Source organism: Flavobacterium acetivorans (assembly GCF_020911885.1).
Classification (GTDB): Bacteria; Bacteroidota; Bacteroidia; order Flavobacteriales; family Flavobacteriaceae; genus Flavobacterium; species Flavobacterium acetivorans.
The window spans coordinates 1-115,343 of sequence record NZ_CP087132.1 but is presented as its reverse complement, the minus strand read 5'-3'; the positions used below and the strand labels follow the sequence as shown (position 1 = coordinate 115,343).

The 115,343-nt window shown below is 35.3% G+C and carries 95 protein-coding genes, 3 tRNA genes and 1 riboswitch (1 of these 99 running past the window's edge); of the genes, 57 read left to right on the top strand and 41 right to left on the bottom strand.

Annotation, left to right across the window (positions count from 1 at the left end; genetic code table 11):
• From folE to LNP19_RS00460, 7 genes are all read right to left on the bottom strand, one after another.
• Positions 1-169, bottom strand: partial view of a GTP cyclohydrolase I FolE gene (gene folE / locus LNP19_RS00490; protein WP_230062865.1) — the 5' end (the start) only. 446 nt of this gene lie to the left of the window's left edge; only the first 169 of its 615 coding nucleotides appear in the window; it begins with the start codon at positions 167-169; its stop codon lies beyond the left edge, outside the window.
• Positions 170-189: 20 nt separating this feature from the next.
• Positions 190-873 carry an SDR family NAD(P)-dependent oxidoreductase gene (locus tag LNP19_RS00485; protein ID WP_230062864.1) on the bottom strand — a complete coding sequence of 228 codons (684 nt, stop codon included), beginning with the start codon at positions 871-873 and terminating at the stop codon, positions 190-192.
• Between the two features lie 19 nt (positions 874-892).
• Positions 893-1,126 (bottom strand): TIGR03643 family protein, encoded by a 234-nt coding sequence (locus LNP19_RS00480; RefSeq protein WP_230064194.1) that lies wholly within the window; start codon positions 1,124-1,126, stop codon positions 893-895.
• Positions 1,127-1,231: 105 nt separating this feature from the next.
• The gene (locus LNP19_RS00475) at positions 1,232-2,710 is read right to left on the bottom strand and encodes a cryptochrome/deoxyribodipyrimidine photo-lyase family protein (protein ID WP_230062863.1); all 1,479 of its coding nucleotides are present in this window, start codon (positions 2,708-2,710) and stop codon (positions 1,232-1,234) included.
• On the bottom strand, positions 2,692-2,820 hold the full coding sequence (locus LNP19_RS00470) for a DUF2256 domain-containing protein (RefSeq protein WP_230062862.1): 129 nt from the start codon (positions 2,818-2,820) through the stop codon (positions 2,692-2,694). Before LNP19_RS00470 ends, LNP19_RS00475 begins: the two co-directional genes overlap by 19 nt.
• Positions 2,820-4,121, bottom strand: a complete 1,302-nt coding sequence (locus LNP19_RS00465; protein WP_230062861.1) for an ABC1 kinase family protein — start codon at positions 4,119-4,121, stop codon at positions 2,820-2,822. The genes LNP19_RS00470 and LNP19_RS00465 overlap by 1 nt, the downstream gene beginning before the upstream one ends.
• Positions 4,121-4,780, bottom strand: a complete 660-nt coding sequence (locus LNP19_RS00460; protein WP_230062860.1) for a TetR family transcriptional regulator C-terminal domain-containing protein — start codon at positions 4,778-4,780, stop codon at positions 4,121-4,123. Before LNP19_RS00460 ends, LNP19_RS00465 begins: the two co-directional genes overlap by 1 nt.
• A gap of 117 nt (positions 4,781-4,897) precedes the next feature.
• Here LNP19_RS00460 and LNP19_RS00455 point away from each other — a divergent pair, with 117 nt between their 5' ends.
• On the top strand, positions 4,898-5,812 hold the full coding sequence (locus LNP19_RS00455) for a TIGR01777 family oxidoreductase (RefSeq protein WP_230062859.1): 915 nt from the start codon (positions 4,898-4,900) through the stop codon (positions 5,810-5,812).
• Positions 5,813-5,815: 3 nt separating this feature from the next.
• On the opposite strand, the gene LNP19_RS00450 is transcribed toward LNP19_RS00455, so the two are convergent.
• The 3 genes from LNP19_RS00450 to LNP19_RS00440 form a co-directional block, all read right to left on the bottom strand.
• The gene (locus LNP19_RS00450; protein WP_230062858.1) at positions 5,816-6,355 is read right to left on the bottom strand and encodes a YceI family protein; all 540 of its coding nucleotides are present in this window, start codon (positions 6,353-6,355) and stop codon (positions 5,816-5,818) included.
• 131 nt (positions 6,356-6,486) lie between these two features.
• Positions 6,487-7,035 carry an acyl-CoA thioesterase gene (locus LNP19_RS00445; RefSeq protein WP_230062857.1) on the bottom strand — a complete coding sequence of 183 codons (549 nt, stop codon included), beginning with the start codon at positions 7,033-7,035 and terminating at the stop codon, positions 6,487-6,489.
• A 5-nt stretch (positions 7,036-7,040) separates the two neighbouring features.
• Positions 7,041-8,411 carry a DNA recombination protein RmuC gene (locus LNP19_RS00440; RefSeq protein WP_230062856.1) on the bottom strand — a complete coding sequence of 457 codons (1,371 nt, stop codon included), beginning with the start codon at positions 8,409-8,411 and terminating at the stop codon, positions 7,041-7,043.
• Between the two features lie 408 nt (positions 8,412-8,819).
• On the opposite strand from LNP19_RS00440, the gene LNP19_RS00435 reads away from it, so the two are divergent.
• Positions 8,820-9,557: a hypothetical protein gene (locus LNP19_RS00435; RefSeq protein WP_230062855.1), complete on the top strand. Its 738-nt coding sequence runs from the start codon at positions 8,820-8,822 to the stop codon at positions 9,555-9,557.
• Between the two features lie 149 nt (positions 9,558-9,706).
• On the opposite strand, the gene LNP19_RS00430 is transcribed toward LNP19_RS00435, so the two are convergent.
• The gene (locus tag LNP19_RS00430; protein WP_230062854.1) at positions 9,707-10,093 is read right to left on the bottom strand and encodes a helix-turn-helix domain-containing protein; all 387 of its coding nucleotides are present in this window, start codon (positions 10,091-10,093) and stop codon (positions 9,707-9,709) included.
• Positions 10,094-10,939: 846 nt separating this feature from the next.
• Between LNP19_RS00430 and LNP19_RS00425 the strand changes: the two genes are divergently transcribed.
• The 4 genes from LNP19_RS00425 (at position 10,940) to LNP19_RS00410 (ending at position 14,559) form a co-directional block, all read left to right on the top strand.
• A complete protein-coding gene (locus LNP19_RS00425; protein WP_230062853.1) occupies positions 10,940-11,452 on the top strand; it encodes a transposase in 513 nt (170 codons plus the stop codon).
• Positions 11,453-11,744: 292 nt separating this feature from the next.
• Positions 11,745-12,329 (top strand): pseudouridine synthase, encoded by a 585-nt coding sequence (locus LNP19_RS00420; protein ID WP_230062852.1) that lies wholly within the window; start codon positions 11,745-11,747, stop codon positions 12,327-12,329.
• A 58-nt stretch (positions 12,330-12,387) separates the two neighbouring features.
• Positions 12,388-12,840, top strand: coding sequence for a tRNA (cytidine(34)-2'-O)-methyltransferase (locus LNP19_RS00415; protein ID WP_230062851.1), 453 nt, complete (start codon positions 12,388-12,390; stop codon positions 12,838-12,840).
• Positions 12,841-12,951: 111 nt separating this feature from the next.
• Positions 12,952-14,559, top strand: a complete 1,608-nt coding sequence (locus tag LNP19_RS00410) for a class I SAM-dependent methyltransferase (protein WP_230062850.1) — start codon at positions 12,952-12,954, stop codon at positions 14,557-14,559.
• Here LNP19_RS00410 and LNP19_RS00405 read toward each other — a convergent pair whose 3' ends face one another.
• From LNP19_RS00405 to LNP19_RS00390, 4 genes are all read right to left on the bottom strand, one after another.
• Positions 14,560-15,339, bottom strand: a complete 780-nt coding sequence (locus tag LNP19_RS00405) for an ABC transporter ATP-binding protein (RefSeq protein WP_230062849.1) — start codon at positions 15,337-15,339, stop codon at positions 14,560-14,562.
• Positions 15,340-15,493: 154 nt separating this feature from the next.
• On the bottom strand, positions 15,494-15,907 hold the full coding sequence (locus LNP19_RS00400; RefSeq protein WP_230062848.1) for a GxxExxY protein: 414 nt from the start codon (positions 15,905-15,907) through the stop codon (positions 15,494-15,496).
• 19 nt (positions 15,908-15,926) lie between these two features.
• Positions 15,927-16,958, bottom strand: coding sequence for an iron ABC transporter permease (locus LNP19_RS00395; RefSeq protein WP_230062847.1), 1,032 nt, complete (start codon positions 16,956-16,958; stop codon positions 15,927-15,929).
• A 1-nt stretch (position 16,959) separates the two neighbouring features.
• Complete coding sequence (locus LNP19_RS00390; protein WP_230062846.1) at positions 16,960-18,102, bottom strand: ABC transporter substrate-binding protein; 1,143 nt, start codon at positions 18,100-18,102, stop codon at positions 16,960-16,962.
• Positions 18,103-18,199: 97 nt separating this feature from the next.
• Here LNP19_RS00390 and LNP19_RS00385 point away from each other — a divergent pair, with 97 nt between their 5' ends.
• The 7 genes from LNP19_RS00385 to LNP19_RS00355 all read left to right on the top strand — a co-directional run bounded on the left by LNP19_RS00385 (position 18,200) and on the right by LNP19_RS00355 (position 25,462).
• A complete protein-coding gene (locus LNP19_RS00385; RefSeq protein WP_230062845.1) occupies positions 18,200-18,574 on the top strand; it encodes a C1orf53 family protein in 375 nt (124 codons plus the stop codon).
• Between the two features lie 5 nt (positions 18,575-18,579).
• Entirely contained in the window at positions 18,580-19,092 is a 513-nt protein-coding gene (gene cobU, locus LNP19_RS00380; protein WP_230062844.1) for a bifunctional adenosylcobinamide kinase/adenosylcobinamide-phosphate guanylyltransferase, read from the top strand.
• Between the two features lie 48 nt (positions 19,093-19,140).
• Positions 19,141-20,814: a nicotinate-nucleotide--dimethylbenzimidazole phosphoribosyltransferase gene (cobT, locus tag LNP19_RS00375; protein WP_230062843.1), complete on the top strand. Its 1,674-nt coding sequence runs from the start codon at positions 19,141-19,143 to the stop codon at positions 20,812-20,814.
• Positions 20,815-20,883: 69 nt separating this feature from the next.
• Entirely contained in the window at positions 20,884-21,678 is a 795-nt protein-coding gene (locus LNP19_RS00370) for an adenosylcobinamide-GDP ribazoletransferase (RefSeq protein WP_230062842.1), read from the top strand.
• Positions 21,663-22,187, top strand: a complete 525-nt coding sequence (gene cobC / locus LNP19_RS00365) for an alpha-ribazole phosphatase (protein WP_230062841.1) — start codon at positions 21,663-21,665, stop codon at positions 22,185-22,187. Before LNP19_RS00370 ends, cobC begins: the two co-directional genes overlap by 16 nt.
• A 104-nt stretch (positions 22,188-22,291) precedes the next feature.
• Positions 22,292-22,560, top strand: a riboswitch (cobalamin riboswitch).
• Positions 22,561-22,591: 31 nt separating this feature from the next.
• Complete coding sequence (locus LNP19_RS00360; protein WP_230062840.1) at positions 22,592-24,427, top strand: TonB-dependent receptor plug domain-containing protein; 1,836 nt, start codon at positions 22,592-22,594, stop codon at positions 24,425-24,427.
• 3 nt (positions 24,428-24,430) lie between these two features.
• On the top strand, positions 24,431-25,462 hold the full coding sequence (locus LNP19_RS00355; RefSeq protein ID WP_230062839.1) for a YncE family protein: 1,032 nt from the start codon (positions 24,431-24,433) through the stop codon (positions 25,460-25,462).
• Positions 25,463-25,584: 122 nt separating this feature from the next.
• Here LNP19_RS00355 and LNP19_RS00350 read toward each other — a convergent pair whose 3' ends face one another.
• Both LNP19_RS00350 and LNP19_RS00345 read right to left on the bottom strand, forming a co-directional pair.
• Entirely contained in the window at positions 25,585-26,202 is a 618-nt protein-coding gene (locus LNP19_RS00350) for an N-acetylmuramoyl-L-alanine amidase family protein (protein ID WP_230062838.1), read from the bottom strand.
• 67 nt (positions 26,203-26,269) lie between these two features.
• Positions 26,270-27,709 (bottom strand): S41 family peptidase, encoded by a 1,440-nt coding sequence (locus LNP19_RS00345; protein WP_230062837.1) that lies wholly within the window; start codon positions 27,707-27,709, stop codon positions 26,270-26,272.
• Between the two features lie 125 nt (positions 27,710-27,834).
• Between LNP19_RS00345 and LNP19_RS00340 the strand changes: the two genes are divergently transcribed.
• The 26 genes from LNP19_RS00340 (at position 27,835) to LNP19_RS00215 (ending at position 71,759) form a co-directional block, all read left to right on the top strand.
• Positions 27,835-28,344: an RNA polymerase sigma factor gene (locus LNP19_RS00340; RefSeq protein WP_230062836.1), complete on the top strand. Its 510-nt coding sequence runs from the start codon at positions 27,835-27,837 to the stop codon at positions 28,342-28,344.
• Positions 28,331-28,774 (top strand): hypothetical protein, encoded by a 444-nt coding sequence (locus LNP19_RS00335; protein ID WP_230062835.1) that lies wholly within the window; start codon positions 28,331-28,333, stop codon positions 28,772-28,774. Before LNP19_RS00340 ends, LNP19_RS00335 begins: the two co-directional genes overlap by 14 nt.
• A gap of 88 nt (positions 28,775-28,862) precedes the next feature.
• Positions 28,863-29,354: a DUF4252 domain-containing protein gene (locus LNP19_RS00330; protein ID WP_394336296.1), complete on the top strand. Its 492-nt coding sequence runs from the start codon at positions 28,863-28,865 to the stop codon at positions 29,352-29,354.
• A 2-nt stretch (positions 29,355-29,356) separates the two neighbouring features.
• Positions 29,357-29,890 carry a DUF4252 domain-containing protein gene (locus LNP19_RS00325; RefSeq protein ID WP_230062834.1) on the top strand — a complete coding sequence of 178 codons (534 nt, stop codon included), beginning with the start codon at positions 29,357-29,359 and terminating at the stop codon, positions 29,888-29,890.
• 147 nt (positions 29,891-30,037) lie between these two features.
• Entirely contained in the window at positions 30,038-30,607 is a 570-nt protein-coding gene (locus LNP19_RS00320) for a Crp/Fnr family transcriptional regulator (protein WP_230062833.1), read from the top strand.
• A 158-nt stretch (positions 30,608-30,765) separates the two neighbouring features.
• Positions 30,766-31,932 (top strand): MFS transporter, encoded by a 1,167-nt coding sequence (locus tag LNP19_RS00315; RefSeq protein WP_230062832.1) that lies wholly within the window; start codon positions 30,766-30,768, stop codon positions 31,930-31,932.
• Positions 31,933-32,270: 338 nt separating this feature from the next.
• Entirely contained in the window at positions 32,271-32,825 is a 555-nt protein-coding gene (locus LNP19_RS00310) for a sigma-70 family RNA polymerase sigma factor (RefSeq protein WP_230062831.1), read from the top strand.
• A 67-nt stretch (positions 32,826-32,892) separates the two neighbouring features.
• Positions 32,893-34,092, top strand: coding sequence for a FecR family protein (locus LNP19_RS00305; RefSeq protein ID WP_230062830.1), 1,200 nt, complete (start codon positions 32,893-32,895; stop codon positions 34,090-34,092).
• 103 nt (positions 34,093-34,195) lie between these two features.
• Positions 34,196-37,699, top strand: coding sequence for a TonB-dependent receptor (locus LNP19_RS00300; protein ID WP_230062829.1), 3,504 nt, complete (start codon positions 34,196-34,198; stop codon positions 37,697-37,699).
• An 11-nt stretch (positions 37,700-37,710) separates the two neighbouring features.
• Positions 37,711-39,129 carry a RagB/SusD family nutrient uptake outer membrane protein gene (locus LNP19_RS00295; protein ID WP_230062828.1) on the top strand — a complete coding sequence of 473 codons (1,419 nt, stop codon included), beginning with the start codon at positions 37,711-37,713 and terminating at the stop codon, positions 39,127-39,129.
• A 103-nt stretch (positions 39,130-39,232) separates the two neighbouring features.
• Positions 39,233-40,264 (top strand): TlpA family protein disulfide reductase, encoded by a 1,032-nt coding sequence (locus LNP19_RS00290; protein ID WP_230062827.1) that lies wholly within the window; start codon positions 39,233-39,235, stop codon positions 40,262-40,264.
• Positions 40,265-40,715: 451 nt separating this feature from the next.
• Entirely contained in the window at positions 40,716-43,523 is a 2,808-nt protein-coding gene (locus tag LNP19_RS00285; RefSeq protein WP_230062826.1) for a M16 family metallopeptidase, read from the top strand.
• 135 nt (positions 43,524-43,658) lie between these two features.
• The gene (locus LNP19_RS00280) at positions 43,659-45,731 is read left to right on the top strand and encodes a protein-disulfide reductase DsbD family protein (RefSeq protein WP_230062825.1); all 2,073 of its coding nucleotides are present in this window, start codon (positions 43,659-43,661) and stop codon (positions 45,729-45,731) included.
• Between the two features lie 348 nt (positions 45,732-46,079).
• Positions 46,080-49,409 carry a glycoside hydrolase family 2 TIM barrel-domain containing protein gene (locus tag LNP19_RS00275; protein ID WP_230062824.1) on the top strand — a complete coding sequence of 1,110 codons (3,330 nt, stop codon included), beginning with the start codon at positions 46,080-46,082 and terminating at the stop codon, positions 49,407-49,409.
• Between the two features lie 279 nt (positions 49,410-49,688).
• Entirely contained in the window at positions 49,689-50,297 is a 609-nt protein-coding gene (locus LNP19_RS00270; protein ID WP_230062823.1) for an RNA polymerase sigma factor, read from the top strand.
• Between the two features lie 222 nt (positions 50,298-50,519).
• Positions 50,520-51,602, top strand: coding sequence for a FecR family protein (locus LNP19_RS00265; protein WP_230062822.1), 1,083 nt, complete (start codon positions 50,520-50,522; stop codon positions 51,600-51,602).
• A gap of 179 nt (positions 51,603-51,781) precedes the next feature.
• The gene (locus LNP19_RS00260) at positions 51,782-55,210 is read left to right on the top strand and encodes a TonB-dependent receptor (protein ID WP_230062821.1); all 3,429 of its coding nucleotides are present in this window, start codon (positions 51,782-51,784) and stop codon (positions 55,208-55,210) included.
• A gap of 21 nt (positions 55,211-55,231) precedes the next feature.
• On the top strand, positions 55,232-57,028 hold the full coding sequence (locus tag LNP19_RS00255) for a RagB/SusD family nutrient uptake outer membrane protein (RefSeq protein WP_230062820.1): 1,797 nt from the start codon (positions 55,232-55,234) through the stop codon (positions 57,026-57,028).
• Positions 57,029-57,510: 482 nt separating this feature from the next.
• Positions 57,511-59,052, top strand: a complete 1,542-nt coding sequence (locus LNP19_RS00250) for a sulfatase (RefSeq protein WP_230062819.1) — start codon at positions 57,511-57,513, stop codon at positions 59,050-59,052.
• A 723-nt stretch (positions 59,053-59,775) separates the two neighbouring features.
• A complete protein-coding gene (galA, locus tag LNP19_RS00245; protein WP_230062818.1) occupies positions 59,776-62,226 on the top strand; it encodes a beta-galactosidase GalA in 2,451 nt (816 codons plus the stop codon).
• 2 nt (positions 62,227-62,228) lie between these two features.
• Positions 62,229-63,773 carry a sulfatase family protein gene (locus tag LNP19_RS00240; protein ID WP_230062817.1) on the top strand — a complete coding sequence of 515 codons (1,545 nt, stop codon included), beginning with the start codon at positions 62,229-62,231 and terminating at the stop codon, positions 63,771-63,773.
• Positions 63,774-64,031: 258 nt separating this feature from the next.
• Positions 64,032-65,369 carry an alpha-L-fucosidase gene (locus tag LNP19_RS00235; RefSeq protein WP_230062816.1) on the top strand — a complete coding sequence of 446 codons (1,338 nt, stop codon included), beginning with the start codon at positions 64,032-64,034 and terminating at the stop codon, positions 65,367-65,369.
• A gap of 289 nt (positions 65,370-65,658) precedes the next feature.
• Positions 65,659-67,743, top strand: a complete 2,085-nt coding sequence (locus LNP19_RS00230) for an arylsulfatase (RefSeq protein ID WP_230062815.1) — start codon at positions 65,659-65,661, stop codon at positions 67,741-67,743.
• A 43-nt stretch (positions 67,744-67,786) separates the two neighbouring features.
• Positions 67,787-69,361 (top strand): sulfatase, encoded by a 1,575-nt coding sequence (locus LNP19_RS00225; RefSeq protein ID WP_230062814.1) that lies wholly within the window; start codon positions 67,787-67,789, stop codon positions 69,359-69,361.
• 61 nt (positions 69,362-69,422) lie between these two features.
• The gene (locus LNP19_RS00220; protein WP_230062813.1) at positions 69,423-71,396 is read left to right on the top strand and encodes a glycoside hydrolase family 20 protein; all 1,974 of its coding nucleotides are present in this window, start codon (positions 69,423-69,425) and stop codon (positions 71,394-71,396) included.
• A 120-nt stretch (positions 71,397-71,516) separates the two neighbouring features.
• Positions 71,517-71,759 carry a hypothetical protein gene (locus LNP19_RS00215; protein WP_230062812.1) on the top strand — a complete coding sequence of 81 codons (243 nt, stop codon included), beginning with the start codon at positions 71,517-71,519 and terminating at the stop codon, positions 71,757-71,759.
• Between the two features lie 556 nt (positions 71,760-72,315).
• Here the strand turns inward: LNP19_RS00215 and LNP19_RS00210 are convergent.
• From LNP19_RS00210 to LNP19_RS00200, 3 genes are all read right to left on the bottom strand, one after another.
• Positions 72,316-72,398: transfer RNA gene (locus LNP19_RS00210), tRNA-Leu, on the bottom strand.
• Between the two features lie 41 nt (positions 72,399-72,439).
• A tRNA-Lys gene (locus LNP19_RS00205) sits at positions 72,440-72,512 on the bottom strand.
• A 37-nt stretch (positions 72,513-72,549) separates the two neighbouring features.
• Positions 72,550-72,622 (bottom strand) — tRNA-Lys (locus tag LNP19_RS00200).
• Positions 72,623-72,750: 128 nt separating this feature from the next.
• Here LNP19_RS00200 and LNP19_RS00195 point away from each other — a divergent pair.
• Complete coding sequence (locus LNP19_RS00195) at positions 72,751-73,269, top strand: shikimate kinase (protein ID WP_230062811.1); 519 nt, start codon at positions 72,751-72,753, stop codon at positions 73,267-73,269.
• Here LNP19_RS00195 and LNP19_RS00190 read toward each other — a convergent pair.
• Positions 73,261-73,761: a phosphoribosyltransferase family protein gene (locus tag LNP19_RS00190; protein ID WP_230062810.1), complete on the bottom strand. Its 501-nt coding sequence runs from the start codon at positions 73,759-73,761 to the stop codon at positions 73,261-73,263. The genes LNP19_RS00195 and LNP19_RS00190 overlap by 9 nt on opposite strands.
• Before the next feature lie 36 nt (positions 73,762-73,797).
• Complete coding sequence (locus LNP19_RS00185; RefSeq protein WP_230062809.1) at positions 73,798-74,184, bottom strand: RNA-binding S4 domain-containing protein; 387 nt, start codon at positions 74,182-74,184, stop codon at positions 73,798-73,800.
• Between the two features lie 78 nt (positions 74,185-74,262).
• Between LNP19_RS00185 and bamM the strand changes: the two genes are divergently transcribed.
• Positions 74,263-75,267, top strand: a complete 1,005-nt coding sequence (bamM, locus tag LNP19_RS00180; protein WP_230062808.1) for a BamM family beta-barrel-assembly machinery protein — start codon at positions 74,263-74,265, stop codon at positions 75,265-75,267.
• A gap of 101 nt (positions 75,268-75,368) precedes the next feature.
• On the opposite strand, the gene LNP19_RS00175 is transcribed toward bamM, so the two are convergent.
• Positions 75,369-76,958: a peptide chain release factor 3 gene (locus LNP19_RS00175; RefSeq protein ID WP_230062807.1), complete on the bottom strand. Its 1,590-nt coding sequence runs from the start codon at positions 76,956-76,958 to the stop codon at positions 75,369-75,371.
• Positions 76,959-77,427: 469 nt separating this feature from the next.
• Between LNP19_RS00175 and LNP19_RS00170 the strand changes: the two genes are divergently transcribed.
• The 6 genes from LNP19_RS00170 to LNP19_RS00145 all read left to right on the top strand — a co-directional run bounded on the left by LNP19_RS00170 (position 77,428) and on the right by LNP19_RS00145 (position 88,149).
• Entirely contained in the window at positions 77,428-78,858 is a 1,431-nt protein-coding gene (locus LNP19_RS00170; RefSeq protein ID WP_230062806.1) for a peptidylprolyl isomerase, read from the top strand.
• A gap of 80 nt (positions 78,859-78,938) precedes the next feature.
• Positions 78,939-79,892 carry an AAA family ATPase gene (locus LNP19_RS00165; RefSeq protein WP_230062805.1) on the top strand — a complete coding sequence of 318 codons (954 nt, stop codon included), beginning with the start codon at positions 78,939-78,941 and terminating at the stop codon, positions 79,890-79,892.
• Positions 79,893-80,225: 333 nt separating this feature from the next.
• On the top strand, positions 80,226-80,855 hold the full coding sequence (locus LNP19_RS00160; RefSeq protein ID WP_230062804.1) for a PAS domain-containing protein: 630 nt from the start codon (positions 80,226-80,228) through the stop codon (positions 80,853-80,855).
• A gap of 370 nt (positions 80,856-81,225) precedes the next feature.
• Positions 81,226-83,997 carry a bifunctional aconitate hydratase 2/2-methylisocitrate dehydratase gene (locus LNP19_RS00155; RefSeq protein ID WP_230062803.1) on the top strand — a complete coding sequence of 924 codons (2,772 nt, stop codon included), beginning with the start codon at positions 81,226-81,228 and terminating at the stop codon, positions 83,995-83,997.
• Positions 83,998-84,122: 125 nt separating this feature from the next.
• A complete protein-coding gene (locus LNP19_RS00150) occupies positions 84,123-86,387 on the top strand; it encodes an aconitate hydratase (RefSeq protein WP_230062802.1) in 2,265 nt (754 codons plus the stop codon).
• Between the two features lie 259 nt (positions 86,388-86,646).
• Complete coding sequence (locus tag LNP19_RS00145; protein WP_230062801.1) at positions 86,647-88,149, top strand: peptidoglycan endopeptidase; 1,503 nt, start codon at positions 86,647-86,649, stop codon at positions 88,147-88,149.
• Positions 88,150-88,231: 82 nt separating this feature from the next.
• Here LNP19_RS00145 and LNP19_RS00140 read toward each other — a convergent pair whose 3' ends face one another.
• The 3 genes from LNP19_RS00140 to LNP19_RS00130 all read right to left on the bottom strand — a co-directional run bounded on the left by LNP19_RS00140 (position 88,232) and on the right by LNP19_RS00130 (position 90,208).
• The gene (locus tag LNP19_RS00140) at positions 88,232-88,678 is read right to left on the bottom strand and encodes a hypothetical protein (RefSeq protein WP_230062800.1); all 447 of its coding nucleotides are present in this window, start codon (positions 88,676-88,678) and stop codon (positions 88,232-88,234) included.
• A gap of 321 nt (positions 88,679-88,999) precedes the next feature.
• Positions 89,000-89,377 carry a GreA/GreB family elongation factor gene (locus LNP19_RS00135; protein ID WP_230062799.1) on the bottom strand — a complete coding sequence of 126 codons (378 nt, stop codon included), beginning with the start codon at positions 89,375-89,377 and terminating at the stop codon, positions 89,000-89,002.
• A 483-nt stretch (positions 89,378-89,860) separates the two neighbouring features.
• The gene (locus tag LNP19_RS00130; RefSeq protein ID WP_230062798.1) at positions 89,861-90,208 is read right to left on the bottom strand and encodes a DUF6249 domain-containing protein; all 348 of its coding nucleotides are present in this window, start codon (positions 90,206-90,208) and stop codon (positions 89,861-89,863) included.
• 143 nt (positions 90,209-90,351) lie between these two features.
• Here LNP19_RS00130 and LNP19_RS00125 point away from each other — a divergent pair, with 143 nt between their 5' ends.
• The 4 genes from LNP19_RS00125 to LNP19_RS00110 all read left to right on the top strand — a co-directional run bounded on the left by LNP19_RS00125 (position 90,352) and on the right by LNP19_RS00110 (position 93,372).
• Positions 90,352-90,942, top strand: a complete 591-nt coding sequence (locus tag LNP19_RS00125; protein ID WP_230064250.1) for an RNA polymerase sigma factor — start codon at positions 90,352-90,354, stop codon at positions 90,940-90,942.
• Positions 90,923-91,336 carry a hypothetical protein gene (locus LNP19_RS00120; protein ID WP_230062797.1) on the top strand — a complete coding sequence of 138 codons (414 nt, stop codon included), beginning with the start codon at positions 90,923-90,925 and terminating at the stop codon, positions 91,334-91,336. Before LNP19_RS00125 ends, LNP19_RS00120 begins: the two co-directional genes overlap by 20 nt.
• A 140-nt stretch (positions 91,337-91,476) precedes the next feature.
• Entirely contained in the window at positions 91,477-91,704 is a 228-nt protein-coding gene (locus LNP19_RS00115) for a CDGSH iron-sulfur domain-containing protein (protein ID WP_230062796.1), read from the top strand.
• 261 nt (positions 91,705-91,965) lie between these two features.
• A complete protein-coding gene (locus tag LNP19_RS00110; protein WP_230062795.1) occupies positions 91,966-93,372 on the top strand; it encodes an APC family permease in 1,407 nt (468 codons plus the stop codon).
• 261 nt (positions 93,373-93,633) lie between these two features.
• On the opposite strand, the gene LNP19_RS00105 is transcribed toward LNP19_RS00110, so the two are convergent.
• Positions 93,634-95,082: a glyceraldehyde-3-phosphate dehydrogenase gene (locus LNP19_RS00105; protein WP_230062794.1), complete on the bottom strand. Its 1,449-nt coding sequence runs from the start codon at positions 95,080-95,082 to the stop codon at positions 93,634-93,636.
• Between the two features lie 157 nt (positions 95,083-95,239).
• A complete protein-coding gene (locus LNP19_RS00100; RefSeq protein WP_230062793.1) occupies positions 95,240-96,640 on the bottom strand; it encodes a trypsin-like peptidase domain-containing protein in 1,401 nt (466 codons plus the stop codon).
• A 137-nt stretch (positions 96,641-96,777) separates the two neighbouring features.
• Here LNP19_RS00100 and dapF point away from each other — a divergent pair, with 137 nt between their 5' ends.
• From dapF to LNP19_RS00070, 6 genes are all read left to right on the top strand, one after another.
• Entirely contained in the window at positions 96,778-97,560 is a 783-nt protein-coding gene (gene dapF / locus LNP19_RS00095; protein ID WP_230062792.1) for a diaminopimelate epimerase, read from the top strand.
• A gap of 20 nt (positions 97,561-97,580) precedes the next feature.
• Entirely contained in the window at positions 97,581-98,114 is a 534-nt protein-coding gene (locus LNP19_RS00090; RefSeq protein ID WP_230062791.1) for a GNAT family N-acetyltransferase, read from the top strand.
• Positions 98,115-98,124: 10 nt separating this feature from the next.
• Entirely contained in the window at positions 98,125-99,165 is a 1,041-nt protein-coding gene (gene mltG, locus LNP19_RS00085) for an endolytic transglycosylase MltG (protein ID WP_230062790.1), read from the top strand.
• Between the two features lie 89 nt (positions 99,166-99,254).
• Entirely contained in the window at positions 99,255-100,088 is an 834-nt protein-coding gene (locus tag LNP19_RS00080; RefSeq protein WP_230062789.1) for a DUF2279 domain-containing protein, read from the top strand.
• Positions 100,089-100,827: 739 nt separating this feature from the next.
• Positions 100,828-101,736 (top strand): DUF2279 domain-containing protein, encoded by a 909-nt coding sequence (locus tag LNP19_RS00075; protein ID WP_230062788.1) that lies wholly within the window; start codon positions 100,828-100,830, stop codon positions 101,734-101,736.
• A 98-nt stretch (positions 101,737-101,834) separates the two neighbouring features.
• Entirely contained in the window at positions 101,835-102,476 is a 642-nt protein-coding gene (locus LNP19_RS00070) for a peptidoglycan-binding protein LysM (RefSeq protein WP_230064249.1), read from the top strand.
• Positions 102,477-102,545: 69 nt separating this feature from the next.
• Here the strand turns inward: LNP19_RS00070 and LNP19_RS00065 are convergent, their stop codons facing one another.
• The 13 genes from LNP19_RS00065 to dnaA form a co-directional block, all read right to left on the bottom strand.
• Positions 102,546-103,082 carry a hypothetical protein gene (locus LNP19_RS00065; RefSeq protein ID WP_230062787.1) on the bottom strand — a complete coding sequence of 179 codons (537 nt, stop codon included), beginning with the start codon at positions 103,080-103,082 and terminating at the stop codon, positions 102,546-102,548.
• 137 nt (positions 103,083-103,219) lie between these two features.
• A complete protein-coding gene (locus tag LNP19_RS00060) occupies positions 103,220-103,750 on the bottom strand; it encodes a hypothetical protein (protein WP_230062786.1) in 531 nt (176 codons plus the stop codon).
• 293 nt (positions 103,751-104,043) lie between these two features.
• Positions 104,044-104,580 carry a hypothetical protein gene (locus tag LNP19_RS00055; RefSeq protein ID WP_230062785.1) on the bottom strand — a complete coding sequence of 179 codons (537 nt, stop codon included), beginning with the start codon at positions 104,578-104,580 and terminating at the stop codon, positions 104,044-104,046.
• 356 nt (positions 104,581-104,936) lie between these two features.
• Entirely contained in the window at positions 104,937-107,069 is a 2,133-nt protein-coding gene (scpA, locus tag LNP19_RS00050; protein WP_230062784.1) for a methylmalonyl-CoA mutase, read from the bottom strand.
• 50 nt (positions 107,070-107,119) lie between these two features.
• On the bottom strand, positions 107,120-108,484 hold the full coding sequence (locus LNP19_RS00045; protein ID WP_230062783.1) for a methylmalonyl-CoA mutase subunit beta: 1,365 nt from the start codon (positions 108,482-108,484) through the stop codon (positions 107,120-107,122).
• 29 nt (positions 108,485-108,513) lie between these two features.
• Positions 108,514-108,837 carry an FtsB family cell division protein gene (locus tag LNP19_RS00040; protein ID WP_230062782.1) on the bottom strand — a complete coding sequence of 108 codons (324 nt, stop codon included), beginning with the start codon at positions 108,835-108,837 and terminating at the stop codon, positions 108,514-108,516.
• Positions 108,838-108,942: 105 nt separating this feature from the next.
• On the bottom strand, positions 108,943-109,551 hold the full coding sequence (udk, locus tag LNP19_RS00035) for a uridine kinase (protein WP_230062781.1): 609 nt from the start codon (positions 109,549-109,551) through the stop codon (positions 108,943-108,945).
• A gap of 180 nt (positions 109,552-109,731) precedes the next feature.
• Positions 109,732-110,613, bottom strand: a complete 882-nt coding sequence (locus LNP19_RS00030; protein WP_230062780.1) for an SDR family oxidoreductase — start codon at positions 110,611-110,613, stop codon at positions 109,732-109,734.
• Positions 110,614-110,692: 79 nt separating this feature from the next.
• On the bottom strand, positions 110,693-111,820 hold the full coding sequence (locus LNP19_RS00025; protein WP_230062779.1) for a methionine aminotransferase: 1,128 nt from the start codon (positions 111,818-111,820) through the stop codon (positions 110,693-110,695).
• A 116-nt stretch (positions 111,821-111,936) separates the two neighbouring features.
• Entirely contained in the window at positions 111,937-112,428 is a 492-nt protein-coding gene (locus LNP19_RS00020; RefSeq protein ID WP_230062778.1) for a YybH family protein, read from the bottom strand.
• Between the two features lie 193 nt (positions 112,429-112,621).
• Positions 112,622-113,344 carry an SAM-dependent methyltransferase gene (locus tag LNP19_RS00015; protein WP_230062777.1) on the bottom strand — a complete coding sequence of 241 codons (723 nt, stop codon included), beginning with the start codon at positions 113,342-113,344 and terminating at the stop codon, positions 112,622-112,624.
• A 96-nt stretch (positions 113,345-113,440) separates the two neighbouring features.
• On the bottom strand, positions 113,441-113,908 hold the full coding sequence (locus LNP19_RS00010) for a low molecular weight protein-tyrosine-phosphatase (protein ID WP_230062776.1): 468 nt from the start codon (positions 113,906-113,908) through the stop codon (positions 113,441-113,443).
• 7 nt (positions 113,909-113,915) lie between these two features.
• A complete protein-coding gene (gene dnaA, locus LNP19_RS00005) occupies positions 113,916-115,343 on the bottom strand; it encodes a chromosomal replication initiator protein DnaA (protein ID WP_072939759.1) in 1,428 nt (475 codons plus the stop codon).

Here is a 115,343-nt window from a genome sequence, read left to right as displayed (position 1 = left end):
AGAATTGCATGGCTTTGGCAACTCTTTCAGGTGTTTTTTCAAGACCTTCCCTGTTGGGATCTTCGCCTAAGTTTTCAATTATATTTCTGTAATTAGTGGCAAGTATGTCCGTTGTTTCGGTGTCGTATTGCTCTGTTTTTTCGTAATTTTTGGCTTTATTTAATATCATTTTTTTGTTTTTTATAAAGATTAGATTTTAAAAGTCACTATACCATAATCCATTTCGAATATTTGGCCTGAGATTGATTTTGCTTTTTCAGAAATTAAAAAATCGGCCATATTAGCCACTTCGTTTGGAGTGAGATAGCCTTTCATGGGATGGCGTTCTATCATGTTTTCTTTCATTCGATCATTGCGTAATATACCTGCCGAAAGTGATGTTTCAGTAATTGTAGGAGCAATAGCATTAATTCGTATTGTTGATGCTAATTCAGCTCCAAGTGATTTTACCAGTCCTTCTATACCCGCTTTTGCCGTGGCAATACTGGCATGAAAAGGCATTCCTAATTTGGCCGCCACCGTACTAAAAAGCAATATCGATGGATTTGTTCCTTTTTTTAAAACAGGTAAATACTGCTGAATGACCTTCACGGCGCCAATAACATTAATCTCAAAATCATTTCTGAAATCATCAATGCTTAAACTCCCAATTGGTTTCAAATTAATGGAACCCGGACAGTAAATTAGAGTATCAATATTTTCTATTTCCGGAAGCATGTCTTTCATTACATCTAAGGAATAATGCTTCAGATTGGGATGTGAAATTTCTGTAGCATTTCTGCTGATATTATAGATGTAATTGTTTTCTAATTGCTGTAACAAAATCGCATTTCCAATTCCCTTGCTGCCGCCTATGATGAGTATGTTTTTCATTTAAAATAAGTTTTTGAATCTATCTTTTAGAAATTTTATTATTACTGATGTTTCTTTGACTGTTGCATTTAAAACGTCCTTTCTCAAAATCGCGTAATTTTTCATGTTTTGTTTTTCGACCTTGCACGCGTTCGCGCCACATTTTAAAGCTCGAAGCTTTCATCTCGGTACGCATCAGGTCAATCACTTCTTGTTCTTTTAGTCCAAATTGTAGCTGAATTGCCTCAAAAGTAGTTCGGTCTTCCCAAGCCATTTCGATGATGCGGTCTTTGTCTAAATCGGTGAGTTCTTTTTTTATCGTCACGTTATTTTATTTAAAAATTGAAATTCATATTTTTTTGAAATTGATATTGAATCTTTATTCGCTGTCGCCAATATCGGCCATGGTGTGTAATTTCAGGATGCGGGAACTTTCTTCTTTTACCAGTGGATTTTTTTTCATTTTCCACAAAAAATCATTGGCAAATTTTCTTGTTCGTTCCAAATTGACAATAGGTTTTGGATAATGAATGCCTATTTCAAAATCGTTGAATTTTTGGTCTAAATAGGTCATTTTGTAGGGTTCGTGTACAAATGCAATAGGCAGTTGACATAATTCAGGAACCCATTTTTTAATAAATTCTCCATTAGGATCGTGCTCATGGCTGTTTTTTATCGGGTTGTAAATGCGTAGCATATTTATTCCGGTTTCGCCAGCCTGCATTTGCAATTGCGGAAAATGAATTCCGGGTTCAAAATCCAGAAACATTTGGGATAAATGTTGCGTGGCTTCCTGCCAGGGCTGCCATAAATTGTGCGTAAAAAATGAGACCAACATAGCGCGCATTCTAAAGTTCAAATAACCAGTTTCATTAAGGCAACGCATGCAGGCATCGATTAATGGGAATCCTGTTTGTCCCTTTTTCCAGGCTTCAATATAAGTCGGGTTAATTTTCTTTCTTAACGAATGAAAACCTTTATTGATACTTTCAAATTCCATGATTTCTTCCATTTCAAATTTTTGAATGAAATGGGCCTGCCAGGTGAGTCGGGATACAAAAGAATCGATTTGTTTTTTATGGCTGCAAGTGGGTCTAAACGTAGCCGCTTTTTGTAAAACCTGTCTTGAAGACAGATTTCCCCAGGCGATATAAGGCGATAATCTGCTGCAACTTCTTCGGGCTAATACAGGACTTGAAATATGCGAACTGTAATTGTGATAGCGTTCGTCAAGAAAGTTTTCCAAATATTTATGTCCCATCGTGCTGCCTCCTTTTTGAAAAACAGCATCCGGAATAGTCTCTAAAGAGGTTTTTTCTATTATTTTTTCGAGTTCTACAATTGCTGCTGAAGGAAGAAAATTTTCAGCTTTAGCATCAAAAATAAATTGGGGTTCGTTCATGTATTTTTCCCATTTAGAAACCCAATCTGTTCTGTTTTTTAAACCTCTAAAAATACCGTTATTAATGTTTTCAACCCAATTGATTTGGTTGTTTTTACAAAATCGTTTGAAGGTTTTATCTCTTTCATAAGTAATTTTTAAACCGGTTTCCTGATGTGAAAAAACACTATCTATTTTATAAATTTCCTGAAGTGTGTTGAATATATGAGCAACTTCTGAAGATATTGTTAAAACATGAGTATTTGATTTTTTAAGTTGTTTGTTGAGGTCAAAAAGAGATTGTTTGATAAAATTCCAGTGTCTCTGGCTATAATGCGGATCATTTTCCAGAGATTTTTCAAACACATATAACAACAGTGTAGGTTTTCTTGACTGTGTTGCATTAAAAATCGCTTCGTTATCTTGTAAACGAAGGTCTCTTTTAAACCAAACCACATTTATTTGTTTCTTTTGCATTTTTCACTACAATATTTGACTTCATTCCAAACTTTTTCCCATTTTTTCCGCCAATTGAAAGGTCGCTTGCAAACCAAGCATATTTTTGACGGAAGATGTTCTTTCTTCACTAGTTGTATTTTTTAAAAGCGTTTACCACAATTTTTGCTTTCAAATCAAACATTAGATTGTACAAACCAAAAAAGGTACGATTCATATAAATAAAATGCTTTGAACCACGATTGCCATTCATTTTTTTAAGATTGGTATCATTTGCAAAGCGTTCTCCAAGCTGTGCAATACTTTCAAAAAAGACTTCATCCGAAAAATCAAAAGTTTCTGTTTGAAACGGTTTGGTAAACAGCGATAATAGATCATAGAACATTTGCGTGAAATAGGCAATTTCTTCTTTGCTGTCGTCAGTTCTGAGGATTTCCAATTCGAATAATTTTTTTCTAAAAAGAGCTTCATCATCAATCACTTCCTTATTGATTAATTCAAAATAAGGAATGTAGAAATCATTAGGAATTGTTTTCATGCAGCCAAAATCAAGGGCAACCAATTCGTTTTTGTCATTAATTAAAAAATTTCCGGGATGCGGGTCAGCATGTACTTTTTTCAAAATATGAATTTGGTACATATAAAAATCCCATAAAGCCTGACCTATTTTATTGGCGATTTTTGGGTCTGAATTTTTGAATTCTGATAGATGAACGCCAGACATCCAATCCATCGTAATGATTTTCTCTGAAGAATATGCAGGATAATATTCCGGAAAAACCAGATTGTCAATTTTTTTGCAAGCAGCAACAACTTCTTGGCTTTGCTGAAGTTCCAATAAATAATTGGTTTCCTCAATCAATTTGTCTTCTACTTCCTTAAAATATTTATCGGAATCTTTTCCCTGAAGGTTAAACATTCTAATGGCTATGGGTTTTACCAAAGCCAGATCAGACGAAATACTGTTGGCAACACCTGGATATTGGATTTTTACAGCCAGTTTTTTACCGTTTTTGGTGGCCAAATGAACCTGACCAATACTCGCGGCATTAACCGAATCGGCATTAAATTCATCAAAAATTTCATAGGGTGTTTTGCCAAAATTAGATTTGAAAGTTTTTAATACCAAGGGTGCCGAAAGTGGCGGGACAGAAAATTGAGATAGAGAGAACTTTTCTACATAGGCCTGAGGCAAGAAATTCTTGTCCATACTCAACATCTGAGCTACTTTTAAGGCGCTTCCCTTCAAACTTTTCAAGCCATCATAAATGTCTTCGGCATTATTTTCGTTCAATTTATCTCGGGTCAAGTCTGAATTGACTATTTTTTCCCCGTAATATTTAAGATAGTTTACGCCTACTTTAGCGCCCGTCTGAACCAGTTTTGTTGCTCTTTCAATTTTTGAAGTTGGAATATAGTCTATTGTTTTCATTATTTATTTTGTATTTTTTCTTTAAAAATAAACTTCCCAAAATCGATTAAGCTATTAATTGGTGCCACGTTCATCAATTCGAAACTTAGCTTCACAGATTTTTCAATATAAATATCTGTTTTTTCAAAATTGGCAGAGCCGTCTTCCAACCAAAATTTTAATGTAAATAGAAATTGAATCCAAGCACTTTCTTGTATCGCTTTTTCTTGAAAATCTTGAATTTTTTCTTGTTGAATACGTACTTCATCAGTCGTGATTTCGCCAATGAATTTTTTGAAATGATTTCTTAAACCTGAAAGTTGGAGTAAATTTTTTAACTGATTTTTATCTTCTTTGAGACTCATGCTAACATAGCTGCGATTAGCCGCGAGTAATTCGAAAAAAGTAAAGTAAAAACTCAGCAACTTACTTTTCATGTCATAAGAGTCATAATTAGTGTCTTTGTTTAGTAATTCAACGGTTTTTTCAAAAAAAAGATTGTAGATTTCCTTTTCTATACTTTCCAGGTTTCCAAAGAAAGTGTAGAACTCAGCTTCTGTGAATTCATTAATTTTTGAAAATTGATATACTGATTTAGGCTTCTCGCCTTGCTCTAAAGTATAATTCATATACATGGATACAATAGAGTCTTTAGTTATTTTAGATTTTTTAGTTGCCATTTTTTCTTTTTTTAATACCGCATAAAGATAATAAATGTTTAACAAAATGATGTTAAAGTTAAACAAAAATATATTCGTATCTTTGATAGACTTTAAGAATGATAAATTAGAATAGCGATGAAGAAAAATGTATTGTTGACAGGAGGAACTGGATTTGTAGGGAAATATTTGACTCAATTGTTGATTGACCAAGGTTTTTCGGTTTCTATTCTCAGCAGAAGTAAAAGGACAAATACCGAAGATGTGTTTTATTATACTTGGGATGTTCAAAAACAAACCATTGAAAAAGAAGCCGTACTCCAAGCAGATTATGTCATTCATTTGGCTGGAGCTAATATTGCTGAAAAAAAATGGACCAAGGCCCGCAAAGAGGAAATACTATCCAGTAGGGAGCTTTCGGCCCAATTAATTCATAGTGTTTTAAAAAAATACGATAAGAAATTAGACGCTTTTGTTTCCGCATCGGCAATCGGGATTTATGGAGCGTTCAATGGTGAGGAGGTTTGTACGGAGGAGACGGAAGCTGCCAATGATTTTTTAGGACTTACTTGTCAAAAATGGGAAGCTTCTGCCGATCGTATCGGTGAGTTGGGCATACGCACGGTAAAAGTTCGTACTGGTTTGGTTTTGGGGAAAAATGATGGATTCCTGAATAAATTAACGCCAATTTTTAAGTTAAAATTGGGCTCAGCATTGGGTTCCGGAAAGCAATACATGCCTTGGATTTCCGTAAATGATTTGTGTAGGATCTATCTTGAAGCCGTTAAAAATCCTCAAATGCAAGGTGCTTATAATGCAGCCATTGATGATAATACAACCAACGCCAGTTTTTCTAAAACTTTGGCAAAAGTGTATGGATACAAGATTTGGCTGCCTCATGTACCTGCTTTTTTGATCAAAATGGTTTTGGGAGAGATGGCTTTGTTGGTTTTAACCGGCAGGAGGGTTTCTTCGGATAAAATTAAACAATTGGGATTTCACTTTCGAAATGAAAATTTAGAGGAGACAGTCCGAGTTTGTTTGGATAAATAATTCTTAATGAAAAACAGTTTTGACACTAACATTGACGTTTTTAGCTATTTTACTTCTCACGATAGTGGGAACTTGAATATTGAAATCGTCAGTGTTTAAAGTAAAATTAGAAATGAGTTCCATGCCTTCGGCAATCTTTTGGATTTGGGCAATAACATTTATTTTTTTGGATTTTCCACGGATAATTATTTCTCCTTTGATCAGGTATTCCCCTTTTTTTTCGTCTAAGTTTTTAATGTCAAATTTTTCAATAATTCCTTTAAATATGGCCTTTGGGTATTTTTTGCTATCCATATAATTTTTATTGAAATGTTCCTCCATCAAGCTTCTTTCAAAACGGAACTGGTTTATCATTGCCACAAAAACAATAGTGTTTTTTTTTGTATTCAAAACAGAATTTACCATTTCGTTTTTAGCTTCTACAGCTTCAAAAAAAGGCACAGACGCTTCAAAAACAATACTGCTGTTTTTGGCATTCAATTTTTCTTGTGCACCAATTGAATTGGCAACAAGTAACAGTAATAGAAGTAAAGTTGTTTTCATTTTGATGGCTTGTGTGCTGTTTCTTAAAGTTACGAAAAATAATCCAAAATGGTTTCGAAAGCAGCATATAAAACATAAAAAAAAGAACCTGAAAAACGGATTTTTAGGCTCTTTTTATAAAGGTTATAGGTTTAATCTAATTGGATTAGAACATTGTGTTTTTCTAAACGGATGATGGTTTCCTCAGGACAGAAATTAAAGGCCTCTTTATTGCGTTTTTTTTCCTTTTTTAAGGCAATTTGGTTCAGGCAATTTTCGAAGCGTCGTACTTCTTCTAAATTGGAAAGAATAAGACCTGGAACCATTGCATTTGCTCCATCTTTGTCTTTTGAAACCATCGTAAAATAAGAAGAATTACAATGTTTGACTAGTCCTGTTTGGATGTTTTCTGATTCTACACGAATGCCCACAATCATCGAACTTTTACCTACATAATTCACGCTGGCTTTCATGGTTACTAATTCGCCCACTTCTACAGGATTCAAGAAATCTACGGTATCCACTGAGGCAGTCACGCAATAATTTCCCGAAAATTTAGAGGCGCAGGCAAAAGCAATCTGATCCAGTAAGGAAAGAATGTATCCACCATGAATTTTACCGCTAAAATTAGCGTGAGAGGGCAACATTAATTCCGAAATACTGATATTAGAGGAAGCTACTTTTTTGTAGGTCGGTTTCATAGCGTTTAATTTAATAATTGGTTTTCGTCTTTTTCAGCTCGGTTTATAATGCTTTCGGGAAGCGATTTCTTAGCCTTAGCGCCCATTTTTTTCAATTTTTCAACGCTGGTAATCAGGTTTCCTTTTCCTTCAACCAGCTTGTTCATGGCGCCGCTATATTCGGCTTTGCTTTCGTCGATTTTCTTACCAATTTTGATTAAATCAGCAACGAAACCTTCAAATTTATCATACAAAGCACCTGCTTGTCTGGCAATTTCAAAGGCATTTTCCTGTTGCTTTTGGTTAGTCCACATGCTATCTATGGTTCGCAAAGTGGCCAAAAGGGTCGAAGGCGTAACGATTACGATGTTTTTCTCGAATGCTTTGTTGTATAAAGTCGTGTCCTCGTTGAGCGCCATGGCAAATGCCGGTTCCATTGGGATGAAAAGCAACACAAAATCCGGGCTTTCTATTTGGTACAAATCCTGATAGTTTTTGTCTCCCAGTTGTTCCACATGACGCTTGATAGAGCTCACATGTTCTTTTAAGAAGTTGTTCTTTAGATTATCATCTTCTTCATTGATGTATTTTTCGTAAGCGGTCAAAGACACTTTTGAATCGACAACCATCTTTTTGCCATCAGGCAGGTTAATTACAACATCCGGGAACACGCGCTGTCCCTCGCTATTGGTGTGGGATTGCTGTACATAATATTCACGGTCTTTTTCCAGTCCCGATTTTTCCAGCACGCGTTCTAGTACCAGTTCGCCCCAGTTTCCCTGCATTTTGCTGTCGCCTTTCAAGGCTTTGGTCAGGTTGATGGTTTCCTTGCTCATTTGGATGTTCATTTCGCGTAAGCCTAAAATCTGTTGGCGTAAAGCCGCATGATAATCGATACTTTCTTTGTGGGTATCTTCGACTTTTTTTTCGAATAATTGAATTTTATCTTGCAAAGGAGACAGGATGTTTTTCATGTTTTCCTTGTTCTGCTCGGTGAATTTATTGGACTTTTCGTCTAATATTTTATTAGCCAAGTTTTCGAATTCTTTGGTGAATTTCTCCTGTAGTTTCTCAACCTCGTCTTTTTGCTCTTTGTTGCGTTCCCAAAGATTTTCGAAATCGACTTCTTTTTTGGAAAGTTGAATCGCCAGACTGTCTTTTTCGTTTCGGATGATTTCTTTCTCAGAATTTATGGTTTCCAATTGTTTTTCGAAAGTCATTTTATCATTCGAAAATTGTTCTTTTAATTGATTGAATTGGGAATTTAAAGCAATCAGTTTCTCTTCGAGACTAATCTTTTCCGATTGAAAACGAGCTGAGAATAAGAGTTTTCCAATAAAGGCACCAAGGGCAAGTGCAATGATAAATACCAATAAAAACGGGAGAATAGTTGACATAAAAGGGTTGTTTTTTATAAAAAGTAAAAGTATAAAAAAGATAGGAGAGTTCGTTAAAATTGATAATAGACAATTTAAAAATGTGCTTTTGCACAAAATTTACTTTTAGACATGGTTCACCATTATTTCATGCTTCATAAACCCTTTGGTTATTTAAGATGGTTGTTTATAATTGGATAAGGCAGAAGAAGCTTATGCGATAGCTGCATCTGCTCAATAATGCACAGGGAGATTGTTTAGGAGTTTTATCTAAGTTGTTTATTTTTAGTGTTTTAGTCGTGTTAATTGTAGTATATTAGTACTATTATAGTGCTATAAGAGTACTATATCTATGCTTTAAATCATTTTAAAAGATTTTGCATAAGTTGGAATTATATTAGTGATTGTATAGCTAAATATTATTTACCTATGGGGAAATTAGAGGGGATTGTTCGTTTTACGGGGAGTTTTGAAGGCTTGTCGTTTTATAAGCTGAGGGGGAAAATTGTTGTTCGGAAGACTGGCGGGTTTAAAGGGGATGCCATAAAAACGCAAGCTAATTATGTACGGACACGAGAGAATGCCTCTCAATTTGGGTATTGCAGCAGGGCGGGAAAGGCATTGCGTATAGCATTGTTTCCTTTTGTTCGAAGAATACGCGAGCCATATATGCACAATTATGTGGTTTCGTTGTTGACACAAATTGTAAATTTTGACACTTTATCCCTTAGAGGGGGTAAAACTTTGACATTAGGTTTGTCCAGCGATGAGGGACGGTCTTTGTTGAATGGGTTTGATTTTAACAAGGAGTTGTCTTTTAAAAAAGTATTTCCCGTTGCTTACACTGTTTCGTTGGCAGAAGGGAAGTTTGTGGTTCCAGTTTTTAAAATGGGATCGCTTTCTTTTCCTGTGGGAGCTACTCATATCGGATTGCAATTTTTGTTGCTTCGTTTTGATTTTGATCTTCTAGACTATCAATTGCAAACGAGCGAGGTTTGTTATTTTGCGAAAGAGGATCGTGAAGCTTCGTGTGAGTTGGTTGCTCCTGCTGTTGGAGGAAATGGTTCTTTATTGGGTTTGGTGTTTGCGTCTTTTTATCAAGATATCAATGGGAAGCACTATGCTTTGGAGGGGTGTGCCTTGAGTGTGGTTGATTTGCAGGTGTAAGTGGTTTTTGGAGATTAATGGAACGAATAATATTATAAATAAAGAATCCGATATTCAAGACTACTTTCGTTTACGATATGGTTATAGGAAGAGGGGTGCAATAAAAAGTCTTTCCGAGGAAAGGCTGTATTCAAATTAAAAATATGGGGTTATTTATCTTTAAGTAATTTTTCTAAGTATTCTATTTTTTCTTTTTCAGCTTTTAAAAGGCGTTCATATAGCTCCAAAATTTTATCTAGAGGATTTATTGAACACAGATAATTATTGTTATTTGAACTACTATCCGTGAACGTATTATTTATAATATTAAACACTGTTTCCTCATTAAATTGTTTGATTCCTTCAGGTGATACATTTAAAACCTCTGATACTTTTTCTAATAAAACATCCTCAATAGTCTCACTCCCTTCAATATTAGAAACAGTTTGTTGACTTACACCAATGGCCATAGCCAAGGCTTCTTGTTTCATTCCGCGAAGTTCCCTGATGCGGCTGATGTTACGTCCTATGTGTTTTGGTTTGCTTGCTGTGTTCATAGTATAAAGATACTTGTTCTGGTTGTACATTTTTGTTGGTAAAAAGCCAATGTATCTTGGTGCAATACCAGTACTATTGGTTTTGTATGACAGGAACTGTGAGGAACTTGTGTCTACTTTAACAAAAGTAACCAATTTTCAAATATGTTTCACGAACCAAAAGCTAAAAATGATGGGAAATACTCTATTGAATCCAGAATTGGCAACTTTGCTAGATAAGATAAAAAGTTTTTTTTTGAAACCGATCTGGTATGGAATAAAAAAGTCCCACCGAAGCAGGACTAAAGATTTTCATCTACGGCATATAGCCTTATTATGATAAGATTAAAGATTAGAAATTTTAATCAGAAACAAATATAGGGAAAACTAAATTATAAACAAAGGTTATTATTGTAGAGTTTTTCTTACTATATTTATATAATTGAAACAAAAGGATTTATTATGGCAAAAATATTAGGATTAGATTTAGGAACAAACTCGATTGGATGGGCTATTGAAGGGATAAACGGTTGTGGTTTGATTAAAGATTAGAAAACACGATATTAGTAGGCTTGTTGTTTGCTGTATATCAGTTGATTAATTGAGAATGTCGTAAAGTAAAATGCTCCTTTTTTGGCTTGATAACCCAATATTGGCGCATTTTTTTGTTTCTAATGTTTGAAAGTATTGATTTTTAGGGATGTTTAAATTATTTAATTTTGATTAAAGAGACAGGTCGCGACCTGTCCGTACGGTTTGTAATCGATAAAAAATCAATTGTTTATGAAAAATAGAAAGCGAAATCGAATGGTTGGATATGATTATTCGCGGAATAATTTGTATTTCGTGACATCATGTGTTAAAAATATGGAATGTTGTTTTGGTGATGTGGTTCCGGTAGGGACAGGTCGCGACCTGTCCGTACATAACCCCGATGAAAATAATCCCGATGAAAATAATCCCGATGAAAATGAATCAGAAATGATTTTGAATGAATATGGAATTATTGCAAATAATCAATTGCAATGGTTGGAAATTCAATATCCTTATATTGAACTCCACTCTTATATAGTCATGCCGAATCATATCCATGCTATAATTGAAATCGATTCGCTAAAGCTAAACTTAATTAGTAAGAACGATACAGATCAATTGAATTCAGAGGACATAAAAATAAAATCCCTTTCCGAAATTATGGGTGCTTATAAAACAACAAGTTCCAAATTAATTCATCAGGCAGATTATGGTACGTTTGCATGGCATCGTTCTTTTCACGATCATATTATCAGAGATGAAAAGGCATATCAAAATATCGTGAATTATATAGCGAATAATCCAAATCGTTGGAACAAAGATAAATTCTATAAAAAAACAGTTTAAAACAGTTCCAGTTGCGTGGGCGCATCCACATTTTCCAGTTTTGCTTTCCCGTATTTCTGATTTTATGACTAACTGGAGATTTTTGGTGGTTATCGAAGATTTATTTTCGACCAAAAGAGTTCTTTTTATCATGATTTATTTCGTTTTGGGGTTTTTAATAAAATGATTTATAGTAATTTACTGATTAAAATTATATATTTTAATCTTTTTGTAAATATTTTCTTTAGATGACTGTGAAGTTTTTTGTAGTTGAAGGATTCTATATTTGTATTTTTGCTTCAAATTTTAAAGAATGCCCCAACGTCATTTCATCCTTCACAAACCCTACGGTTATTTGAGTCAGTTTATTTATGAATTGAAAAGAAAAAAGAAGCTGTTGGGGGAATTGTACGATTTTCCCAAAGGTACGATGGCTATAGGCCGTTTGGACGAAGATTCCGAAGGATTGCTGCTATTGACCACCGATGGAAAAATGAGCGAAATCATTCGTTCTAAAAAAGTGGACAAAGAATATTATGTGCAAGTGGACGGTATTATTACTCAGGAAGCAATAGACCAGATGAAAGCGGGAGTCGAAATAGGTTTCAATGGGACTAAATACCTCACTAAAAGCTGTGAAGCTGCTTTGATTGCTGAAATTCCTAATTTTGGCGCCAGAGGCAAAAAAATACGCGATGAACGTCACGGTCCCACTTCCTGGGCATCGATAACAGTCAATGAAGGTAAGTTTCGTCAAGTGCGAAAAATGACTGCTGCCGTAGGCTTTCCTACCTTACGATTAGTTCGGGTGCGAATTGGTAATGTACATCTGAATGATTTACAAGCTGGAGAAGTAATCGAAGTTGAAGATTTCAATGTCAAAAATAAAGAAATTTAGTCAAGGGTGTCCATCAAAAATCAGCAATCGTTAATCAACAATCATAAATCTTTTTTACATGTTAAACATTGTTTTAGTAGAACCCGAAATACCAAATAATACCGGAAATATTGGCCGATTGTGTGTGGGAACCGAAAGTAGATTACACCTGATTCATCCTTTTGGTTTTGTGATTAATGACAAAAATCTCAAACGTTCCGGGCTCGATTATTGGGTACATCTGGATGTGACTGAATATCAAAATGTAGCGGAATGGACCGCTCAAATTCCTGATAAGTCCAGGGTTTTTCTGATGAGTTCCCATGCGGAGAAATCCTATTTAGACACCGAATTTCAAGATGGAGACTGGTTGGTTTTTGGAAAAGAAAGCAAAGGATTGGGTGAAGAAGTTTTGGCTCAATTTGAGAATCATCTAAAAATTCCAATGTCTAATTTGATTCGAAGTTTTAATATTGCCAATTCCGTAGCTTTTGTTATTGGTGAAGCCAAAAGGCAAATCATGTTGCAGTAAAAAGATGAAATTTAGAATTATAAAAGATTTCTGTTAGATTGAAATTTTATATATTTGAGTAGGCTGTTTGCCATTGCGGTTGACTGCAACTCATTTTAAAATTTCTTTTTTATGATTGATAAGGCTCTTCTCCGAAGTACTATTTTCAGACATTTGGATGGTTTGGTCACTGCGCCTATGGGTTATGCCTTGCATAAAAAAGGAGTTCTGGCTTTTATATTGGATAGGAAAGAGACGACGCTTAACGAACTTAGCAAGCAGTTTAAAGCCAATGAGGGTTATTTAAATGTGGCTTTGCGTGCGTTGTGTTCTCAGGGTTTTCTGAGTTATCAAATCAATAATGTCACCGAGGAAATTAAATTTGGCTTGACCGAAAAAAGCGAAATGGCTTTTTCACTATTTCCTTTGTATCAAGATGTTGTAGACTTATTGCAATTTTCGATGCAATTTCATCCTCGATTATTTGAAGAGGCACCTTTTGAAAAACTGAGTGTCATTTTCGAAAAGTATAAAAAGAATTACGGTATTGTATTTTCGGAGGATCCTTTGGTCAATGAAATACAGCATCAAGTTTTAAAACATATTGAAGGCTCTTTGGTTGGTCCTACGCTGGTACGTCTTGGTATGAGCGGGATGTTTCACAAATATTTCATGGAAATTTCCTTTCGTCCGGAGGAATTTCACAAATCCCCAGACAATTTCAAGAAAATCCTTGACTTCTTGGTTCATCTGAACTGGTTTAGGGAGAAAAAAGGAAATTATCAATTTACCGAAACGGGTTTGTTTTTTGCCAAAAGAGCCTCTGCTTACGGGGTAACGGTTTCTTATTTGCCTACTTTTAGTAAAATGGACGAATTGCTATTTGGCGATCCCAATGTATTGAAAAATGTGGGGGAAGGAGAAGATGAAATTCATGTGGACCGCGAGATGAATGTGTGGGGAAGTGGCGGCGCACACGATACTTATTTTAAAGTGATAGATGAGATTATCATCAAATTATTCAATTTACCGATAGAAGAGCAGCCCAAAGGAATTTTGGATATGGGTTGTGGCAATGGTGCTTTCTTACAACATATTTTTGACGTTATTGACCGACAAACTTTGCGCGGAAAAATGCTCGATGATTATCCGTTGTTTCTTGTGGGTGTTGATTATAATCAGGCAGCCTTGAAAGTAACGCGAGCCAATTTAATAAAAGCGGATATTTGGGCCAAAGTAATTTGGGGAGATATTGGTCGTCCCGATTTATTATCGGATGATTTAAAAGAGAATTATAATATCGATTTGAAGGAATTATTAAACGTTCGGACGTTTCTGGATCATAACCGCATTTGGGAACAACCAAAGCAGATTAACAAGGATAGAATTAGCCAATCTACGGGGGCTTTTGCACACAGGGGTAAGCGAATAAGTAATAAACTAGTGGAAGATAATTTGCTGGAGCATTTCAACAAATGGTCGCCTTATGTTCATAAATTTGGATTGCTGATGATTGAATTGCATACTATCGCCCCTTCTTTAACTGCCGTAAATTTGGGTAAAACTGCCGCAACGGCTTATGATGCAACCCATGGATTTTCGGATCAATACATCGTGGAAATTGAGGTCATGCATAAAATAGCTGCAGAAGCAGGTTTGTTTTCTGATGCTGCTGTTTTTAGAAAATTCCCCGATTCTCCTATTGCTACCGTTAGTGTTAATTTACTGAAAGGACTTTGATTAAATAATCATAAATTTCCCTTTTTCAGAATCAAACGAGATGTGCTCGTCTTTGAAAATAGTGTTGAAACTCCCCTTGGAAATCAAATTACAGGGCTCGTCTTGAATCACGGTTTCCGCTGTCATTAGGATCATATCATCACTCAATTGAATTGCCATATCAATATCATGTGTCGAAAATAAAATGCATTTATTGGTTTCCTTTGTCAATTTTTTCAGCAGTTTGAACAGTGCCACTTTGTGCAATAAATCCAAATGGGTGGTGGGTTCGTCAAGAATGATTAAAGGGGTATCTTGTGCCAAAGCGCGTGCTACCAATACTTTTTGCAGTTGTCCATCACTGATTTCATAATGTTTTTTGGTAGCCAAATGACTGATTTGGGTCAGTTCCAATGCTTCCTTGATTTTGGACGAATCATGATCCGATAATGTCCCAATCCAATTGGTATACGGCTGGCGGCCCAAAGCGACCAATTCGAAAACGGTCAAATTACTGGGCGGTAGTTTTTCGGTTAAAACTATACTCAGGTTTTGAGCCAATTCTAATGGAGTATAGGAGGCTATTTTTTTATCATTCAAAAAAACAGTGCCTTCCAAGGGTTTTTGAATTCCGGTAAGCGTTCGTAATAAAGTCGATTTTCCTATTCCGTTAGCTCCAATTAAAGCAATGAGTTTTCCTTGCTGTAAATTCAAGTTGAGGTTTTGGGCAATAGGTGTCACAGCATTTTTGGTTTTGTAACCTATGCTTAAACTTGAAGTGGTCAGGATGTTTTTATTCATCTTTTTTTTTTTTAACCACATAGATTCATAGTTTTTTTATACTAAAAGAATTAGATAGATGTTTTACTTTTCATATAGGTTTATCTATTTTGAAAAATAATTTTATTTCTATAAATATCTTTATTTGTAATCAAATTCTATAAATCTATGTGGTTTAAAATTTTGGAAGTTTGCTGAAATATTCATTTATTAAAGTAAGCTGTCCTTCTTTAAAAATATTAAAACAATTAAAATTAATTAAAATTCCTTTAGGTGATTTCAATAGTTTCATATAAGTTAATAATTGTGCTTTATGGACAGGATTGATTTCTGAAACTGCTTTTAACTCTACTATCAAACAGTTTTCAATAAATAAATCACATTTGAAATCAATCTTTAGTTCTTTCTCTTTGTAAAGAACTGGAATTTTCATTTCTGTTGTGAAATTAATTTTTTTGGCATTTAATTCTTCAATCAAACAATGATGATAAATATTTTCTAGCAAGCCCCTTCCCATTATTTTATGAACTTCAATTGCAGAACCAATAACTTCATAGGTTAATTCGTCTAAATACTTTTGTGTTATCATTTCTTTTTTAATTAAAAGATTATCCCATCATTTTTCGTTTTCGAACCAATAACCAAATCACTATTGGCGCACCAAGCAACGAAGTTATGGCATTAATGGGTAAGGTGATATCCAATCCTGGCATTTGAGAAACTACATCGCAAACAAGCATGATTGCGGCACCCAGCAACAGAGTGCTCCAGAACAATATAGAATGATTGCTGGTTTGAAACAATAGTTTGGCAATATGCGGAACGGCCAAGCCAATAAAAGCAATTGGGCCTGCATAAGCCGTAATGCTTCCCGCCAAAATGCTGGTAGCCAAAATAATGATGAGTCGCGTTTTTTTGAAATTGATTCCCAAACTTCGGGCATAGTTTTCTCCAAGAAGCAAGGCATTTAAAGGTTTGATACTAAAAAGACTCAAAAGTAAACCTATTAGAACACAGCTTGTTAAAATCGAAATTGACGTCCAAGATAAATTCCCTAAGGTTCCCATGGACCAAAAGGTGAATTTTTGCAATTGTTCGGCTGTGCTAAAGTAAGTTAGCGTTCCCACAATCGCACTGGTAAAACTACCAAACATCAATCCCACAATTAGGATTGCCATAGTATCTCTCAAACGATGCGAAACCAGTAATACAGCCAGTAAAACAATAGAACTTCCCATGGTGGAGGCAAGGACGATTCCGTAGGAAGACAATAAAATAGTACTGATAAATGTGGGCATAAAAGCAGCTCCTAAAATGACAAAAGCCACACCCAAACTTGCTCCAGAACTCAGTCCTAGAACATAAGGTCCCGCAAGCGGATTCCTGAATAAGGTTTGCATCAGCAATCCACTGATAGAAAGTCCCATGCCAACCAAAACCGCTGTAATGGCTTTGGGTAGGCGGTAATTGATGATGATGTATTCCCAAGTGGATTTACTCGCCTGTCCGCCGGTTAAGCTGTTGTAAACTTCCTTGAAAGGGATGGTTATCGAGCCAAAACTTATGTTTACAAAAAACAAGACGACAAGACCTAAGCCGAGTAGGGAAAATAAAAGAATATTGCGTTGTTTGTTGGCCAATTTAGTTTAGTTTTTGTGCAAAGGTAAAAGTATAATTGGGAAGCAGTTCAGGATGGAAGATTTTGATGTAATCTTTTAAAACTAAATCCGGTCGGCTGGGAGCCAATTCATAATAAATGGTTCCGCCGGTTGCTCCTATTTTTCCTTCAAAGGTATATACTTGTTTGGTTTTAAAAGCATCAAATTGATTGTAATGCGGATTTGTCTTTGCCAATTCGGCTACCGTTTTATAAGGGCCAGTGGCAATCCAATAGTTGGCAGTTTTGGCTTTTTCCAATACTTTTTCGAATGACAATCCTAAGCTGCCTGTCCCTTCCGTATCGGACCAAAGGTAATGGGCTTTGGCATCTTTCAAGAATTGGGCAACCCAACTATTGGCTTTAGCGACATACCATTGATCTTGGTACATCGATCCGTATAATACTGTTGCAGCTGGTTTTTTGGTGGCCACTAAATCCAAGGCTTCTTTGTAATTTTTTACAATGCCGTCAAAAAGGGTTTTGGCTTCTTTTTCTTTTGCAAAAAGAGCTCCGTACAGTTTTATCCACTCTGCTTTTCCAAGGGGTGATTGCTCCATCCAATCGGCTTGAATCAATACTTTTAAACCACTTTTTTCAAGGTTGTCAATCATTGGATTATTATTGTCGATGCCAAAAGTGACTATAAGTTCAGGAGTCATTTCGATCAATTGCTCCATGTTTAATTTTTCATTTTGACCTACATTTTTGACGGTACCATTGTCGATTCGTTTTCTGGTTTTTTCGGAAGAAATATAATCAGTATGCGGAAAACCAGTCAATCGGTTTTCAACGCCAAGCATTTCCAAATAAGGAATGATTGTAGTTGAGGTGACCACAATAGATTGTAAGGGAACTTGAATTGAACTGTATTTTTGCAGGCTATCAGGGACAATACTATTTTTTTCTTTTAGAATGTAAGTAAAATCTTTTTCAGCATTGGGCCAAGGAGAAATTACCTTTACCATCGTATAACCGTCGTATTTGTATAGAGCCAGACTGCTTGCATATTCGATCTCATTTTTTGTATTTGAAATTGATTTGCTTTCTGATTTTTCGGTTTTTTTACAGCCGATAAAAGTGACCAGTACAAGGAATAACAGAATTTTATAGGAAGGAATTTTCATGGGCTTAGGTTATGTTTGAGGCAAAGGTAAAAGAAATTACAAAAAAATCTTGTTTATTTTTGAACCTATAAAATTCAACAAATACTATCTTTACGACATGAATCGTATAAAAGTAAAACAGTGTTCAAGCTGCGGTATAGATTTTGGTTGTGGCGATACCACTGAAGGAAGTAAATGTTGGTGCAATGATTTTCCGCCGTTATTTGTTCCCACGACAGCTATTGACTGTCTTTGTCCTGTTTGTTTTAAAAAATCCTGTTCGCAGAAAATTGACGAATATGTAAATACATTGACTCCGGAAACTGCGCTTCATAATAAAGCGACTTTGTTGCCCAAATCGACTCATTTAATCGAAGGAATCGATTACTATTTAGAGAATGGGAATTATGTATTTAAAGCATTTTTTCATTTGAAAAGAGGGAATTGTTGTAAAAATGACTGTAGACATTGCCCTTTTGATTTTAAAAAATAATTATAATGATATATCTAATTACGGGCGGGGAACGCTCGGGTAAAAGCAGTTATGCCGAAAATTTAGCAAAAGAATTATCGGCTAAGCCCATGTATGTTGCAACAGCCAGAAAATGGGATGGTGATTTTCAGGAAAGAATCGATCGTCATCAAAAAGACCGTGACGAACGCTGGACAAACATCGAAAAAGAAAAACACTTAAGTGAAATCGATTTTTCCGGCAAGGTAGCCATCGTTGATTGCGTTACGCTTTGGTTGACTAACTTTTTTATAGATACTAAAAATGATGTTGCTTTGTGTTTAGAACAAGCCAAAGCAGAATTTGACAAAGTAGCAAATCAAGAAAACGCCACTATTATTATTGTGACCAATGAAATAGGCATGGGCGTTCATGCTCAAACTCACATTGGGCGAAAATTCACCGAGTTGCAAGGATGGATGAACCAATATATAGCACAAAGAGCAGAGAAAGTGGTATTAATGGTTTCAGGAATTCCTGTTACCATAAAAGGACAGTAATGAGTTTTAATGTCTAGATTCTGAATATTTCCGAAAAAAAATAAACCAATGCAAACATTAGACGAAATTTTAAAATCCCGTCGCGATACCCGTCATTTTACCAATGATGAAGTTCCTGATGCTGTTATTCAAAAAGCCTTGCAAGCAGGGCATTGGGCACCTTCCGTTGGGTTGACGGATGCCACTAAATATTATCTGATTAAGTCGGACGAAATAAAGAAAGCCGTTAAAAAATTGTTTTTGGACTATGATACTAAAGCAGCAAATCAAACGGATAATGAGCAACAAAAAGCGGATTATACAGCTTTAAAGTTGGAAGCTATTGAAGAAGCTCCGCTTGGTTTGGTAATTTGTTATGATCGTTCGGTTTTGAATAATTTTACTATTGGGACTGTTGGGAGTAATGAAGCGATTAAATTTAGTTCGGTTTGTGCCGCTCAAAACATCTGGTTGTCTTTGACAGAGCAGGGGTATTCTATGGGATGGATTTCTATTTTGAATTATTATCAGTTTAAACAATTATTAGGTTTGCCAGAATATATTGAACCTTTGGGATACTTTTGCGTAGGCAAACCCGCAACAAATTATGATAATCAACCGATGTTGCAACAACTGAATTGGAAACAAAAATCAGAATCTCCTTTTGTTGAGGAAATTGCAATTTTGCATCAAGAAGTTGAAATAAAAAAGGATAAGGAGCTAATTAGTGATTCGTCGATTTCTTTATCCGCAGATTTGCAATACAAAATAGATCATAAAACGAAGCCTATCGGTGCGCTTGGTGTTTTGGAAAAATTAGCCAAACAAATTGGTGAAGTATTTCAAACATTGGAACCAAAAATTAGCCAAGCTCATATTGTTGTTTTTGCAGCAGATCATGGAATCGCTCAACATGGCGTGAGTGCTTATCCGCAGGATGTAACCCGAGAAATGGTTAGTAATTTCCTCGAAGGTGGTGCTGCGATAAATGTGTTTTGTAAGCAAAACAGCATCAATCTTTCTATTGTAGATGCTGGAGTAAATTATGATTTTCCGCCAAATGCTAAGCTAATTTCGGCTAAAATTGATAAAGGTACACAGTCGTTTATTGAAGGTCCGGCGATGAGTAAAATGCAAATGGAGCTTTGTTTTATAAAAGGTGGTGAAATCGTTAAAGCGATTGCCAAAAGCGGGAGCAATTGCATTGGTTTTGGCGAAATGGGAATTGGAAATACGTCTACAGCTTCAGTTTTGATGAGTGTTTTGTGCGGTTTTCCAATCGAAGATTGCATCGGAAGAGGAACCGGAGTAGATGACCAAAAGTTAATTCAAAAACAAATAATACTCAAAAAAGCTATAGATAATTATAGCGGTTCAGCAGATTTAGAAAGTCAGTTGGCTTATTTTGGGGGTTTTGAAATCCTACAAATGGCTGGTGGAATGTTGGAGGCTTATGAAAACAAGATGCTTATTTTAGTTGATGGATTTATTTGTAGTGTGGCTTTTTTGGTTGCCAGTAAAAAGAATCCGTTAATTATTAAAAATACCGTTTTTAGTCATCAGTCAGCCGAGCAGGCCCATAAAAAACTGTTGGATTATCTGGAAGCTTCGGCCATTCTTCAATTGGATTTGCGCTTGGGTGAAGGAACGGGTTGTGCAATTGCTTTTCCTATCATTGAGTCGGCTGTCACCTTCTTGAATGAAATGGCAAGTTTTGAATCTGCTGGGGTGAGCAAGAAGTGATCAGTTGGTAGGTGTCAGTTCAAACGCTTAACAAATAACCCCTAATTTATTAGGTATTTTAAAAAAAAAATGAAAAAAGAAATCCATATATTTTTTACGGCTTTAATGTTTTATACCCGTATTCCATGTCCCAAAAATATTGATCACAATCCCGATTATTTGAATAAAGCGAGTCGGTATTTCCCTGTTATCGGTTGGATTGTGGGTAGCGTAGCTTTTGCTACTTTTTATTTGTTTACTTATTTAGTAGGTCCAGAGATAGCGGTTCTTTTTTCCATGATTGCCTCTGTTTTGGTTACCGGTGCTTTTCATGAAGATGGTTTTGCCGATGTTTGTGATGGTTTTGGAGGCGGTTGGACCAAGGAAAAAATTCTTTTAATCATGAAAGATAGTGCTATTGGTGCTTATGGAGCCATTGGTGTTGTACTGCTTTTGTTACTGAAATATCAATCACTTTCTCAAATTGTTTCTTCAGAAATCCTGAATTTTAATTCGGCAATCTTAATTTTTATATTGTTTGTTTCCGCCCATGCTGTGAGCCGATTGGCTGCGATTTCAATCGTTTTTACCCATGAGTATTCACGTGAAGATGCAACAAGTAAAAGCAAACCTATTGCGCAAAATTATAGTTGGCGAGAAGTGGTTGGTGCCTTGTTTTTTGGATTGTTACCTCTGATGGTATTGGCTTATTTTCAATGGCAATTCCTATTGGTTTTAGTTCCTATTTTCTTGACTCGATTTTTCCTAGCCCGTTATTTCCAGAAATGGATTGACGGTTATACCGGGGATTGTTTGGGTGCCACCCAACAGCTTTGTGAAGTTGTATTTTATCTATCAGTAATTGCCTTATGGAAGTTTATTTAGTACGTCATACCGAAACGGTTTGTGAAAAAGGAATTTGTTATGGACAATCGGATGTTTCGATTTTAGAACCCTATTTAGACTTATTCGAGTCCATTAAAAAGCAAATTCCTCCAGCTGCGATTGTGTATTCCAGTCCGTTATTTCGCTGTACGGAGCTGGCTCATTATCTTTCTTCGTCATCCATAATTACCGATTCTCGTTTGATGGAAATGAATTTTGGCGATTGGGAAATGAAGAAATGGGACGCTATTCCTCCGGATGATTTTGCTCCTTGGATGAATGATTTTGTCAATGTAGCTGTTCCTAATGGCGAATCGTTTGTTGATTTGTACCATCGGGTTGATGATTTTTTAGAAAATGAACTTCAAAACCCACACAATATGCCAATAGTTATCGTTGCTCATGCTGGCGTCATTAGAAGTATTCTATGCAAAATTACGGATCTTCCATTAAAAGATGCTTTTCAGAATCAAGTCAATTTTGGTGCTGTGATAAAAATCGAATTGTAATTTTATTTGTTATTAGTAGTTTTAAATGGTTGATAATAGGTGTTTTATTTAATTTTTTACTTCAAAATCAGTTTAGTTTTGTTTTTCTGCTAATTTTAACTCTATCTTTGCAGCCGAATTGAGGTTGTGTTTTGTTTTTTGCAAATCACATTAAAAGGGAATCAAGTGATTGAAGAATGAAGATTAACGATTTTAGATTTCAGAATTATTCTGTAATCAAAAATTTGCGATCAAAAATCAAAAATCTTGAGCTGTTCCCGCAACTGTAAGCTATCAAGCTTGTTGTTATCTACAAAACCACTGGCACATTTTGTGTTGGGAAGGTAAACAACAAGACGCAAGCCAGGAGACCTGCCTTTTTTCTTAACTAATATCGAACTTTCGGGAGAAAAAGTTCAGAAATTATGACAGCTAAAAAACTACTTTTACTTTCGATCGTGTTATCGTGCCAATTTGTTTTGGCTCAAAATAAAGTTGCAATTCCTTTGAACGAGGTAGTTGTATCAGATAATCAACTTAAAAATTTTTCGAGCTCACAATCGGTTCAAAAATTAAATGATTCCATAATCAGTAAAAATCAATCTTCATTAACCTCTCTTTTAAATTATACTACTGCTATTTATTTTAAAGAAAATGGCTTGGGAATGGTTTCTTCCCCATCGTTTAGAGGGACAACTTCGCAGCAAACAGTGGTGGTTTGGAATGGAATTAATATCAACTCGCAGTTATTGGGTCAAACTGATTTTAATACGGTTTCTACCAGAGGATACAATTCGATTGATGTGAAAGCAGGGGGAGGAAGTGTCGTTTACGGCAGCGGAGCTATAGGCGGAACGATTCATTTGAACAATGATTTAAAATTCACAAACACTTTCAAAAATAACTTTGAAATCTATTACGGAGATTTTAATACGCTGAGCGCCATTTATGGACTCACTGCTGCAACAAATAAGTGGAGTGCAAACGCTAGTTTTTCTAGAAATAGTTCGGATAATGATTTTAAATTCATAGGAAAAGAAGCTAGGAATACTAATGGGCAATATTATAATAACAGTTTTAGTACGGCGCTTGGATACAAAATAAATGCCCAAAATAGTATTAAATTTTATAGTCAAATTTATGATGGCGAACGTCATTTTTCTTTGACCTCTCTTTATGCTACCAAGACAAAATATGAAGATTATAATACCAGAAATTTACTGACATGGACTAGTTATATCGGAAGATCGGTTTCTAACTTTAAACTGGCCTACATTACAGAACATTATAAGTATTTTGAAGACGTAGAAAGTCAAGGATTCACTTCTGGAGGTGTTAAAAGTCTTATTGCAAAATATGATTTTGCTTATCAATTGTCCCCTAAGATGAACTGGAATGCTATTTTGGATTATACTAAAAACAAGGGAGTTGGTTCGGGGATTGGAGCTAATAGCAGAGAAATTGGCGGTTTAAGTATGTTATTCCAACAAAGTCTTAGTCAAGATTGGAATTATGAAATTAGTGCCCGAAAAGAAGTTTCGGATGTCTATAAAAGCCCGGTTGTTTTTTCGGTAGGTTCTACTTATGATTTTTCAGAAATTTATAGGTTGAAATTTAATTTTTCTCGAAATTATAGAATCCCCACTTTTAATGATTTGTATTGGGAAGCTAGCGGAAATCCTGATTTGAAACCAGAAAACTCCTATCAGGTGGAAGTAGGGAATCAGTTTCAGTACAATGATTTTCGATTAACGGCTACTGTTTATGCTTCTAAAATTGATGATATGATTCGTTGGTTGCCAAATAATTCGGGCAACTGGTCTCCTGTCAATACAGACAAGGTCTCTATTTATGGTGCAGAGGCTTTGCTGGGATGGAACAAGAGATGGAACGCTCATTTTTTGGATTTTAATGGGACTTATGCCTACACCGTTTCTTTGGACGAAAAAAATAACAAACAGCTTTTCTATGTTCCTTATCATAAAATAACAGCCTCCAGTTCTTATTCTTACAAGAAATGGAATGCCTATTATCAGTTTATGTTTACTGGTGAAGTTTTTACGACTTCAGATAACAATCCAAAATATATTTTAAGTGATTATAATGTTTCAAATTTTGGAATCGATTATAATTTTAGCAAAAAAGACGTTTGTAAGATCGGTTTTAAAATAGCCAATCTTTGGAATGAAAAATATGAAGCTTTACCCAGTCGTCTAATGCCTGGGCGGAATTTAACTCTTTATTTAAACCTTAATTATTAAACAATGAAATTGAAACATGTTTTTTTAGGAATTTTTGCAAGTGCCTTATTACTTGCTTCTTGTAGCAATGACGATACAGTTGAAAAAGACGTTCCCTTAGGAGCTTATGATAATGGTGTCCTTATTTTGAATGAAGGGAATTTTGGTACGCCAAATGCTTCGGTATCTTATATCTCTAATGATTTAACTGTTTTCATGGAAGACGTTTTTGGAACTGAAAATACAGCGGAAGAATTAGGAGATATAGCCCAATCATTGAGCTTTTCTGAGGACAAAGCATTTATTGTTTTGAATGCCTCTAATATAATAAAGGTAGTAGATAGATATACTTTTAAAAGTTTAGCTACGATAACCGAAAACCTTAAAAACCCTCGTTATAGCGTTGTTTTGGAAGGTAAATTATATGTTACTAATTCAATTTCTAAAGCAGTTACAATCTATGATGCTAAAACATACGCTTACTTAGGAAGTATTGCAATTAATAAGACTTCTGAGAAAATAGTTAGTGCCAATGGTAAATTGTATATTATGAACGGAGCCTATGGAAGTGGAAATACAGTAACGGTAGTTAATCCGCAAAGTAATAATGCCATGAGCGTAATTACTGTGGAGAATGGAATCAATTCAATTGAAGAGAAAAACGGATCTGTATATGTTTTGTGTGGTAATACTGTAAAAAGTAAACTGTTTAAGATTGATACTAAAACAGATACGGCAACTTCAATAGAATCTACTACGTTGACTAAAGCTTTGAACATGGATATTGATGGGGATAAAATATATTATACCAAAGGAACTGGTGTATATGCTATGGCTTTGAATGCAACAACTTTCAGTGAAACGCCCTTGTTTTCAGTTACTGACAATAGCTGGTCTACTTTTTATGGTTTTGGTGTGATTGATGGTAAAGTGTATTCAGGTGATGCAAATGGATTTACAGGAGCGGGTATTGTTAAGGTTTTAAGCACAACGGGAACCGAATTGAAAACAGTAGCAGTTGGTATGGGGCCAAATGGTTTTTATTCTAATAACTAGTTTTTAACTGAGTTGTTTTAAAGTAAAGAACTTATCTTAGCTGGTATTGCAAAAAGCCCCAATTTCTTTTGAAACTGGGGCTTACTCTTTTTATTGAAAAAACATTTTCTTGTTTGTAGTAATTATTTCAATTCCGAAATGCATTCTATTATTTTTTTTGCTATTTGATTTTGCTCCATAGAATTAACAAGAACTTTTTTGTCGTTTTCATTGCTCAAATAGCCCAATTCCATTATTATGGCAGGAACTTCTGATTTTTTTAAAATATAAAAATTCGCATTTTTAATCTCTGCTACTTTAAAATTCGCACTTAGAAATTTGGATTGAAATTTTTCGGCAATTAAGTTTGATTTTTCATAAGAATTGGATTCTTTAGAAACATAAAATTCAATCCCTGACTTGTTTGTGTTGGAGCTGGAATTAACGTGCAATGATAAAACTAAATCGGGTTTAATCGTATTTATAAATGTAGTCCGGTCATCAAGTGGGATAAATTTATCTGTCGATCTGGTGAAATGAATGACAATGTTTTTGTTTTTATTGAAAGCCTGAATTTTTGTAATGAGCTGTTCTACAATTTTTTTTTCGGTAGTTCCGTCAATAGATACTCCGTTGTCACTTCCACCGTGACCAGCGTCAATGACCACGTTGATTTGTTTTAGAACGGTCGCTTTTGGAGCCACAAAGGAAAAAGAAACTAGCGTTGCGAACACTAAAAGTAAAAGACTTGTATTTTTCATTTTTAAGGTATTAGTTTATTGATAGCTAGTTTATAACGTTGTATTTCGTCTTTTTGTTGTATTTCAATTATTTTAAAGATTTCAAAAGCCCTTCGGGAGCTTCTTCAATATACATTTGGTTTTGTCCGTTTAAAGATTTTGAATCTTTAAAGTAGTTGAAATCTTTTCCAATTTGCTTTGCCATTTTCGCTGTTCCGGTTATTTTTCCTATTGCGGTGCTCAATAATGGCTCTGTAGACTCGCCCAAAACTCCATAAGTTGTTATCGTTTCTTTTTGTTCAACATCAGGTGTAAGCCCATTAAAGTAATCGCCAAAACCAATGGAGTTTACTATTTTTAATACAATTGGTTGCATGGCGTATCTATGATTCGGATTTCTGTTTTGTTTGCCAAAAGTTGGGGAATCGTATAATGTCACTGAGCCTACATTTTTACCGGTGGTTACATCTCCAATTTGAATTACATCAATATGAGGTTTTAAGCCATTGATTACTAATTCACTTGCAGATGCCGTACTTTTAGTGGTCAGGATGTAAACTTTGGTCATGTTCAGACTGTTTATTGGCGTAGATTCTATTTTGTCTGTAAAGTAATTATTTAAATAATCGGGATTTTCAGCTTCAAAATAGGCTTGAATTTTAGGATTCCATTGTTCTTTTGCAAAAACTTTCCCTTTAAATTGCCCTGTTATCATACTGGCTAATCGAGTAGCAGTTTCAACTGAACCACCGCCATTATATCTTAAATCGAGCACTAAATCCGTAATTCCTTCTGATTGGAAAAACGCAAAAGCTTCATTTAATTGGGTGTCATAGTTGGCATAAAAACCATTATACATCAAATAGCCAATTTTATGGGAGCCGGAATTAATTACTTTTTTTATTAAAATTGGATTTTCGGATAAAACAGTTTTTGTTAATGCAACTGAATTTCCATTGGAAACTATTGTGGTTCCATTATAGGTCGCTAAGTTTAAGGTGTAGCTTTCTGCTGACAATAAAGATTGATAGTTATTAACGGTAAGTTGGGTGCCATTTACAGCAGTAAACATGTCACCGCGTTTTATGGCCTTGTTTGCAGCATCTGAATTGGGTATGATATAGCGTACATAACCAAAAATTTCGGTGTTACTACCTGGTTTATAGCTTAAACCAAAATCTACTCCGTCATTTTTTGTAGTTCCCTGAAGTGATCCTTCAAGTTCTAAATAATCGTCTACGATCCAACTAAATCTATCAATTGATTTGTCGACTCTTAGAGCGTCAAATAATTTTTCAGGCTCTGGGTATCCTTCCAAAAAGGCATTTAATTTGGCTTGGTTTTCAAATCGATCATCTGCTAAATTTGGAACGTCATTCTGCCATAGATAATATTGGTTTAAGCCTTTCCAAATGAAATTTTGAACCTCTAGGTTTTTTGGTGCAGCAATATCATCGTTATCTTGGCAACTCTGAAAGCTAAAAGCAGCCAAGAAAAGTAATAAGATCAATTTGTAGGTGGTCTTCATAGGTATAGTTTTCATATAGATAATTAACGTAAAAATAGTAACTTTAGTTTTATTTCCTATTTCTTTGTAACAAATAATAATGTGATTCGTCTTGATTGTATAACCGACTGATTAAAACCAATGCAATGAACCAAAATGAGTTTGTCCAGTTAATTCATCCTTTTAAGGACAAAGTTTTTCGGTTAGCCAAGCGTTTGTTGGTGAGTACCGAGGAGGCAGAGGATGCCACTCAGGAAGTTCTAGTGAAATTGTGGAATAAAAACGGAGGTTTAAGTGATTATAATAATGTGGAGGCTTTTGCAATGACAATGACTAAAAATTATTGTTTGGATCAGCTGAAATCAAAAAGAGCTGGAAATTTAAAAATTGTCCATACTAATTTTACAGATAGAGAAGCCGGATTACAACAAAAAATTGAAGATCGTGACAGCTTGGATTGGGTCGAAAAAATTATTGATCAATTGCCGGAACAACAGCGCATCATCATCCAAATGCGCGACATTGAGCAATATGAATTTGAAGAAATGGCAAAGATTTTGAATATGAATGAAACTGCCATTCGAGTGGCGCTTTCGAGAGGGAGAAAAACGATAAGAGAATCGATGTTAAAAACACACAGTTATGGAATCCAGTAGAATAGAAATACTATTAGAAAAATATTTTCAGGGAGAAAGTAGTATTGCCGAAGAAAATGAATTGAGAAAATATTTTTCTTCCTCAGATGTTGCGCAGCATTTACTACAATATCAGCCTTTATTTGCTTATTTTTCCCAAGAAAAAGAACAAAAGTTTACTCCCGAATTTCCATCTCAATCTAGAAAAAAATATTGGGGCTGGTTGTCGGTTGCGGCTTCAGCGGTTGTTTTGCTGGGTATAGGAACCTATGTATACCATGATGTGACAGCGGCTAAGCAGGAGTTAGGGACTTATGACGATCCTCAAGTTGCTTTTAGACAAACACAGAAAGCCTTGGCTTTATTGTCAAATCATGTAAATACCGGCATAGAAAGTGTGCAATATGTACAAGAATATCAGAATTCAAAAGAGTTAGTTTTTAAACAATAATAAATAAAGTAAAATGAAATCAACAATTCAAAAAAAACGTAATCTAAGTTTAGGCAAAAAGGTTCTAATCTCCTTTATTATAATATTAATGGCTGCGCCTATTTTTGCACAAAGTAGTTTTGATAAATTCGACGGACAGGATGATGTCACCTCGATTATTGTCAACAGAAAAATGTTTGACCTGATGAGCAAGGTGAAAGTTGATGTTTCGGATAAGGAAGCGCAACAATATTTTAATTTGATCAAAAAACTGGACAATTTGAAAGTGTTTACCACCAGCAGTACAAGGGTAACAAATGAAATGAAATCTACCGCCGATAAATACATAAAAACAGCTGGACTAGAGGAATTAATGCGCATCAATGACAGCGGTAAAAATATTAAAATAATGGTCAAGTCCGGCGCCGGTGATAGCCAGATAAAAGAACTTTTGATGTTCATTGAAGGCAGTGGTAAAGCCAATGAAACTGTTTTGATGTCTTTGACGGGTAATTTTGATTTGAACGAAATTTCAGTACTTACAGATAAGATGAGGATTCCTGGTGGGAATGAGCTAAAAAAAGCGGCTAAAAACAAGTAAATATGAAAACAATTAATACTATAGGCCTATTTTTATGCTTGCTCATGGTAAGTTGTAATTCTGAGCAAACATTGCAGAAGTATTTTGTAGAAAATTCAGACGGCAAGGATTTTATAGCCTTAGATATTTCACCAACTATCCTTAATGTGGATAAAGCAAAGTTGTCTGCAGATCAGAATGCTGCTTTGGAGTCTTTTGACAAAATGAATGTTTTGGCCTTTAAATTAAATGATTCTAATAAAGCGCAGTTTGAAATAGAGCGTGCGAAAGTAGATGCGATTTTAAAAGATGCCAAGTACCAACAATTGATGAAGTTTAGCTCCGGAAAAGAAGGCGCTTCAGTAAGTTATGTTGGTTCTGATGAGCATATTGATGAGTTTGTTTTATATGCCAATAGAAAAGAAAATGGTTTTGCCGTAATTCGAGTTTTAGGAAAAGATATGAATCCTACGACTATTATGACCATGCTTCAGGTAATTCAAAAGTCGAATATAGACTTGGAGCAATTGAAGCCGCTACAGCAATTAGTGCGATAGATTTTAAACTCGATTATTTTAAAAATAGAATTAGTACTGAAAAGCATTTCTGCAATTGTAGAAATGCTTTTTTGTTTTTTAATTCTGAGGAAATAAAAGACTTTGAGACGATTTAATTGTAATTTTGAAAACATTTAAAATCAGGATATGTACTCACTCTTAAAAAGCTATATTAAAAGTCAAACAGAAATTAACGAAGAGGATTTACAGTTAATCTGTTCCTGTTTTAAGCCCAAACTGACGAGTAGAAATGAAATTGTGGTAGATTTTAATGATATATGTGACAGTTATTATTTTATAAACAAAGGCTGTATCCGACTCTACACCATCAACAGTGAAGGGATTGAAACTTCTCGATACTTTGCTTTTGAAGGCATGCTTTGTACGGCTTTGCCCAGTTTTATCGATCAAAAACCGGCATGTGAGTATTTGCAGACGATAGAGAAATCGGAATTATTGGTTATTTCCAGAGCAGATTTTTACAAGCTTGTTGGTGAAATGCCTCAATTTGGTGAAATTTATAAGAGAATTTTAGAATTGGGTTTTATAACTGCACAAAAAAGGATTTATGGTTTTCAAGGCTTTGATGCACTTGAAAAAGTAAGATGGATCATAAAGCACCAACCTCATTTTCTGCTAAGAGTATCTAATAAAATGGCAGCTTCCTATTTGGGGATTTCGCCTTCTACTTTAAGCAGAATAAAATCCAAATTATAATAAAAACGTTGCCTTAGAGCAATGCTCACCAATAGGTTAATTTTTAATTTTGATAAAAAATTGAAAGTTGCTTTCGGTGAGTCGTGTATTGCGTTTAATTGAAACGGTAATCACTATTAAGAATCTTCTTTTACATTCCATTTCCAAACAATAAAAAAATGAAGCAAGTTAAGCTTACCAATCAAGTATTGTATTTATTGAGTATATCAGCAGGTCTTGTTGTCGCTAATTTATATTACAACCAACCCTTGTTGCATCAAATTGCGGTGAGTTTTAGGGTCTCTGAGTCTGAGGTGAGCCATGTTGCGCTGTTCACACAGCTGGGTTATGCTTTGGGCTTGTTGTTCATTATTCCTTTAGGTGACAAGGTCTCCAATAAAAAAATATTGCGAATTGACTTTTTAATTATGGTTATCGCCTTAGTGGCGGCGGGTTTTGCAAATTCACTTTTGATTCTTATTATTAGTAGTTTTTTTGTTGGCTTTACCTCGGCAATACCGCAGTTGTTTGTTCCTATGGCAGCTCAACTTTCAGATGATGCCAATCGGGGGCGAGCGATAGGGATTGTTATGAGTGGCTTATTGATTGGTATTTTAGGAGGTCGGGTAATCAGCGGTTTTGTGGGTGAACAATTTGGATGGCGCTTCATGTTTTATGCTGCTGCAGTAATGATGGTTGTTTTATACGTAATCCTTAAATATAAATTGCCCAAGATTAATCCGCAATTCAGCGGGAGTTATGCCAGTTTAATGAAATCTCTTTTGTATTATTTTAAATCGGATTCTTCTTTGCGTTTGGCTACTTTAAGAGGAGCTTTAGCTTTCGCAGGATTAAGTGCTTTCTGGACTACTTTGGTTTTTTTGATGCAAGATTCCTTTGGTTATGGAAGTGCCGTTAGTGGAGGTTTTGGAATTCTGGGAATTGTGGGAGCCTTGGCAGCTGCTTTTGTGGGAAAGATAAGTAGTTCTGTTAGTAATAGTTCTGTTATTTTAGCTGCAACAATGCTGTTAATCATTTCTTGGGGTATTTTTTTTATTTCCGGACATTCTATTGTAGGATTGGTTTTTGGGGTTTTATTGGTTGATTTGGGATTGCAGTCCTTACATATTACGAACCAAAAGATTATTTTTTCTAAAAATCCCGAAGCAAGAAACCGGGTCAATACCATTTATATGGTTGGCTTTTTTATTGGTGGCGCTTTTGGAACTGCGGTGGGAGCTGCTGCTTGGGAACTTTATGGATGGATGGGAGTATCGGTACTTGGGATCGCGTTGTCTTCTCTGATTTTGATTGTGCATTTGGTATTTAGAAAAGCTGAAATGTGAGGAGAACGCTAAGAATAGAATTAAAAAAGATGAATTGAAGTAGTAATTTTATGTTTTTAGTGATATAATTTAATTAGTTGTTTTTCAGTGGATTGTTTTTTGTGTCTGTAAGTTTTTATACTTCTTTTTTTATTGAAAAAGAAGAATGATTAGTCGTAGAAGTCGTAGTTTTTAAGATTTTGCAATTTGATAGTATAGCAAAATATACTATATTCGGCCCATATTTAATAGCATTTCATTTTTGTTTCTATTTGTTTGTTTTAGCGAATGAAATTTTATAGTACACTATTGCCATCCAATTTTTAAACTACTTTCTGATCTATTAGCACTCTTCCTTTATGAAGTCAAAAGATATAATAATTCTTGAAAAGCTCAGGTTGGGAGATTCATCTGCTTATAAGGAGTTATTTGACTTATATTATATGCCATTGTGTATTTATTCTTTAAAGTATTGTGATTCTTTCGAATTAGCCGAAGATATTGTTCAAGATTTATTTATAAAATTCTGGGATGAAAAATTATACATGAAATTAGATGGTGCGATCAGCCCGTATCTTTTTAAATCAGTTAAAAATAATACTTTGCTGGCGGACAGAAAGCAAAACAAATACATTTTTGAAGAAATAGAAGATCAAATAAATGTATTAATGGATGAGGATAACCTTGATATGGATTTTCTTGAGTTAGAAAAAAAGAAGCTCTATGAAGAGATTGAAGCTTTACCTTTAAAAAGTAAAGAAGTTTTTAAAGCCATAGTATTGGAAAACTTAAAATATAAAGAAGTCGCATTAGAGCTGGGAGTATCAGTAAATACGGTTAAAACACATTACTCAAGAGCATTAAAGCAATTGCGTAATTCATTTGATACCATCATAATGTTACTTTTAGTTTAAAAAAAGTTTAATTTCTTGTCACCCATTATTGATCTTTCATTATCTATATATTATAAGAGATCAATAAATGAATACGATTCCACCAAATATTTTAGCTATCATTGCAGCCTATACATCCAAAGAAATAGGTGAAGCTGACTTTGTTGTATTAAAACAATGGATAAATGAAAGTTCGGAAAATGAAACACTTTTTTCGGAATATTTACTTTTTTATAAAAAATCCAGAAGAATAGCTTTTGCCGAAACAGCAGATAAAGATAAGGCTTGGCAAAATATTCTGTCTCAGCTTGAGAGACCTTTAGAATCGGTTCGTATTTTAGAAAAACCAAAATCTAAGCTTCGATTTATAAAACAAGCATCTGCTATAATGAAGTATGCGGCAGTGATTCTTTTTTTATTGACAATAGGGTATTTCTATTATCAAAAGGATTTTGTTGCGCAATCTACTTTAGCAATACCGGAAGAAGCGATCACCTTGCAGCTTGAAAATGGAGCTATTCAAATCATAAAAGACGATGGATCGACTCAGGTTGTTGATGCTAACGGCAATGTTGTTGGGTCTCAAAAAGGGAATCAATTGGTCTATTCGAATACTGTGGTAAAAGACAGTTTGGTATATAACACCATAAATGTTCCTTATGGGAAACGGTTTGAGCTCCAATTATCTGATGGAACCAATGTTCATTTAAATTCAGGGACTTCTTTAAAATATCCCGTTCGATTCATTAAAGGCGAGAGCCGTCAGGTTTTTTTAGATGGAGAAGCTTATTTTGATGTGACTAAGGATTCTAAACATCCTTTTCTTGTGAGTGCTAATGATATGGATGTTAAAGTTTTGGGGACCAGGTTTAATGTGACCTCCTACCATAAAGACGAAAAAACATACGCTGTTTTAGTAGAAGGAAGTGTGCTGGCTTATAATAAACTTCTAGTAGATCAACAAGTACTTTTAAAGCCTGGAAATCGGGCTTATTTTCAAAATAAACAATTAAAGACGGAGGCTGTAGATATTGATAAATATGTGGCTTGGGTTTCTGGAGAACTTATGTTTATTGATGATTCGTTCGGAGTAATAGCAAATAAGTTAGAGCGAAAATACAATGTTGATATCGTTAATAATTACGACGAGTTGAATGATATTGTTATCACGGCAACTTTTAAAGAGGAGAATATTGATCAGGTTTTGAAAACATTTCAAACTTATAAAGCCTTTAATTATACTGTTAACAATAGAGTAATAACCATAACTAAACCAAAAAAAATGTAACAAAATCAATTAACCAAAAAAAAGGAAGGTGCGCCAACACCTTCCCTCTCATTTTTAAAAATGATTTAATCTTAAACTAACAAAATTAAACCAGTGTAAACTTATGAAAAAACAACCAATTACAGGTGCGTTAAGGCGCATTTTGAATAACTCTAACCTAAAGATGAAATTCACGCTTTTATTTTTATTTACCAGTCTTTTACAGGTCTATGCCTCGAGTAGTTACGGACAGAATAGCAAAGTTACCATGGATGTAAATGGGGTGGCTTTGACCAATGTTTTTAAAATTATTGAAGATCAAACCGATTTCCGTTTTTTTTACAATCGCAATGAATTGAATGTCAATCAAAAAATTGATTTGAACGTTCAGAAAAAACAATTAGTAGAGGTATTAGGAAAGCTATTTAATAACACTACTATTTCTTATCAAATTTTGGGAAATCAAATCGTGCTTAAAAAAGTAGAGAAGCAAAAAGGAGAGCGTGTTTCTTCGGTTATGGACCAAAAACAAATTGAAGGAGTAGTTACAGATGCAGTAGGAATTCCATTGGTGGGGGTTACTGTTTTAATCGAAGGGACTAGGACAGCTACATCAACAGATTTTGATGGTCGATTTAAATTAAGTGCCAATGCTTCAGGGAGTTTTTTGGTGTTTTCGCATTTAGGGTATAAGTCAAAACGCATTCCTTTGGGAGGTTCTTCTTTGTTGAAAGTAGTACTTGAAGAAGAATTTAATGAGCTTCAGGAAGTGGTACTTGTAGGTTATGGTAAACAAAAACGTTCCGAGTTTTCGGGAGCAGTTTCTTCTATAGATGCCAAAGATATTGTACAAGCAGCAACGGGAACTATAGGTTTTGACAGAGCGCTTGGAGGTTTAGTAAAAGGAGTTCAAGTATCGCAAAACACAGGTCGTCCTGGTGCGCCGGTTCGTATCAACATTAGAGGAATTACTTCGCCATTGTCATCAGTAGGAGGCGGATTGAATCAACCTTTATTTGTAATTGATGGTGTTCCATTTAATATTGACGCTTTGCAAGGTGCTAATCCATTATCTACTTTGAATCCTAATGATATAGAGAGTTTTGACGTATTGAAAGACGCTGGAGCTACTGCTATTTATGGTTCTCGTGGAGCTAATGGGGTAATTATCATTAAGACAAAAAGGGGTAAGAAAGGGCAAGCAGCAAGAGTTAATTTTTCTTACGCAACGACTTTAGCACAACCTATAAGCAAAGTAGGTGTCTTAAATTCAACTCAATATAAAAATTACTATAATCTGTTGATGACTAATAGTGTTAATGCGATGAATAGTGGGCAACTAGATCCTTTTGTTTCTTTTGAATTAGAGGGTATTGCTAATGTAGAATTAGATTGGGATACTTTCATGGTGAATTATAACGGTTTAAGAAACGACTATTTTGGTACTGCTAATACAGATTGGAACAAAGAAGTTTTCAGAAGTATGGCGATAACAAAACAAGCTAATTTAAGTTTGAGTGGTGGTAGTGATAAAACCAATTACAACTTCAGTTCTTCCTTTATAGATCAAGAAGGTTTGACAATTAAGGACAAAATGAAACAGTATAATTTAGGCATTTCTGTGGATACGGATGTGAATGATTATCTAAAAGTAGGAAGTTCTGTAAATGTTGGGCATACTGAAGCTAACTCTGGAGAGAATGATGTTTTAAATCAATATACGATTAATACATCTATTGCTCGTGCTCGTCCAGATTTGCCTGTAAGGGATGAAAATGGAAAATTACTGGGACAACCAGATTGGCAGTATGCTTATTTTCCTACATTGGAGCCAAATCCATTGATGCGTTTGAGCAATAAGACAAACAAAAAATCCTATAATTTTATTGGTAGCGCTTATGTTGAAGTAGAGCCATTAAAAAATTTAAAGCTGAAATCGGATGTGAATGCTTCGGTATTTTACAATAACAACAGTTCATTTATTCCAAAAATTGTAGAAACTGATTTTATGTATTTCCCTAACGATTCCTTCTTGAATGAGTCAGATGGTTTAGTTTCTAATATCACAACAAATTTGACTGCAAATTATAATTTTGATATCTCAAACCATAAAATTGGCTTACTGGCCGGTGCGGCTTGGGATAAAACAAATTTTAATAATTCAGATTATTTTTACTCTGGTTTCCCTGATGACGAGGTGCTTATCAATGCGTCTTCGGCAAGAACGGTAATCGGTTATTCCAGAAATCGTATAGAAACAGGATTGTATTCCTTGTTCTCTCGTTTGAACTATGGTTACAAAGACTTGTATAATGCCACTTTGAATTTTAGAACAGATACTTCTTCAAAATTTGGGCCAGGTAATAAAAGAGGTTATTTCCCATCTCTATCTGCAAGTTGGAATATTTCTAATGAAGATTTCTTATTTGATAGCGAGAGTGTTAACATCTTAAAACTAAGAGTAAGTGCAGGTAGAGTAGGTTCTACTAATGTATCTGATTTTGCTTTCTTGCAGTTTTTCCAAAATCAATCTTCTAATATCTACAATGGAAATTCTGCTGTTGTTCCTGATAATAATTTTCCAAATCCAAATATTGGTTGGGAAACTACTGATGAGGTGAACTTAGGCTTGGATTTCGGATTTTTCAATAACCGACTAAAAGGTAGTTTTGATATTTATGATAGAAAAACAACAGATGCTTTAGTAAAAACGCCTATTCCTTTTGAATTAGGACCTAATTCTTACTATTCAAACTTTATGGATGTAACCAATAAAGGGCTTGAAATCAGTTTGGGTGGAGATATCATCAGAGGAGAAGATTTTGTTTGGTCAACTAACGTGAATTGGTCTGTGAACCGAAATAAATTAGTGAAATTAAACGGTGCCAGCATTAATGCTTACCAGTTGGATTATTTTATCGAAGGCCAACCAGTAGGTACTATTAAAGGTTATAAAGTAGCTAAAATTTTTCAATCTCAAGATGAGGTAGACGCTCTAAATGCAGCTTCACCTTCAGGATTCTATGATCAAATTTCAACAGCTGTGGGAGATTTTATGATGGAAGATGTTAATGGCGATGGTCAAATAACAGTTGATGACAGGACTATTATCGGGAATATTCAGCCGGACTTCTTTGGTGGAATTTCAAACACATTCGCATACAAGAATTTTAGCCTTAATGCCTTGTTACAGTATTCAGTAGGAGCAAGATCAATTTGGAATGCTATTCCTATGGGAACCTATAATTTATTGGGTGAAAATAAGTATAGTGAATATGCATTAAATACATGGACACCTGAGAATCCTAATGCACGCTATGCAAAAGCACTTTATTCTGATCCTTCTGCTAATGGAAGAATTTCAGATAGATATGTTTATGATACTTCTTATTTGCGTCTAAAAAGTATGCAGTTTAGCTATAATTTTGATCAAAAATTATTGAACAAAATCGGATTTGATAAAGCGACGCTTACTTTAACGGGGACAAATTTGTTTACTTGGACAAAATGGCCTGGAATGGATCCTGAAACTTTCTCGGAAAGAGGTACTATAACAGATCAAATCAGTAATGAAGATCCGTATCCATTAGCTAAGTCGTTCTCTTTAGGAATTCAAGTTCAATTTTAAATTTAAAACAGATGAAACAACATATAAGAAAAATTAATGCGGTCTTGATTTTTGCAATAGCGGCCACTTTTACAAGCTGTGATATTGAAGATATAAAACCATTTAATAAATTAACGCCAGAAGACGCAGTAAGAGATGAAGGCTCAGCACAATTGGTGCTTAACGGTGTTTATGATTTAGGGAAAGAGTTTGATGTGAGCTTTTTTCCATTGCACTTAGCTGCTTATGGTAATGAAGGATCGATTTCAGGCTTTTTGAGCGGAAGTAGAGGTTTTAATACCAATCAAGTTCCAGTTGATAATATCTTTTTGACTAATTTATACGGTGGTCAATATAAGATAATTAATTCCTGTAATTTTTTGATTCAAGAATTAGAAGCAGGTAAAGCAATTGGTATTTCGGATTCTAAAAAAGTAGAGATGATTTCCGAGGCTAAGTTTCAAAGAGCCTTTGCCTATTTTAATTTGTTGCGTTATTTCGGGGAATTCTATGACTTAAGTTCTACCTATGGGGTGGTGCTAAGAACTGATTTCGCCGCTAAACTTGAAGCCAGACCAAGAAATACGGTATTAGAAGTATACAACCAAATCGAAGAGGATTTGCTTTTTGCTTCAGCTAATGGTCCTCTTTATGTAGAGCATTTTTACTCAGGAAGTCTTGCCGCCAAAGCTTTGTTAGCTAAAGTATATTTATATGAGAGAAAATTTACCGAAGCAGCTGCTCTAGCTGATGAAGTAATCAATAATAGTGAAGGTTATGCTTTAGAGAATAATTATGCGGATATTTTTACGGAGAGTTTCAACTCATCAGAGGTTATTTTTGCACCATTTACCGGACCTAATAACGAAGGAAAAACCTCCATGTATCTAGTAAATAATACCACTTACAGTGAATCAATTAGAAGTTTGGCTGATGCCCAAGTAGGAACTTCTAACGATGGTACTTTAGATGAAAGCGGTTTTGGTTATGACCCTCGTTTCTCTTACGCCTATGCTGAAGATACCAAAAAGTCAAATGGAAATGGTAAATATCCATTTTTAAATGTGATAGCATCCCAAGGAAATACTTTGTATCATTTGCGTCTTGGAGAAATATATTTAATTAAGGCAGAAGCAGAAGCGCGTAAAACAGGCGGAGATCTTACTATTGCATTAGAAAGTCTAAACGCAATTAGAAATCGTGCGGGTGTTACAGCAAAAAATCTTTTGGACAAGGCGACCTTATTAAATGATATACGCAATGAAAAATTATTGGAGCTTTTCTTTGAAAACGGTGAAGGATGGTTTGATATCGTGCGTTATCATTCGCTTGGAGACCTTACTGCTTCGATAGTTAAGCCTAGTTTAATATCTACCAATAAGTTTGTATTGCCTATACCTTTACAAGTTATTATAGGAAACAACCTGCTTTTTCAAAATAAAGGATATTAAAAGCTAACTTTTAAATGAGAATGCAGTAAAGAGTTAAGGATTATATTTTTTTCCTTCCCATAGCGCATTCTCATTTTTTTTAAAACATTATAAAAGAAATAAAATGAAAAAATTATCACTACTGGCATTACTGTTTGTTTTGCTTTCTAGCCAAAAAGGATTGGCACAAAAGGATTATGTGGTTTTACACGGGAAAATTGAAAACCCAATAGAAGGACTTGGAATAAGGCTTTTTGATCCGGTTAGCTCAAAAGCCATAAACATCAAAGTGGCCGCTGACGGAACCTATCGAGATACCATCAAATTAGACAAACCAGTTTTCTTTAATACTTTTTATGATAAATTCTTTAGTCTGTATCTTACGAATGATATGAATTTAGAAATTAATTTTGACGCTAAAAATGTTTCTAAAAGTATCGCTATTAATGGAAAAGGAGAAAAAGAGAATGCTTTTTTAAGATTAAAATCTAAGTTAGAAGGAGAAATGTATGGAACGGATTACACTGTTTTTTTAAATTTAGAAAAGGAAGCTTTTGAAGCTAAGATTAATAAATTTACTGATGATTTTAAATCAGAGTTGGAGCTGAAGAAATCAGGCTTAGATCCTTTTTTTGTAACTTCTCAGTTAAAAAAGGTAGAAGAATTAAAGCAAGGTCTGGTACAGCAATATACTGAAGCACAAAGAAACAAAAATGAATTAGGCGCCGGAATGCCTTCTCCTGAGTTCAACAACTATATCAATTATAAAGGAGGTAAAACATCGCTCAAAGATTTAAGAGGGAGTTATGTTTTTATTGATGTATGGGCAACCTGGTGCGGGCCTTGTAAATATGAAATGCCATTTATCGGGAAAGTCGAGAAAGAATTTCACGGTAAAAATATAAAATTTGTAAGTATATCTATTGATCGATTAAAAGACGAACAAAAATGGCGCGACATGATCAAAGCCCAAGGATTATCCGGAATTCAACTTTTGGCCGATAAAGAAATCGATTCTAAATTTATTGCTTCTTACTATATTCAAGGGATTCCTCGTTTTATTTTATTAGACAAGGAAGGTAAGATAATTAATGCGGATACGCCAAGACCTTCTGAACCTGAATTGACTGATCTCTTAAATTCGCTTGATATTTAATTATTTCAATGAGATGAATCCTCTTTTATAAGATTTAGATTTTACAACCAGAGAATTTAGTTTCTCTGGTTGTAAATAGAATTAGAAATTTGTTTTTGTGAATTATAATCTACTAAATCCTTAAAAGTCTTAATATCATCTAAAAAGTCAACATTTTTTTGTTCCATTTATGAAACTACAGTGCTGATGAATGATAGTTTTTTGTAAAAAAAACTACTGTATTTCTAGCCATTAATAGTTTCATATCCTATTCCCTTTTTAAAAATTCATTTTAAAACAGGGCAGGGATTTTATTTGATGTTTTGGATTGAAAAAAATAACATAAAAACAACCGTTTAGAAGTAAGCAGTAAAGCAATACGATCTCATAAAATTTTGCTTCTTTAATCGAATCAGGTTTGAGTTTTGCGAAGAAGAATTCACTAAAATACCTAAAATTACCATAAATAAACATGAAAAATCTATTAACTGTATTTTCTCTTTTTTTGGCTGCGTACACGGTTAACGCACAAGAATTGAAATTAAATGATCCGCTTCCGGTCAATCAAAAAATAAAAAAAGGCGTTCTCAAAAACGGAATGACCTATTATATCTACAAAACAGATGTAATAAAAAATGTGGCGAGTTATTATATCATTCAAAATGTAGGCTCAATTTTAGAAAATGACGACCAACAAGGATTGGCACATTTTCTGGAGCATATGGCTTTCAACGGGACTAAAAATTTCCCGGGCAAAGGCGTTTTAAATACACTTCAAAAACACGGAGCCGTTTTTGCAAAAGACATTAATGCTTATACCGCTTTTGATGAAACGGTTTATAATATGGATAACATTCCTACAAATGTTCCAGGCTTGATCGATACTTCGCTATTAATTTTGCACGATTGGGCTGATGGATTATTGCTTACAGAAGCTGAAATTGATGCCGAGCGTGGCGTGATTAAAGAGGAATGGAGAACCAGACAAAACGGCTATATGCGTCTTTTTAAAAAATCATTGCCAACCATGTTTAACAACACCAAGTATGCCGATCGTATGCCGATAGGTTTAATGAGTGTTATTGATAATTTTAAATACAAGGCATTAAGAGATTTTTACCACGATTGGTATAGAACCGATTTACAGGCAATAGCTGTTGTAGGTGATATTGATGTCGCGGAGATAGAACAAAAAATAGAAAAATTATTTTCTCCAATTCCGGCAATAAAGAATCCAATTGAAAGGTTTGTTGTAGCAATTCCTGACAATGCAGCAATGCTTTATAATTTAGGGACGGATAAAGAAATTGCCACTTCAACGCTCTCTTTTACGATCAATCAACCAAAATCGTTAAAAGACGAAACGGTCGCCGATTTAAAAGAATCCTTGTTCAGCGGGATGGTTTCCAGAATGTTGAGTTCTAGGCTTAGAGAAATTTCACAAAAACCGGATGCGCCATTTGTTTCGGCCAGCTGCAGTTATTCAAGTTTGGCAAGAGCAAAAAACACTTTCGGATTATTGATTTCGCCAAAACCAAATAGGCAACAGCAGGCTTTTAAAACGGCTTTGGAAGAGTTAAACAGAGCCGTTAAATTTGGTTTCACCCAATCGGAAATTGATAGGACAATTGCCGTTTATAACAATTTGTACCAAACTAAAATCAGCAAAATTCATCAAACCCCTCATGCGGAAATAGTGAATACAATTCAGAAAAACTATTTAGAAAATGAGGCAATGACTGATATGGCAAAAGAATATGATCTTGTGAAGCAGATTTTCAATCAGATGACCGCTCAAGATTTGCATGATTTTATCAAAAAATTATATACGGCTGAGAATCGTGTTTTAGATGTAACAGGTGTTGAAGGAGAAAATAACCTTTCTCAAGACGAGGCTTTAAAAACAATCAAAGAAGTAGAAAATGATACTGCTTTAGTTGCTTATGCTGACGAGTTTGTTGGAAAAACATTGACCTCCGGTGTTGAAATTAAAGCAGGAAAGATTGTTTCGGAAAAAAGCAATAAGGAATTAGGAGCGACAACATTTGTTTTAAGTAATGGAGTCGTTGTGAACTATAAGTTTAGTGACATCGAAAAAAATAATGTATTATTTGAAGCGGCTAGTTTTGGAGGAAATTCTTTGATAAAAGATGCTGATCTTCCTTCGGCAGCGATGGTGAGCACTTTAGTGAGAATGTCTGGTTTAGGAGATTACAATGCTACAGATTTATCAAAAGTTTTGGCCGGCAAAAATGCAAATACAAGAATAGGTATTACTGATTTAGAGGAAAGCATTTCGGGAATGACTACGACAAAGGATATCGAAACGATGTTGCAAGTGGTGCATTTACAATTTGTAAAACCTCGATTTGACGAAAATAGCTTTAAGGTTCTTCAAAATAACCTGAACAATAATTTGATTCAAAGAAGGAATGATATCGCTTATAAAATGGAAGATAGCATTAGCACGACTTTGTATGGATTTAACAATGCTAAAAAACGATTGTTTGATGAGAATTATATAAAAGACATTTCATTCGAAAAAATAAAATCGATTTATCAGGATCGTTTTAACAATGCTGCTGATTTTGTGTTTTTTATTACAGGAGATGTCTCAAAAGAGGCTCTTAAACCTTTATTAGAGAAATATATTGCTAGTTTGCCAACCAATAAGAAGAAAGAAAAATGGCATGACAATTCGGTTTCTTGGTTAAATAAGACCAATAAAAAAGATGTTTTCTTAGCAATGGAAGATCCTAAAGCTACTGTGCGTATTGCTTTTAAAAACAATTTTAAATATAGTTTAAAAAACACTTACATCTTAAAGGCTTTCCAGGATATCCTTGAACTTAGATTAATGGAAACATTAAGAGAGCAAGAAGGGGGTACTTATGGAGCCAGCGTTTTTAGTTCTTTGACTAAAAGACCTAAGCAATTAGCCAGTTTCTATGTTTATTTTGATTGTAATCCTGATAAGGCAGATAAATTAGTTTCTATTGTTCACCAAGAAATAGACAAAATTAAAAACGGTACCATCCAAAAAGAGGATTTAAACAAAGCACTTAGCAGTTATTTAAAAGAGGTAAAAGAAGAGAAAGCCTATACATCTTACCAGTTGAATTTGCTTTATGATTACTTTATTGAAGGTTATAATAAAAATGACACTAAAAACAATGTAGACCTTATTAATGCAATTACACCACAAGACATTCAAAAATTCGTTAGCGCAATGATGAATGATGTCCAAAGTTTCGAAATTATATTTAAACCTCAAAAATAATTCTAAAAGCATCTTTCGTTGCAACTTAGTTTCATAATTAAGTATTTTGAATTAGTACACAAACAACGAAAGGATTTATAGGGTCATTGCTACAATGGCCCTATTTAATTTAATGTTTTCTAAAATCACAATCCAATGAAGAAAATAATACTACTCTTAGCCTTTATTTTAAGTGCTAATGTATTTGCCCAAATACACAATCCGGTAAAATGGTCTACATCGGTAGTTGCCGTTTCTGACACTAAATATGATTTAGTTATCCAAGCCACCATTGATGATGGTTGGCATTTGTATTCCCAAAGTGTTCCCGAGAACGGTCCTGTTCCCACGGCTTTTACTTTTAGCAAAAATGCCAATTATGAGCTAGTTGGAAAACCATCAGAAGAAAAAGGCCATACCGTTAATGATCCTATTTTTGAAATGAAAATTAAGTTTTTTGAAGGCAAAGCCGTTTTTAAACAGCGCATCAATGTGCTTTCAAAAAAAGCTTTCAAAATTTCGGGAGAAGTGGAGTTTATGGTTTGCGATGATGCGAATTGTTTGCCGCCATCCTATGTTGATTTGAGTTTTCAAATCCCAGAAACCGCAATGGCTGGCGCTACTAAAGCAAATGAAGCCGAAAAAGTAGAAAATGCAACAGCCTTGATTGGGGCAGAAAAAATCGCGATTGATTCGGTAGCAAAAGAAGAAATTGCAATTGATCCGGTAACAAAAACAGAAGTTAAAGCCAATACAGTTGAAAAGACCACTGCTGACAAAAGCGATAAATCTACTGACAGAAGTTTGCTAGCCATATTTGTTATCGCTTTCTTTTCCGGTTTTGCCGCTTTATTGACACCTTGTGTGTTTCCAATGATCCCGATGACGGTGAGTTTCTTTACCAAACAAAGTAAAAACAGAGCTGTAGGAATCAAAAATGCCATCATTTACGGATTGTCAATCGTAATTATTTATGTACTCTTGGGTTCCTTGGTCAGTGCCGTTTTTGGAGCCGATGCTTTGAATGCACTTTCTACTAATGTGTGGTTTAATATTATTTTCTTTGTGCTTTTGGTGGTTTTTGCGGTTTCCTTTTTGGGAGCTTTCGAAATTATGCTTCCTAATTCATGGGCCAATAAAGTAGACACAAAAGCGGATAAAGGCGGACTTATCGGGATTTTCTTCATGGCTTTGGCCTTGGCTATTGTTTCCTTTTCTTGTACCGGGCCAATTGTTGGAACCTTATTAGTACAAGCAGCGGCAGGCGGAAATCAGGTAGGACCTATAGTTGGGATGCTCGGTTTTTCTTTGGCCCTAGCCATTCCATTTACCTTATTTGCAGCCTTTCCGGGTTGGTTAAATTCATTGCCAAAATCAGGCGGCTGGTTAAATACCGTAAAAGTCGTATTGGGATTCTTAGAATTGGCTTTGGCCTTTAAATTTTTATCCAATGCCGATTTGGTCTTGCAATTGCATTTGTTAGAGCGCGAAGTATTCTTGGCGATTTGGATTGCTATTTTTGGCGTTTTGGCTTTTTATCTTTTTGGAAAAATACAATTGCCCCACGATTCTCCTTTAACCCATATTTCTGTGGGAAGGCTAAGTTTAGGTTTACTGTCTTTAACTTTTACGATTTATATGATTCCGGGTTTATGGGGCGCACCTTTAAACTTGATTAGTGCTTTTCCACCGGCGCAACATTACAGCGAATCTCCTTATGGAGTGGGATCTAGCCAAGGTAGCGGCGCAACAACTGCAACTACAGCAATTCCCGAAGGAGCACACTTAATGGCGCCACATAATATTTTGGCTTTTACGGATTATGATTTGGGAATGGCTTACGCCAAAAAAGTAAACAAGCCCGTTATGCTTGATTTTACCGGTTATGCTTGTGTCAACTGCCGTAAAATGGAACAGCAAGTTTGGCCAAAAGAACAAATTTTATCCATCCTCAATAATGAAGTAGTGCTTATTTCCTTGTATGTTGATGATAAAAGACCACTTCCCGCTGGCGAAGAAATAGAATCCAAGCTAAGGCCGGGAAAAAAATTAAAGTACGTTGGGCAAAAATGGAGTGAGTTCCAAACCATAAAATACAAGGCAAATGCGCAGCCTTTTTATGTGTTGACCAATCACGAAGGAGAAAACCTAATTGATCCTGTGGGTTATACTCCGGATGTTGAAGAATACCACACTTGGTTAAAAAAAGGGATTGCTAATTTTAAGTAAAAAATAGTAAGAACAAAAGTTAATTAGGATTTTTGGAAACACTCTGGTTATTGCAACCAGAGTGTTTTTTTTTATAGGGTAAGTGGTTGAAAAAATAGGGGTTTGCTTTAATTTTTTGTTTTTTGTAGTCTGTAAAGAACGAAAAACTGGTAGGCACTGGTATTTTTTTTAAAGTTTTAGTATAAATTTGGAATTCTTTATTTTTTTAAAAAATGTAAAAAAAATCGGGGATAAATTTTTCTAAAAAACTGAGATAATCAAAGTAAGTTATTTAGAGATGAAGATTCAATTTTTTTAAAATAGATAAAAGTAAACATTAATTAAACCCTTAAACTATAACCTTTGAATATGAAAATTAATAGCCTTTTAGTTATTAGCTCTTTGTTTCTTTTTGGTGTTAATTCCTATAGTCAGAAAGCTGACATATGGCATTATATTGAAAATGAAAATGTGATCAGTGAAAACAAAGAACCTGCTCATGCAACATTCACATCCTTTACTTCTGTTGAAGACGCAACAAATGGAAAAGCAAAGTACAAGCAAGTTCTGGATGGTATGTGGAAATTCAAATATGTTGATTCCCCAAAAGATCGTCCAACAAGCTTTATGAATCCTTCTGAGAATGTCTCTGATTGGGATTCAATAAAAGTACCTTCAAACTGGGAAGTAGAGGGTTATGGTATTCCTATTTATGTAAACCATCAATATGAATTTGCCGATTATAAAGCCCCTATCGCAGCTGATATGGAGTTAGATGGTATTTATCCTAAATATCCGGGGAAAGTTCCTCACGAAAATAACCCGGTAGGATCTTACCGTAGGGATTTTGATATTGCAAATGACTGGGATGGGAAAGAAATTTTTCTGCATGTGGGTGCAATGAAATCAGGTGGATTTGTATGGTTAAATGGCGAGTATGTTGGCTATTCCCAAGGGAGTAAGCTTCCGGCAGAATTTAATATTACAAAGTATGCTAAACCAGGAAAGAATACCATCGCTATTCAAATTTTTAGATGGACAGATGGAAGTTATTTAGAATGTCAGGATTTTTGGAGAATCAGCGGAATAGAGCGTAGTGTTTACATATATGCCCAGCCTAAGGTGAGAATCAAAGATTTTGAAGTGGTTTCAAACTTAGACAAAGCTTACGAAAACGGACTTTTTAGTTTAGATATTGAACTTAAGAATCATTTGCAAAATAAGCAAAACCTAAAGGTGGCTTATAGTATCCTTGACGGTACGAATGTATTGAAAAAAGAGGTTCAAAAGCTGACTATTGTTAAGGATTCATCGGCTACAGTTTCTTTTAGTGCTTCTATCGAGAATGTAAAACAATGGAGTGCTGAACATCCTAATTTATATACTTTAACTATTGATGTTTTGGATTCAAGAGGTAAAGTTATAGAATCAACAATTCGTAAAATAGGTTTTAGAAGTGTTGAAATCAAAAACGGATTGTTATTAGTAAATGGAAAAAGCATTAAACTTAAAGGAGTCAATGCTCAAGAAACTGATCCTGAAACAGGTCACGTAATGTCGGAAGAGTTAATCTTGAAAGACATTCGTTTGTGGAAAGAAAATAACATTAACGCAGTACGTTTAAGTCATTACCCACGCGGAAGCAGATTCTATGAATTATGTGATGAGCATGGTATATATGTAGTTGATGAAGCTAACATCGAGTCTCATGGTATGTATTATGGAGACCGCTCTTTAGCTAAGAAACCAAGTTGGGAAAAAGCGCACGTAGATAGAATGACTCGTATGGTTGCCCGCGACAAAAACCATCCTTCGGTAATTATTTGGTCTATGGGTAATGAGGCTGGAAACGGTGTAAATTTTTATGCTGGTTACAAAGCAATCAAAGCAATGGATAAATCTAAAAGACCGGTTCAGTACGAGCGTCCTTATAAAGATTACGATGGTAGCGACTATGATATGGATTGGAATACAGATATTATTGTTCCTCAATATCCTTCGCCTGCTCATTTTGAATCGATAGGTAAATCAAAAACTGACCGACCATTTATTCCGAGTGAATATGCACACGCAATGGGTAATAGTACAGGTAACTTCCAGGATTATTGGGATATCATTGAACAATATGAAAATTTACAAGGCGGGTTTATTTGGGACTGGGTTGATCAGTCTCTTTGGAAAACAAACGAAAAAGGAGAACGCTTCTATGCTTATGGTGGTGATTATGGTAAAAATATGCCAACGGATAATTCGTTCTTAAATAACGGAATTGTGTTCCCGGACAGAACGCCACAACCGGCACTTTTTGAGGTTAAAAAAGCCCATGAGTTTATTAATTTTAAACAAAAAGGAATCAACGGTCATAATGAATTGAGAATTTTAGTTGAGAATTTATACGACTTTACTAATCTGAATGAATTTGATTTAATCGCTAAAATAAAAGCAGATGGTAAAATATTAAAAACCATTCCAGCTCAAACTTTAGATGTTGAAACTCAAACTGGTAAATTAATGCGTGTTGATCTAAAAGGAATTGACTTTAAGAAAAATACAGAGTATTATGTTGAAGTAGAAGCTGTGACAAAAAAGGACTGGGGACTTTTGCCAAAAGGATTTCAAGTGGCTCATGAGCAAATAAAAATTGACAAATTGCATGTTGAAGAGCAAGCAGCAGTGGCACAAGGAGCTTCTTTGAAAGTTAAAAGTACAGATAAAGGAGTGACAATATCCAATGAGGTTGTTAGCGTAGAATTTAATAAAAAGCAAGGCCGCATCACTTCTTATGTGTACAAAGGGAATGAACTTTTAAAAGACGGAAATGGGCCAAAACCTAATTTCTGGAGAGCGGTAACTGATAATGATTCAGGAAACAGGATGTATACTAATAATATTGAATGGAAGAAAGCTACTTTGTTTTCTGAAGTTACAAGTATGACAACAAAAAAACTAGCTGAAAATCTAATCGAATTAAAAGTTACTTACGATTTGCCAGGTGTGAACACTAAGTTTTATAGTACGTATCAAATAGACGGTAATGGAATTGTAAAAGTGGAAAATCTTTTGGATAAAACGGCTTATAAGGCTGATTTACCAAGACTAGGAATGCGTATGCAGTTGCCTAAGCAGTATAGTAAAATGACTTATTTTGGTCGTGGTCCATGGGAGAATTATTCGGATAGATACCATTCTGCTTTTGTAGATCTTTATGAGTCTAGCGTAAGTGATCAATACGTTCCTTATGTAAGACCGCAAGAAAATGGATATAAAACAAATGTTAGATGGGTTGCATTAGCTGATGAAAAAGATAACGGTCTGTTAGTTGTTGCTGATAATGTAAAGAAAGGTCTAGGAATAAGTGCTTTGCATATGACTATGGAAGACTTTGATACCGCTGATGGTTTAGATTATGGAAAAGCTTCCAAAATTGAAACAAAATATAGAACTGATGGGATTCCACAGATTAATGCCAGTAAACACATTAATGACATAAAAGAGCGCGATTTAGTAGAGCTTAATATTGATTTAGGTCAAAGAGGTGTAGCTGGTGACGATAGCTGGGGAGCTACGCCACAGGATAAATATAAAATCAAAGGAGAAGTAGCTCAAGGCTATTCTTACTACTTAATCCCTTTCGAAAAAGGAACTAAAGAGTCTATGCTGAAATTATCAAAAGAGTATGCTAACTCAAAAGTAAAATAGTAAATAATTAAAGAGTACATTAAAAATTGATTAAGAGTCGGGACAATATGTTCCCGACTCTTTTTTTTATATCAAATTTCAAATTGGATTTAATAAGAAGGATTTAGTTCTTAATTTTTGGAATATGGAGGGTATGGGTAATTCGTTAAAATAAGTTGTTTTTTTTTATGTATATCATAAAAAAAACTGGTAGGTACTGATTTGTTTGTTGTGTAAACTATTATATTTTTGAAATTATCTCTTTTTACTCTGTGCAAAGGTGTTGAAGATTAAAAAAGGATGATAAACCATAACAACCAAAAACCAAACCCATTGAGCAAGATTACTAAACAAACTGAAGTAACGCAGGATTCTCTTCTATGGAAATCGTTTAAGAATGGAGACTATGCGGCTTTTGAACTATTGTATAAAAAGTATTTTAAAGTTTTAGTAACTTATGGGTTTCAACTGAATTCTGACCGCTCCTTGGTCGAGGATGCAATACACGATTTGTTTGTTGATCTTTGGAGGAGGAAAGAGTTTTTAAGTGAAGTAGATAATGTTAAATTCTACTTGTTCAGAGCTATCCGAAATCAGTTTAGCCGTAATATCCAAAAAGATATTTTTGAGGGATCAGAAAATGTGGATCATTTTTTAGATTTTCTTTCGACCCTGTCTATTGAACAAGAATCAATAGAACAAGAGTCGGTGCAAATAAAGACTCAATTAATAAAAAAATCCTTAGAAAAACTTAGCAAACGCCAGACTGAGGCTGTTCATTTGCGTTTTTATCAGGGATTGAGCTTAGATCAAACTTCTCAAATAATGGAAATCCCTAAACAGGTGGTGAAAAACTTGTTGTCTAAGTCTTATGCAATTCTAAGAGTCTCACTTCGTAAAGCGGTTTAAGCCATTTTTAATTTCCGATTGTAACCAGCAGACTTGTTTTTCTGTGTTTATAAGCTATCGGTTTCTAAGAATTACATTCTTTTTTTACCTCTATTTAGATTGAACCAAACCTCTATTTTTAAGAGGTGTTTTTTTTGTTTGAAAAAAAATAAAAAATAATGGTTACTTTTTTGTCAAAGTGGTACTTGTATTAGTATAGGGCTTTATCAGTCATTTACCATTATGGAATACAATTACAATCAGATACAGGATTTTTTGGACGATGACTCATTTGTTCGTTGGACACTCTTTGGTCAAGACAAGGATAAGTGGGTGCAATTTTTAATTGATCATCCAATGAAAGCCAGTTTGATGAATGAAGCGAGCGAGTTTATTTTAGAAATAAATGAAATTCAGCTAGAGCCATTGGATGAGTTTGATCAGCAAAAAATATGGAGTAGAATCAATCAGACTCTTAAAGTGGAAGAAGTTTCTCAAGAGACTGTTGAATTGCGATTATGGCAGCGACCATTTATTAAATGGGTAGCTTGTATAATTATTTTATTTGGCATTGGTTCATTGGTATGGACGTCAAATCCTGACGGACAAGTTTCTTATCACGATTTACTGACTTCTTTTGATGCGCAAAGTACTCTTATAGAAAAGATAAATACAAGTGATATTCCACTAAAAGTTCAGCTTGAGGACGGCAGTGTGATTGTATTGGAGAAAAACAGTAAGTTGAGTTATCCTGTTCATTTTAATAAAAACAGTAGGACTGTCATACTGAGTGGTGACGCATTTTTTGAAATTGCAAAGGATCCCAATAAACCGTTTTATGTGTATGCCAATGAAATTGTAACCAAAGTTTTGGGTACCAGTTTTAGGATTAGAGCGTTTGATAATGATGAAAAACTATTTGTAAAAGTTAGTACAGGAAGGGTTTCGGTTTTTAATCAACGAAGAATAAATTTATCAGATCCTGAGACCAATGGTTTAGTACTTGTACCCAATCAACAAGCCATTTACAATCGTTCAGATGAAAATTTAAGTAAAAAATTAGTAGAGTCTCCTGTGGTAATTGCAAAAGAAAGCCCGACAGAGTTTAATGAAGCGCCTATAAATAAAGTTTTTGACGCAATTGAGAATCGGTATGGAATTAAAATTATTTATAATGAAGAAGTTTTGGCAAGTTGTACTATCACTACAAAATTAATAGATAAATCCCTTTATGACCAGCTTGATTTAATTTGTAAAATTATAGCAGGAACGTATAAAGAAGTCGATTCACAAATAGTAATTGAATCCCAGGGCTGTACTAACTAAACTATATAAAATACTAACTAACCAAACCAAAAAAACTATGAGAAGAAAAAATACATTATAAACAAGTTTTAAAAAAAAAGAGAAAGATGCGGCAACATCTTTCCCTTTTAAACATTTCCTATTGCTTAGTAGCAATGGGCTGAATTTATTTTGTCATGAACTAACAAAAAAACAAAAGTATGTCTAAAAACTTTAGTAACAAAACGATTTTTAAGATTATGAAATTCTCGTTTATTCAGCTGGTATTGTTGACTATTACAATCAACATGTGTTATTCTAATACTAGTTATGGGCAAGGCCCTTTAGCAGAACGCGTATCATTGTCTATTAAAAATGGAAGTATTAAAAATTTACTTCAATTAATAGAGACTCAAGCTAATGTCACTTTTTCTTACCAAGCCCAAGTAATTTCTTCTAAGGCCAAAATCAATGCAGAGTTTAAAAATGAAACCCTGCAGGAAGTCCTTAATAAGGTATTGAGCTCGCAGGATATTAAGTTTCAAGTGTTGCGTAATAATCAAATTGTATTGAATAAGAGCAATAATTTGGAGAATACAACTGCTACAGGAGCAATAGATGACCAACAGACTGTCACTGGTAAGGTTGTTGATGAGCAAGGAATTTCTCTTCCAGGGGTTAATGTATATAAGAAAGGGACTAAAACAGGAGTTTCTACTGATTTAGACGGTAATTTTACTATTGAAGCAAATAAAGGAGATGTATTAGTTTTTACTTATTTAGGGTTCGTTAACCAAGAAATGCAAATTAAAGATAATAAGATTTTAAAGATTGTCTTGAAATCTGAAGCTCAACAGATGAATGAGGTGGTTGTGGTTGGTTATGGGACACAGAAAAAAAGTAAAGTTACAGGGTCTGTAGTGTCGGTGAAAGGGGAAGAACTTACACGAGCTCCAGCTCCTAATATGACATCCGCATTGGCCGGAAGATTACCAGGATTAGTTGTGAACCAAAGTAGTGGAAGACCAGGTTCAGATGCTGCATCTATTAGTGTTAGAGGTTTTAATTCGAAAGGTGAACAACCACTTTTAATTGTTGATGGTGTACAACGTAATTTTAATCAATTAGATCCAAACGAAATAGAAAGTATAACGGTTCTTAAAGATGCTTCTGCAGCCGTATATGGTGTTCTAGGAGGTTCTGGAGTTATTTTGGTGACAACAAAAAGAGGAGTTGTTGGTAAACCAGTGATCACATATAATGCTACATCCTCGATAACAGAAGCTACAAGATATCCTGATATGGCTACATTCAAGCAATATGAAAGTATTGCATCTTCGCATAGAAGAGGAAATGAATGGCACATTTTTGACTCTTATATTACTCCGGAACGATTAGAGGCTCTAAATAATGGCTCTGATCTTGGAACAAATTGGATTAAAGAAGTTTCTAGCAGTTTTGCTCTACAACAACAGCAAAATTTAAATGTTAGAGGAGGTAGTGAAAATATGAAGTATTTTTTATCAGGAGGTTATTTAAATCAGGGATCTCAATGGAAATCGGGAGATTTTGGATTTGAGAGAATGAATTTTACAGCTAATTTTGATGCAAATATATCAAACAATCTTTCACTATCTGTTGGATTGGGTTTAAGAAGAGAAGTACGAGACAGCTCGCCTGCAGACGGTGATGGTGATATTGGAGATCTTGTATTTGGACATCCTGCATTTCCGGCCTCTATTCCAAATGGTGGATTAGTAGTTGTGAATTCTAGTAATGCAACATCGCCAGTTGCTTCAACAACCAAATCAATTGGAGGGTATAATTTGGGTATAAATAATGTTCAAAATGGAGATTTTTCTTTAAAATACAAAATACCAAATGTTGAAGGATTATCTGTAGAAGGGAAAGTAGCTTTTATTCAAAATTTTGATTTCGGTAAAAGATTAGAGAAACCTTTTAGTTTATGGGCTTGGGACGGTGCGAATTATATAGGAAATCAGATTTCTAATGGAGGAATAGTAGATTTAACTGAGTCGAGTTACAGATTTGATCGACTAACTACAAACTTAAGAATAAATTATGATAGGCAATTTGGGGAACACAGTTTTTCCGCTTTAGGATTATTCGAGAAAATTAAAGAACAATCGACATCTGTAACAGCTATAGGTAATGATGTTATATCTTCCGAAACACCATATTTAAATTTTTCGAACCCTGAAAATAGAAATGCACTTGGTTTTGCTAATGAATTAGGAAGAACGGGATTAGTTGGGAGGTTAAATTACAACTACTCAGGTAAATATTTATTGGAATTATCGTTCCGTATCGATAAATCTTCTTTATTCCCAAAAGAAACACGTACTGGTTTTTTTCCTGGAGTTTCTGCAGGCTGGCTAATTTCCAGAGAAAATTTTATGAGAGATACAAACTTTGTTCGCAATCTTAAATTACGATCATCTTATAGTAAGTTGGGTAATGATGGTGCAAATACCTACGATTATATTGAAGGATTTCAGGTCTTAAATGTCAATGGGGGTTATGTTTTTAATAATAAATTTCAGACAGGTATAGCAACATTAGGTGTACCAAATCCTTCAATTACATGGCAAAATACAGAATTATACAATGTAGGAATAGATGCTGGTTTTTTAAATAATAGTTTAACTTTAGAGGTTGATGCATTTTACAGATTGCGATCTGGTATTCTTACAAGAGACACACAGGGTATAACTATACCGGAAACAGCAGGTGCAGAATTACCACTAGAAAACTTGGAGTCAAGGGATAATCGTGGATTTGAAGCTGCATTAACATACAGGGATAATCAAGGAGATTTCAAATATAGTATTTCAGCTAATGGTTCTTGGGCTCGTGAGAAGTATAAAACTACAATAGAAACTTTAGTTCAGGAAGATGCGGATTTAGAAAGAATACAGAGGCTTTCAGGAAATTGGGTTAATCGTACATTTGGTTATCAATTTGACGGATTCTGGAACCAAAAAGAGTTAGATGTCCTTATTGAAAATAAAACAAATAATTCAGATGCATATATTGATTATGGTGAAAATCCTTTAAATATTAGGCCAGGGGACATTAGGGTAAAAGACTATAATGGTGATGGTGTAATTGATCTTAGAGATCAAGTCCTTATCGGAAAAGGTAATGTTCCGGAAATACTATTTGGTTTCAATACACAATTGGAATATAAAAATTGGGATTTTACAATGTTCTGGCAAGGAGCGGCCAATTTTTATCAAAGTATGAGTACCACAGAAAGAGGACTTTTATTACATGCTTCTGGACCAAGAACACCTTATAGCTATTTGTATGGTAGAGTTTGGTCCGAAGAAAATGAAGCAAATGCACAATTTCCAGCTGATTTAGATGGAAGGTATAATAATGCCACTTTAGACAAATATTTTATTAATTCTAAATATGTTCGTCTTAAGAATTTAGTAATAGCTTATTCGTTGCCATCCGAAACTCTTAAAACTGCTGGAATTGATAAGTTGAGAATTTATCTTAGTGGAACAAATTTATTTACCCTTGATAATTTGGGAATATTTCCAGTCGATCCTGAAGTTGGAGGAGTTGGTTCTTATCCGATTCAGAAAGTTTACACACTTGGGATTAATTTAAGTCTATAAAAAAAAAATAAAATATTCAATATGAAAACAATTAGAAATATTTTACTATTAGTAGTAGTAGCTATTATATATGCCTGTGAAAATCCACTGGACTCTACACGATTAGATGTTATTGGTAATGATTTAGTTTGGGATGATGAGTCTCTTGTAGATGCATATATGGCAAATATGTATGATCGATCTGATTTAATTGAAGCCAATGACAATTCTGGAGATCCGCATGTAAGACGATATGGTACACAACCATTAGGAGGAGAGGCTTTTGGTAGAGATCAAGGAGGGGCATATGGGTATACAACGGGTAACTTATCCGGTATTAGTACTGGTGTAGCATTGCCTTATTTTGGAACAGAGTCTTGGTCTTTTATCAGAGCTTTAAATGTGGCAATTAAAGAGTTATCAATTGAAGATTCAAGATTGAGTACCAACTTTAGAGAGCAAAGATTAGGAGAAGCGTATTTTTTAAGAGCACATGCGTATTTCAGAAAAGTGATTAGATATGGTGGTGTTCCCATCGTAGATTATCCTCAAGAAACATCTTTACCAGCAGAAGATCTTAGAATTCCTAGAAGTAGTGAGAAAGAAACTTATGATTTTATTGCTAGTGATCTGAACAAGGCAGCAGTATTATTGGCTAATAAAACAACTACTATTGGTAGAATTACAGAACCAGCGGTTTGGATGCTTATGAGTAGAGCAATGTTATATGCTGGTAGTATCTCAAGTAATAATAACCTACTACCATTAAAGGATATTAACGGGCTAGTTGGAATTAATCCTTCTGAAGCCCAAAACTATTATAAATTATCTTTAGAAGCTTCAAGAAAAATACTGCCAGCTCCTTTTGGAACAGGAAATTTTGCCTTAAGGCCTGGTCAAACTGTAGTTGAGTATAGGAAAATATTTAATGATATAGGAAGTGCTAATGATAAGGAGTCTATCTTAACCATACAATTTAACGGAGAAGGAGGTAGATATAATAACGAGGGTGTTTATTTATTGCCTAGAGCAAAACCCGAACACGTAAACTGGGGTGCGTGGCAAGCAACTTGGATGGAAACTCTTGAGTGGTATGAATATAAAAATGGCATTCCCGGAATTATGTTACCTGATAATTCAGCAACTTTACGCAGCACTCTAGCATCTGGACAGTACTATAATTTAGCACAACTTTTTGCGGATAAAGATCCTCGTTTTCGTGCTTCAATAGCTCTACCTCCTTATGAGATACAAGGATTTTCCGCCTACATGCATAATACTGTGAAAAATACAGCAGATGCGAATCAGGCTGGAATTCCGCTTAGAGGACCTACTCAAAACCGTCAATCTTCAGGTATGTGTGTGATTAAAACTGCCAACGAAAACAATCCAATGGTAATTAATGACATTGGTGATGCGCCATTGGTAGTATACAGAATAGCTGAGGCCTATTTGAACTATGCAGAAGCAGCCCATGCTTTAGGGGATGCTTCGGGATTGGATGCCTTAAATGCAATTAGAACACGTGCTGGAATGCCATCAAGAACAAGTCTTACAATGCAGAATATTATGCATGAACGAAAAATAGAATTGGCATTTGAAAATCATCGTTTTTGGGATTTGCGTCGTTGGAGAATAGCACAAACAGAGTTAAGTCCTACCGAAAAATTTAAGCATATTCAATGGACTTGGGATGTTGCTAATAATACTTTTACTGCAATTCTTGTAAATGAAAAATTGGTACGATTATTTAAGCCAGAACATTATTATTTCCCTATTCCTTTATCTAGTATTGAGAATAATCCGGCATTGGAACAAAATCCAGGATATAATTTATAAAATTTTTTAAGAAGTCTTATGATATAGGTATTAGAGTTTGTTTTTAAAGAATAAGCTAAATAAAAATGCTGATAATAATGAAATTATAGCTACAATGTATCGATTTAGAATTGGTATTTGAAAATATTATTTTTCTTAAAAGTACTGACAACCATTTATAAGTCATTATTTGGAAGCTAGGGGTTATAAATAACCATAATTTCGAAGAAAGAATTGAATTTCAGCAATCCGATTTTGTATGCTTTAAAACAGAAGTTGTGAAATGCATTTGATGAGGTGCTTTTAATAAAAAAGTGCCTCTTTGCGTATGTTGTGCGTGGTCTTTTTCTTGAAGATTTCAAGTTTCTGTAGGCACTGAGTTGATAGGGAGTTTTAGCAACTGGCTAGGCTGTCTAAGATGAGGTAGAATCTGAAAGAAGCCATTAAAAAAAAATTGTGTAATAGTTATTTAATAAGTTATTCCATATTAATAAATAGAGTGTATGAATTCAATCAAAACTTTGCGATCAAATAAAAACTACCTCGGCGCTTTTCTTCTATTCTTTATTGGTATAGTTTACGCTCAATCTCCGAAAACTGTAGCAAAAAGAGCCCAACCCAATATCATTGTTTTTTTAGTCGATGATATGGGCTGGCAAGATACTTCTTTGCCTTTTTGGACAAAAACCACCGAACTCAATAAGCGATACCACACGCCCAATATGGAACGATTGGCTAAAGAAGGCATGAAATTTACTAATGCTTATGCTACACCAGTTTGTACACCAACACGCGTTAGTATGATTTCGGGTATGAATGCAGCAAATCATGGTGTTACCAATTGGACCTCACCTGTAAAAGATAACAATACTGATAATAGCGATGAGGAAATGGCAAAGGCGGATTGGAATTATAATGGGTTAAGCCCTGTGCCGGGCATACCACACACTGCTTATGCTACTACCTACCCACAACTATTGAAAGATGCGGGATATTTTACCATTCATGTAGGAAAAGCACATTGGGGATCGGCAGGTACACCAGGTTCTAGTCCGTATAATTTAGGGTTTATGGTAAATATTTCTGGAAATTCGATAGGCCATCCGCAAAGTTTTAAGGGCACAGATAATTATGGAAATATACCTGGAAAAACATCACCGAATGCTGTTCCGGACCTGCAGGAATATTTTGGAAAAGATTGTTTTCTTACCGAAGCGTTAACCTTGGAAGCCATCAAATCTTTGGAAGCTCCCATCAAAAACAAACAAGCTTTTTATCTCAATATGTCGCATTATGCAATTCATGATCCGCTGATGGCTGATAGCCGCTATATTCAGAAATATTTGGATGCTGGACTGGACGCTAAGGAAGCAAAACTTGCTTCGATGATTGAAGGCATGGATAAAAGCCTGGGCGACATCATGAATTATTTAAAAGAAAAAAACATTGAAAAAAACACCATTGTCATTTTTATGAGCGATAATGGACCCAGCCATAGGTCAAACCTGCCTTTGAAATCCAGCAAAGGATCGGTATATGAAGGTGGTATTAGGGAGCCGATGATTGTAAAATGGCCTGCTGTGGTAAAACCATCTACGGTTGCCCAACAGTATGTAATCATCGAAGATTTTTTCCCAACCATTTTAGAAATGGCAGGGCTAAAAAATTATAGGACTGCTCAACAGCTTGACGGAGAAAGTTTTTTGCCCATTTTAAAAAATGCAAATTATAGTAACAATGAGAGGATATTGGTTTGGCATAATCCTAATAAATGGACTAGTTCTGCTGCTCCAGGAATTAACTATTTCAGTGCAATCCGTCAGGGCAATTGGAAATTAGTTTACAGCATGAGAACTGGCAAGAAAGAATTGTATGACCTTAATGATGATATCGGGGAGAAGAATAATCTGTCAGATAGGTATCCTGGTAAAGTGGAACAACTCTCATCATTACTGTCCAATGAATTAAGGAAATGTAAAGCTCCGATGCCCACTTTTAAAAATTCGGGCAAGGTAGTGCCGATGCCGGATGAGGTTGAATTTTAATTTTTTTTGTCATTTTGTTAAGTAAATCATTTACATTGATTTTATAGGTCTTTTTTCAATTAATTCCCCTCTGTATTATAACAGAATTATATTTTAAAGAAAAAAGAATTTCTTTATATTATTTTAAGAGAAATTTATTTATTATTCCTAGTCCTGAAAAAGCTATGCAAGATTTGTCTAGTCCTAAAAAGGAGATACAGGATTAATAAAAAATAAGAGTACAATTTTTAGACAGTAGTAAGCCTAGGTTTATTACTGTTTTTTTGTTTTTATTGAGATCCTTTTGATTTTCTTGACATAACATCGAATCCCTCTAGACATTAGGTGTAATAAAGTTAATTGTTTTGTATAGCAGTGATACTTTGTTCTAACGATTCATAAGTTCAAAAAAATATTTATTATAAAAGCACAAAATAACTGGTAGGTACTGGTGTATTTAGTAAGGAATCTGTTTTATTTTTGAAACTGTTTCTTTTTTTTATGAAGAAAGAAAATAGGACACTAAAAGTAATTCCCAAACTAAATCAATCCAGGAAATAGGAAGCCATTGATAAACAATATTATCATGATTACGGTCTTACCCATTTTCTACTTAGTACAATTTGGGCGGCTCATTCCCATTCAAAGAGGCTGGGAGATCTGGGGATTGTCGTATTTACTTCAGAGCTGCATCCTTAGATAGCATTTGAAAAAAACAATTAAAACTATATACTAAATTAAAACATGATGATTTCTTTCAAAAAAGGCTACGGATTATTGTTTTTCATTTCAATTTTGTTGCTCTCCTTTCAAAATACCGAGGCACAGAAAAATGGTACAATAACAACAGCCAGACAAACCGAATCCCTTAACAAAAACTGGAAATTCCATTTGGGAAGTGCCAATAATCCGGCTAAAGATTTTGATTATGGGATTGTTCGTAATTTTACAATCGCCGGTGGTGGTGGTGGGGCTGTAAGTCCAAAATTTGACGATAGTAAATGGCGCAGCCTAAATGTGCCTCACGATTGGGCAGTTGAACTTCCTTTTGAATATCATAAACATTTTGATGTTCAAAGTCATGGCTACAGACCTGTTGGCGGTTTCTATCCGGAGAACAGCGTGGGCTGGTACAGAAAGCGTTTTAATGTAGAGAAAGAAAAGGAAGGCCAACGTTTTGTGCTTCGATTGGAAGGGGTGTACCGCGATTTTAAATTGTGGGTAAACAACAATTATATCGGAGGGAATTTTGGAGGTTACACCGAGAGTTCTTTTGATATCACTGATTTTATCGAGTTTTCAAAAGAAAATCTGATTGTAATTCGCGTCGATGCTACCCAGTACGAAGGCTGGTTTTATGAAGGAGCGGGTATATATAGAAATGTTTTTTTAGAGTCCTTTAGTCCGGTTCACATACCGGAATACGGAGTCTATGTTTCGGCAAAAGTGGAAAAATCGAATGCCAAAGTTCAGGCGCAAACCACAGTTAAAAACCAAGAAGGCAAAACAGTGGATTGCTCGGTGGTTTCTTATGTGATGGATGCTAAAGGGACAAAAGTTACTCCATCTTTGACCGAGAAAGTTAAAGTGAAAAATAACGAAACACATAAAATAGAGCAGCAGTTTTCGCTCAAAAACCCAAAACTGTGGGGACTGGATACGCCTAATTTATACCGATTGGTTTCCATTGTGAAAAAAGCAGGAAAAACAGTAGACAGCCTTCAAACGGAATTTGGCGTACGCACTTTTGATTATAATGCCACTACTGGTTTTTCGCTAAACGGAGAAGCCATGAAAATAAAAGGCATGTGTGTGCATCAGGATCATGCAGGCGTTGGATCGGCAGTACCAGATGCTTTGGTCTATTACAGAATCAAACTCTTGAAGGAAATGGGAGTCAATGCCTACCGTTGCAGTCATAATCCGCCTTCAAAATCAGTTTTGGAAGCCTGTGATAAGCTGGGCATGATGGTGATGGATGAAATTCGTGTCATTGGCACCGGAAAAGAATATTACGAGCAATTTGAAAAATTGATTTTAAGAGACCGCAACCACGCGAGTATCATGCTTTGGAGTCTTGGAAACGAAGAAACCGGAGTGCAAAACACCGATTTGGGCAGACGCATGGCGCATACTTTAGTACAACGCCAAAAAGAATTAGATCCTTCGCGCTTGAGTACGTATGGAGGAAATAACGGAATCAATTTCAAGGGAATCAACCAGGAAATGGATGTCAGAGGGTTCAATTACCACATCAAAGAATTAGACGATTACCACAAAGAACATCCTACACAACCGATGGTTTTTAGCGAGGTGTCTTCTATGGTAAGCTCCAGAGGAATGTATGCCAAGGATTCTATCAAAGGATATTTGCCAGATTACGATATGAACAAACCGGGCTGGGGACAAAGAGCAGAAGAATGGTGGAAGTTTACCGTGGACAGACCTTGGCTAATGGGCGGTTTCGTTTGGACCGGTTTTGATTACCGTGGGGAGCCAACGCCGTTTACCTGGCCAAATGTTAATTCACATTTTGGAATAATGGATGTTTGCGGATTCCCTAAAAACACCTACTATTACTACCAAAGCTGGTGGACGGATAAAGACGTTATCAAAATTTATCCGCACTGGAACGGCCACAAAGCGGGTGATAAAGTAAATGTATGGTGCAACACTAATGCCGATGAAGTGGAACTGTTTTTAAATGGTAAAAGTTTAGGAAAGAAAACCATGCCACGCAACAGCCATTTAGAATGGGACGTTATTTACGAGCCGGGCAAATTAGAAGCAGTAGGCTTGAAAAATGGCAAAATAATCCGAACGGCTGTCGAAACCACTACAGCCCCATACCAAATTGTCTTGACTCCGGACCGCCAAGCTATAAAGGCTGACGGAAATGATGTCTCAGTTATCAATGTAAGCGTTCTGGACAAACAAGGCAGAGAGATTCCCGATGCGATGAATTTGATCCAATTCCAGTTAAAAGGCAATGCCACTATCTTAGGGGTGGGTAATGGCGATCCAAGCTCACACGAAGCCGATAAATGCATGGATGGCAACTGGAAGCGTTCACTATTTAACGGAAAATGCCAAATCATTTTGCAGTCTATGGATAAAGAAGGTGAATTTAATCTTACAGCCACAGCCGAAGGATTACAAAGTACAGCCGTTACCATAACGATTAAAAATAAATAGAAATGAAAAGATTTAATATACCAGCAATAGTGCTTGCCTTATCCTGTAGTTTTTGCGTTCAGCTATCGGCCCAAAATAAGACAGCAAAAAGACCCAATATTGTCATCATCATTTCGGATGACCATGCCTTTCAGGCCATTGGGGCCTATGGCAATACCATGAAACCAACGCCCAATATTGACCGTATTGCCCGCGAAGGGGTTCTGTTCAACAAAGGCTATGTAACCAATTCGATTTGCGGTCCAAGCCGCGCGGTGATTCTAACGGGCAAGTACAGCCATAAAAACGGATTTAAAGACAATGAAAACTCGCGTTTTGACGGAAGTCAGGATAGCTTCATCAAGCAACTAAAAGGCTCCGGTTATGAAACGGCTTGGATTGGAAAATGGCATCTGGAAACAGACCCCCAAGGTTTTGATTATTGGCAAATTTTACCCGGGCAAGGCCAGTACTACAATCCGGATTTCCACATGATGGACGGTACTAAAAAACGCACCGAAGGCTATGTCTCGGATATAGTCGAAGATGTTTCCGAAAACTGGTTGGACAACCGCGACAAAGACAAACCTTTTTGTCTGGTTATAGGCCATAAAGCCACCCATCGTACTTGGATACCGGATATTCAGGATATGGGGAAATTTGATCATGTAACTTTTCCTTTGCCTCATAATTTTTACGATGATTACAAAAATCGGGAAGCAGCCAAAGTCCAGGACATGTCCATTGCCAAAACCATGGTCATGGGATATGACTTGAAAGTCTTTAAAGACGAAGCTGATACCAATCAGGAAGGAACTGTTTCGAGAATGAACGCCGAGCAGCGTAAAAAGTTTGACGACTATTATTTGCCCATAGCAGCCGATTTGAAAGCTCGTAATCTAAAAGGAAAAGAATTGACCGAATGGAAATTTCAGCGCTACATGCGCGACTATTTGAGTACGGCAGTTTCATTGGACCGAAACATTGGGCGTACCTTGGACTATTTGGATAAAAATAATTTGACAGAGAATACCATCGTGATTTATATGTCGGATCAGGGATTTTATTTGGGGGAACACGGCTGGTTTGACAAGCGTTTTATTTATGAGGAATCCTTCAGAACTCCAATGGTGATGCGTTATCCGGGAGTGGTAAAACCCGGAACCATATCGAATGATTTGGTGATGAATCTGGATATTGCTCCTACGATGCTTGATGCGGCCGGAGTAGCCATCCCAAAAGACGAACAAGGACAATCGATGTTGCCCTTATTTACAGATAAAAAAGCAAAAGGACGTGACGCCATCTATTATCACTATTATGAAAATGGAGAACATTCGGTATCTCCTCATTTTGGTCTAAGAACCAAACGCTATAAATTGGTTCGTTTTTACAAAAGAGTGAGTTCTTGGGAATTGTATGATTTAAAGAAAGATCCTAACGAAATTAATAATTTATACGGGAAAAAAGGGTTTGAAAAAATCACCGCTCAGATGAAAGTGGAGCTCAACAAACTGATTGCCCAATACGAAGATCAGGATGCCAGAAAGATCTTGACGGCGAATTAAGTTCGATTTTAGAAGTTAAATTATTTTAAAGTAATCTTAAATAAAGTAAAGTCTAATCTGTTTTAAGGATGTTTCTTTAGTGATGTAAAAAACGACAGTATTTTAACTAAGATCTTAAAAAGAATTAATCGTGAAATCTTAATCTTGTTTAGGTAAAAACAAATAATGTTTAAAATGAGTTCAAAGTGTATAATGCTACCATTGAGTGTTTTTTTAATGTGTTTTTTTTCGTTAAACGCACAAATAAATTCTTTGCCTTTGCCAAACAAACAGCAATTGGCCTGGCAGAAGGCCGAATTTGGGGTGGTTTTTCATTATGATTTGCACGTATTTGATGAGTCAAAATACAACCAAGGTACCAACAGGATTAGCCCGTTAGTGGATTATAATATTTTTAATCCGAAACAATTGGATGTCGAACAATGGGTCATTTCTGCCAAAGCGGCGGGTGCAAAATTTGCTATACTTACCGTTACTCATGAAACCGGTTTCGCTTTGTTTCAATCGGATGTAAATCCGTATTCGATGAAGAGTTTGAAATGGAAAGATGGAAAAGGGGATCTTTTTAAGGATTTTACAGATGCTTGTCGCAAACACGATATCAAGCCAGGTGTTTATTTGGGTATTCGTTGGAATTCATTTTTTGGCGTACATGATTTCATCGTAGATGGTGAGCCCAATAGTGCAATGCAGAAAAAAAGGCAGGCCTATTACAATACAATGGTGGAAGGAATGGTAAAAGAAATTTGTACTAATTATGGCCCTTTGTTCGAAATATGGTTTGATGGGGGCGCCAGTGCCCCACAAAAAGGAGCGCCAGATGTATTGCCAATAGTGAAAAAGTACCAGCCTGATTGTTTGTTTTATCACAACGACCAGTTGGCCGAAGCACGTTGGGGCGGCTCTGAAAGTGGTATGGTGAATTATCCTTGCTGGTCTACATTTCCATACAATTTTACAGGTTCAGGAGAAAGTGCTATTCCCGGAATCTCTAAAAACGGATTTCAATTATTGAAAGAGGGAGATGTAAATGGAAAATATTGGGTACCAGCGATGGCCGATGCGCCTTTACGTGGTTTTAACGGAAGACATGAATGGTTTTGGGAACCTGGTGATGAAAAGAGTATTTATCATTTGAAAGAACTGATGAACATTTATTACAAATCAGTTGGAAGAAATGCTACTCTTATTATGGGATTAACACCGGATAACACCGGGCTTATGCCAAAAGAAGATGTACAACGCCTAAAGGAATGGGGTCAGGAGATAAAACGACGCTTTGACTTCCCTCTTGCTACTACAAGAGGAAAAGGAAAAATAATTGAATTGAAGTTGGCTCAAGAAACGTCAATCAATCAGTTTTTGGTGCAGGAAAACATTGCTAAAGGACATCGCATAAGGGCTTTCAGCATACAAGTTTATCAGAAAGGGAAATGGCTAACGGTAAACAAGGGCACTGCAATAGGGAATAAATATATTTTTCTATCTGACAAACCTATTTTTACAAAAAAGCTGAGGTTGGTGATTGATGAGTCAGTAGCGGAGCCGGATATAATAAATTTTTCGGCATATCATGTCGAAGAAATTGATAAATGATTCTTTTAAAATAAATAGAAGTAATTATTCTTTGTTATTTGAAAAATACAAAAATGAATACTTGATGAATAGGAAAAAAAATGAAATTATGGGTTCTTTTTTTGGTTGCGAGAAATGTAGAGAATATAAGTCTTTATCTGTAAAACGATCCAAATGAGAGGCATAATTTGTATGAACAATAGAAGTAAGCAAATATTTTGACACCCTATGTTTGTAATAAGAAAAGGCCTTCGATTAAATAAAAAAAAGAATAAATAAAGAACAACTTAAATAGTTAAAAAAAATAAATATGAAAAAAATATTTTCGGTTATACTGATAACTTGTTTTGCATTAAAAGGGATTTCACAAGAAAGACCTAATATCATTTACATTTTAGTAGATGACATGGGATATGGAGATGTAGGCGTTTTTTTCCAAAATCAACGCATGAAAAGTAATGACCGTTCCAAACCCTACCAAATTACGCCTTATTTAGACCAAATGGCCGCCACTGGAGCAATTTTTACACAACAATATTGTAATGCGCCAGTTTGTGCACCTTCAAGAGGCTCTTTGTTAACAGGGGTCAATCAGGGTAATGCACATGTTAGAAACAATCAATTTGACAAAGCGCTAGAAGACAATCATACTTTGGGAAGCGTTTTAAAACAAGCCGGCTACCAAACTATGGCTGTTGGAAAATGGGGATTACAGGGAGTAGCAGAAACTGGTCCTAACTGGCCTTCGCATCCTTTGAAGAGAGGATTTGACTCTTATTATGGATACATGCGTCATATGGATGGTCATGAACATTATCCTTATGAAGGTATCTACCGAGGTAAAAAAGAAGTGTACGACAATTATGTAAATGTGGCCGATGGACTTGCTAAATCATATACCACCGATCTGTGGACGGCTGTCGCCAAAAAACAGATAGTAGAGCACGCCAAAGGGAATGATGCAGACAAACCTTTCTTTATGTATCTTGCTTATGATGCACCACATGCCGTTTTAGAGTTGCCTACTCAGGCTTATCCAAATGGATTGGGTTTAAATGGAGGCGTACAATGGACAGGAATAAAAGGTCAGATGATTAATACCGCTTCGGGTGTTCCGGATAGCTTTGTGTATCCTGAATACGCAGATGCTACTTATGATAACGACAATGATCCAGCTACAGCAGAAATTGCTTGGCCAGATACTTACAAGCGTTATGCTACTGCCAATCGCCGTATTGATGATGGAGTTGGTGATATTTTACAATTATTGAAAGATCTAAAAATTGACGAAAATACAATTGTAGTTTTCTCTTCTGATAATGGTGCTTCAAATGAAGCTTATCTTCCATCACCATTCGTAGATTATAAATCAACATTTTTTGAGAGTAATGGTAATTTTGAAGGCATAAAAAGAGATATTTTAGAAGGAGGTGTTCGTATGCCAGTTTTGGTCAATTGGCCTAAAAATATTCAAGCAGGAAAAGTCATTAACACTCCGTCGATGTTATCTGATTGGATGGCTACTTTTTCGGATATGGCTGGCGTTCCAGCTCCTGCAAGAACAGATGGCGTTTCATTATTACCTTCTTTAACCGCTAAAGGAAAACAAAAAGAAACTCTTGTATATGTAGAATATGAAGGAGAAGGTAGAACACCTAATTATAAAGAATTTGACCCAACGCATAGAAACAAAAAACGTGGGCAACAACAATTAATCCGATTTGGAAATTATAAAGGCGTTCGTTACGATATTAAATCCGCAGACGACAATTTCGAAATCTTCGATGTTGTGAAAGACCCAGGCGAAATAAATAATCTGGCGCTAAAACCCGGTTTTGAAAAAATGCAACAGCAGATGAAGGCTGCCGTTTTGCAACTAAGACGTGCCGATGCCGAAGCTCCTCGTCCTTATGACACTGCTTTGATTCCTGAAGCTGAAGTTTCAGCTAAATTTTTCCCAGGAGTGGTACAGCAATTTTTTGAAGGCGATTTCCCTTGGGTGGTTTCGGAAAAAGAATTGAAAGCTAAAGAGCAAAAAATCACCAAAGCAATAGCTGCTGATACGCAAACCCATAAAAAGGGAATGTTTCTTTATACCACTTTTGTGAAAGTTCCATCCGATGGCAAATACAGTTTTTCAATGAAAACATCTTCTAAGGCTTTTGTGCGTTTGCACCAAGCGCGTCTTTTTGATGCTGATTTTGCTTACAAAGCGGGCGAAGAATTGACTGAAGAGGTGTTTTTGAAAGCAGGTTATCATCCAATTTCGGTTTATCTGCTAAAAAATTCGGAAGCAAATGAAACGATGGATATAAAATGGAAGCCATCGGGAGCCACTGATTGGAAAAATTTAGAAGCCACTGATTTATTTCAATTAAAAAAACGCATCAAATAAAAACTGTTTATTTCATTAATTTACGAACTAATTAAAAAATAGAATGAAAGCTACCCTTGGATTTACAATTAGCGTTGAACAGTTTTGTTTCAGTATACTGACTTCATTATTGTTCACCGGAGCAGTTTTCGCCCAATCCTCAAAAAACAACACGAAGTCAAGACCCAATATCATTGTTTTTCTAGTGGATGACATGGGTTGGGTGGATACTTCAGTACCTTTTGGAGATAGCCTTATGCCTTTGAATAAACGCTATCATACCCCAAATATGGAACGATTGGCCAAAGAAGGAATGAAGTTTACCAATGCCTATGCCCAACCGGTATGTACGCCAACCAGAGCCAGCATGTTAAGTGGTATGAACTCGGCTCATGCCCGAATCACCAATTGGACATCACCGGCAAATAACAATCCTACCGATAATACGGACGAGCAGTTTAGTGCCCCAGAATGGAATTACAATGGCATGAGTCCCGTGGTAGGAATTCCACATACGCAATACGCAACTCCTTTTCCTCAATTATTGAAAGATGCGGGTTATTTTACGGTACACGTGGGTAAGGCACATTGGGGATCAGCGGGAACTCCCGGAGCCAATCCTTTGAGTATGGGTTTTATTACAAACATTGCCGGTCATGCAGCGGGGCATCCCCAAAGTTATTTATCTGAGGATAATTATGGTAATAAGCCCGGGAAAGCAAGTTGGCAGGCGGTTCCTGATTTGGGAGAATATTATGGAACGGGTACTTTTTTAACGGACGCGCTCACCAAAGAAGCCATAAAAACATTGGAAAATCCGATAAAAAACAAACAGCCTTTTTATTTAAATATGGCGCATTATGCTGTACATGATCCTATGATGGCTGATCCTCGTTATTACCAAAAATATGTAGATGCAGGATTAGATGAGACAGAAGCAAAATATGCCAGCTTAGTGGAAGGTATGGATCAGAGTCTAGGAGACATAATGGATTATCTGGTTTCTAAAAAAGCTGATAAAAATACCATTATTGTTTTTATGAGCGATAATGGTGGCTTGAGTCTTGCGCCATCAAGAGCAGGGGAACCTCATACCCAAAATTTGCCTTTGAAAGCAGGCAAGGGTTCTGTAAACGAAGGAGGAATAAGGGTTCCTATGATTGTAAAGTGGCCTGGTGTAACTAGAGCGGCTTCGGTGGCAAATCAGTATGTAATTATCGAAGATTTTTTTCCAACGCTCTTGGAAATGGCTAAGGTTAATGATGGTAAAAAAGTGCAGGATATAGATGGAAAAAGTTTTGTTCCTATTTTGAAAAATCCGGATTTGAAGGACAACAGCAGGGCTTTGATCTGGCATATTCCCAATAAATGGACAACAAAAGATGGACCGGGTATCAACTATCAGAGTGCCATCAGGAAAGGAGATTGGAAACTGATATACGATATGCGTGACGGAAGTAAGCAACTCTATAATTTGAAAACCGATATTGGAGAGCATAGCGATCTATCAGTTGCGCATCCCGATATGGTAAAAGCATTATCCAAAACATTGTCGGAACAATTAAGACAATGGAAAGCAACTATGCCAATTGATAAGAAAACGAATCAGCCCGCAGCTATGCCTGATGAGAGCGAATAGAAGTGATAATTTTCAGTATAAAAAAGGATCGTATCCTGATTCTATAATTAGATTCCATTTTATGAAAAAAACAGTAATACTTAGTCTGCTTTTTGGTATTGTCCTATTGGGTTGTAAGAGTCAAAATATTGTAGTTCCAACTAGCCGTACACTCGCAATTATTCCGCAGCCAAAATCAATAGAGACCTCAAATAAAGGACTTGATATAAAATCGATCACTGAATTAGAATTACCTGAACTATGGAGTGCTTTAGGCGGACAGTTTGCGGAGTTTAACCAAAAGAATAAACTACAGCCTCTGAGGATTGTTGAAAAGGCCAATTCGACTGCCGTTCGTATAAAAAAAGTCCAAAATTTAGATTTGGAATCATACCGCTTACTAGTGAATAAGAATGGGGTTCTGATAGAAGCTGCCGATTATGGAGGTGCTTTTAATGCTTTACAAACATGGAAGCAACTGGTTTTTCATGCTGAAAATGGGATTGTAATGCAAGTAAAAATAGAAGACCAAGCCCGTTTTAATTATCGCGGATTGATGTTGGACTGTAGCCGGCATTTTTGGACTGTAGCCGAATTAAAAGAAACCATTACACAAATGGCTTTTTTTAAACTGAACAAATTGCATCTGCACCTTACCGATAATAATGCCTGGAGAATAGAGATAAAAGCCTATCCCAAACTGACTACAGCCGGTACCTATTATAAGGATTATCCAGAATTATCAGGTAAGTTTTATACCCAAGAGGATTTAAAAGAAGTGGTTGCTTTTGCAGGAATGCATAATATTGAGGTTATTCCGGAAATTGATATTCCGGGTCATGCTACAGCTATTCTGGCTGCCTATCCCGATTTGTCTTGTACAGGTGGCGAATTTGAAGTCTATCCGGAAGAAATGCCGTTGAAAGACCGTAAAAGAACTAATATAAACATGCTTTGTTTGGGAAATCCTGAGGTATATACTTTTGCAGAAAAGGTGATTCAGGAAATAGCCTCTATCTTTCCTTCCCAAAAAATACATTTGGGGGGTGATGAGGTGCCCACTACCATTTGGGAAAAATGTACAAAATGCCAAAAACTGCACCAGCAGGAGCATTTAGAGAAATGGGGAGAACTACAGGATTATTTCACTAAAAGAATGTCGAATGCAGTTAAGAAATTAGGAAAAACCATGGTAGGCTGGGATGAGATTAATGAGCGACAGGCTGCTTCTGCTGATGATATTGTCATGGTTTGGCGTGACTATGGATTCAAGCAAGGACTGGAAGCTTTGCAACGCAATGTTCCTGTAATAATGGCACCACAACATGGATGTTATTACGATTGGGGTTATGCCGGAAATGCAACCCGAAAAGTATACGAATGGGATCCTATTTCTGCAGAAATGGAAGCTTTAAATAAAAACAACTTAGTACTTGGAGGTCAGGCTTGTTTATGGACAGAGCGTGTGAGTACTCAAAACAGGATAGAGGAGATGCTGTATCCTAGAATTACAGCCTTGGCAGAAGTGCTTTGGTCCCCTAAAGAAAATAGAAATTGGGAAGACTATCTGAAGCGTTTGGATCAAAGTTACGGTTCCATGAAAGCTTTGGGTATCAATTATTATATTGACGATGCCATTAATGAAACAGAGTTTAAACCCAAAAATGAAAAACCGGCATTGGTCAGACATGCTTGGTTAACAACCAATCTTCCAAACCATGGGGATTACCATCTGGAATACATATTTGATGGTAAATCGAATACTTTTTATTGGGGAAGCAGAAGTATTGGCGTGGGCGATTGGTATCAAATTAAATTAGGCGAGCCGGTAACAGCAACTAAGATTTCGGTGCTTACAGGTGATTCAAAAGATTATATTCAATTTGCCGATTTACTGATTTCGGAGGATGGAGAGACATTCGAAAAAATTGCCGCTTTCAAAGACGATGGAACGGCTACAGCAATATTAGAAGGAAGAACCATTCGTGCGATCCGTATAGAGGCCACCAAACAACATACTTGCTGGCCGGTTATTAAGGAAATCAAAATTGAATAATTCATTCAGTTGTAGAAGTGAGTTGTGAGTTCTCTGTTATGGGTTCGTGAAGTAGTTTTTAACCTAGGGCGACTTATTTTTTAATCGCAAACTTTACAAAGGCGCTTCACTTTTTCCTCGATGAGTATCCGCTTAGTAACTTATCCAGGAGAAGTGTGTGAGCTATTTAATGTAAAATTCATAAAACTACATGATTCAAAAGCAAAAGATAAAATTTGGATACATATGCAGAATGAATCAGGAACTAAACCAAAATTATTAATTCATACAAGACAATTGACAAATAGAATTACAGCAGAGTTGATTCCAAACATTAGTGAAATTGTTGGGGAATTTATGAAAACGAATTCGATTGAATTATAAAAAAAACTACTGCCAATAGCCAGAGTTGGGCTTGAAAAGCCAACAATGAAACTCCTGTTGAGCGGAACCGCTCTCCATCCATTCCTAATGGAGTTTGCGATACATGAATAAGAAGAATTTCAAGAGGTCAATGGGCCTCTTTTTTTTGTTCTATGATGAGGATTACTATCGATTGTTATTTTATTGGTACTATTTTAATTTTAATAATTTACACTGTTATCAATTGGATCGGGCTTTAGCCCGATATGAAAATTGAATTCTTAAAGAGGCTTAAGCCGAAACTTAATCTCTATTTTGGCTAAAGCCAATTTTTTATTCGATATCCAAAACGGGCTAAAGTCTGTTCCTGTCGTTTTTAAAATAGATAGTGTATGGATAGTGTATAGATAGTGTATGGATAGTGCATGGATAGTGTATGCTTAATTTTGGACTTGATCGTGCACTATTTATTTCCTCCCCAACTTTTGCAGCTGATCCGCTCTTGGTTCAAGATAGGTATTAAAACCAAAAAAAACCTTGTAAGATCAATACTTACAAGGTTTTTTAATTTAAAAAGTGACCACGGTGGGATTTGAACCCACACGCCCTTACGAGCACCACCCCCTCAAGATGGCAAGTCTACCGTTTCTCCACGTGGCCTAAAATAAAAAAGGTCAAGTAATAAATTACTCGACCTTTTGTGACCCGACTGGGGCTCGAACCCAGGACCCCATCATTAAAAGTGATGTGCTCTACCAACTGAGCTATCGAGTCAATGCTTTCAAGTAAATTATGTGTTGATCACTATTTGTGACCCGACTGGGGCTCGAACCCAGGACCCCATCATTAAAAGTGATGTGCTCTACCAACTGAGCTATCGAGTCATAATTTCTTTGCTTGAATGCGGGTGCAAATATAAGGACTTTATTTGGAGTTTTCCAAAGAAATTTGTCTTAAATTTGACTTTTTTTAACAATAAATTTTAACGCCTTAGTTTATAGGGTTTTATTCTATGAAAAAAATTATATTATTAGGCTACATGGGATGCGGAAAGTCAACCATTGCCAAAACATTGTCGAAAAATATTGGAATTCCCTTTGTCGATTTGGATGAATATATCGAAAAAAAAACCAATTTGTCCATAAATGCCCTATTCGAGAAACACGGAGAAGTTTATTTTAGGAAATTAGAACAGGAATCTTTTAAGGAATTATTGAGTTCTGCTGATCGTTTTATTATAGGATTGGGTGGAGGGACTCCTTGTTATGCCAATAACCATGAGTTATTAATAGGGGAGGATGTATTGTCAGTTTATCTAAAAGCATCTATTGAGACCTTATTTGATCGATTGTCTGCTAATAAAAGCAAAAGACCCCTTATCGCCAACAAAAGTGATGTGGAGATGAAGGAGTTTATTGCGATGCATCTATTTGAAAGAAGCTTTTATTATAATAAGGCGCAGTATGCCGTTAGTGTAGATGATAAGACGATTGATCAGGTCGTTTTAGATATTGTAGCGATTCTAGCTTAAATAAGCATAGCTGTTTTTGTTTTCATCAAATACGACTTGAACGTGTTCTAATAAGGAGGTAGAAAGAGAGATTCCTTTAAAATCGGCTTTTACGGGATATTTTTTGTGATTTCTATCTACAAGCACTGCAGTTTTGAATTTTTTCAAAGGGACGTCTAGAAAATGTCTTATGGCGTAGATTAATGTTGTTCCCGAATTCAATACGTCATCAACAAGAATCAAACCTTTGTTAGCATAGTCTTCTTTTGGTATAGAAGTATGAATAGGTAGTTCAGGATTTAATTTGTTGATTTGAATTTCGCATAAACTAACCTTTAGTGGTGAGATGGATTTTAATTCCTGTGCAATTTTTTCGGCAAAAACGAATCCGTTGCTTGCTATTCCGGCAAGAACCACTTCGTTTTCGTCTACAAATGTCTCGTAGATTTGGTAAGCTATTCTTTTTATTTTGTGTTCAATTTCTTGATTTGTTAGGATGATATTTTTACTCATTTTTTTAGTTTTAAGTTTTGTTTTAAAATGTCAATATTAGTCCTCGTCATCGTCTTCAATAGCATTGCCAAATTCGTCGATGTCTCTTCGGTCTTTCTTAGTGGGTCTTCCGGTTCCGGTCTTTCGGTAATGCTCTTTTGAGAGTTTTAATAGTTCTAAATGTTGATAGACTTCGGGCGGTGTATCGTTGCGCCTGTAAATATCAACCAGTTTGGCTCCTACACGGCTCTCGGGAATGTCCAGTACGGTAATGATTTGGGTGATTTGATCTTTTCGAAAAGTGATTTTATCAGTAGGGAAAACCTCCTTGGAGGGTTTTGCAACCAGGCCGTTTACAGTAATCTGGTTTTTTTTGCAAGCCTCGGTTACCATGTTTCTGGTCTTGTAATATCTTACACACCATAAAAATTTATCTATTCTCATAAAAATTCTAAAATCGGAGTTAAATAGTTTACAAAAATAAATCAATATTGTATATTGCGCACTTAAAAATCAGCTATAATGAACAAATTTAAGTTTTATTTTATTTTATCAATTACAACACTCTCGTTATTTTCGTGTTCGAAAAATAATGATACTCCTGAAATTACTCCGCCTCGTGATTACGAAGTACAGTATAAAACTGATATAGCTGATATCGAGACTTATTTGAAAGAAAATTATATAGAAGATGTTTCCCCTGATGCTGATATTAAAATCACTAAAATTCCTGCGGGAGGAACTCAGCCTTCAATTTGGTCTTATAAAGACAAGGCATCGTTTCCAAAACTTCTAAGTCGTCCAGTAAAACTTCATGGCATTAGCTATACCTTGTATTATTTGGTATTAAGTGAAGGTAAAGCAGGAAATCCTTCGCCTTCTAATATGGATGCAGTGTTGGCAGCCTATAAAGGAGAGTATTTGTCCAGTAAAACGGTAGATGGAGTGACTACTATTAGTTCAACATTTTTTGAGGAAACTAAAAATCCACAACAAATGTTTAGTTTGCAATCAGTAATAAGAGGGTGGAGTGAAATTTTTCCCCAGTTTAAAACTGGAACTTATGTTTCGAATGCTGATGGAACGGTTAGTTATTCTGATTATGGTGCAGGTGTTATGTTTATCCCTTCAGGATTGGGTTATTTTTCATCAGGAAGTGCTGCTATTCCGGCCTATGCGCCTCTAGTGTTTAGCTTTAAATTGTTTGAAATTCAAAGACTGGATCAGGACGGGGACGGGATTCCGTCTTATTTGGAGGATTTAGATGGGGACGGCTATGTTTATGATTATAGAGATACAACTAATTTCCCAACAAAGCCTGAGACGGCGAACCCTGATGATACGGATGGTGATGGTATTCCAAACTTTTTGGATGTAGATGATGATGGTGACGGTTATACTACAAAATTAGAAATTAAAGATCCTTTGACAGGATTGCCTTATCCTTTTTTAGTAATTCCAAGTTGTGATGGTAATACTACTGATCCGGCTAGAAAGAAAAAACATTTGGATAAGGACTGTCACTAGTACCTAAAGTGTTATAAAATAAAAAATCCCATTCGCCGCTGCGAATGGGATTTTTTTATGGAAATCTATTTCTGAATCTGGTTAGAAATAGATTGATTGAATTATTCGAATTCTGATGTAAAGAATAATTTTACGCTCGGATATTTGTTTTGCGTCATTTGGATTGTAAAGTCAGAATCGGCAAGGAAAACCAATTGACCGTATTTATCTTTGGCAAGGAATTTTTGTTTGATTCGTTTGAACTCTTTAAACTCATCATTCTTGGCGTCATCCGGTTTTACCCAACAGGCTTTGTGTACCGGGAAATTCTCATAGGTACATTTGGCTCCATATTCATGTTCTAAACGGTATTGGATTACCTCATATTGAAGTGCTCCAACGGTTCCAATGATTTTACGGTTATTCATTTCAAGGGTGAATAATTGGGCAACACCTTCGTCCATCAATTGATCCACACCTTTGTCAAGCTGTTTGGCTTTCATAGGATCAGCATTATTGATGTATCTGAAATGTTCCGGAGAGAAGCTAGGAATTCCTTTGAAACTCATGATTTCACCTTCGGTTAAAGTATCTCCAATTTTAAAATTCCCTGTATCATGAAGTCCTACGATATCGCCGGGATAGGAAATGTCTACAATTTCTTTCTTTTCGGCAAAAAAGGCATTCGGGCTAGAGAATTTTAAATTCTTTTTTTGACGTACGTGATAATAAGGTTTGTTTCTTTCAAAAGTTCCGGAGACGATTTTTATAAAAGCCAATCGGTCTCTGTGTTTTGGATCCATATTGGCATGGATTTTAAAAACAAAACCGGTCATTTTTTCCTCTTTAGGATCAACTAATCTCGTTTCAGAATCTTTTGGTCTTGGCGATGGAGCGATTTGGATAAAACAATCCAAAAGTTCACGAACCCCGAAGTTATTCAATGCCGAACCAAAAAATACCGGTTGTAGTTTTCCGTCCAAGTAATCTTGTTGATTGAATTTTGGGTAAACTTCGTCAATTAATTCTAATTCCTCGCGCAATCTATCGGCAGGTTTTTGTCCCACTATTTTTTCCAATTCCGGGTTTTGTACATCCGAAAAAGCAATTGTTTCCTCAATGTTTTTACGGCTGTCACCGCTAAAAAGGTTGATGTTTTTCTCCCATAAATTGTATATTCCCTGAAAATCATAACCCATTCCTATTGGAAAACTCAGTGGAGTTACGGTTAATCCCAGTTTTTGCTCTACTTCATCCATCAAGTCAAAGGCGTCTTTTCCTTCACGGTCCAGCTTGTTAATGAAAACAATCATCGGAATGTTTCGCATTCTACATACGGCGACTAATTTTTCCGTTTGTTCCTCGACCCCTTTTGCAACGTCAATCACTACGATAACGCTATCAACGGCGGTTAAAGTCCTAAAGGTGTCTTCGGCAAAATCCTTATGTCCCGGGGTGTCCAGAATGTTTATTTTTTTCTCCTTATAATTAAAGGCCAAAACCGATGTAGAAACCGAGATCCCTCTTTGGCGCTCAATTTCCATAAAGTCACTCGTGGCTCCTTTTTTGATTTTGTTGTTTTTTACAGCTCCGGCTTCCTGAATCGCACCACCAAAAAGGAGGAGTTTTTCTGTAAGTGTAGTTTTACCGGCATCGGGATGTGATATAATTCCGAACGTTCTTCTTCTTTGTATTTCTTTTAAAAAGCTCATGTATAATGTAAATAGTTTGCAAAAGTACTATTTATAAATGCGAATAAAAAAAAAAGATGTCTTTTTGGAGATCTTCAAATTCATTGTCTTTTTTCTTAAAAGTTGAACACTTAATGATAGAATGAAAGACTTTGAATACTAAAAACCGACTTTAAAAATAGCGCTCAGATGCAGCAGTTGATTTGAATTAAAACTGCGATTGATTGAGAGTCATCGTTTGGGAGAATTATGGTGATGATGGTAGCTGTGTATAATTTTTTGTTAATAGTAGCGTGTAAAGTTGGATTATGTAATTGAATTGTTATTTTTGTTTGCCTTAAGTTGAGAGAATTGTAAGTAATTGTATTGAAAAATCAATTCGTTTTTTGACTCTTAAAGTGTATATTTGGACAAAATTAAAGATCCTTTTATGCGGATTAATTAAAAGACAAGAAATAACAATATTTATCATACTATAAATTTCAAAATAATGCCATTAAAAACAATGCAAATGAATTCCATAAATAATAAAAGTGCTCTTCTTTTTTTTCTGTTACTGTTTACAAGCACACTTATTAGCGCCCAAGAAATTATTAAAGACAGTGTTGTGGCTCCTGCAAAGAAGATTCAAACCGGACAAAGACAAAAAATTGATGGTGTTATTGCAACTGTGGGAGATTATATCGTTTTGGATTCAGATATCGATAAGTCATTTCTTGAAATTTCGTCCCAAGGCGGATCTGTAAAAGACATTACAAGATGCCAGATGCTTGGGAAATTATTGGAAGATAAATTGTATGCGCATCAAGCCATTCAGGATAGTATTAAAGTGACTGACTCTGAAATTAAAGGAATGATGGAAGAGCGTTTGACTTATATATTGGACAAAGTGGGTTCGATGGATAAGGTTTTGAGTATGTACAAGAAAAGTTCGGAGGAAGAACTAAGAACCAGTTTTTTTGACATCTTAAAAGAACAAAAATTAGCTTCAGAAATGACCAATAAAATTGTTGATGAAGTGGAGATAACTCCTGAAGAGGTTCGGAATTTTTTCAAAAAAATACCTAAAAATGAATTGCCTCTTTTTGGCGCAGAAATGGAAGTGGCACAAATTGTAGTGACTCCAAAAGTGTCTGAAGTAGAAAAGCAAAAAGTAATTGATAAACTGAATAGTTTCAAAAAAGAAGTAGAAGAAGGGGCTAGTTTTGCTACCAAAGCAGTTTTGTACTCTAAAGATCCGGGTTCCAGTTCAAATGGTGGTTACTATAAAATGAATAGAAAAACCCCATTTGTTAAAGAATTTAAAGATGTTGCTTTTAGCCTTCAACAAGGAGAAATTTCGGCTCCTTTTGAAACTACTTTTGGTTTTCATATTATTTATGTAGAAAAAATTAAAGGACAGGAAATAGAATTGCGCCATATTTTATTGACTCCTTCGGTATCTGAAGAAGAAGTGAAGGCTGCTAAAGAAAAAATTACGTCAATCAGAGAGAAAATTATTGACAAAAAATTAACTTTTGCTGATGCTGCCAGAACAGAATCAGATCAAAAAGAAACAAGAGCAAATGGTGGAGCTTTGATTAATCCAAATACACGTGATACTCGTTTTGAATTGACTAAAATGGATCCGTCTCTTTACAGTCAGGTTTCTAATTTAAAAGATGATGAAATTTCTCGACCAATATTAGATACTGACGAGAATGGAAGACAATTCTATAAGATTATCACGGTGACCAATAGAATAAATGAGCACACGGCTGATTATGCTACTGATTATATTAAAATTAAGGAATTGGCTTTAAAAGAAAAACAAATTAAAGCGATTGGAAAATGGTTTGACACAACCATCAAAGATACTTATGTTAAGATTCTTGGAGAATACAGAGATTGTGATTTTACAAACAATTGGCTGAAAAAATAATTTTTATAAAATAAATAAAAAGAGTTAGTTTTATGAATTCATAAAGCTAACTCTTTTTTAATTTAAAATACTTTCATAAAATGTCTGACGTAGCAGCAATACATAATTTGGTTCAAAAGCGAAACGAGCTCAAAAGCGAAATCGCAAAAATAATCGTTGGACAGGATGCGGTGGTAGATCAAATTTTGCTTTGTATTTTTTCAGGAGGTCATGCATTGTTAGTAGGAGTTCCTGGTTTGGCCAAGACTTTAATGGTAAATACATTGGCGAAAGCTTTAGGGCTGGATTTTAAAAGAATTCAGTTTACACCAGATTTAATGCCTTCGGATATTTTGGGGAGCGAAATATTAGATGAAAACCGCCAATTTAAGTTTATAAAAGGACCTGTTTTTTCGAATATCGTACTGGCTGATGAAATCAATAGAACACCTCCAAAAACGCAGGCTGCTTTACTTGAGGCTATGCAGGAGCGTTCCGTTACTATTGCAGGAGAAAATTATAAATTAGATTTGCCTTATTTTGTTTTGGCAACCCAAAATCCAATTGAACAGGAAGGGACATATCCGTTACCTGAAGCACAATTAGATCGTTTTATGTTTGCTATAAAATTAGAGTATCCTTCTTTTGCGGAGGAAGTCGAAGTGGTAAAACGCACCACTTCTGATGTGAAAGCGATTGTCGCGCCGTTATTTACCGCTCAGGAGATTGTTGATTTTCAACATTTGATCCGTAGAATTCCTGTGGCAGATAATGTGGTGGAGTATGCCGTGACTTTGGTCAGTAAAACACGTCCTGATAATCATTTGGCTAACGAGTTTGTCAAGAATTATCTGGATTGGGGAGCAGGGCCAAGAGCTTCACAGAATTTGATTTTGGGCGCTAAAGCTCATGCTGCTTTTAATGGGAAATTTTCACCTGATATTGAGGATGTAAAAGCGGTTGCGGTGGGAATATTGCGTCATAGAATTATTAAAAATTATAAGGCAGATGCCGAAGGAATCACAGAAGAAATGATAATTTCCAAGTTGATTTAAGGTTGAAATTAGAAATGTTTTAGATTTATGCTCTTAGCCGCTATTCTTTTTAAAACAAAAAATAAATTTTTATGTTGCCTTAAAGAAGAAGAAGTGAACGTGATTTTGGATTTATCAGCAAATGAATAAATCTTGGGTTGTTTTGAGAGCTTAATTTTTGTTTTTTAGTTAAAATTATTTGCTTTTTGCAAATCGAAATAAAAAATCGTTATGGATGAGCTATTTTCTTCATAACGATTTTTTATTTGGGAAAAACATGACAAAAATCATATAGGATTTAGGCTTCAAAAATTATTTTTGTAGGATTATTTATTTTACAAAAAAAGAAGAAGTATGAGCGAGAATAATGAGATTTTTAAAAGACCAACTCCAATTGATAAGGAAGTTTCCTGGGATAAGACCCAAGTGATTATGAGTAAAACCAATTCAAAAGGAATCATTGAATATGCTAATGAGGTTTTTATTGATGTTTGTGGATATGAAGATTATGAGCTTATGTCTCAGCCTCACAGTATTATCAGACATCCTGATATGCCTAAGGTTATCTTTAAAGTACTTTGGGAGAATCTAAAAAGCGGAAAGAATTTCTATGCGGTGGTTAAAAATCTTGCAAAATCAGGAAGGTACTATTGGGTTGTTACTGACTTTGAAATTTCAAAAGATAAAAATGGTGAAACTACCCATTATTTTGGTAGAAGAAAGGCTGTGCCTCAAGATGTGATTACAAAACATATTGAGCCATTGTATAAAAGATTGCTTCAAATTGAATCAGTAAGCGGAATCGAAGCCAGTGAAAAGTATTTGATAGGCTTTTTGGAAGAAAAAAACAGAACCTATGTTGAGTTTGTTAAAGAATGTATTTTAGATTATGAACAGTCTCAGAATGCGCAAAAAAGAGTGGAATTAAAAGAAGAGGAAGAAGAGGAGAGTCGAGGGTTCTTTTCTAGATTTTTTGGAAGATAATCTAGTGATAGTCTGATTTGTTTTTGAGTTAGAACGGTTGTGGTTTTTTTCATCTAAGGGGGTCGATAAGATTCATTGTAGTAAAAGAGGATAGGTAAGCTGGGATGTCTTAATAGCTAATTAAAAAGGTGTTTAATTAAAAGTTTGCTGATTATGCAATTTAAGGTTGAAAAATTAGTGTTTTCGCATTTTTACGCAATAGATTCTGTTATTTTGCAATAATAATTTTTCAAAATGGGACTTCGATTAAATTTTTTTTAATTCTCATCTTTAATACTTAAATTTGCTGGGCAAAAAAATACACTAACTCATTATGGCGTTTTGTTTTGAAATAATTAATAAAATTAGCCATTAACATTGAAAAGATAATATGAACATTTATAACGACTACATTAAGGAGATCGAAGAGCGAAAAGGTCAGGGACTTCACCCTAAACCGATTGATGGCGCTGAATTATTAAGCGAAATCATTACACAGATTAAAGATTTAAATAACGAGTACAGAGCAGATTCTCTTAACTTCTTTATTTATAATGTTGTTCCTGGAACCACTCCTGCGGCTAATGTAAAAGCTAAATTTTTAAAAGAAATTGTTTTAGGCCAATCAGTAGTTGCTGAAATTACACCTGCTTTTGCCTTAGAATTATTATCTCACATGAAAGGAGGTTCTTCAATTGAAGTACTTCTTGATTTGGCATTAGGAAATGATCTTGCAATTGCTAAAGATGCTGCAAAAGTTCTTAAAACACAAGTGTATCTTTATGAGGCCGATACGGATCGTTTAGTTGCTGCATTTGAAAGTGGTAACGCAATAGCAAAAGAAATTTTAGAGAGTTATGCTAAAGCAGAGTTCTTCACGAAACTTCCTGAGGTAAAAGAAGAAATTAAAGTTGTTACTTTTATAGCAGGAGAAGGAGATATTTCAACAGATTTACTTTCTCCGGGAAACCAAGCACACTCGCGTTCAGATCGCGAATTGCACGGTAAATGTATGATTACACCTGAAGCACAAGCTGAAATTAAAGCATTACAAGCACAACATCCAGACAAATCAGTAATGTTAATTGCTGAAAAAGGAACTATGGGAGTTGGTTCTTCAAGAATGTCAGGTGTGAATAACGTGGCACTTTGGACAGGTAAACAAGCAAGTCCTTATGTTCCGTTTGTAAATTTTGCGCCAATTGTTGCAGGTACAAACGGTATTTCACCAATTTTCCTTACAACAGTTGATGTAACTGGAGGTATTGGTTTGGATCTTAAAAACTGGGTTAAAAAGACTGATGCTAATGGTGAAGCCGTTCGTAATGAAAGCGGTGATCCAGTTTTAGAAGAAGTGTATTCTGTAGCAACAGGTACGGTTCTTACGATTAATACAAAATCAAAAAAATTATACAACGGAGACAAAGAATTAATTGACATCTCTAAAGCATTCACGCCGCAGAAAATGGAATTCATCAAAGCGGGTGGTTCATACGCAATTGTATTTGGAAAGAAATTACAAACTTTTGCAGCCAAGACATTAGGAATTACTGCTCCACTTGTGTATGCGCCATCAAAAGAGGTTTCTGTTGAAGGGCAGGGACTTACTGCTGTAGAAAAAATATTCAATGCTAATGCGGTTGGAACAACTCCAGGTAAGGTTTTACATGCTGGTTCAGATGTTCGTGTTACTGTAAATATTGTAGGTTCGCAAGATACTACCGGTTTGATGACTTCTCAGGAATTAGAGTCTATGGCTGCTACAGTGATTTCTCCAATTGTTGACGGTGCTTACCAATCAGGTTGTCATACTGCTTCCGTTTGGGATAATAAATCTAAGGCAAATATTCCTAGATTAATGAAATTTATGAACGATTTCGGATTGATCACAGCTCGTGACCCGAAAGGCGTTTATCATTCCATGACGGATGTTATTCACAAAGTATTGAATGATATTACGGTAAACGAGTGGGCTATCATTATTGGTGGTGATTCTCATACCAGAATGTCTAAAGGGGTTGCTTTTGGTGCTGATTCAGGAACAGTTGCTCTTGCATTGGCTACTGGTGAAGCTTCGATGCCAATTCCAGAATCTGTGAAGGTAACTTTCAAAGGAGATATGAAAGAATACATGGATTTCCGTGATGTGGTTCACGCTACACAATCTCAAATGCTTAAAACATTTGGTGGAGAGAATGTATTCCAAGGAAGAATTATTGAGGTTCATTTAGGGACTCTTAATGCAGATCAAGCGTTTACGTTTACAGACTGGACAGCAGAGATGAAAGCGAAAGCTTCTATCTGTATTTCTGAAGATTATACTTTGATCGAATCGCTTGAGATGGCGAAAGGTAGAATTCAGATCATGATTGACAAGGGAATGGACAATAAAAAGCAAGTGCTGAAAGGATTGATTGCTATTGCTGATAAGAGAATCGCTGAGATTATTTCAGGTGAAAAACCGGCTCTAAGACCAGATGCAAACGCAAAGTATTATGCTGAAGTTGTTGTAGATTTGGATCAAATTGCTGAGCCAATGATTGCTGATCCAGATGTGAATAATGCAGATGTTTCTAAAAGATATACCCACGATACCATCAGACCTTTATCTTTTTATGGTGGAGTTAAAAAAGTAGATCTAGGATTTATTGGTTCTTGTATGGTTCACAAGGGAGATATGAAAATTCTAGCGCATATGCTTAAGAATATTGATGAGCAAAAAGGTAAAGTAGAGTTCAAAGCACCACTAGTTGTAGCTCCTCCTACTTATAATATTGTTGATGAATTAAAAGCAGAAGGTGATTGGGAAATTTTACAAAAATATTCTGGTTTCGAATTCGATGATAATGTTCCTAAAGCTGCGGCTCGTACTTCATATGAAAATATGTTGTATTTAGAGCGTCCAGGTTGTAATCTTTGTATGGGTAACCAGGAGAAAGCGGCCAAAGGAGATACAGTAATGGCAACATCTACACGTCTTTTTCAAGGAAGAGTTGTTGAGGATACGGAAGGTAAAAAAGGAGAGTCTTTACTTTCTTCTACACCCGTTGTAGTATTGTCTACAATCCTTGGTAGAACTCCAACAATAGAAGAGTACATAACAGCAGTAGATGGTATTAACCTAACTAAGTTTGCACCTTCACATAAAATGTTAGTTGAATAATAGTTGATTAACTGTTAAATATATCAAAAAGCCTGAGTTATTAACTCAGGCTTTTTTTATAGCTATTCAATTTTTTGTACCTTGTGGTGATTAAAGATGAATAACAAATATAAATACAAAATATTATGGCATTTGATATCGAAATGATAAAAAAGGTTTACGGACAGATGGCAAGTAAAGTTGATGCAGCAAGAAAAATTGTTGGTCGCCCACTTACTTTAACTGAGAAAATTTTATACAGCCACCTTTGGGATGGTACTGCTAAGCAAGCTTATGGAAGAGGAGTAGATTATGTTGATTTTGCTCCAGATAGAGTAGCTTGTCAAGATGCAACGGCTCAAATGGCTTTGCTACAATTTATGCATGCTGGAAAAAGTAAAGTAGCGGTTCCTACCACCGTACATTGTGATCATTTAATTCAAGCAAAATCGGGCGCAGAAGCCGACTTAGCCTTCGCCAATAAACAATCAAAAGAAGTTTTTGATTTTCTTTCGTCTGTTTCTAATAAATATGGAATTGGATTCTGGAAACCCGGATCAGGAATTATTCACCAAATTGTTTTGGAGAATTATGCTTTTCCTGGAGGAATGATGATTGGAACCGATTCTCATACTGTCAATGCAGGTGGATTAGGAATGTTGGCTATCGGTGTTGGTGGAGCTGATGCTGTCGATGTAATGTCGGGAATGGGATGGGAATTGAAATTCCCTAAATTAATAGGAGTAAAATTGACTGGAAAGTTATCGGGTTGGACGGCTCCAAAAGACGTGATTCTTAAAGTGGCTGATATTCTTACTGTAAAAGGCGGAACAGGGGCTATTGTTGAATATTTTGGTGAAGGAGCTACTAATATGTCTTGTACCGGTAAAGGTACAATTTGTAATATGGGTGCCGAAATTGGTGCTACCACTTCTACTTTTGGATACGATGATTCCATGAGAAGGTATTTAGCAGCTACAGGTCGTCAAGATGTGGTTGATGCTGCTGATAAAGTGGCTGATTACTTGACTGGTGATCCTGAAGTATACGCTAATCCAGAACACTATTTTGACCAACTAATTGAAATTAACTTATCGGAATTAGAGCCACACATTAATGGTCCTTTTACTCCAGACAGAGGAACTCCAGTTTCTAAAATGAAAACGGAAGCGGCTGCCAATGGATGGCCAATAAAAGTAGAATGGGGATTGATTGGTTCTTGTACTAATTCTTCGTACGAAGATATGGCTCGTGCCGTGTCAATTGTAAACCAAGCTGTAGAACATGGAATTACTCCAAAAGCAGAATTTGGTATTAATCCAGGTTCGGAGCAAATTCGTTATACCATCGAAAGAGATGGAATGATTGCCGCTTTCGAAAAAATGGGAACTAAAGTGTTTACCAATGCTTGTGGGCCTTGTATTGGGCAATGGGATAGAGCAGGTGCTGATAAACAAGAAAAAAACACAATCGTTCACTCTTTTAACCGTAACTTCTCTAAAAGAGCTGATGGGAACCCAAATACGCATGCATTTGTAACATCGCCAGAAATGGTTGCTGCCTTAGCAATCTCAGGTCGTTTGGATTTTAATCCTTTGACAGATACCTTGATTAATGATAATGGAGAGGAAGTGAAATTGACTGCGCCTTTTGGTGATGAATTGCCCAAAAGAGGTTTTGCTGTAGAAGATGCAGGTTTTCAAGCGCCAGCAGCAGATGGATCAGGAGTTCAAATAGTAGTAAACGAAGCATCAGATCGTTTGCAATTATTGGCGCCATTTCAAGCTTGGGACGGTAAAAATATTTCAGGAGCTAAATTACTAATTAAAGCGTTCGGAAAATGTACTACAGATCATATTTCGATGGCTGGTCCATGGTTGCGTTTCCGTGGTCACTTGGATAATATTTCAAACAATATGTTGATTGGAGCAGTTAATGCTTTTACAAATAAAACCAATTCGGTTAAAAATCAGTTAACGGGGCAGTATGATGCAGTACCCGCGGTGGCTCGTGCTTATAAAGCGGCAGGAGTGCCATCTATTGTTGTGGGAGATCACAATTATGGAGAGGGTTCTTCTCGCGAACACGCTGCGATGGAGCCTCGTTTCTTAGGAGTGAAAGCGGTTCTGGTGAAATCATTTGCTCGTATCCATGAAACAAACCTTAAAAAACAAGGTCTTTTAGGATTGACATTTGCTAACGAAGCAGATTACGATAAAATACAGGAAGATGATACCATCAATTTTACCGACTTAGTCGATTTTGCTCCAGGAAAACCATTAACTATTGAATTTGTTCATGCTGACGGAAGCAAAGATGTAATCTTGGCAAACCATACTTATAATGAAGGACAAATTGGTTGGTTCGTTGCAGGATCAGCGTTAAATTTAATAGCAGCTGGTAAAGCTTAATTTTACTTTACACCTATCTGAAATGGAAAGCGCTCTGTGTGAACAGGGCGCTTTTTCTTTGCATATTTGTTAAAATCAATATAAAGAGGGGTTAAAAAATTGCGATATTTGTATTAATAATCTATATTAGCCGTATTGAATGCTTTATTTGTGTGATTTTGCATGATAAAGTATCTTTTTTTAGTTTTTAGAATGTGAAATAGTAGTTTATTTATCTGTAAATCAATACGATATAATATAATTTGGTAAAGTTTAATTTATGGTGCGGTATAGTTGGATCTTAATTTTTGTTTTTTTTAGTGGTTTTAGTGTTTTTTCCCAGGAAAAATACACCAATCACACTGTTTTAAAAGGAGAAACAATTTCTAAAATTGCCCAACAATACAATATCAAGTCCAGTGCTATTTATGAACTTAATCCAGATGCCCGTAAGGGAATAAAATTCAATGCAGTTTTATTGATTCCTGCAAAAGCAGAAAAGAATACTAAGCTTACTACTGTTGAGACTTCCTCAAATTATCCTGAAAAAGAACATCAAGTACTTCCTAAAGAAACCATTTACGGTATTGCTAAGCAATATAGACTGACCGTTAATGATTTGTATAAGATCAATCCTACTCTTGAGAAATCAGGATTAAAAAAAGGTCAAGTAATAAAAATTCCAGGTACGGCATCCAATCAAAGCGCAACATTGGCTAAAGCCGAAACAGAAAAAGGGATTCAAAAGACAACAACTCCGGAAAAGATAATCCCTAAGACGGAAGTGGTTGCTAAACCTCAATCTTTAGCAGAGACGACAGTTGCAATGAAGGTTATAGTTCATGAGGTTTTGCCTAAAGAAACTAAATATGCCATAGCTAAAGAACATGGAATTACTGTTGCTGACTTGGATAGAGCGAATCCAATGTCAGAATCTGAAGCCTTAAAAATTGGACAAAAAATTAACATTCCTGTAAAAGCAGATGATGTTGTAGCGGTATCAGTAGCGAAGGAAGAACTTGCTAAAGAAACTGAAAAAGGCCTTGAAAAGGAAGTGGCTGTCGTAGAAATGAAAACAATTGATGTTTCTAAAGAAAGAGCCAAAATTGAAACACCGGTTTCTTCTCAGGCAATAGTTGATAATAATGTTTTGGAAACGGAAGTGGTACGCGAGGTGTTGGCCCGTGAAACTAAATACGGAATTGCTAAAGAATTTGGTATTACAGTTAAAGAATTGGAAAGACAAAATCCTCAGATTGTTAAAAGCCTTCCAGTAGGTTATAAATTAAATATCAAAAGCTTAAAATCTGCTGAAAAAGCGATTGAAAAAGCGGAAAATGCGTTTAAAGACAGAATTGCTGAAGAAAACTCTGAGTATAATATTAAATCATTTCATAGTACTGATTTTCTGGATCAACTTGTAACTAAGGCCTCAGAGAATATTGGCACAAGATACCGTATAGGTGGAACCTCTAAAGATGGTTTTGACTGTTCTGGATTGATGTGTACCACTTTTAGCACTTTTGATATCCAGTTGCCTAGAACTTCTGTGGAGCAATCTAGATTTGGAACCAAAATTAGCACAGAGGAAGCTAGAAAAGGAGATTTAATTTTCTTTAAAACAAACGGAAGAAAGCAAATCAATCATGTTGGGATGGTTGTCGAGGCTAATGACGGAGATATTAAATTTATACATGCCTCAGTAGGTGGTGGAGTGATTATTTCTTCGGTAAAAGAAAAGTATTATAGCAAAAGATTTACTCAGGTTAATCGCGTTTTATAAGCGTTTTGAAATAAAAAAACATAAAAAAACTCTCAAGGATGCTTGGGAGTTTTTTTATGAAGTTATTTGAGCTTTTTACATTTTAAGGCATCAGTCTCTTTTTAATTTCCTTCCCGATGACTTTTTCGGTAATAGCGAATGTTTCTTTTTTGTTTTTTCTGAATTTTTTTATAAAAGTGGCAATCGCATCCTCAAGTTTTTCGTGTTCTTCTCTAAATTGATGGGAATCATATTTATAAGGATCGTCAATAAGTTGTCCCAGATGAGATAAATGGGTAGTCGTTTTTTCGATTAATGAATCACATTCTTTACTTTCGTTGGTTAGTCGTTTCGTTAATTCTCTCATTTCATCCAAGTTATCTTTTTGGGTTAAAAAGATGAAATATTTGTCAATGAGATGGTCTAAAAAGCGTAAATCGTCTTTGTAAAATTGCAAGTCAGATTGCCAGTGTTCTGTTAATGTATATAATTGTTGCCATTGTGCTTGCCAGGTAAAATCCCCTTTTGGTCTTTGTCTTAAATTTTCCATGATCATTATTTATTGGTTAAATATTCATTTCAATTTTTAAGCGTAGTTTGCTGGTTATGCTATTTGCAATCTTGGGTTGTTAATGTTTTTTTCGGTCAAAAATGTTTTTTTTAAGCGAAATTTTAGTTTGAATAGTAGATAAATTTACGAAAAAAATAAAGAAGAGAGGGTTTTGATAGTTCTAAAAATTTTATAAAAAAAAACTATTAAAATTTTGATTTTTAGGTAATTGTATTTTTTTGGCAACTTTTTAATCGTTTGGCTTTAAATTAAAAATCAGCACCTCCGAAAAAGGAAATGCTGATTTTTATTTGGTTTTTATTAGTCCAGTCTTTCAACTTTAATAATTTCCAGTTGTTTTTCGCCTTCTTCAAAATCCCAATTAATCACATCTCCTACTTTGCAACCTACTAATGCAAGTCCCATTTTAGTTAAGATAGATTCGGTATTGTTTCTTTTTTTTGCTTTGTCAGGAGCAACAAAAGTATAGATTTCTTCTTGGTCAGAATTAAGGTTTTTGACAGTTATGCGTGCATCTATCGTAACAATGTCTTCCGGTAAATTTTTTCGAGTTACCTGAGTAGCATTTTTAAGCTGTAATTTTAAAGCTTCTTCTTCTGTAGGGGTTACTTTTTTTCTTCTAATATGATCTTTAATTAGATCGTAAATTCCTGTTGTTAAAATGATATTTTGTGACATTTTTCTATTCTCTTAGGATCAATATTTTGACGCATTTTTGTTAACGGCCCAAACATTAAATGCCAATTGTCTTTTTGAAGAGATTGCATTTAATGACAAAAATGCCATCAATAAGCTATTGACGGTTTAAAATTGTATATAAAGGATATCTGAAGATTTCCCTGCCTTGGGTTTGACAGGGATTATTATATAAAGTCTTTGGAACTTTTTAGAAAAGAGTCATCATGCAGATAGGACAATGAAAATAAAAGTCCTAATGCACAAGAGTTTGTGTGAAAAAAAAGTGGTTTGTTCATTGTTTTCAACTGAACTGCTAAGATACAAAATAAAATGGGGCTAAAAAAGATTTGGCTAAAGATTAAGGCTGCTGTTTAATGCAGATAAAAAAAAGACAGCTTCCTTTTTAGCTAAGATATTCTTGACATAAAAAAAACTGCTATTGATGAAGTAGCAGTTTGATTTGATTGATTATTGAAACTCGGATTATTTCTTTTCTAAATCTTTGGTCATTTTAAAACCAACAAGTAAACCTGTACCGGCAGTCAAAAAGATCACTCCAGGAAATAAGGCTTCACTCGTGACTCCAAAAAGATCCTGAATGATTAAAGCGAATAAGATGCCTGCTCCAATTCCCATTAACAACACCGCAAGATTCAGGATAAATACTTTCCATATTGGCGCCGTATCTTGTCTTTTGCTCATAAAAATACTGGCATCGGCTCCTTTTTCAATAAGTGCCAGACGCTCTTTGTTTCTGGTTGAAAAAAATAAATAAAATACTCCGAAGATTGCTCCGAAAATAATTGGTAAGGCTAGAATGTCTGGTCCCATGATAATTTGTTTTTTAATTGATTATTTTTAATGTGTTCTTAGCTTAGGACGATGAAAGCCTAATTTTGGTTACAACTTTTATCAAAAAAACTTTTTTTACTTTTTTTGTAACCAAAAAGCTGTTGTTGCAGTCTTATCTTTATATGACCAAAACCGACGATCAATATTACATTACAAAAATTGTAGCAGGGGATACCAAAGCATTTGCTGTTTTGGTTGATCGTTATAAGGACTTGGTTTTTACCTTGGCTTTGCGGATGCTTAAAAATAGAGAAGAAGCAGAGGAAGTTGCGCAAGATACTTTTATTAAAGTTTTTAAGTCATTGAGTAAGTTTAAAGGAGATTCTAAGTTTTCGACTTGGATTTATAGGATAACTTATAATAGTTGCTTGGATGTTTTAAAGAAGTACAAACAGGAATATTCGACAGTTGTCTTAGACGAATTTTCGGAGCGTGAGCTAGCAACATTAGATAATGCTTTTGATGCTTTGGCCGAAAAAGAGCAACGGCAAGCCATAGATGATTGTTTGGATAGATTACCTAAAGAAGATAGTTTTTTATTGACATTGTATTATTTTGAAGAGCAATCTTTAGATGAAATTTCTAAAATTGTAGGTTTGACAGCCAATAATGTCAAAGTAAAACTCTTTAGAGGCAGAAAAAAATTGGCTTCGTTGTTAAAAGAAAAATTGGAACCCGAAATAATAGAGCATTATGAACACGAACGAAAATAAACAAATAGATGACTTGGCCAGAAGAGTGATTGAGAAAGCCACTTTAGAGTCGCCTTCATTTGATTTTACGGCTCAAATAATGACTCAGCTTACTGATTTAAAACAAAGTGAGACCACGGTTTATAAACCTTTGATTTCAAAAACAGCTTGGTTTGTTATTTTTATTGGTTTTGCAATTTTATTAGGCTATACAGTTACAGGAACACAATCGCAAACGCTAAACTGGTTTGATTTTCCAGATTTAAATGTTCTTTTGAATCAAAAAATTTCTACATCAATGTTTCAATTTACTTTCTCTAAAATTGTATTATATGCTTTGACTCTTTTAGCATTAATGGTACTTGTTCAGGTGTCATTTTTGAAGGCTTATTTTGATAAGCGATTTGAGCTTTGATGCAATATTACTAATGTTTAGTTTTTGGCTAAAATAGAATTAATGTAAATTAGGCTTTTGAGTGTTAAAAAAGCAAGGCGATGCAAATCCTTCAAAATATATTTTGCAATCTTTGAACTTTAATAAAAGTAAATAGTATTATGAGTAAAACTAAATTGACAATCAATCGCAATGGATCTATAAAAATAGAAGGAGAATTCGAAATAACAGACTGTGAGGGAAATACATACGGATTAGAAGGAAGAACTGCTTTAGGGCTTTGTCGTTGTGGTTTATCGGCTAATAAACCTTTTTGCGACGGTTCTCACCGTAATGGTTTTGAACACGAGTCTAAGGCATTTGACTTGCCGCCAGTAAAAGCAAAATAAAAAAAGCATTTTTTTTATCGCTTTAAAAATAAGCTAGACTTTGACAAGTTTAGCTTTTTTTGTTTTAATGTAGACAGTACTTTTATTTCGTAGCGTTTAAGTAGTGTTTCGATAAGTTGAATCTAGTTGCGGTAAAAGCCGGTTTGTTATTAAAATTAGGCTCCAAAAAGATCAATTAAAAGAGTAACTTTTATTGATATTTTATTCTTTTTCCAAAAAAAGTATATCTTTAGCCAAACCAAAATTAAAACTCAGTTTTATATGCAAGACAACAAACCAGAAGATTTTAAAAGAGAACTCGGCCTTCTAGACGGTACCATGCTTGTGGTGGGTTCTATGATCGGGTCGGGGATATTTATAGTGAGCTCGGATATGGTGCGTCAACTCGGTTCTGCCGGCTGGCTTATCGCCATGTGGGTTCTTACGGGAGTTACGACGGTAATTGCTGCCGTAAGTTATGGCGAGTTGAGCGCTATGTTTCCCAAAGCAGGTGGGCAGTATGTGTACATCAAAGAAGCTTATGGGAAACTTGTAGGTTTTTTATACGGTTGGAGCTTTTTTGCCGTGATACAAACCGGAACAATTGCAGCCGTGGGAGTAGCTTTTGCCAAGTTTACCGCCTATATATTTCCTTCTTTTAGCGATACTAATATTTTATATGAATTTGGTGGCTTTAAACTTAATGCTGCCCAAATAGTTTCCATCATTACCATCGTTTTTTTGAGTTACATTAACAGTCGCGGGGTAAAGAACTCTAAGATTTTACAAACGGTGCTTACGTTAATCAAGATTTTATCTTTATTAGGGTTGATCGTTTTTGGACTTGTTGCTGCCAAAGCAGAAGTTTGGGATGCGAACTGGACCAATGCCTGGGTTTCAGCTTCACTTGATACAAACAGCGGATCTTGGATACCTATCAGCGGAACGGCATTGATTGCGGCCATGTCGGCAGCTTTAGTGGGTTCTATGTTTTCCAGCGTAGCCTGGGAAGGCGTAACTTTTATCGCGGGAGAGATTAAAAATCCAAAGCGCAATGTAGGATTGAGTTTGTTTCTGGGAACTCTGACAGTATGTGTTATTTATGTTTTGGCTAATCTGATGTTTCTTGCCGTAGTGCCTTTACAGGAAATTGCCACAGCCGAATCTGACCGTGTGGGTGTAGTGGCTTCACAGTATATTTTTGGTTCTATAGGGACACTGATTATTGCTGTGATGATTATGATTTCGACTTTTGCCTGTAACAACGGTTTGATTATGGCAGGTGCACGTGTGTATTATACGATGGCTCAAGATGGTGTTTTCTTCAAGAAAGCAGCTCAATTGAACAAGGCCAGTGTTCCGGCTTGGTCTATTTGGGTTCAATGTATATGGGCTTCGGCTTTGTGTATGACAGGTAAATATGGTGATTTGTTGGATTTTGTGGTGATCATCGTTTTGATATTTTACATCCTGACTATTTTAGGAATCTTTATTCTTCGCAAGAAAATGCCCGATGCCGAAAGACCTTATAAGGCTTTTATGTATCCTTTTTTGCCGGGACTTTATATTATTATCGCGAGCGCAATTTGCATTACCTTGTTGTTCACAAAAACGAGTACTTGTGGTTGGGGTGTTTTAATTATGCTTGTTGGTATTCCGGTTTACTATCTTACAAAGGCGAAGGAGTAGTTTTTTAGAATAAAGAGAAAAGATACTAGAATAAAGAGAATTAAAATAAATCGCATAGAGAAGGCACTGTATCCGTGTGATCTATTTTCTTTATTTTAGCTTCTGTTTTTTGTAAGTATAAAAAAATCCGTCTCGTTGCAATAACGGGACGGATTTTCTATTGAATTCAGGTTGGCTTGCTGTAAACTTTAATCTAAAACTTGAACTAAAAACTAAAAACTAAAAATTTCAAACCGCAATAACCAACCTGTAAGCTGTAGGCTAGTAGTACGTAAAACGTCTTACTTTGGCAATATATTTGGCCAAACGGATTACTTGATGACTGTATCCAAATTCATTGTCATACCAAATATATAGGACGATATTTTTTCCATCTGCCGAAACAATAGTGGCGTTGCTATCATAAATTGCGGGTGCTGATGTACCCACAATATCCGAAGAGACTAATTCATTATTCAAAGAATATTTGATTTGCTCTACGAGTTCACCTTCTAAAGCGTATTTTTTCATTATAGCATTGATTTCTTCAATCGAAGTTTCTTTGTTTACTTCAAGATTCAATACTACTAATGAGCCATTTGGGACAGGAACGCGAATGGCATTTGAAGTTAATTTTCCTTCCAAGGATGGCAATGCTTTTGCAACAGCACTTCCGGCACCAGTTTCTGTAATAACCATATTTAGTGCTGCAGCTCTACCACGACGGTACTTTTTGTGCATGTTGTCCACCAAGTTTTGATCATTTGTGTAAGCGTGAATCGTTTCCAAGTGTCCTTTAACAACTCCTAAAGTATCTTCGACTGCTTTTAGGATGGGTGTAATTGCATTTGTAGTACAAGATGCTGCTGAGAAAATGTCAATTTCGTCAGGATTGTACTCGTTCTGGTTTACCCCATGAACAATATTTGGAACTCCTTTTCCTGGAGCGGTAAGTAAAACTTTATCGGCACCTTTAGAAACTAAATGCCTGCTAAGGGCTTCTTTAGTGGTGAACGCTCCTGTATTGTCAATGACTAAAGCATTGTCAATTCCATATGCTGTATAATCGATTTCTTCTGGAGCATTTGCTGTGATGATATGAACAGTGGTTCCATTGATGATCAAGGCATTATTTTCCGGATCAGCAGTTACTGAGCCTTGAAAATCTCCGTGAATAGAGTCATAACGCAACAAAGAAGCTCTTTTTTCTAGAGAAGAAGCATCGTTTTTATCTCGGGTTACAATAGCTCTCAATCGCAATTGATTTCCTTTCCCAGTTTTGGACATCAGCTCGCGAGCTAATAAACGTCCAATTCTACCAAAGCCATAAAGAACAACGTCTTTTGGTTGAATTTCTTCAGAGAATCTGGCATCTTTTAATTTGTCCAATACAAAATGTCTGGCATCTGGGTATTTTTCATCTTCCAATAGGTATTCGTAAGTTAGTTTACCAATATCTAATTTTGAAGGCGGCAAGTCTAATTCTAAAACGACTCTTGCAATTTCTACCGAATCAAAAACTGTAATTGGTTTGCCCACAAATTCACCCGCATATTGATGCAGGTTGATAATATCACTTACGTTTTTATCGAGCAATTGATTTTTGAACAAAACCATTTCTATGGATTTGTCATACCATAAATCACTGATGATTTTGATTAATTCGACTCCTGCACGACGTCTGTCGACTTGAAATGAAATTTCTTTTTGATACAAAACGGTATTGTTCATAAGGTGAAAATTTGTAAAAATTGAGTGGTTATTTTTTTAAATTTGGTGCAAAAGTACCCATTTCAATCGATTTCGTAAACTATTTTCGGTTTTTTTTAATAAAAAAAGCCAACTTGTTTTTTTTCAAGCTGGCTTTGTTTTTTAGGGGATCGAAAGCTTAGATGATGATTCGAATGAGTTCCCCGTTTTTATTGATCATTTCGAGACGAATACTTTGGTTTTCTTCTTTTTTATTTAAAAGTTTGGAAACCGTTTCAATATCGGTTGCTTTTACATTGTCAATACTTAGAATGATGTTTCCTTTCAGTTCTTCTTCGTACCGTATCAAATTTTCATTGTTGATGGCTTTTATTTTTACGCCATAATTGATGTTAAATTTCTTTTTGTCTGAAGCATTCAGGTTTTCTAATTCTATTCCTTTGAATTCGGTGCTAAAAAACTCATTTTTGCTCAGGATGACAGTCACATTTTTATTTTTTCCATCTCGGATAAAAGTAACCTCTACTTTATCATTGGGTCTTTTGGTATTAATGTAACCCGAAAGATCGGCATAAGTAGCGATGTTTTGATTGTCCAGTTTAATGATAATGTCTCCTTTTTGAAGTCCTGATTTAGAAGCCCCGGAATTTTTGGTCACATCATTAATGTAGAAACCCTCCGTTTGGTTTATGCCTAGTTCTTTAGAAGCCGTAGCATTCAATTCGCCACCCTGAACACCTAGAATTCCTCTTTGCACATTGCCATATTCCATAAGGTCTTCAATAATTTTTCGGGCAATATTAGAAGGAACGGCAAAGGAATAGCCTACATACGAACCTGTCGTGGAGGAAATCATGGTATTGATTCCTATTAAATCACCTCGGGTATTGACTAAGGCTCCACCACTGTTTCCCGGATTTACGGCGGCATCGGTTTGAATGAAAGATTGAATACCGCTGGTTCCTATGTTTCTGGCTTTGGCCGAGACAATTCCTGCTGTTACCGTCGAATTTAAGTTGTACGGATTTCCGACAGCAAGTACCCATTCGCCAATTTTAACCGAATCGGAGTTCGCAAAAGCGGTATAAGCTAATTTTTCATCGGCATTAATTTTTAACAGAGCAATGTCCATTTTCGAATCGGTGCCAATGAGCTTTGCCTTGTATGATTTTTTGTTGTTTAGAGTAATTTCAATTTCTGAGGCGTCTTTTATCACATGATTATTGGTTACGATATAACCATCTTCCGAGATAATTACTCCGGATCCCGTTCCTATTTGTTCTTGGGCTTGCCCTCCTTTGTATCCATAGAAATACTCCAACATCGGATTTGAAATGGTTTTATAAGATACATTTTTTACGTGAACTACCGTATGTATTGTTTTTTCGGCAGCTTCGGTAAAATCAAGTACTTCGCCGGATAAGCCCACTTTTTTTGCATAAGAATCGGCCGCTGTAGTTGTTATTGAATTGCTATTGGTCGAAAAATAACCATTGGAGTCAAATAGTAATTTGTAAGCTCCTAATGTCATCGCTCCGCTTACTAACGACACTAGAAAAAGCTGAGAATATTGTTTCATAATAGAGTTTGTTTTTACGTTATTTGTTAAGTAAAAATAAAGCTAAAATGATACCACAAAAAACAGTTTAACGCTCTTTAACAATGATTAACATTTCGTTAATAGTTCGTACTTTTGTGAAACACAATCTAAAGATAATGCAAATAGAATTTTTTAAATACCAAGGAACCGGAAATGATTTTGTGATGATTGATAATCGTTCCAATACTTTTCCAAAAGAAGATATAAAACAGATTGCCCATTTGTGCGACAGGCGTTTCGGGATTGGCGCGGACGGACTTATTTTATTAGAAAATGACCCGAAAGTTGATTTCAAAATGGTGTATTACAATTCCGATGGGAATCAAAGTACGATGTGCGGCAACGGAGGAAGATGTTTAGTGGCTTTCGCCAAAAAACTCGATGTAATTGATAATAAGGCTGTGTTTAATGCTGTTGATGGGTTGCATCATGCCTCTGTGAGTGAAGACGGAATCGTCTCGCTGCAAATGATTGATGTCGCTGATATCAAAAAGGCGTCGGATTATACTTTTTTAAACACGGGTTCTCCTCATCATGTACAATTGGTTGACGATTTGGAACATTATAATGTAAAAGAAAAAGGCTCCGAAATTCGTTATGGCAAATTATATGGAAAAGAAGGGAGCAATATCAATTTCGTTAAAAAAATTGACGAAAACACTTTCTCGCTCCGTACTTATGAAAGGGGAGTTGAAGATGAAACATTGGCTTGCGGGACGGGCGCAACAGCAGTTGCTATTGCCATGAATGCAACTGGAGCAACCCAGGCTACTTCGATTGATTTGAATGTGGAAGGAGGGAAGCTAATCGTTTCTTTTGATAAAAAGGACAATCAGTTTACCAATGTTTATCTAAAAGGCCCTGCCGAATTTGTTTTTAAAGGAACCATTTCGATTTAATTAAACCTACTCAAAACGCTATGATTACCTTAAAAGGAGACAATATCTACATCCGAGCATTAGAACCCAATGATTTGGAGTTTATTTATGCCATAGAAAACGATCAGAGCATTTGGGAAGTGAGTAATACCCATACGCCATATAGTCGATTTTTAGTAAGACAATATTTAGAAAATGCACATCAGGATATTTATGAAGCTAAGCAATTGCGATTGGCCATTTGTCAAGATCAAGATTTTCCTGCTATAGGATTGATTGATTTGTTTGATTTTGATCCAAAGAACAATAGAGCGGGTATAGGAATAGTGATACAGGGTAATGAAAACAGGAATCAGAATATTGGTTCGGAAGCAGTGGAATTATTGATTCAGTATGCTTTTAGGAACCTTAATTTACACCAGCTGTATGCAAATATAGGTGTCGAAAATGTAGCAAGTAAGGCTCTTTTTACTAAATTTGGCTTTCAATGTATTGGCATAAAAAAAGATTGGAATCTTATCAATGGCAATTATGTGGATGAAGCCGTTTTTCAATTAATTAATCAACAACTTTAAATTTTAAATTTTGAACTTTAAAAAAATTATTTCAATAGTATCAATTGTTTTAGTCACCGGATTAATCGTTTACGGATTTATTTTAGTCAAACAAATTTTTTCGGCTAACACTAAATTTGTTGAAAATGAAGTTTATGTTTATGTGCCAACGGATGCCAATTATGAAGCTGTTAAAAAAATAGTTTCGCCTTATGTCGAAAATATAGATCGGTTTGAAATGGTGGCAAATAAAATGAGTTATCCTGAAAATGTGAAATCTGGACGTTTTTTATTCACAAAAGGAATGAACAGTTATGCATTAGTGAGAGCCATGAGGTCTAATATTCCTGTAAAATTAGCCTTCAATAATCAAGAACGTTTAGAGAATTTTGCTGGTCGCGTTGGTTCGCAAATCGAAGCAGATAGTTTGTCATTACTTACTTCTTTCAAGGATTCTATTTTTCTGAAAGAAAATGGTTTTAATGAAGAAAACGTTTTGGCCATGTTTATTCCTAATACTTATGAAATTTACTGGAACACATCAGCAGTGAAATTTCGTGATAAAATGATCAAGGAATACCGTAATTTCTGGAATTCTGAACGTGTTGCTAAAGCAAAAGTACAAGGACTAACTCCCATTGAAGCCACGATATTAGCCTCAATTGTTCATAAAGAATCGGTTAAAAAAGACGAAAGACCGAGAATTGCGGGAGTTTATCTGAATCGATTGAGATTGGGTATGCCACTACAGGCAGATCCTACGGTGATCTATGCCATTAAAAAAAGAGACAATGATTTTGATCAAGTTATTAAAAGAGTTTTTTATAATGACTTAACAATGGTTTCACCATATAATACTTATGTAAATACAGGACTTCCTCCTGGACCTATTGCTATGCCAGACATAACAGCATTAGAAGCAGTTTTGGCTCCAGAAAAGAATGATTTTATTTATTTCTGTGCTAGTGTAGAACGTTTTGGGTACCATGAATTTGCTGCTACTTTGAAAGAGCACAATGTAAATGCTAAAAAATATTCGGATTGGATCAACAGTCAAGGTGTAAAAAGATAGTTTTAAAGAGTAAAAAAAGGAAACTTTTTTTACTCTTTTTAGTATTAGGAAATTATAGTGCTTTTGCCCAAAATAAAATTGAAGGTTTTTTGAAACCAGCAGATAGCCTGAATGTCAAAAGGGAAAATACACTTATTATAACCGAAACTGCTTTGGCTTCGGTTGCTTTAATTGGTTTAAACCAATTATGGTATGCAGATTACCCAAAATCCAAATTTCATTTCAAAAATGATAATGTTGAGTGGTTGCAAATGGATAAAGCGGGGCATTTCTATTCGTCCTATCAATTAGGGAGATTGGGTGCTGAAATGATGCAATGGAGCGGTGCGACCCAAAAAAAGCAGTTGCTTTATGGAGCAGGCATGGGATTTGCTTTTTTGACAGCTGTTGAAGTTTTGGATGGTTTTTCATCTGAGTGGGGGGCTTCGGCCGGTGATATAGTTGCAAATGCATCAGGAACAGCTTTGTATGTTTCACAAGAACTAATCTGGAATGAACAACGCATGGTACCTAAATTTTCATTCCATACTACCCATTATGCCAAATATAGGCCTACTGTTTTAGGAAGCTCTCTAGCCGAACAGTTATTGAAAGATTACAATGGACAAACGTATTGGCTTTCGATAAACTTACATTCTTTTTATAAAAAATCTAAAATACCCAAATGGCTCAATCTGGCGATAGGATATGGCGCCGAAGGGATGATTAGCGGCAATGCCGCAAATGAAGATTTGTTTTCGGCTCCCAAAACGGAAAGTTTTAGACAGCTGTATTTGAGTTTTGATGTAGACTTGACTAAGATAGAAACTCAATCTCATTTTTTAAAAACAGTGTTCACAGTGTTTAATACTTTAAAAATTCCTGCTCCAGCAATTGAATTTCAGCAGTTTAACCGAATTAAAGCTCATTTTATCTATTATTAGAACCTAAATATTGATAAGTCTTTTTTTTGTTTTAAATTTAGTATCAAGATTTTATAAAAAAGCTTTTTTTATTGATCAGATCTAATTTAAAAGTTGATTTCTTACAAGATTTTCAACAATAAAAGGGTTTAAGTTAAATTAATGATAATTCTAGAAAACATTAATGATACTTTAGCATTGACATTAAACACCTGAGGAAAATTTTGTTCAGGATTTACTTAGAGATTGTATTAAAAATGAAATCGCCAGATTTTTATGTTTGATATAATTTTTCATATACTTGCGATATTTTAGGCTTTTGTAAGTTAAAAACAGAATTACTTTCTAAATTTAGATTTCAGTTTAAGAGAGTTTATATTAATTGTATACCATAGTTGATCCTTTAGCGAATTTGTCAATTATAGTTGATACGATTCTTAAATAATTTTTCTTTTTTGACTTTAGAGGAATTGTTTTATGTTTAAAATCAAGCTAAGACTATTGCTTACTTGACTTTTCCAATTTTATATTTACCATTATCGTCTCGATTTGATAAAAAAGATTCTAAGATTAGGTCTTTCATATCAAAACGAGGTAGAGTATTCTTTTTCCTAATTCAATAGAGTTTATTGATATTCTACTGATGTATCACTATACTTTGTAAGGTATAGATTTCTTTTTCCATGGAAATAAAGTGTTTTTAGACTTAATTTTCCATGTTCATAGGGTTTTGAGAGGTGTTTAATCTCAATAATAGCATATGAAAAAAATTACTAAAACATTGTGGTTATTACTTTTTGCCATTTTATGTTTTAATATTACTTGGGGTCAGTCAGGAATTAATAATTTTTTAAAACCATCAGACTCACTTAATGTTGCCCGACGTAATGCAGTTATTATTACAGAAAGTATTCTTTTTATTGGAGGAGTAATTCAAATAAGTAAACCTTTTGATGGAGATCATTTGAATACTAAGTTTCATTTAGCTAATGATAAAGGGGTTTCTTTAGGGATGGATAAGGCGGCTCACATTTTTGTTTCCTATCATATTGGAAGCTTGGGAGCAAATACATTACAATGGAGTGGTGTGAGCAAAAAAAATCAGCTGATTTATGGTGCAGGAATAGGGTTTGCATTTTTAACAACCGTAGAAATTTTAGCTGGATTTTCTTATGATAATGGAACTTCTTATGGAGATATAATTGCTAATGGTGCAGGAACATCATTATTTGTCTCTCAAGAGTTGTTATGGAAAGAACAACGGATAATTCCCAAATTTTCGTTTGAAACAACCGATTTTTTTTCTCTATCACCAGGGCAAATGAAATCAAGGGTCACAAGTGAATTTGACGAGCAAACTTTTTGGATGTCAATAAATTTATACTCCTTTTTTAAAAGTTCCAGAATTCCTAAGTGGTTAAATTTAGCTGTAGGTTATGGTAGCGAAGGGGTGGATTCAAAATACAAAATTTTGGACAAAAAAAATGAACAACCAGCGGGATCATACCGCCAGATTTATTTGAGTTTTGACGTTGATTTAACTAAAATTGAGACAAAATCCCATTTTTTAAAATCCGTTTTTTATTGTTTTAACACCCTGAAAATTCCAGCACCAACGTTAGAATACTCACGTAGAGAGGGGGTTAAGGGACATGTTTTGCATTTTTAGAAAACTTTAATAACTTGATTGTCAATATTATGGAAAATAGTGGTATATTTGCACGCAGAAATTTTGAAACGGGACAGCGTTTTGAAGAAAAACAATTTATGATAAAGAAGTGGTATTTTTATACAAGTTTAACTATTATTATAGCTTTTTTAAGCTCCGGTTTTAAACCCCTTAGAATAGATACTAACGAATGGTTTCTAATAAAAAACACAGATGGAATTCGATACTTATTTCCATCACTTGAAGAAGACGACTACACAAATTTGAACATCCCTTTCACCGGAAATTTATTTATTGGTTTCAAAGAAGCAATAGCTTTCAAAGAATCTGAAGGTAAATACAAAAAAATTAATTCACTTGGTTATATGGGGAAGTACCAGTTTGGTAAAGAAACCCTGAAATCTGTTGGGATACATGATTCTACTTTATTCTTGAGAAGCCCTAAAATGCAAGAAAGAGCTTTTGTGGCGCTTTTGTCAAAAAATAAAGCTCTTCTACAAGATGTTATTGATAAATATGATGGGAAAGTAGTAAACGGAATCCTGGTTACTGAGTCTGGAATTTTGGCTGCAGCCCATCTTGGAGGTGCTGGTTCCGTAAAAAGATACTTTAAAAATAACGGAAAGAAATATATTAGAGACGCTTATGGAACTTCGATAAGAAGTTATATGAAAGCATTTGGAGGATATGATACTTCATTAATTGTGGCTAATGTTAATGCAATTGCGAGTCTAAATTAATTAAATAACGGTAAACTAAAAAAGCATTCAGAATCTCTGGATGCCTTTTTTTATCAGTGATTAATAGCTTTATTTTGCTTTTAGAATTTCACCATTAGGACGAACGGTTAATTTCATGGTTTCTTTTCCTTTTTTTATTTTTAGATTGTATTGTTTTTTATTAATATCTCCCTCTTCTTGGGTGTATAAAAATTTATCATTTACAATGGACCAATCTGGATAATTTCTATAAACAGCATATATAACTTCGTTGGGTAGTCTTATATTTTTATATTGTTCCACTACGCGAGTTAACTTTCCATTTTTATCATAGGTTGCAGCCAAAGACCCTTTTTTGGATTCCATTACCACTAGATAGGATTCATTGCCTTCATAATCTTTACCAATGTCATAGGCTATAAATTTTTCTTCCATCTTTCTTACGTCCATATCAGGATTTTTGTCAGGAAGATATACTGAAAAATCAGAACCTACTCTTTTAATTACCACAGCGGGTAATTCTTCAATTTTCATTTTCCCTTGTTGAGGGTCTTTTTTTGGTTTGTCTTGTGAATAGGACACAACACTTAAACTTATTAAAAGAAAAGTAAGAATAATTGATTTCATAATATTTGATTTTAAATTAGCACTCAATCACATTTCATTTTTTTGAATTCTATAAAACGCTATTGTATTAATGTTTAAAAAGTGATATTAATAAAAAAGACTGCCCATATTTTTGGACAGTCTTAGATAATTTATAGTTATTTTTCTTCTACTATTTCGCCGTTAGGATGAACGACTAATTTTCGGGTTTGATTGTCTTTTTTTATTTTAAGATTATATTGTTTTTTTACAATATCTCCCTCTTTTTGTGAATATAAATACTTGTCATTTATGATTTCCCATCCAGGAAAATTTTTATAAACAGAATAAATAACTTCTGAAGGGAGTTTTACGCCCTTATAATTCTCGACAACATGAATTAGTTTTCCTTTTTCATTATAAGTGGCAGATAAGGTGCCTCCTTTTATTTCCATGTATACTAAATAGGTGTCATAGCCTTCATAGTCCTTGCCTAGGTTGTAGGCAATGAAACTGTCTTCTAATTTTCTAACTTTCTGATCTGCGTTTCTGTCTGGTAAATAAACAGAGAAATCTTCTCCAGCACTTTTGATGACTACTGCCGGTAAGTTTTCAATGCCAACAATTGCATTATCATTCTTTTTTTTATCTTGAGAATAAGATATATTCACCAGTCCTATAACTAACAGAGCAATTAAATACGTTTTCATAATAGTTGATTTTAATTGTTTGAATGTTTACTATAAAATAGAACATAAGGCTTGCTATTTACTTCCCCTTCTGTTGTTGTTCATTCTAAGGTAAATGTTTAAAAAAATGTCAATTTTGGGGCTGTCTCGTAATGTTTTTTTTCATAATAAAGGTAATTAAATTATAAGTGGTTGATAGTTAATGTTTTATGTATGTTTTGTTAATTATAGCAAATTTCATTTAATAATTATAGTATAAAAAAAGCTGTTCATTTTTATGAACAGCCTCAAGTTGATTTTAAGTATTTTATAAATTACATTCCAGATATTATCTCCCCATTTGGACGAACTATTAATTTCTTGGTATCGTTCCCTTTTTTTATTTTTAGATTGTATTGTTTTTTTAGAATATCTCCTTTCTCCTGAGAGTATAAATATTTGTCATTAATAATTTCCCATCCAGGAAAGTTTTTATATACGGAGTAAATTACCTTAGCAGGAAGCTTTACATTGACATAATTTTCTACCACACGAATTAATTTTCCTTTTTCGTCATAGGTGGCGGTTAATGTTCCTCCTTTTATTTCCATATAAACTAAATAAGTTTCATAGCCTTCTAAGTTTTTTCCTAGATCGTAGGCTATAAAACGATCTTGAAGTTTCCGGACTTTTGGATCAGAATTGCGGTCAGTTATATACACAGAAAAATCATCTCCAACACTTTTAATTACCACTGCGGGTAAATTTTCAATAGAGATGTTACCATCAGATGGCTCTAAATCTGTTTTATTCTGGGAGTAGGATAAATTTGTTAATCCTAAAAATAAAAAAACAATAATGTACGCTTTCATAATAGTTGATTTTAATTATTTCTATTCTGCTCCAGAATAATTTTTAAGGCTTATAGTTACTTCCCCTTTTATGATGCAAATTAATTCTAAAGCTTTGTTTTTTTAAATAACAATGTTTTTTTGAAAAAAATATTTATGAAATCGTGGCTTTTGATAAAGGTATTGTTTTTATATATAACTGATTATCATTGTGTTGTGTAAAATTTGTTAATTTGTATTGATTTAGCGTATAGTTTTTTAAGAAGAATTTTAACTTGTACTTGTTTCTTTGCGAATTGATTATTAGATGGAGTAAAAATAAAAAAACACCAACTTTGTTGGTGTTTTTTGAATCTTTTGAATCGTCTAATTGTAGCTTAGTCTCCAATTAAAATTTGCAATATTTGTATAGCGGCTTCACTAATTTTTGTACCTGGGCCAAAAACTGCTAACGCTCCAGCATCAAATAGGTATTGATAATCTTGGGCAGGAATAACGCCTCCCACAACTACCATAATATCTTCACGACCGTATTTTTTTAATTCCTGAATCACCTGAGGAACCAAGGTTTTATGTCCCGCAGCGAGAGAGGAAACTCCAAGGATGTGAACGTCATTTTCCACGGCTTGTTTAGCGGCTTCGGCAGGAGTTTGAAAAAGGGGACCAATGTCCACGTCAAAACCTACATCGGCATAACCTGTGGCCACTACTTTGGCACCACGATCATGACCGTCTTGTCCCATTTTGGCAATCATAATTCTAGGGCGACGGCCTTCTTGTTTGGCAAAGGTATCGGCTAGTTGTTTGGCTTTCTCGAAGCTTTTGTCGTCTTTAATTTCTTTACTATACACGCCGCTAAAGGATTTAATTTGTGCTTTGTATCTTCCAAAAACTGTTTCTAAGGCATCGCTGATTTCTCCCAAAGTAGTTCGGTTTCTGGCAGCGTCTACGGCAAACTCCAATAAATTTCCTTCTCCGGTTTGGGCACAAAGGATTAATTTTTTTAGTGATTCCTGTACTTTTTCATTATCTCTGCTCGCCTTGATACGATCGAGTTGTTCCAACTGTTGTTTGCGCACCATTTGGTTATCAACATCTAAAATGTGCAAAGGATCTTCTTTTTCCAGTCGGTATTTGTTGACACCTACAATAATATCTTGTCCGCTATCAATACGGGCTTGCTTTCTGGCTGCGGCTTCTTCGATTCTAAGTTTTGGTATCCCAGCTTCGATGGCTTTGGTCATACCGCCTAGTTCTTCTACTTCTTCAATCAGCTTCCAGGCATTTTCGGCAATTTCATGGGTTAGGCTTTCTACATAATAGCTTCCGCCCCAGGGGTCCACCGTTTTTGTAATTTTAGTTTCTTCCTGTAAAAAGATTTGGGTATTTCGGGCAATTCTTGCAGAGAAATCCGTCGGCAAGGCAATGGCTTCATCAAGAGCGTTTGTGTGCAAAGACTGTGTTCCGCCAAAAGCCGCCGCCGCCGCTTCAATACAGGTACGAGCGACATTATTAAACGGATCTTGTTCTGTTAGACTCCAGCCGCTAGTTTGGCAATGGGTTCTTAATGCTAAGGATTTATCGTCTTTTGGATTGAACTGCTTTACCAATTTGGCCCAAATCATTCTTCCGGCACGCATTTTGGCAATTTCCATAAAATGGTTCATGCCTATAGCCCAAAAAAAGGACAGGCGAGGAGCAAAGTCATCTATTTTCATTCCCGTGGCCAATCCCGTTCTAATGTATTCCAATCCATCTGCAAGGGTATAGGCTAATTCGATATCAGCTGTCGCTCCCGCCTCCTGCATGTGATAGCCGGAAATGGATATCGAATTGAATTTGGGCATTTTTTTGCTCGTAAATTCAAATATATCGGCAATGATTTTCATCGATGGAGTTGGCGGATAAATATAGGTGTTGCGCACCATAAATTCCTTGAGGATATCGTTTTGTATGGTTCCGGAAAGTTGTTCTGGTTTTACACCCTGCTCTTCGGCAGCCACAATATAGAAAGCCATAATAGGTAAAACGGCACCATTCATGGTCATTGAAACTGACATTTCGTCCAATGGAATTTGGTCAAACAATACTTTCATGTCTTCGACCGAGTCAATGGCAACACCTGCTTTTCCTACATCGCCCACTACACGTTCATGATCAGAATCATAGCCGCGGTGGGTGGGTAAATCAAAAGCGATGGATAATCCTTTTTGGCCTGCCGCCAAATTTCTTCTGTAAAAAGCGTTGCTTTCTTCTGCGGTAGAAAATCCGGCATATTGGCGAATCGTCCAAGGTCGGCGGACATACATTGTTGCGTAAGGGCCGCGTAAATTTGGCGCAAAGCCAGCTCCAAAGTCCAGATGATTGAGATTCTCAATATCTTTTTCGGAATAAGTGGACTCGAGTTCAATACCTTCAGCCGTTAAAAATCCTTCGGTCAAAGGAGCTTGATCTGAGGTTTTCGACTTTTGGTTGTCTAATTGAATATGTTTGAGGTCATTTCTGATCATTTTTGACACTAATTTAAGCGGTTTAATTATCTGATTGTAATGATTTGAAATTATTCTAAATCCAGACGTTCTTGTTCTTTTTTCTCCGCCAATCGTTTTTCAATTATCGGATTAATCAATGTTTTTCGGGGTTTGATTTTTACAAAAGGAAAGAGTTCCAGATTGTGTTTCATTCTGTCGTCTTTGTTGGGGTATTTATTGGTTCCCAATAGCACTTCTTTCCCGGAATCAAAAAGTTCCTGCTCTTTATCAGCGTTTTCTTGGATTTTTCTTTTAATAATTCCTTCGTTCAATTGTTTCAAAAATCCACCGCTTGCTTCAATATCTTTGAATAAGGCCAATGCTTTTTCGGCTAATTGTTTGGTCAATGTTTCAATATAATAACTTCCGTCTGCGGGATTGTTTACTTTGTCAAAATAACTTTCGTTTTTAAGTACCAATAATTGATTTCTGGCTATTCGATCTCCAAATTCATTGTCTTTATGGTACAAAGAATCATAAGGTAAATTGACAACTGCATCTGCTCCGCCTAATATTGCCGACATGCACTCGGTAGTGGTACGGAGCATATTTACATTGTAATCGTATAATGTTTTGTTGCGTTTGCTTGGAGAAACTAAAAGATGACAATCTAGATTGTGGTTGTATTCTTTGGCAATTAAATTGAATAATAATCGGAACGCGCGCAGTTTTGCAATTTCAAAAAAATAATTTGTCCCTACTGCAATTTCAAAAACAATTGGCTGGTTGATAATTGGAATTCTGTTAAAATATTCATTGACATGCGCCATGCTATAGGCTATTTGTTGCACCATGTTTGCGCCGGCATTTTGATACAAACTAGAATCAACACTAATAATCGAGCTGTTAGGAATCGCGGTACAAAGTGTGTTTAGTGAATCGAAATTGTTTTTTTCGCTTGTAACAAACCAGTTGCCTTCGCGGGCCAATTGCCCAATGGGATCTATATTGTAGAATATTTTTATTTCCTTTTGCCTTGCAATAGCGTCAATTTTTTGAACGAAATCGATTGAGAAAAAGTTGAAATTGAAGTAAACAGGTACCGTTTTTAAAGGAAGTTTTTCAAGAAGTGCTGCGATGTCTATGTTTTCGTCCTCAATAGTAAAACGAAGACTTTCGGCACCTCTATTTAGAGTGTCCAAAGCTCTTTCTACTGATTTATCAATATCAAAAACAAAAATATTTTGGCAAATTTTAAAGTCTGTGGCTTTTGTGGCAACCGGAATCGATTTTGTAAATTCGTCTTTATGATAAAAAGGTTTAACCTTAATGTCCTCTGGAGAATTCCAGATTAAGGTTTCATTATAATCCGCACCTTTGAGCTCAAACTGGATTTTTTGTTTCCATTGTTTGGAAGAAACGGGATCGAAATCTTCGAATAAATTACTGTTCATTTTGATTCTGATTTTAATAATTCCAGATTTTATTTTTTTACGATGCTGTCACCTTCAAATTCTATGATGTAAATGTCTTCACTGTCTTTTTTCATATAGTACTTTTCGCGGGCATATTTCTCTATTTGTTCCGGATTTTTGAGCTGTTTAATTTGCTCTTCGTCCTTCTTTATTTCTTGTTGATAATATTCTTTATTGTCTTCAAGTTCATTTATTTGATTATCTAAAATACGATGGTCAAAATAGGAATAGTTATCCAAAAAAAGCATCCAAGTCGTAAAAAACAGTAAAACCCATATGTATTTATTACTCATGAATTTAAACCAAGGTTTGTCTTTGTAAGGATTTTTCATAAATTTTGTTTTTTTGCCCCAGATATTCCAGCAATCAGTTCTAGTGAATAAAGAAGAAATTGGGGAAGTCTCCTAAATATTGGAATTTTATAAAATTACAATAAATTATAGAATTTTTTGATTTATTACCGCACGAACAATATCGATTGCAACGGTATTGTATTTATCATTCGGGATGATGATGTCGGCAAATGCTTTTGTAGGCTCTATAAATTGCTCATGCATTGGTTTCAATGTGGTTTGATAACGGTTTAAAACCTCTTCCATATCACGACCGCGTTCAGCAATGTCCCGTTTCAAACGGCGAATTAATCTTTCGTCAGAATCTGCATGCACGTAGACTTTGATGTCAAAAAGCTCTCTCAGTTCAGCATTAGCCAAAATCAAAATACCTTCAACAATCATCACTTTTCTAGGGTGCGTAAAAATAGTGTCATCTGTTCTATTGTGAGTCACAAAAGAATAAACGGGTTGGTTTATGTTTCTTTCGGCCTTTAATTCCTTCAAATGTTCGACTAACAACTCGAAATCAATCGCGCGCGGATGATCAAAATTGATTAGGGCTCTTTCGTCAAATGATAGGCCGTGGTTTTCTTTATAGTAGGAATCTTGTGAAATAATACCAACTTCCGCTTCCGGTAATTCATTCATAATCTGATGAACTACGGTTGTTTTTCCGCTTCCCGTTCCGCCTGCAATCCCTATGATGAGCATATACTATTGTGTTATAATTGTTAGGGCAAAAATAGGAATTTAATTGGGAGTGAATTTTGTTTTCTGTAAAATATTTGACTTAATTATCAGCCCAAGAAAGCTGCTCATCTAGTCTTATGATACAAAAAAGAGGAAGTCCTTTTCAGGCTCCCTCTTTTAAAAAAAGAATTCAGATCTTAATTATTTATTCTTTTTCGCTTTTATCATCATTTCCAGTTGATCCCAAAGTTCTTCTGGAATGGCTTCCAATAAATTGAATTGTCCTGCACCTTTGAGCCATTCACCACCATCAATAACCACCACTTCACCATTTACATAAGCAGAAAAATCAGATACCAAATAAGCCGCTAAATTAGCTAATTCCTGATGATCTCCCACACGCTTTAATGGTACTTTTTTGGACATATCAAATTTCTCGGCCAAATCTCCCGGCAATAATCTGTCCCAAGCACCTTTGGTAGGAAATGGCCCTGGGGCAATGGCATTAGTACGGATGCCGTATTTTGCCCATTCTACGGCAAGACTTCGGGTCATGGCAAGAACTCCGGCTTTGGCAGTGGCGCTTGGCACAACATAAGCGGATCCAGTCCAAGCATAAGTAGTTACAATATTCAAAACTGTGGCCGAGGTTTGTTTGGTGTCAATCCAATGTTTTCCAAAGGCCAATGTACAGTTTTTGGATCCTTTAAGGACAATATCAATTACGGTATCGAAGGCATTGGCTGATAGTCTTTCGGTTGGTGAAATGAAATTTCCAGCGGCATTGTTCAATAAAACATCTACTTTTCCAAAGGTTTTCAGTACTGCTTGCAGCATGTTTTCTACTTCTTCATAATGACGAACATCGCATTGAAGCGGTAAACAACTGCCTCCAGTTTCGGCTTCTAATTCTGTTGCCGTATTTTTTAATTTTTCTAAATCTCGTGATGTAATGGCGACTTTGGCACCTAATTCTAAGAAGTATTTGGTCATTGCTTTTCCTAAGCCGCTTCCGCCTCCAGTAACCACAATTACTTTTCCTTTTAGGGCGTCATCGCGTAGCATTTTATCGGTATAACTCATAGTATATTATTTTTTTGGATTGTAAATATAACGAAATTAAATAATATGCACGCATAATAAAAAAGCGAAAACAGCTTTGTTAAATGGCGCATAATTTTTTTGCGGCTTGCTCCAATGTTTCATCGTCTTTAGCAAAGCAAAAACGAATTAAATGCAAATCTTTTCCATCAGCATAAAAAGTAGAAATTGGTATGGCGGCAACTCCATGTTCTATAATCAGCCTTTTGCAAAAATCCACATCATTTTCATTTGAAATGGCTGCGTAAGAAGCTACTTGAAAATAGGTTCCTTCGGAAGGCATCAATTCAAATCGGCTTGTTCGGAGTAATTTTCTAAAATAATCTCGTTTTTCCTGGTAAAAACTTCCAATTTCTTCAACAGAAACAAAGTCTAAATAATTACTAATTGCCACTTGAGAAATACTATTGACGCTAAAAACTAAAAATTGGTGTACTTTTTTGATTTCTTTCATCAAATGTTCAGGAGCTACCAGATAGCCCACTTTCCAGCCTGTAACGTGAAATGTTTTTCCGAAAGAGGAAACCATTACACAACGATTTAAAAGTTGCGAGCGAGTATGAGCCGAAATGTGTTTTTTCTCAAAAGTGATGTATTCGTAGACTTCATCCGAAAGTACAATGATTTCAGGATGTTTTTGAAGCAATTTTTCTAAAGCTTCGAAATCCGATTCGGACAAAATTTTCCCTGTTGGATTATGCGGATTATTGATGATAATCATTTTGGTTTTTGGCGAACAGGCTTTTTCAATCTTCTCCCAATTTGGGGTATAATCATCATTTAAAGCTACACGTACGGGAATCGCATTACTTAATAAAATGGGGGCTTCATAGCAATCATAACTGGGATCTAGAATAATTACTTCGTCATTCATTTGTACCAATGCTTGAATGCTGGCAAAAATTCCTTCTGTAGCACCTGCAGTGACCAATATTTCACTTTCTGGTTGAATAATTCTTGCATAGGATTTTTCGACAAGAGCAGCTATTCTGGACAATAAAGGCGTGTAACCAGACATTGGCAGATATTGATGCACGTTTTCTTTGGCTAGTTTGGCGACAATATCCGTTAAGCGTTCGTCTACCGGGAAATTTGGGAATCCTTGCGAAAGATTTATCGCACTGTATTCAGCCGCCATTTTAGACATTAGCGTAAAAATACTCGTACCAATATTGGGAAGTTTTGACATACTTTTTTTTAATTGATCTAAAAGTAAGTAAAAGCTTCGGTTTGATAAAATCTTTATATAAGGATTTATAAAAAACTGAAGCGTTTCATTTCAGCGCTTCAGTCTTTGTTTTTGATTTATTTAGCCGGTTTAGGCATATCAGAATTGGCCATATCTCTAATGCAAACGTATTTGCCGTCTTTTTTCTCAAAGAGACTGATGAAATTTCCGCTCATCATTTTTGTGTTAGTTGAATCCATAACTTGGTATCCGCCAATTTCCACGACTTGATTTCCGTCATTTGAGACATGGACTTCATTAGTTTTAAAGGCTATTTTTGCTCCTTTAGGAAAATTCTTTAATTCTTCTTTTATGGATTCATGAATGGCTTTTTTGCCCATCAGAGGCATTTTTTCATTAGAATAACTGATTGCATCTTCTGAATAATACATGATTCCATCAGCATTTTTTTCATTAAAAGCTTTGGCAAAGCCATCTTCGAGTGCTTGAATTTCAGTTTTTACTCCTTCTAGGTCAACAGCGACCATAGGAGTCTCTTTCTTTTGGCAGGCAATCATCAAAGTGATAATCATTAGGACTAATCCTCCTTTAAAAATCTTGTTTCTCATAATTATATTTGGTTTTAAATTTAATTAGGAATAATTTTTTGGAGATTAAGGGAGAATAAATTTAAGCATAATGTATTGGTAATCAGTTGTTTTTTTATTGTTTTTTAAATTGAACAAAAAAAATCCAGAGAATTACTCTTGTTAAAGTGTAATCTTCCGGATAGAATAAAAGCTAATTGTAAAATTTTAAAGTTTACATTTTATGAATAATAAAAATAGTAGGACGTTTGTGTAAATCGATAGTCTCTTTTTTCCAAGCTGCAATTTTCTTGGTTTTAATATATTCTGTTGGTAATGTAATATCAGTAGCAATGCACAAATGCGTTTCCGGATGTAAAGTCTGTAGTAAATCTTCCAGTAATTTATTGTTTCGATATGGAGTTTCGATAAATATTTGGGATTGATTTTTTTCGAAAGATATTCTTTCTAAGCTTTTGAAACTGGCTTTTTTTTCGTCTTTTTCAATGGGTAAATAACCATGAAAAGTAAAACTCTGTCCGTTCATTCCAGAAGCCATCATTGCCAGTAGGATAGAAGAAGGACCAACTAATGGAACAACCTGAATGCCTTTTTCATGGGCTAGCTTTACGATTACTGCCCCAGGATCAGCGACACCTGGACAGCCTGCTTCGCTCATTAGTCCCATGTTTTTACCTTCCAGTAAGGGTTTGATAAAGTCAAGATGTTCTTTAACTTCAGTACGTTTATTTAAGGTGAAAAGGATTAATTCAGATTGTTTTTTTTCGGGACTAACTTCTTTGATGGATTTACGTGCCGTTTTGTCGTTTTCGACAATATAATGATCAATGAAATCAATGGTTCTTTTTACTGTTTGTGGTAAAACATCCATTGGGTCACAATCGCCCATAGTAGTGGGGATTAAATAGAGTTTTCCTAGAAGAGTGTTTGGTTTCATTGGGATGTATTTTGTTCTAATTATAAGATGTAAAGGCTGATGAGATGAAAGCTGAATACGATTGATTTAAAATTCAGTATTTATGGGAAATAAGAATTATTGATGTTTTGTGATTAATTTTTCGGCTATAATATCACAAACCTCGTCCAGCATTTTGTAAACAATTTCAAATCCATTTGGTAATCCAAAATAAGGATCAGGAATATCTACATTTTCATCAGGGAATAATTCATTCAGAATCATCTTTACCTTAGATTTTTGTTCAGGAGTTTCTGATAATTCAATTACATTGTCGTAATTGGATTGATCCATAACATAGATGTAATCGTAGATTTCAAAATCTGATTTTTGAAAATGTTTTCCTTTTTGATTGGAAATATCAATGTTGTATTTTTTTGCTGTAGCAATAGAACGCGTGTCAGGTGGCTGGTTTATGTGCCAGGAACCTGTTCCGGCTGAGTCTACTCTGAATTTGTCTTTTGGAAGTTTTGAGGCTAATATACCTTCGGCCAAAGGCGATCGGCAGATGTTTCCCAAACAAACCATTAGAATTTTTACAGACATGATGCTCTTATAGCGTTAATTTTTTATGGATATCTTCAACGAATTTTTTAAATTGCTTGTCGGTAGCCACTAAGTTGTCAACAGTTTTACAGGCGTGCAAAACCGTAGCATGGTCCCGATCTCCAATTTGTGAACCAATATTGGCCAAAGAAGCTTTTGTAAACTTTTTAGCAAAAAACATCGCCAGTTGTCTTGCCTGTACTACATGTCTTTTTCTGGTTTTTGATTGAAGGGTTTCTATATCTAATTGGAAATAATCCGAAACGATTTTTTGAATGTAATCGATAGAGATTTCTCTTTTGACATTTTTAACAAACTTTTCAACCACACTTTTTGCCAGCTCAATGGTTACTTCTTTTTTATTGAAAGAAGATTGGGCAATTAGCGAAATAATAGCACCTTCTAGCTCACGAACATTTGATTTAATGTTTCGGGCCACATATTCTATGATTTCTTCTGGAATTTCTACACCATCACGATAGAGGATGTTTTTCAGGATTGAAATCCTGGTTTCATAATCCGGTTGATGCAATTCAGCAGATAATCCCCATTTGAAACGAGACAATAAGCGTTGCTCGATATCTTGCATATCAACAGGTGCCTTGTCAGAAGTCAAGATAACCTGTTTTCCGTTTTGATGTAAATAGTTGAAAATATGGAAAAATACATCCTGTGTTCCAGACTTTCCGGAAAGGAATTGCACATCATCAATGATTAAAACATCGATTAATTGGTAGAAATGAATGAAATCATTTCGGTTGTTTTTCTTTACCGAATCAATATATTGTTGGGTGAAAATTTCAGCTGAAATGTATAAAACTGTTTTTTCAGGATATTTGTCTTTTATTTCGACACCTATAGCGTGTGCTAAGTGTGTTTTACCCAAACCTACACCTCCAAAAATCAATAAAGGGTTGAATGATGTTCCTCCCGGTTTATTGGCTACAGCCATACCAGCTGAACGCGCTAAACGGTTAGAATCTCCTTCAAGGAAATTGTCAAAACTATAGTTGGCATTTAATTGTGATTCAATTTTTAAATTCCTGATTCCTGGAATTACAAAAGGATTCTTTAATTCTGGATCTAGATTTTTAAAAGGTGCATCAACATTTTGGGGTTTCATTGGAGCCCTGTTGGCACTTGGCAATTGTTCCGTAAAAGGTTGTTTGTTGCCATAAGTGTTTTCCATTTTGATTTTATAAAGTAACTTCGCATTTTTGCCAAGCTCTTTAGTAAGTGCCACTTTTAATAATTTTACATAGTGTTCTTCTAGCCATTCGTAGAAAAATTTACTAGGAACTTGAATGTACAAAGCGTTATCGGTAAGTTCAACTGATTTGATTGGTTCAAACCAAGTTTTGTAAGCTTGATCTTGAATGTTGTCCTTTATAAAAGACAGACAGTTTTCCCATACTGATTGAGCAGTTTTGTTCAT

Bases quoted from the DNA above. Each gene is read 5' to 3' on its own strand.
- LNP19_RS00045 (WP_230062783.1), bottom strand. From the start codon at position 108,484: ATGAACAGTAATTTATTCGAAGATTTCGATCCCGTTTCTTCCAAACAA.
- LNP19_RS00040 (WP_230062782.1), bottom strand. From the start codon at position 108,837: ATGAAAAATCCTTACAAAGACAAACCTTGGTTTAAATTCATGAGTAAT.
- LNP19_RS00445 (WP_230062857.1), bottom strand. From the start codon at position 7,035: ATGAAACCGACCTACAAAAAAGTAGCTTCCTCTAATATCAGTATTTCG.
- LNP19_RS00015 (WP_230062777.1), bottom strand. From the start codon at position 113,344: ATGAAACCAAACACTCTTCTAGGAAAACTCTATTTAATCCCCACTACT.
- LNP19_RS00315 (WP_230062832.1), top strand. From the start codon at position 30,766: ATGAAGCAAGTTAAGCTTACCAATCAAGTATTGTATTTATTGAGTATA.
- LNP19_RS00105 (WP_230062794.1), bottom strand. From the start codon at position 95,082: ATGAACAATACCGTTTTGTATCAAAAAGAAATTTCATTTCAAGTCGAC.
- LNP19_RS00195 (WP_230062811.1), top strand. From the start codon at position 72,751: ATGAAAAAAATTATATTATTAGGCTACATGGGATGCGGAAAGTCAACC.
- LNP19_RS00025 (WP_230062779.1), bottom strand. From the start codon at position 111,820: ATGTCAAAACTTCCCAATATTGGTACGAGTATTTTTACGCTAATGTCT.
- LNP19_RS00070 (WP_230064249.1), top strand. From the start codon at position 101,835: ATGATAAAGAAGTGGTATTTTTATACAAGTTTAACTATTATTATAGCT.
- LNP19_RS00010 (WP_230062776.1), bottom strand. From the start codon at position 113,908: ATGTCTGTAAAAATTCTAATGGTTTGTTTGGGAAACATCTGCCGATCG.
- LNP19_RS00160 (WP_230062804.1), top strand. From the start codon at position 80,226: ATGAGCGAGAATAATGAGATTTTTAAAAGACCAACTCCAATTGATAAG.
- LNP19_RS00355 (WP_230062839.1), top strand. From the start codon at position 24,431: ATGAAATTGAAACATGTTTTTTTAGGAATTTTTGCAAGTGCCTTATTA.
- LNP19_RS00230 (WP_230062815.1), top strand. From the start codon at position 65,659: ATGAAAAAAATATTTTCGGTTATACTGATAACTTGTTTTGCATTAAAA.
- LNP19_RS00300 (WP_230062829.1), top strand. From the start codon at position 34,196: ATGAAAAAACAACCAATTACAGGTGCGTTAAGGCGCATTTTGAATAAC.
- LNP19_RS00390 (WP_230062846.1), bottom strand. From the start codon at position 18,102: ATGAAAATTCCTTCCTATAAAATTCTGTTATTCCTTGTACTGGTCACT.
- LNP19_RS00120 (WP_230062797.1), top strand. From the start codon at position 90,923: ATGAACACGAACGAAAATAAACAAATAGATGACTTGGCCAGAAGAGTG.
- LNP19_RS00165 (WP_230062805.1), top strand. From the start codon at position 78,939: ATGTCTGACGTAGCAGCAATACATAATTTGGTTCAAAAGCGAAACGAG.
- LNP19_RS00110 (WP_230062795.1), top strand. From the start codon at position 91,966: ATGCAAGACAACAAACCAGAAGATTTTAAAAGAGAACTCGGCCTTCTA.
- LNP19_RS00360 (WP_230062840.1), top strand. From the start codon at position 22,592: ATGACAGCTAAAAAACTACTTTTACTTTCGATCGTGTTATCGTGCCAA.
- LNP19_RS00065 (WP_230062787.1), bottom strand. From the start codon at position 103,082: ATGAAATCAATTATTCTTACTTTTCTTTTAATAAGTTTAAGTGTTGTG.
- LNP19_RS00480 (WP_230064194.1), bottom strand. From the start codon at position 1,126: ATGGCTTGGGAAGACCGAACTACTTTTGAGGCAATTCAGCTACAATTT.
- LNP19_RS00285 (WP_230062826.1), top strand. From the start codon at position 40,716: ATGAAAAATCTATTAACTGTATTTTCTCTTTTTTTGGCTGCGTACACG.
- LNP19_RS00420 (WP_230062852.1), top strand. From the start codon at position 11,745: ATGCCCCAACGTCATTTCATCCTTCACAAACCCTACGGTTATTTGAGT.
- LNP19_RS00265 (WP_230062822.1), top strand. From the start codon at position 50,520: ATGGAATACAATTACAATCAGATACAGGATTTTTTGGACGATGACTCA.
- LNP19_RS00055 (WP_230062785.1), bottom strand. From the start codon at position 104,580: ATGAAAGCGTACATTATTGTTTTTTTATTTTTAGGATTAACAAATTTA.
- LNP19_RS00090 (WP_230062791.1), top strand. From the start codon at position 97,581: ATGATTACCTTAAAAGGAGACAATATCTACATCCGAGCATTAGAACCC.
- LNP19_RS00385 (WP_230062845.1), top strand. From the start codon at position 18,200: ATGAATCGTATAAAAGTAAAACAGTGTTCAAGCTGCGGTATAGATTTT.
- LNP19_RS00350 (WP_230062838.1), bottom strand. From the start codon at position 26,202: ATGAAAAATACAAGTCTTTTACTTTTAGTGTTCGCAACGCTAGTTTCT.
- udk (WP_230062781.1), bottom strand. From the start codon at position 109,551: ATGCTCATCATAGGGATTGCAGGCGGAACGGGAAGCGGAAAAACAACC.
- dapF (WP_230062792.1), top strand. From the start codon at position 96,778: ATGCAAATAGAATTTTTTAAATACCAAGGAACCGGAAATGATTTTGTG.
- LNP19_RS00430 (WP_230062854.1), bottom strand. From the start codon at position 10,093: ATGAACACAGCAAGCAAACCAAAACACATAGGACGTAACATCAGCCGC.
- LNP19_RS00400 (WP_230062848.1), bottom strand. From the start codon at position 15,907: ATGATAACACAAAAGTATTTAGACGAATTAACCTATGAAGTTATTGGT.
- LNP19_RS00255 (WP_230062820.1), top strand. From the start codon at position 55,232: ATGAAAACAATTAGAAATATTTTACTATTAGTAGTAGTAGCTATTATA.
- LNP19_RS00185 (WP_230062809.1), bottom strand. From the start codon at position 74,184: ATGAGAATAGATAAATTTTTATGGTGTGTAAGATATTACAAGACCAGA.
- LNP19_RS00075 (WP_230062788.1), top strand. From the start codon at position 100,828: ATGAAAAAAATTACTAAAACATTGTGGTTATTACTTTTTGCCATTTTA.
- dnaA (WP_072939759.1), bottom strand. From the start codon at position 115,343: ATGAACAAAACTGCTCAATCAGTATGGGAAAACTGTCTGTCTTTTATA.
- LNP19_RS00155 (WP_230062803.1), top strand. From the start codon at position 81,226: ATGAACATTTATAACGACTACATTAAGGAGATCGAAGAGCGAAAAGGT.
- LNP19_RS00465 (WP_230062861.1), bottom strand. From the start codon at position 4,121: ATGAAAACAATAGACTATATTCCAACTTCAAAAATTGAAAGAGCAACA.
- LNP19_RS00220 (WP_230062813.1), top strand. From the start codon at position 69,423: ATGAAAAAAACAGTAATACTTAGTCTGCTTTTTGGTATTGTCCTATTG.
- LNP19_RS00020 (WP_230062778.1), bottom strand. From the start codon at position 112,428: ATGAGAAACAAGATTTTTAAAGGAGGATTAGTCCTAATGATTATCACT.
- LNP19_RS00170 (WP_230062806.1), top strand. From the start codon at position 77,428: ATGCCATTAAAAACAATGCAAATGAATTCCATAAATAATAAAAGTGCT.
- bamM (WP_230062808.1), top strand. From the start codon at position 74,263: ATGAACAAATTTAAGTTTTATTTTATTTTATCAATTACAACACTCTCG.
- LNP19_RS00260 (WP_230062821.1), top strand. From the start codon at position 51,782: ATGTCTAAAAACTTTAGTAACAAAACGATTTTTAAGATTATGAAATTC.
- LNP19_RS00140 (WP_230062800.1), bottom strand. From the start codon at position 88,678: ATGGAAAATTTAAGACAAAGACCAAAAGGGGATTTTACCTGGCAAGCA.
- LNP19_RS00425 (WP_230062853.1), top strand. From the start codon at position 10,940: ATGGAATGTTGTTTTGGTGATGTGGTTCCGGTAGGGACAGGTCGCGAC.
- LNP19_RS00190 (WP_230062810.1), bottom strand. From the start codon at position 73,761: ATGAGTAAAAATATCATCCTAACAAATCAAGAAATTGAACACAAAATA.
- LNP19_RS00485 (WP_230062864.1), bottom strand. From the start codon at position 873: ATGAAAAACATACTCATCATAGGCGGCAGCAAGGGAATTGGAAATGCG.
- cobU (WP_230062844.1), top strand. From the start codon at position 18,580: ATGATATATCTAATTACGGGCGGGGAACGCTCGGGTAAAAGCAGTTAT.
- LNP19_RS00370 (WP_230062842.1), top strand. From the start codon at position 20,884: ATGAAAAAAGAAATCCATATATTTTTTACGGCTTTAATGTTTTATACC.
- LNP19_RS00240 (WP_230062817.1), top strand. From the start codon at position 62,229: ATGAAAAGATTTAATATACCAGCAATAGTGCTTGCCTTATCCTGTAGT.
- LNP19_RS00455 (WP_230062859.1), top strand. From the start codon at position 4,898: ATGAAGAAAAATGTATTGTTGACAGGAGGAACTGGATTTGTAGGGAAA.
- scpA (WP_230062784.1), bottom strand. From the start codon at position 107,069: ATGATCAGAAATGACCTCAAACATATTCAATTAGACAACCAAAAGTCG.
- galA (WP_230062818.1), top strand. From the start codon at position 59,776: ATGATGATTTCTTTCAAAAAAGGCTACGGATTATTGTTTTTCATTTCA.
- LNP19_RS00115 (WP_230062796.1), top strand. From the start codon at position 91,477: ATGAGTAAAACTAAATTGACAATCAATCGCAATGGATCTATAAAAATA.
- LNP19_RS00150 (WP_230062802.1), top strand. From the start codon at position 84,123: ATGGCATTTGATATCGAAATGATAAAAAAGGTTTACGGACAGATGGCA.
- LNP19_RS00435 (WP_230062855.1), top strand. From the start codon at position 8,820: ATGGGGAAATTAGAGGGGATTGTTCGTTTTACGGGGAGTTTTGAAGGC.
- LNP19_RS00270 (WP_230062823.1), top strand. From the start codon at position 49,689: ATGATAAACCATAACAACCAAAAACCAAACCCATTGAGCAAGATTACT.
- LNP19_RS00060 (WP_230062786.1), bottom strand. From the start codon at position 103,750: ATGAAAACGTATTTAATTGCTCTGTTAGTTATAGGACTGGTGAATATA.
- LNP19_RS00310 (WP_230062831.1), top strand. From the start codon at position 32,271: ATGAAGTCAAAAGATATAATAATTCTTGAAAAGCTCAGGTTGGGAGAT.
- LNP19_RS00295 (WP_230062828.1), top strand. From the start codon at position 37,711: ATGAAACAACATATAAGAAAAATTAATGCGGTCTTGATTTTTGCAATA.
- LNP19_RS00440 (WP_230062856.1), bottom strand. From the start codon at position 8,411: ATGTCAACTATTCTCCCGTTTTTATTGGTATTTATCATTGCACTTGCC.
- LNP19_RS00225 (WP_230062814.1), top strand. From the start codon at position 67,787: ATGAAAGCTACCCTTGGATTTACAATTAGCGTTGAACAGTTTTGTTTC.
- LNP19_RS00325 (WP_230062834.1), top strand. From the start codon at position 29,357: ATGAAAACAATTAATACTATAGGCCTATTTTTATGCTTGCTCATGGTA.
- LNP19_RS00475 (WP_230062863.1), bottom strand. From the start codon at position 2,710: ATGCAAAAGAAACAAATAAATGTGGTTTGGTTTAAAAGAGACCTTCGT.
- LNP19_RS00450 (WP_230062858.1), bottom strand. From the start codon at position 6,355: ATGAAAACAACTTTACTTCTATTACTGTTACTTGTTGCCAATTCAATT.
- LNP19_RS00320 (WP_230062833.1), top strand. From the start codon at position 30,038: ATGTACTCACTCTTAAAAAGCTATATTAAAAGTCAAACAGAAATTAAC.
- LNP19_RS00415 (WP_230062851.1), top strand. From the start codon at position 12,388: ATGTTAAACATTGTTTTAGTAGAACCCGAAATACCAAATAATACCGGA.
- LNP19_RS00335 (WP_230062835.1), top strand. From the start codon at position 28,331: ATGGAATCCAGTAGAATAGAAATACTATTAGAAAAATATTTTCAGGGA.
- LNP19_RS00340 (WP_230062836.1), top strand. From the start codon at position 27,835: ATGAACCAAAATGAGTTTGTCCAGTTAATTCATCCTTTTAAGGACAAA.
- LNP19_RS00280 (WP_230062825.1), top strand. From the start codon at position 43,659: ATGAAGAAAATAATACTACTCTTAGCCTTTATTTTAAGTGCTAATGTA.
- LNP19_RS00175 (WP_230062807.1), bottom strand. From the start codon at position 76,958: ATGAGCTTTTTAAAAGAAATACAAAGAAGAAGAACGTTCGGAATTATA.
- LNP19_RS00030 (WP_230062780.1), bottom strand. From the start codon at position 110,613: ATGAGTTATACCGATAAAATGCTACGCGATGACGCCCTAAAAGGAAAA.
- LNP19_RS00460 (WP_230062860.1), bottom strand. From the start codon at position 4,780: ATGGCAACTAAAAAATCTAAAATAACTAAAGACTCTATTGTATCCATG.
- cobC (WP_230062841.1), top strand. From the start codon at position 21,663: ATGGAAGTTTATTTAGTACGTCATACCGAAACGGTTTGTGAAAAAGGA.
- LNP19_RS00305 (WP_230062830.1), top strand. From the start codon at position 32,893: ATGAATACGATTCCACCAAATATTTTAGCTATCATTGCAGCCTATACA.
- LNP19_RS00250 (WP_230062819.1), top strand. From the start codon at position 57,511: ATGAATTCAATCAAAACTTTGCGATCAAATAAAAACTACCTCGGCGCT.
- LNP19_RS00130 (WP_230062798.1), bottom strand. From the start codon at position 90,208: ATGGGACCAGACATTCTAGCCTTACCAATTATTTTCGGAGCAATCTTC.
- LNP19_RS00405 (WP_230062849.1), bottom strand. From the start codon at position 15,339: ATGAATAAAAACATCCTGACCACTTCAAGTTTAAGCATAGGTTACAAA.
- LNP19_RS00135 (WP_230062799.1), bottom strand. From the start codon at position 89,377: ATGTCACAAAATATCATTTTAACAACAGGAATTTACGATCTAATTAAA.
- LNP19_RS00215 (WP_230062812.1), top strand. From the start codon at position 71,517: ATGAGTATCCGCTTAGTAACTTATCCAGGAGAAGTGTGTGAGCTATTT.
- LNP19_RS00330 (WP_394336296.1), top strand. From the start codon at position 28,863: ATGGCTGCGCCTATTTTTGCACAAAGTAGTTTTGATAAATTCGACGGA.
- LNP19_RS00145 (WP_230062801.1), top strand. From the start codon at position 86,647: ATGGTGCGGTATAGTTGGATCTTAATTTTTGTTTTTTTTAGTGGTTTT.
- LNP19_RS00275 (WP_230062824.1), top strand. From the start codon at position 46,080: ATGAAAATTAATAGCCTTTTAGTTATTAGCTCTTTGTTTCTTTTTGGT.
- LNP19_RS00410 (WP_230062850.1), top strand. From the start codon at position 12,952: ATGATTGATAAGGCTCTTCTCCGAAGTACTATTTTCAGACATTTGGAT.
- LNP19_RS00345 (WP_230062837.1), bottom strand. From the start codon at position 27,709: ATGAAGACCACCTACAAATTGATCTTATTACTTTTCTTGGCTGCTTTT.
- cobT (WP_230062843.1), top strand. From the start codon at position 19,141: ATGCAAACATTAGACGAAATTTTAAAATCCCGTCGCGATACCCGTCAT.
- LNP19_RS00125 (WP_230064250.1), top strand. From the start codon at position 90,352: ATGACCAAAACCGACGATCAATATTACATTACAAAAATTGTAGCAGGG.
- LNP19_RS00290 (WP_230062827.1), top strand. From the start codon at position 39,233: ATGAAAAAATTATCACTACTGGCATTACTGTTTGTTTTGCTTTCTAGC.
- LNP19_RS00100 (WP_230062793.1), bottom strand. From the start codon at position 96,640: ATGAAACAATATTCTCAGCTTTTTCTAGTGTCGTTAGTAAGCGGAGCG.